The sequence below is a fragment of the Microbacterium paraoxydans genome (genome assembly GCF_018224615.1).
GTDB classification, from domain to species: Bacteria; Actinomycetota; Actinomycetes; order Actinomycetales; family Microbacteriaceae; genus Microbacterium; species Microbacterium paraoxydans_B.
Genome location: NZ_JAGTUK010000003.1, coordinates 678,425 through 791,697, shown reverse-complemented (window position 1 = coordinate 791,697; position 113,273 = coordinate 678,425). Strand labels below are relative to the sequence as shown.

Sequence of the window (113,273 nt, the reverse complement as noted above, 5' to 3'; positions counted from 1 at the left end):
ACCCCGCCGCAGACCATGTGGGCGATCCTTGCGGCGTCCCTGCTGATCGCGGTGATCGGCGTGGTGGACGACCTGTGGGACCTCGACTGGATGATCAAGCTGGGCGCGCAGTTCCTCGCGGCCGGGATCATCACCGTCGGTGGGGGACTGCAGATCCTGTCGTTGCCCTTCGGCGACCTGATCGTCGTGTCGAGCTGGCTGAGCATCACCATCACGATGTTCGCGATCGTGATCGTGATGAACGCGGTGAACTTCATCGACGGCCTCGACGGCCTGGTCGCGGGCGTGTGCCTGATCTCGAACGGCGTGTTCTTCGCCTACTCCTACATCTTCACGCGCGACTCCGGCGCGTCCAGCTACTTCAACCTCTCCACGTTCCTCGCGGCCGTGCTGATCGGCGCATGCCTGGGCTTCCTGCCCCTGAACTGGAGCCCGGCCAAGCTGTTCATGGGCGACTCCGGCGCTCTGGTGCTGGGACTGCTCATGGCGACCTCCGCGATCGCGATCACGGGCCAGATGGACCCGTCGGCGCTGGAGCCCGACCGCCTCGGTCGCTCGCAGCTGGTGGGTGCCTTCCTGCCGATCCTGCTGCCGCTGCTGGTGGTCCTGCTGCCACTGCTCGACTTCGGGCTCGCGGTGCTGCGCCGGATGAGCGCCGGCCGCTCGCCGTTCTCGCCCGACCGCAAGCATCTGCACCATCGGATGCTCGACCTCGGTCACCGCGACCGCGACGCCGTGCTCATCTTCTACGCGTGGACGGCCGTGATCTCGCTCGCCGTCCTGCTCATGTACGTCGGTGCGCGGGAGGACTGGCCGGGCCAGTACCTCCCTGGTGTCGGCTTCGGCGTGGTGGGCATCGCCGCCTGCCTCGTGATCACCCTCAGTCCTTCCCGCCGCCGCAAGACGCCGGCGGCCGCTGAACCCGACCCGACCCCCGTGGAGCCCCGATGAGCCCGAGTCCCGTTTCCAGCACCCCGATCCTGCGTCGCACCCTGATGTGGTCGGCGGTGGCGACCGTCGTGCTGGCGCTGGTCGCCGGCGGCATCGGCTTCGCGGTGGCCCAGGGGGAGGGGCTGATCAGCGGCCTGCTCGGCGTGCTGCTCGCGGCGCTCTTCCTCGCCATCACGGGCATCAGCATCTTGGTGGCGAACCGCTGGTACGGCGATCCGCTGTACGTCCAGTTGTTCTTCGCGATCGTGCTGGGCGGCTGGCTGCTCAAGCTGGGTGTGTTCGTGCTGGTGATGATCCTGCTGTCGGGACAGCCGTGGCTCGACCCGATGGTGTTCTTCCTCTCGATCGTCGCCGGTGTGGTGATGTCGCTGGTGATCGACGTGGTCGTGCTCACCCAGATGCGTCTGCCGAGCGTGAGCGATACCACCCTCCCGACCGAGGTGCCCGAGGACCGTGCTCCCGGCGCCGCGAACGGCGGTTCCGCGGGTCCCGCGGACGACGCCCCGCGGTCTTAGGGCACCCTTGGATTCTGATAGGGTTGAGGAGTGCCCGCCGCTCGCCCGCGAGCGCTTGCGCTTGAAGCACACCGACCATCGTCGCCCCGGTTCTGACCGGTGCCCCGAAGCTGGAGCCCGCGCTGTTTAATCTTGCTGCGACCCTGACCCCCCGACTCGCGTCCTCGGACGGCGAGTTCCACGGCCCTTCGATCGATGAGTTCTTCCCGGAGATCCTCTTCCACGTCGGTCCCATCCCGGTGAACCGGATCCACCTGATCCAGCTGCTCTCGGTGATCGCCGTGGTCCTGATCCTCTGGCTGGGCACGCGCCGCATGAAGGTCGTGCCGGGGCGGTTCCAGAGCCTGGTCGAGATGGGCCTCGGCTTCGTCCGCGGCGGCATCGCGCACGACCTGCTCGGCCGCAAGGACGGCGATCGGTTCCTGCCGATCCTCACCACGATCTTCTTCATGGTGCTGTTCATGAACATCACGGGCATCATCCCGTTCCTGAACATGCCGGGCACCGCGATCATCGCCGTGCCGCTCACACTCGCTCTGGTCAGCTACGTCACCTTCATCTACGCCGGTATCAAGAAGAGCCCGAAGAACTTCTTCAAGAACGCGCTCTTCCCGTCGGGCGTGCCGTGGCCGGTCTACTTCATCGTCACGCCGATCGAGCTCATCTCGACGTTCATCATCCGCCCGGTGACCCTCACCCTGCGACTGCTGATGAACCTGGTCGTCGGCCACATGATCCTGGTGCTGTGCTTCGCAGCCACCCAGTTCTTCTTCTTCACCGCGGGCGGCGGCTGGGCTGCCCTCGGTATCGGAACCCTCGCCTTCGGCGGCGCCTTCACTCTCTTCGAGATCCTGGTGGCCGTCCTGCAGGCCTACGTCTTCACCGTCCTCACCGCGGTCTACATCCAGCTCGCGGTCGCAGAAGAGCACTGAGCGGGCGGGCAACAGCCCTCCCACCCAACGAAAGGAAAAACCCGTGGACGCAACTACGGTTCTCGCTGAAATCAACGGCCACCTCGCGGCGGTCGGCTACGGCCTCGCGGCCATCGGCCCGGCCATCGGTGTGGGCATCGTCGTCGGCAAGACCATCGAGGGCGTCGCCCGTCAGCCCGAGCTGGCCGGTCGCCTGCAGGTCCTCATGTGGATCGGTATCGCCTTCACCGAGGCGCTTGCGTTCGTCGGCATCGCCGTCGGATTCATCCCCTTCCCCGCGTAATTCCCACCGACTTCTGAAGGAGACAGGATGCTGAACGCTCTTGTCACGAACCTCGCGGCTGAGGGTGAGGCGGCGAACAACCCGCTGATCCCCGCGTGGTACGACATCATCTGGTCGGGCTTCTGGTTCATCATCATCCTCGTCGTGGTGTGGAAGGTCGCCCTTCCCCGTCTGACGAAGATGCTCGACGAGCGGTCCGCCGCCATCGAGGGCAACATCGCCAAGGCCGATGAGGCGCAGAAGCAGGCGGAGGCCGCCCTCGAGGAGTACACCCGGCAGCTCGCCGAGGCGCGCACCGAGGCCGGGGAGATCCGCGAGGCCGCCCGTGAGGACGGCAAGAAGATCATCGCCGAGGCGAAGGAGACCGCGGCCAGCGAGGCCGCGCGGATCACCGCCACCGCGCACACGCAGATCGAGGCCGAGCGCCAGACGGCTCTCGTCTCGCTGCGCAGCGAGGTCGGTTCGCTCGCTCTCGACCTCGCCGGTGGCGTGGTCGGCGAGACGCTCTCCGACGACGCCCGCGCGTCCGCAGTGGTCGACCGCTTCCTCGCCGATCTCGAAGCATCCGAGAAGGCGGCTCAGTAATGGGCAGCGCGACCGCTCAGGCACTCGCGGCATCCACTCAGGCGCTTGCCGCAGCGAAGGACGTCACCCTCGACACCGCGCGGGAGCTGTTCGTCGCCGCGCGCACCGTGGGCGATTCGTCTCAGCTGAGCGGCGCGCTCGCCGACCCGTCGGCGTCCGTGGAGTCGCGACAGAACGTCGTCTCCGCGGTGTTCGGCGGGCTCTCGGCCGCGTCTCAGAGCGTTCTGAGCGCAGCCGTGGGGCAGCGCTGGTCGAACGCCGACGAGCTCGTCGACGGCATCGAGGAGCTCGCGATCCGGTCCGCCGCGATCGCCGAGCCCGGTGTCGACATCGAGGGTGAGCTCTTCGGCTTCGCCCGGATCGTCGCCGCGAACCCGGAGCTGGAACTCGCTCTGGGCAGCCGCCTCGGGGGAGAGGACGCGAAGGGGGAGCTCGTCGAGCGCCTTCTCGCGGGTTCCTCCGCCGGTGCGGCCACCACGCTGATCGTCTCGTCCCTCGTGCGCCGCCCGCGCGAGCGGCGTGTCCGCCAGCTCCTGAGCAGGGCCATCAGCTTCGTGTCCGCCCAGCGCGGTCTCGTCGTGGCCACGGTCTACACCGCAACCCCGCTCAGCGATGCACAGCGCACCCGTCTGAGCGACGCGCTCTCGCGTCGCTACGACGGCGAGGTCTCGCTCAACGTCGTCATCGATCCCGCTGTCGTCGGAGGTCTGCGCGTGCAGATCGCCGATGACGTCATCGACGGCAGCATCTCCGCACGACTCGCCGACCTTCGCCAGAAGCTCGCGGGCTAACACGACTTCGCGCGGGGAACCGCGCACCCAGATACAAAGGGAAGACAATGGCAGAACTATCGATCAGCCCCGACGTCATCCGTGACGCGCTGAAGGACTTCGCCGCCGCATACGAGCCCACCGGCGCCGCCGCGACCGAGGTCGGCACCGTCATCGACGCCGCCGACGGCATCGCGCACGTCGAGGGTCTCCCGGGCGTCATGGCGAACGAGCTCGTCACGTTCGCGGACGGCACGAAGGGCCTGGCCCTGAACCTCGACGAGCACGAGATCGGCGTGGTCGTCCTCGGCGACTTCACCGGCATCGAGGCCGGGCAGGAAGTCACCCGCACGGGTGAGGTCCTCTCCGTCCCCGTCGGCGACGGCTACCTCGGCCGCGTGGTCGACCCGCTCGGCAACCCGATCGACGGCCTCGGCGCGATCGCCACCGAGGGTGTGCGCGAGCTGGAGCTGCAGGCGCCCGGCGTCATGCAGCGCAAGTCGGTGCACGAGCCGATGCAGACGGGCATCAAGGCCATCGATGCCATGATCCCGGTCGGCCGTGGTCAGCGTCAGCTCATCATCGGCGACCGCCAGACCGGTAAGACGGCCATTGCGATCGACACGATCATCAACCAGAAGGCCAACTGGGAGTCGGGCGACGTCAACAAGCAGGTCCGCTGCATCTACGTCGCGATCGGCCAGAAGGGCTCGACCATCGCCTCGGTCAAGGGCGCGCTCGAGGAGGCCGGTGCGCTGGAGTACACCACGATCGTGGCCGCTCCCGCATCCGACCCCGCCGGCTTCAAGTACCTGGCTCCGTACACCGGCTCGGCCATCGGCCAGCACTGGATGTACGGCGGCAAGCACGTCCTGATCATCTTCGACGACCTGTCGAAGCAGGCCGAGGCCTACCGCGCCGTGTCGCTGCTGCTCCGCCGCCCGCCGGGCCGTGAGGCTTACCCGGGCGACGTCTTCTACCTGCACTCGCGTCTGCTCGAGCGGTGCGCGAAGCTGTCCGACGAGCTCGGTGCGGGTTCGATGACGGGTCTGCCGATCATCGAGACCAAGGCCAACGACGTCTCGGCGTACATCCCGACCAACGTGATCTCGATCACCGACGGCCAGATCTTCCTCCAGTCCGACCTCTTCAACGCCAACCAGCGTCCGGCGGTCGACGTGGGTATCTCGGTCTCGCGTGTCGGTGGTGACGCCCAGGTCAAGTCGATCAAGAAGGTCTCGGGAACGTTGAAGCTCGAGCTGGCGCAGTACCGCTCGCTCGAGGCGTTCGCGATGTTCGCCTCCGACCTCGACGCGGCCTCGCGCCGTCAGCTGTCTCGCGGTGCCCGCCTGACCGAGCTGCTCAAGCAGCCGCAGTACTCGCCGTACCCCGTGGAGGAGCAGGTCGTCTCGATCTGGGCCGGCACGAACGGCAAGCTCGACACGATCGAGGTCGAGGACGTGCTGCGCTTCGAGCGTGAGCTGCTCGACTACCTGCGTCGCAACACGAAGGTGCTCGACACGCTGCGCGAGACGAACGTTCTGGACGACGACACGGTCGCCGAGCTGAACACGCAGACCGACAACTTCCTCCTGGAGTTCCAGGGCGGCAAGGGTCACGCCATCGGCGCCCCTGGCCACGAGGAGCACGCTGCGGCCGAGGCCGAGGACGTCAACCAGGAGAAGATCGTCAAGGGTCGTCGCGCGTAATCGCGTGAGGTACTGATTCATGGGCGCTCAACTCAGGGTCTACAAGCAGAAGATCTCTTCTGCTCAGACGACCAAGAAGATCACGAAGGCGATGGAACTCATCGCGGCTTCGCGCATCCAGAAGGCGATGGCACGCGTCAAGGCGTCCACCCCCTTCGCGCGGGCCGTGACGAGGGCCGTGTCGGCCGTCGCGACGCACTCGAACGTCGACCACCCGCTCACCCGTGAGCCCGAGAACATCCGCCGCTCCGCGGTCGTGATCTTCTCGTCGGACCGCGGTCTCGCCGGTGCCTTCAACTCGCAGATCCTCCGTGAGGGTCTCGAGGTGGCGGAGCTGCTGCGCGAGCAGGGCAAGGAGCCGGTGTTCTACCTCATCGGTCGCAAGGCGGTGGGCTACTTCCAGTTCCGTCGCATCGAGGCGGCCGCGGAGTGGACCGGGGACACCGACACCCCGTCCTTCCACACCGCGGAGGAGATCTCGCAGACGCTTCTCGAGGCCTTCAACCGTGGGGGCGAAGACGGCGGGGTCGATGAGATCCACCTCGTGTACAACCGCTTCGTCAGCATGATGACGCAGACGCCGGAGTCCGTACGTCTGCTTCCGTTGGAGATCGCGGAGGCCGACGACTCGGAAGCGGGTAACACCGTCTACCCGCTGTACGAGTTCGAGCCCGACGCCGAGACGGTGCTCGACGCGATCCTGCCGGTGTACATCCAGAGCCGCGTCTTCAACGCCCTCCTGCAGTCGTCTGCCGCCAAGCAGGCTGCCACGCAGAAGGCGATGAAGTCCGCCAGCGACAACGCCGACAAGCTCATCACCGACTACACCCGCCTGCGCAACAACGCGCGTCAGGCCGAGATCACCCAGCAGATCGCCGAGATCGTCGGTGGCGCCGACGCTCTCGCATCGAGCTGACAGACCCTCAGGAAAGAGACGAAGAAATGACCACCACTGCCACGGCTGAGCAGCCGGCGACCGCGGTCGTCGGGCGCGTCGCCCGCGTCAACGGTCCGGTTGTCGACATCGAGTTCCCGCACGACTCGATCCCCGACATCTACAACGCGCTGAAGACCACGATCGTCATCGGCGAGGAGTCGACCGAGATCACTCTCGAGGTCGCACAGCACCTCGGTGACGACCTGGTTCGTGCCATCGCCCTCAAGCCGACCGACGGCATCGTCCGCGGTCAGGAGGTGCGCGACACCGGTGAGGCCATCTCGGTCCCGGTCGGCGACATCACCAAGGGCAAGGTCTTCAATGTGATCGGCGAGGTCCTCAACGGCGAGCCCGGTGAGACGCTCGAGGTCACGGAGCGCTGGCCCATCCACCGCAAGGCTCCGAACTTCGACCAGCTCGAGTCGAAGACCACGATGTTCGAGACGGGCATCAAGTCGATCGACCTCCTCACCCCGTACGTGCAGGGTGGAAAGATCGGTCTGTTCGGTGGCGCCGGTGTCGGCAAGACCGTCCTCATCCAGGAGATGATCCAGCGCGTCGCGCAGGACCACGGTGGTGTGTCCGTGTTCGCCGGTGTCGGTGAGCGTACGCGTGAGGGCAACGACCTCATCCACGAGATGGAAGAGGCGGGCGTCTTCGACAAGACCGCGCTCGTCTTCGGCCAGATGGACGAGCCGCCGGGGACGCGTCTGCGCGTCGCGCTGTCGGCTCTGACGATGGCGGAGTACTTCCGTGACGTGCAGAAGCAGGACGTGCTGCTCTTCATCGACAACATCTTCCGCTTCACGCAGGCCGGTTCCGAGGTGTCCACGCTGCTGGGCCGCATGCCCTCCGCCGTGGGTTACCAGCCGAACCTCGCCGATGAGATGGGTCTCCTCCAGGAGCGCATCACCTCGACGCGCGGTCACTCGATCACCTCGCTGCAGGCGATCTACGTGCCGGCCGACGACTACACCGACCCGGCTCCGGCCACGACCTTCGCGCACCTCGACGCGACGACCGAGCTCTCGCGTGAGATCGCATCGAAGGGTCTGTACCCGGCCATCGACCCGCTGACCTCGACGTCGCGCATCATGGACCCCCGCTACCTGGGCGAGGACCACTACCGCGTGGCCACCACGGTCAAGCAGATCCTCCAGAAGAACAAGGAGCTGCAGGAGATCATCGCGATCCTCGGTGTCGACGAGCTCTCCGAGGAAGACAAGATCGTCGTGTCGCGTGCGCGTCGTATCCAGCAGTTCCTCTCGCAGAACACCTACATGGCGAAGAAGTTCACGGGTGTCGAGGGTTCGACGGTTCCGCTCAAGGAGACCATCGAGTCGTTCGACGCCATCACGCGCGGTGACTTCGACCACGTCGCCGAGCAGGCCTTCTTCAACGTCGGTGGCATCTCCGACGTCGAGGAGCGCTGGGCGCAGATCCAGAAGGAGAACGCCTGATCATGGCGCTCAACGTCAGCCTCGTCTCCGCGGATGCGGAGGTCTGGACGGGAGAGGCGAGCCTGGTGGTCGCCAAGACCGTCGAGGGCGAGATCGGCTTCATGTCCGGTCACGAGCCGGTGCTGGCCATCCTCGCCGAGGGCCAGGTCCGGATCACCCAGACGGATGGCGCCAAGGTGCTCGCGAACGCGCAGGACGGATTCCTCTCCATGGAGGGCGATGTCCTGACGATCGTGGCGGGCAACGCGGCTCTCATCGCCTGACAGTCCTGAACATCGCGTCCGCCTCGGCACCCACGGGTGTCGGGGCGGACGCGTCTCTGCGTTACGAGGTGCCATGAAGATCCTGCTTCCCCCGTCCGAGACGAAGCGCCCCGGCGGTGCGGGCGCGCCGTTGAACCTCTCCGGGCTGGCGCTGCCGGCACTCGTCGAGCACCGTGCGCAGGTCGTCGAGGCGCTGATCCAGCTGTCGGCAGACGAGGAGGCCGCCCGACGCGTGCTGAAACTGAGCGCCCGTCAGCTCGAGGACATCGCGCACAACCGGCAGCTGCGCACGGCCCCGACCATGCCGGCGATCGACCGTTACACCGGGGTGCTGTTCGACGCCCTCGATGGCGCCTCACTGTCGGCGGCGTCGCGCCGGTGGCTGGGGGCGCACGTGTGGATCCACAGTGCTCCGCTCGGCCCGGTCGGCGCGCTCGACCCGATCCCCACCTACCGCCTCGCCGCGAGCACGTCGCTGCCCGGGGTTCCTCCGCTGCGGCGGCACTGGGCGGACGTGACCTCCGCGGCGATCGCTGAGGAGGCGCCGTCGTTCGTGCTGGATCTGCGCAGTGAGGCGTATGTGGGATTGGGTCCTGTGCCCGCGTCGGTGCCCTCGGCCTACGTGCGGGTGGTCACCGAGGAGGGGAGGGCGTTGAACCACTTCAACAAGAAGTCCAAGGGTTTGCTGGTGCGTGCCCTCGCCGAGGATCGACCACGCATCGGCTCTGTGGCGTCCCTGCGCCGCTGGGCCGAGGGACGGAACGTCGTTCTTCGGGCTGCGTCTACAGGGGAGCTGGAGCTCGTCGTCTCGGAGTGAGCCGGGGCCGTGTGACGCGGCGTCCGCGCGGGGCCTGCACGCCGCAGCGCGGACACGCTAGTGTGAGCATCGCATCACCCGAGAACATCAGCATTCTGGAGGGGAACCTTGGACGATTACTACGATTACGGCATCTCAGGCGGCGCACTCGTCGCCCTGACGCTGCTGTACACGATCCTTCCGCTCATCGTGTACGCGATCTACGCCTGGTTCTACATGAAGGTCTTCGAGAAGGCCGGCGTCCAGGGGAAGTGGCGTGCGTGGGTACCGGTCTACAACACCATGATCTTCTACAAGCTCGGTGACCTCAGCCCGTGGCTCGTGCTCTACCTGATCGGTGCTGGCGTGGTCGGGGCGATCATCCCGTTCCTCGGGTGGTTCCTGATCCTGCCGCTCGTCGGTATCGCCGGTCGCGTCCTCGACCTGATCGCCGCGTGGCGTGTCGGACTCAAGCTGCAGAAGGATGCGGTCTGGGTCATCCTGTACTTCTTCCTCCCGCCCGTCTGGCTCGGAATCAACGCGTTCGACAAGTCGCGGTGGAACCCGAACATCCAGCCCGCGTCGTGGGCAGGCAACGGGTTCCTCGGCGACCGCACGGTGTGGGACGGCGTTCCGGTGCAGCCCGCCGCGGCCGCGGCCCCGCAGGGGTATGGCGCGCCGCAGGGGTACGGCCAGCAGCCCCAGGGCTACGCCCCGCCGCAGCCTGGATTCACTGCCCCGCCGGCACCGGGCTACGCGCCTCCGGCCGCGCCGTCCGCCGCCCCGGGGCCCGGCGCTCCCGTGCAGCCCAGCACGCCTCCGGCTCCTCCGGCAGCTCCGCCCGCGACGCCGCCGGCACCGCCGACGGCTCCGCCGGCCGCGCCGCCCGCTCCTCCGACGACCCCGAACGATCCCACGCAGCCCCCTGCGTGACCGTCAGCACGAAACCCCCGGCGCCTCGTCGGGGGTTTCGTGCTGTGGACGGTGTCCCTGACGGGGGTGAGCCCGCTAACGTGGAGGGCATGGTCTCCCCGCAGCGCCTGGTCGGCGCCTCTGTTCCGCTCTGCCCGTCGACGGACTCCGGTGCAAGCGAGGGGACCGAGTTCCACTACGATGTGTGAGTATCCTGCGACCGCCCTTCCTGCCGCAGGTCCATCGGAGGCAGCACGTGGCTGAGACGAAGACGCATACCGTCACGGTTGCGGGACGCCCGTTGCTGCTCTCCTGGGCGGGCGTGACGGATCAGGGCCGTCGCCGTGAGACCAACCAGGACGCCTTCCTGGCCGAGTTCCCCCTGTTCATCGTCGCCGACGGTATGGGCGGCCACGCGGGCGGCGAGATCGCGAGTCGCAGCACCGTGTCGCGGCTCCAGGCGGCCGTGACCGCGGGTGACATCTCGCACCACACGATCGAAGAGGCCCTCGCACGCGCCGTCGACGACATCGCCGAGCACCCGGAGACGACCGACGAGGGCACCGGGACCACACTCACGGGCGTGTACCTCGACGATCGCGCGGGAGAGCCGCAGTGGGTGGCGCTCAACATCGGTGATTCTCGCGTCTACCTTCTCCGTGACGATCGGCTCGTCCAGGTCACCACGGATCACTCGGTGGTCCAGGAGCTGATCGCAGCCGGAAAGCTGAGTCCGGAAGAGGCCGAGGGGCACCCGTATAGCAACGTCATCACGCGCGCTGTCGGAGCCAGTGAGCTCACCGCACCGGACTACGTCACGATCGATGTTCGTGCCGGCGACCGATTCGTGATCTGCTCCGATGGCCTCACCAAGGAACTGACCGATTACGGGATCCAGCACTTCTTGCGAGAGAACGCCGACCCTGCGGCGTGCGTCGACGCGATGCTCACAGCGGCTCTCGACAATGGCGGCCGCGACAACGTCACGCTCATCGTGCTGCAGGTCAGCGATCCCGCCGAGCTCTCCTCCCCAGAGGACGACACCGCCGAGTAGTCGCTCGCCTGTTGTGGAGAGCGGGCGTCCCGCATCGAGGTCCGATGAACTGGGCGCATGGATTCCTCTCCTCTCGTCATTCCCGCGCCCCCTGCGCCTCCTCGCCGGACCTCCATTCCTTACCTCGCGGGGATCGTCCCGATCGGGATGGGGGTCGCGCTGTGGGTCACCACAGGTTCGGTGCAGACCCTGTGGTTCGCGGCACTCGGTCCACTCCTGATGCTCGCTTCTGTGGCTGACGCTGCCAGGATTCGAAATCAGGATCGGCGCCGCGAGAGAGCCAGGACTGAGTCCGAGTGGCGCACGCTCGAGGAGGCGCTCGAACGTCGGCACGCCGAGGAGCGTGCGCAGCTCGACGCGCGCTGTCCGGACGCCGTCGCCTGCATCGTCGAACCACCGCTTCGTGGGGCGCGCCCGCTGGATGCGCTCACCGAGATCACCGTCGGACGCGGTGCTCGCCGCAGTGCCGTCCTGTGCACGGGCGGCGAGGGCGAGCGCGCGGAGGCGTTCCGCGCGCGGTGTGCCGAGCTCGATGATGCACCGGTGGTGGTGCCGCTCGGGCGGGGCGTGTGCGTGCGCGGACCCGGGCCGATCGCCGATGCCGTGGCTCGTGCCCTCGTCGTGCAGCTCTGCCAGCGCTTCGGTCCGAATCACCTGACGCTTGTCGGCGCGGAGCTTGCTGAGTCCGGCCTTTTCACGATGCCGCACGCACGACGGCGGCCCGGTTCTTTCCGAGTGGGATGGGGAACGGGCAGACGGCCGGCAGTCGACGCTGACGCGGTGATCTGGACACTCGACTCGACCGCCGAGGTACCAGAAGGCATCACGACCGTGATCGACGTCATCGAACCGGCGGCCGCGTCGTTGCGGACACCGGAGGGCGTCTCCCACATCGCGGTCGAGTGCGTCTCGCGCGCGCAGGCGGAAGCGATCTCGTCGGCGACGGCTCGGCCGGACGACAACGACGGCGAGCTGCCGCTCGCTGTGGCGACGGCGGAGCTGACGGCGCTCGAAGTGGGCGACGGGCTCTCCACAGCGATCGGCCGCGATTCGCGGGGCGATGATGTCGTCGTCGACCTGGTCGCGGACGGCCCGCACGCGATCGTCACGGGCATGACCGGCACGGGTAAGAGCGAGTTGCTGGTCACGTGGATCACGTCGATGGCCGCCGTCTACGGGCCCGACCGTGTGACGTTCCTGCTGGCCGACTTCAAGGGCGGTACCGCCTTCGAACCGCTTCGCGACCTCCCGCAGGTCGGCGCTGTCATCACGGACCTCGACGATGGTGATGCCCATCGGGGCGTCTCGAGTCTCCGTGCAGAGATGCGCCGGCGGGAGGCAGTCCTGGCCGGGGCCGGTGCTCGTGACGTGGCCGATGCCGCCCTCCCGCGACTGGTGATCGTGGTCGACGAGTTCGCCGCGCTGCTCCACGAGCATCCCGACCTGGGGGACGTCTTCACCGACATCGCCGCGCGTGGACGAGCTCTGGGGATGCACCTGATCCTCGGGACGCAACGCGCAGCTGGAGTGATCCGCGACGCCTTGGCGGCCAACTGTCCGTTGCGCATCAGCCTGCGGGTCGCGGATGCCGCTGATAGCAGGGCCGTACTCGGCACGGAGGCGGCTTCCGCACTTCCCGGGGGATCCGACGGGCGGGGCTGCGCGCTCGTGCGTCGCCCACAGGACAGGGAGCCGGCGCTGCTTCGAGTGGCACTGACAGGACACAGCGACCTCCGCCGGGTCGCGGCGCGTTGGGCCGACGCCGCGCCGGCGGGTAGCCCGTGGCTGCCGCCGCTGCCGCGACGTGTCGATCTTGTTGACCTCTGGTTGCAGACCAACGGGGCGCACGGGAGCGGTGAAAGCGCAGTCGTGGTCGGCCTGGCCGACGAGCCGGAGCGCCAGAGCCAGCCGCGGGAGCTTCTGCGACCGGGACGCGAACGCGGGCTCACCGTGCTGGGGGCGCCGGGAAGCGGACGCTCCACGGTCGTCCGCACGCTGGCGACGCAGCGACCCGACGCTCTGCTGTTTCCATCCGATCCGGAGCACGCGTTCGACCTTCTTGCGGCATGGGTGAGCGGAGAGGCGCGCATCCCCGAGCTCGTGCTGTGCGATGACATCGACGCGCTGCACGCGGAACTTCCCGTCGACTACGCGCAGGAGTTCGCGCAGCGGTGGGAGCAGGCGCTGCGGCTGTCACCGTCGACGACCTGGGTGCTGACGGCCGTACGCGCGTCGGGTCCGCTGGGACGGGTGCTCGACAGCCTTCCGCGGCGTGCCCTGCTGCGTTCGGCGTCGAGGGTCGAGCACCTCGCGGCGGGCGGTGACATGTCAAGCTTCCACGGCCAGCGGCCGCCCGGTCGCGCTGTGCTGGACGGGCGCGAGGTGCAGTTCGCCTGGGTGGACGAGGGGCCGGAGCGGCCTCGCGCCGTTGCGGTCGAGGAGTGGGCGCCCGTGCGGAGGGTCGCCGCACTGGTCACGGCGGGTGCGGTGGAGACGGTGCAGGCTCTGCGGGCAGCGCGACCGGAGTGGGACGTGCGAGCGGTCGGCTCCGAGGTGCGGACGGCCGACCCATGCGTCCTCGTCGCGGATGCGGACACCTGGCAGCGGCAGTGGTCTCTGTGGCAGGAGATCCGCGCCGAGGGCGAGGTGCTCGTGCGCGCGGAGCGGCCGTCCGACCTGCGGCAGCTCGTGGGCGTCCGCGACCTCCCGCCGTTCGCCAGACCGCACCGCGGACGCGCCTGGTCGGTCGTGGGTGACCGGGCCCCGCGCCGGGTCGTTCTGCCTGGGATGGGCGGGCGGTGAAGGCGGGAGGGTCAGATGCCCGCGCCGGGGCGAACCGTGCCCACCCGCGCGCCCCCGCCCAGCACGTCGAGGGGGAGTGCCTCGGCGAGACCGGCCACATCGGTGTCGCTCAGAGCGCCCGCCCGCGCGAGGAGAGTCGCCGCGACGATGGTCGAGGCGCGCGCAGCTCCATCGAGCATCTTCAGCGCTGTCGTCGTTCCGTTCGGGGCGACCATGACCATGACGCCCTCCGCACCGCCCTTCGTGAAGACGCCGAGGCGCTCGGTCGCGATGGTGTCCGGGCGCCCGGGGCCTTCGACGGTCCACGGGTTCTCGCGCACGGCACGTACGAGGGAACCGGCCACGCGATGAAGCGCGAAGGGGGAGCGGTCGGACGCGGTGCCGATGCGATGGATTCCGCGGGCGAGTCCCGTGAGGGTGATCGCGTGCACCGGCGCGCCGCACCCGTCGATCGAGGTGTGGGCGATCTTCTCGCCGGTCAGGCGCTCGACCACGTCGCGGATGTGCGCTTGAAGGGGGTGCGCGGGGTCGAGGTAGCCGGCGGTGGGCCAGCCGGTCGCAACGCAGGCGCGCAGCATCGCAGCGTGCTTGCCGGAGCAGTTCATGCGCACGCGCGCCTCCTGGCCGTGCTCTCTCACGAGCTCGTCGCGGGTTGCGGAGTCGCTGGGCCACGCGGGCGGGCAGGCCAGATCGTCCTCCGTGAGACCGCCGGCCGTGAGGATGTCGCGCACCACCGCGGCGTGCCGGTCCGTCCCCGTGTGACTCGCTGTCGAAAGGGCGAGCTGCTCGCCCTCCAGAGGGGCACCGGCGGTGATGCACGCCACGGCCTGCAGCGGCTTCAGGCTCGACCGCGGAAGGATGAGGGCGTCGGTGTTGCCGTGTCGCGCGATCACCTCTCCGTCGGGCGACAGCACCACCGCGGCTCCGGCGTGGCGTGACTCGATGAAGCCGCTCCGTTCCACGACAGCGAGCTCGACGGAATCCTGAACGGTGAGTGTCTCCAGCACCCCATCAGCCTAGTGCCGCAGGCCCGGTCCCCTCGGGCCGACGGCGGAGCGTCGCGACGTCGGAGGCGCCTGGCAGACTGAGGCCATGGCAGAGCACTCCGCAGCGCGTTCCCTCGGTGACCACCACTACGCCCTCACCACCACGTGGACGGGCAACTCCGGCACCGGCACCAGTGGGTACCGTGACTACCGCCGCGACGTCACGATCGAGATCGAGGGCAAGCCCGCTCTGCTCGCGTCCTCCGACAAGCCGTTCCGGGGCGACCCCTCCCGCTGGAATCCGGAGGACCTGCTGCTGGCCTCGCTGTCCGAGTGTCACCTGCTGTCGTACCTGCACGCCTGTGTCACCGCCGGCGTCGTCGTGGTCTCCTACCGCGACAGCGCGCGGGGCCTCATGCGCGAGAACGGGGCCGGCGGGGGGTCGTTCGTCGAAGTGACGCTGCACCCCGAGGTCGTCGTGGCGGACCCCTCGATGATCGAGGTGGCGGAGCGCGCACACGCCCAGGCGAACGAGTGGTGCTTCATCGCGAACTCAGTGAACTTCCCGGTGCGCCACGAGGCCACGGTCACCTCGCTCGGTTGACCCCCGCCTCGGCTGCGCGTCCACGATGAGCCCCGGCGTCGCCTGCGCCGCGGGGAGGAGAGGAGTGCGTCCCGTCGGGTGCTCAGCGACGCTCGTGCGGCAGCGCCTGCTTGATCTTCTCGATCGTGCCCTGCGCCGGGGCTTCGTTGTAGGTGCCGGCCAGCTCCTGCCCGGACAGCGCGTGGATCGCCGCCATGATCTCGTCGGTGGCGAGTCGCCGCGCGCGTCCGCTGCTCGCCGGTCCGTGAGGGGAGAGGTCGAGCGGCTCGCCGAACCGCACGGTCACGCGCTCGGACAGGGTCGGCATCTTCGCCCCCACCGGCATGACCTTGTCGGTGCCGATGAGGCCGACCGGCACGACCGGGGCGCCCGTCTGCAGGGCGAGGAAGGCCACGCCCGTGCGGCCCTTGTAGAGGCGGCCGTCGGTGGAGCGGGTTCCCTCGGGGTACAGCGCTACCGCGAGACCCTCTTCGAGCAGCTGTCGCTGCAGGTCGAGAGCGTCGAGCGCCGCCTGACCCGCGCCGCGGCGCACCGGGATCGCACCGATCGCCTCGAAGAAGGTCTTGGTGAGTCGGCCACTGAACCCCGATCCCTCGAAGTAGCTCGACTTCGCGAGGAAGTGCACGGGGCGCGGTGCGGCGACGGGGATGGCGATCGAGTCGATGAACGACAGATGGTTGCTCGCGAAGATGACCGGCCCCGTGGTGGGGACGTTCTCGCGCCCCTCGATCCGGGGACGGTAGATCATGCGGGCGAGCGGGGCGATCAGGCTGCGGCCGAGCGCGTACGTGAAGCCGGCATGGCGGGGCTTCGGGGTGTCCTCTGAGGCGGGTTCGGGTTCGACGGACTGCTCAGAGGTCATCAGAGCAGAATACTCCCGGCCCCATGCCGAGGCGGGAATGAAGACTCTCGCCATACCTCCCAGCGCGGGCAAAGGGCGATGGGGCAGGATGGAGTGTCCCGCCCGCGATCCCGAGGTCTCACTGTGCGCAAGCGTCCGCTCATCGTCCTGTCCACCGTCGCCGCGGCGACCCTGCTGCTGGCCGGGTGCTCCGGCAGCGGTTCGCCGGAGAGCTCGGGCACCCCCGACCCGTCCGCCTCGAGCGGGTGTTTGCTGGACGCGCAGCCGGGCAAGACCTCCAATTCCGTTGAGGTGCAGGGAGAGGGACTCGAAGCCGTCATCAAGGTGCCGGCGGATGCGGCGTTCGCAGACGTGGAGCGAACCGTGATTTCCAAAGGCAGTGGTGAAGAGGTTGTCGCGAATGACCTGGTCGGGGTGAAGTACCAGATCGTCGAGGCTTCAACCGGTGAGGTGATCGACTCGTCGGCACGGAGTGAGAGCGGCGAAACTCCTGTCCTTCTCGATCAGAACAGTGCGTCGCTGTTCATCGCCGCGCTCGAGTGTCAGCCGATCGGGTCGCAGGTTGTTCTCGCGCTTCCCGGCAAGGTGTTCGGTGACGGCGGAACGAACAAGGTCGTGTACGCAGAGGCCGTCGAGCAACTGCCCGAGGTCGCCACCGGAACGCCGGTCGACCCGACGCCCGGCATGCCGACGGTCAAGCTCGACGACAAGGGCAAGCCCAGCATCACGATCCCCGACGGCGATGCGCCGACCGAGACGAAGGTTGCCGTGCTCAAGCAGGGTGACGGTGCCACGGTGGCCTCCGGTGACCTGGTGGTCGTGCAGTACCTGGGCGTGAAGTGGTCCGACGGCAAGGAGTTCGACTCCAGCTGGAGTCGCGATGCCGCCCCGGCGCAGTTCCAGACGACGGGCGTCGTCGCCGGTTTCCAGAAGGCGCTCGAAGGGCAGAAGGTCGGGTCGCAGGTGCTCGTCGTGATGCCCCCGTCCGATGGTTACGGTGCGAGCGAGGGCAATGAGCTCCAGAAGGAGAGCCTCGTGTTCGTGATCGACATCCTCGCCACCACCCCGGTCCAGGCGCAGCAGTAGCGCGGAGGTGACGGCGGCCGTGTCCTAGGCTGGCGTCATGCGTCGCGTCATCGTCCTCGGCTCCACCGGTTCCATCGGCACCCAGGCGCTGGACGTGATCCGTGCGAACCCGCGACGGTTCGAACTGGTCGGCCTGGCCGCCGGGTCCAACCGGGAACTGCTGACCGCGCAGGCAGAGCAGTTCCAGGTGGAGGACACGGCCCTGGGGGCCGCCGAGGCCGAGCAGCTCGTGCGAGATGTCGAGGCCGATGTGGTCCTCAACGCGATCACGGGGTCGATCGGTCTCGGGTCCACGCTCGCGGCGCTCCAGGCGGGCCGCACGCTCGCCCTCGCGAACAAGGAGTCGCTCATCGTGGGCGGCGACCTGGTGTTGGCCGCTGCCGCCCCCGATCAGATCGTCCCCGTCGACTCGGAGCACTCCGCCCTCGCGCAGGCGCTCCGCTCCGGCACTCATGACGAGGTCCGGCGCCTGGTCGTGACCGCTTCGGGCGGGCCCTTCCGCGGGCGCTCACGCGCGGAGCTCACCGAGGTCACGCCGGACCAGGCTCTCGCACACCCGACCTGGAACATGGGCAGGACGGTGACCACGAACTCCGCCACGCTCGTCAACAAGGGGCTCGAGGTCATCGAGGCACATCTGCTGTTCGACGTGCCCTACGACGACATCGAGGTGGTCGTCCACCCGCAGTCGATCGTGCACTCGATGGTCGAGTTCATCGACGGGTCCACGATCGCTCAGGCCTCGCCGCCGGACATGCGCCTGCCGATCTCGCTCGGTCTCGACTGGCCGCACCGCATCGGAGGCGTGGGTCGCCCGCTCGACTGGACCGCCGCGAGCTCGTGGACGTTCGAGCCGCTCGACGGCGAGGCGTTCCCGTCCGTGGCTCTCGCGAAGGCGGTCGGACGTGCGGGGGGCACCTTCCCCGCGGTGTACAACGCCGCGAACGAGCAGGCCGTCGACGCGTTCCACGAGGGGCGCCTGTCGTTCCTCGGCATCGTCGACACGGTCGCCGCAGTCGTCGACGCGCACGAGGCCCCGGAGGCGCTCACGGTGGAGACGCTCGCCGAGGCCGAGGACTGGGCTCGGCGCACGGCCGATCGGCTGATCGCCGCGCACTGAGCCCCGGGCCGTCCGCCGGGTGGTGCAACGACAGCGCCGCACCACCCCGACGGTCAGTCCTCGTCCGGGTAGGGCACGGGCCAGCGCGACTCCGGAACCGGCCAGCCGGCGGCCTTCAGCGCGCGCCGGGACAGTTCGCGGGCCGAGTAGGGGGTGCGGACGCCGCGGATGTCGCGATAGTCCTGGTGCCCGGGACCGGCCCACAGGATGGCGTCGCCTTCGCCCACCAGCCCGACCGCCGCGACGATCGCGGCCTCGGGTGGGGAGTACTCGTGGATCTCGGCGTCCGGTCGTGCACGACGAGCGCCCTCGACCAGCGTCGCGCGGATGGACGCGGGATCCTCGAACCGCGGGTGGTGATCGGTCACCACGAGGATGTCGCTGCCCTCCACGGCCGTGCGCGCCATGTCGAAGCGCTTGCTGGCGTCGCGGTCGCCATCGGCGCCGAACAGCATCAGCACCCTGCCCGGTGTGACCCGGCGCACGGCGGCGAGGGTCTTCTCGAAGGCGTCAGGGGAGTGCCCGAAGTCTACGAACACCGCCGGCCCGCGGTCGCCGGAGACCAGCTGCGTACGTCCGGGGAGATACGCGCGGATGACACCGTCGCGCGTGAGGGCCTCGGTGATCCGCTCCCACGCGTAGCCGCCCTCGAGCAGCATCACGATCGCCAGGGCCGCGTTCGCTGCCATGTGCGGGCCGATCACCGGGACCGTCGTCGTGAGGGTTCCGGCGGGGCCGGTCATCGTGAACGTCGTGCCCGCGGCACGCTCGTCGTCGATGACCACCACCCAGTCCGCCTGCGCGGCTGCGGCGGCGTCGGCGGCGATGGACGGGGTGCCGACCGTGACGACGGGGATCTCGGCGCGCTCGACGACGAGCGGACCGGACGCGGAGTCGAGGCACACCACGCTGCGCGCCGCGCGGTCGGGCCGGAACAGGGGGAGCTTCGCTTCGAAGTACTCCTCCATGTCGGCGTAGTCGTCGAGGTGGTCATGGCTGAGGTTGGTGAAACCGGCGACGTCGAACCGGAGGCCGTCGACGCGGTGCCGCGAGAGGGCCTGGGCGCTCACCTCGACCGCGACCGCCTCGACGTCCCGCTCGCGCATGAGGGCGAGGAGTGCGTGCATCTCGGAGGCCTCGGGTGTGGTGAGCCGCGACACGATCACCTCACCGGCGATGTGGCGCTCGGCGGTCGACGACAGCCCCGTGACGACGCCCATCTGCTCGAGGATGCCCTCCAGGAGGTGCGACACGCTCGTCTTGCCGTTCGTGCCGGTGGTGGCGAACAGCAGCGGCAGAGGATCGTCGGCACCCGTGCCGTAGACCCAGGCGCTCAGGTCGCCGAGCACGGCCCGCGGGTCGTCCACCACGAGGACGGGGAGGCCGGCATCGGCCGCGATCTCGGCGCCGCGCTCGTCGGTGATGACCGCGACCGCGCCCTTCTCGGCGGCCGTCACGGCGAAGTCGGCTCCGTGGCGGTTCACCCCCTGGATCGCGACGAAGGCCTCGCCGGGGCGGAGGTCGGCGGTGGCAAGGGTGATACCGCTGAGGAAGACGCCATCGGCATCGCCGCGTACGGATGCGGCGAATCGGGAGGCCAGTTCGGACAGCTCGCGCCGGGGCGGGTTCGCGGGGCGGAGCACGGGGGGCAGGCTCGGTTGTTGTTCAATCGACATGTCGCCTCCATGATCTCACGGCGCCGCGCGGATGCCGGGCGAACGGTCCGCCGCGCGCCACCGTCGGGGTGCGCGGCGGACCGAGGACTCACGCCCGGCGTCGGTAGGCGAGCACCGCGACCACGAGCGCCGCGGCCCCGGCGAGCAGCCCGCCCGCGCCGAGTGCGATGCCGAGCGGGTCGGCAGCCGTGGCCGCGGTGGTGGCTTCGGGCGTGCTGGACTCCGCGTCACCGTGGGCGCCGTGGTCCTCTCCCGCGCCGTCGGTCACGGTGACGACCGGGGCCGGGGCATCGAGCGCGTGCGGGTCCTCACCTTCCTCGGCGAGCTGCGTCCACTCCGTCGCGCCCTCCACGCACTGCTGCACGACCGGGAAGGCGAGGGTGTCGGGTGTCTTCTCGTCGAGCCCGACCGACATGCTGACGGCTCCGCGGAGATCTGTCGGCACGGGAGTGAGAGCGGTGTACGTCACGGCGCTGACGAGCCCGTCATCGCCGCGCTCGACCTGAATCGTCCAGTCGCCGTCGAGCGTCGGCGCGACCGAGGTGAGCCCTTCGGGCATCGTGATGCGCAGCGCTGTGGTGGGCGAGGTGCCGCAACCGTGCGCGAACGAGAACGTGAGCACCCCGTGGTCGCCCGGAGCGAGCTCGTCGGGACTGACGGACACGTGGGCACCCGCCATCAGAGGCACGGCCAGGGCGAGGGCGACCCCGCCCAGCGTGCCGGTGGCGGCGACGATGGCGCGGCGGGCGCGCGGGCGACGGAGGGTGGTGGTGGTACGGGACATGATTCTCCAGAGATGGTGTGCGAGCGCGCCGGAGCGGCGCGCGAAGGATGGCCGACGTGCGGCCGTGATTCCGTGCGGCCGTTCAGCCGCGTGCGCACACCGGTGGACCGCGCCGCGAGACGGCGGCGGCCATGGCCCGGTCGAGGGGAGGGGAGAGGAGCGGCCGCAGCGGAGACGGGCGGCGGTGACCAGACGTTGCGGTCGGCGAGGCGCGACGCACCAGGGCGCGGAACCACCCGGCCACGGCGCGCACGATGCGCTCGGCGTGCCACACCAGCAGGGTGGTCAGGACGGCCGCCCCGAGGTGGGCGAGCAGCATCGCCGCGTCGAGGGGGCGCACGGAGATGTCGCCGCCCAGCTGTGACAGATCGAAGTGATGCACGTGCGGGCTGATCGTGCCGTCGAGGTCGGCGTCGGCGGTAGGCGAACCGAGCAGCTGGAACAGCAGGTGGAACGCCGCTTGCGCCGCGAGCACGGCAACCGCGACCCGCCACCGGGACCGGCGGAGCCCGAGCAGGACAGCCGTGGGGGCGAGGAACAGCACGGTGACGGCGAGGATCAGCAGCGGGTGGGGTGCGGCGCCGCCCCCGATCGTGTGGGACACCGCGGCGATCAGCGTCGCGCTGGCGGACACGGCTGCCGCGCGCAGGAGTCGCAGCTGCCGGGTGGTCACCAGGCCAGCCTAGCCACGCGGAGCGACCGAGGCGGATTCCTAGGTGCGGGCAGTACCGTGAGCAGGTGGAAATCCTGCTCTATGTGGGCGGCATCCTGTTCATGCTGATCGGCCTCGGCCTTTCGATCGGTCTGCACGAGGTCGGCCATCTCGTCCCCGCGAAGCTCTTCGGCGTGCGCGTCGGCCAGTACATGATCGGCTTCGGTCCGCGCCTGTGGTCGAAGCGGATCGGTGAGACCGAGTACGGATTCAAGCTGCTGCCGCTCGGCGGTTTCATCTCGATGTCGGGCATGTATCCGGCGTCGAAGGGGGAACGGCCGGCGTCCGGCATCTTCCGCACGCTCATCCAGGACGCCCGGTCGGCCAACGACGAGACGATCGCCGAAGGTGCGGAGGACCGCGTGTTCTACAAGCTGCCGGTGTGGAAGCGCGTGATCGTGATGCTCGGCGGTCCGCTGATGAATCTTCTGCTCGCGGTGGTGATCTTCACGGTGCTCGTGAGCGGCATCGGCGTACAGCAGGGAACGACGACCATCGCCGCGGTGAACGAGTGCGTGGTCCCCGCCTCCTCGACCGCCACCGAGTGCACCCCGGACGACCCCGCGTCTCCCGCGGCGGAGGCGGGCGTCCGCCCGGGAGACGTGCTGGTGTCGATCGACGGGCAGCCCGTGTCGACATTCGACCAGGCGACGTCGATCGTCCAGGCATCGCCGGGGAAGACGCTCGAGCTGGTGGTGCGGCGCGACGGAGCGGAGCAGACGCTGAGCCTCACCCCCATCGAGGCGGAGCGCACCATCACGGACGCGAGCGGACGACCCGTGCTCGACGATCAGGGTGACCCGGTCGTGCGAGAGGTCGGGTACGCGGGAATGATCTCGCAGATGGGGTTCGTGCAGCAGCCGTTGAGTGCCGGGCCGGAGCTGGCCGCCGAGAACGTGGCCCGGGTGGCATCACTGATCGTCACCCTCCCGGTGCGGCTCTGGGATGTCGGCGTGTCCCTGGTGACCGGGGGCGAGCGCGACCCGAACGGTCCGCTGAGCGTCGTCGGCGTGGGGCGCCTGGCCGGAGAGGTCGCGGCGACCGATGCCCCGATCCTGAACCGCTTCGCCGTGCTCCTCGGGTTGCTGGGGTCGCTGAACGTGGCGCTCTTCGTGTTCAACCTGATCCCGCTGCTGCCGCTCGACGGCGGTCACATCGTGGTGGCGCTGTGGGAGGGCATCAAGCGCGCGTGGGCGAAGCTCTTTCGCCGCCCGCCTCCCGCGCCGGTGGACGCCACCCGGCTCGTGCCGCTCACGGTCGTCGTGGCGATCCTGCTGATCGGTATGGGCGCGCTGCTGCTGGTCGCCGACCTGTTCAACCCCGTCAAGCTGCTGGGCTGACCGGCCCGCGGTCGTCTCCGGTCACGCGAGGGCGTGCGTGACCAGCCGTTCGAGCGTGCGGATGCCGTCGCGCGACAGGATCGACTCCAGGTGGCCCTGCACGGACGCGAACCCGGGGCCGCGCAGAGCGAACACGTCTCCGGAGACGGGATCCGCCGAGACCTCCGCCGCACCGATCGTCGTGGTGCCCGGGCTGACGCGCGCGGTGAAGGTGTTGTAGAACCCGATGGAGGCGTCTTCGCCGAATACCGGCACCGACTTCTGCAGGCCCTGGTGCGGTGCGTCGAGAGGCACGAGTGCGGCGCCCTGACGATCGGCGAGGATCTGGTGGCTCAGGCACACGGCGAGCAGGGGCGTCGCGGTGTCGAGGCGCCGCGCCACGATGTCCCGCATCCTGGCGATCCGGGGGCTGGCGGCGTCGCGCGGGTCTCCCGGCCCGGGACCGGCGACTACCAGGTCCGCGCCGATCACGGCGTTGTCGGTCACCTCGTCCCAGGGGGCGATCGTCACGTCGAGCCCGAGGTGGCGGAGCTGGTGCGCGAGCATCGTGGTGAAGCGGTCTTCGGCGTCGACCACGAGCGCGGAGCGGCCGGTGAATGGGCCGGTGAAGTCCTCGCCCTGGGGGTTGAGCCAGAACTCGGCGAGCCGGGCGTTGCGGGACGCCAGCAGCGCGGCGATCTCGGGGTCGTCGGCGAGCGCGCGGCGCGCGCCGGGGGCGTCGGCGTCGCTGCGGGCCTCGGCCACGCGGTCACGGTCGATGGCTCCGATGGCACCGAGCACTCCGGCCGCTTTGCCGTGGGTTTCGGAGACCTCGCCGTGCGGATCGGAGTGACGCACGAGCGTGGCGCCGACCGGCACGCTGAGCTCGCCGTCGGCCAGATACACGGTGCGGATGAGAATCGGGGCGTCGAGGTCGTGACCGCCCTCGGCATTGGGGGTGAACAGGGCTGCCACGCCGGAGTAGTACCCGCGCGGCTTGCGCTCGTGGCGGCGGATGACCGCGCACGCGTTCTGCATGGGGGAGCCGGTGACGGTGGGCGCGAACATGGTCTCGCGGAGAACGTCCCTCGGGTCCATGGCGCTTCGCCCGCGCAGCATGTACTCGGTGTGGGTGAGGCGAGACATCTCCTTCAGATGCGGCCCGGTGATCCGGCCGCCGTCTGCGCACACGGCGCTCATCATCTTGAGCTCTTCGTCGACCACCATGAACAGTTCCTCGGTCTCCTTCGTGGAGCCGAGGAAGTCGGCGAGGGTCTCCTTCGTGGAGCCGCCGGCCGGGTGGCGGAAGGTGCCGGAGATCGGGTTCATCGTCACGATTCCGTCGCGCGCGACGACGTGGGCCTCCGGACTGGCGCCGACCGCGATCCGCTCGGGTGTGACGACCGCGAACGTCCAGTACGCGCCGCGCTCGTGGGCGAGCAGGGCACGGAACCATGTGAGGGCGGCCGTGCGGTCGTCGGTGTCGATGCTCGCGGTGTAGTCGCGCCGGATGACGAAGTTCGCGCCCTCGCCGCGACCGATCTCTTCGGAGATGACGGTCTCGACGATCGCGGCGTACTCCTCGTCGGCGATGTCGAAGCCCCCGTCGCGCAGGGGGATGGGGGTGGTGGGGAGGGCGTCGAGCAGGGCGGACGTCGGAAGCTGCAGGTGCTCGTCCACGACGATGCATCGGAGGGGTGCGCCGTCATCCTGCGCGACGAAGCCGCGCTCGCGAACTTGACGGTAGGGGACCAGCGCGAACACCTCGCGGGCCACGCCGTCGACCGTGAGGGGGATGTCGGCGAGCCGGTCGACGTCGACGACCTCTCCGGTGAGCAGTTCCACGGTGTCGGCGCCGTCGCGCGCGATGAGCACGAAGGATGCCGCCGGGTCGGCGCTGAGCTCGGCGAGTCGTGAGAGGGTCATCGATGTCTCCTGTGCAGGGCTCCGGCTCGGCGCAACGAAAAGACCGCCCCGGAGGCGGTCTGGATTCGTGGGAACGCGAACTCACCGCCTAGGAGGCGGGCCACCAGGTGACGTTCGCGCGCATGGGGCGAAACTACCACACCGGGCGCGATCGACCCGCCGCTTCACCGGTGTGGACATCCAGCCCACGTGCACCGCGGCGGCATAGGCTGAGAGGGTGCCAGCTGTGAACCTTGGGATGCCTCGAATCCCCGAAGTCCTCGCCCCGCGCCGCAAGTCCCGCCAGATCAAGGTCGGCAAGGTGCTCGTGGGCGGCGACGCCCCCGTCAGCGTGCAGTCGATGACGACCACCAAGACGACCGACATCAACGGGACGCTGCAGCAGATCGCCGAGCTCACCGCCTCCGGGTGCGAGATCGTGCGCGTCGCCGTGCCGTCCCAGGACGACGCGGATGTGCTCCACATCATCGCGAAGAAGAGCCAGATCCCCGTGATCGCCGACATCCACTTCCAGCCGAAGTACGTGTTCCAGGCGATCGATGCCGGGTGCGCGGCGGTGCGCGTGAACCCGGGCAACATCCGGAAGTTCGACGACCAGGTGGGCGCCATCGCGAAGGCCGCCCAGGACGCCGGGGTCTCGCTGCGGATCGGTGTGAACGCCGGGTCCCTCGACCGCCGTCTGCTGGAGAAGTACGGCAAGGCCACCCCGGAGGCGCTTGTGGAGAGCGCCGTGTGGGAGGCGTCGCTGTTCGAGGAGCACGACTTCCACGACTTCAAGATCTCGGTCAAGCACAACGACCCCGTCGTCATGGTCAAGGCCTATCGGCTTCTCGCTGAGCGGGGCGATTGGCCGCTGCACCTCGGTGTGACCGAGGCCGGACCCGCGTTCCAGGGCACGATCAAGAGCGCGACCGCGTTCGGCATCCTGCTCGGCGAGGGCATCGGCGACACGATTCGCGTCTCGCTGTCGGCCCCGCCCGCAGAGGAGGTCAAGGTCGGCCACCAGATCCTGCAGTCGCTGAACCTGCGCGAGCGCAAGCTCGAGATCGTGTCGTGCCCGTCGTGCGGCCGCGCGCAGGTCGACGTGTACACGCTGGCGGAAGACGTGACCGAGGGTCTCAAAGACATGACGGTGCCGCTCCGCGTGGCGGTCATGGGCTGCGTCGTGAACGGTCCCGGCGAGGCGCGAGAGGCCGACCTGGGCGTCGCCTCCGGCAACGGCAAGGGGCAGATCTTCGTGAAGGGCGAGGTCATCAAGACCGTCCCCGAGGAGGACATCGTCGCCACGCTGATCGAAGAGGCGAATCGCATCGCGGCCGAGATGGGTCCCGACGCGCCGCTCGGTACCGCGCAGGTCGTCACCGCCTGATCGTCGGGCACCGCCCGATCGTCCGTCCCGTCGCTCGCGCGACGCATCCGAGGAGAGCCATGTCGACAGCCACCACCGTCACTTTCCCCGACGGCAGCGTCTCGGGCGAAGGCGTCGTCGATCGCATCGTTCCCGCCGCCGGCGGCACCGTGGTGGTCGTCGACGCGACGCCGTTCCATCCCGTCGACCACACCTGGCCCGATCAGCCGGGCGACCGGGGAACGATCGGCGTCGGGAGCGAGGTCGTCGCGGTGCGTGAGGCCGTCATGGCCGCGATATCGGACGAGGGCGAGTTCGCCGTCGGCGCCGACATCCCCGTCAAGCGCGGAGCCGAGGGGTGGACGTGGCTGGTCGGGCACGTGCTCGACGGTGCGGCGCCCGCCTGGCTCACCGAGGGCTCACGCGTCCGGCTCGCCGTGGACGCGCCGCATCGGTCGGGTCTCAGTCGCGGCCACACCGCGTGCCATGTGGCCTCGCTCGCGCTGGATCTCGCGCTCGCCGACCTGTGGCGCAAGGACCCCGGCGCCGATGCGCTCGGCACCCCCGACTTCGAGGGTCGCGCCAACCAGTCGAGCCGCATCCACGAGGACGGCGCCGTCGACGAGTACCGTCTCGGCAAGAGTCTGCGTCGTGCGGGCTTCGACACCGAGGCTCTCGCGGCCACGCTGAGCGACCGCGAACAGCGGATCAACGAGCAGCTCGAGGCGTGGGTCGCGTCTGCAGCGCCGAGTCGGGTCGAGACCGAGGGCCCCACGATCGTGGACCGCCGTCGCTGGCACTGCGCGTTGCCGCAGGGCGAGGCCGTGATCCTGTGCGGGGGGACGCACGCCCGCTCGCTCGCGGAGTTCTCCGCGATCCGTGTGTCGCTGGAGCTGACGGACCCTCAGCTGCTCGTCATGAGGACGACCGCGACCCCCGCGGCGTGACTCCGCCGGCGACGCTCTCGAACTCCACTTCGCCCTTCGCGATGTCTGCCCTGACCACGCGAACGCGAACGCGATCGCCCGGCTTCACCCCGACCGGCGCGGGTGCGCTCGCGGTCACCGCGGGTTCGGCGAGCTGAATCATCGCGCGCTCGCCACGCAGCTCGACGGCAGTCGCGTCGAGCTCTGCACCGACCAGCGGCGTGAGGAGCGCTGCCTCCACCGCATTGACCGTCGCCGACGCCAAGCGGGAGGCGCGCTGGCCGGACTCCTGCATGAGGGAGGGCAGCTCCCCGAGGGAGTCGCGGGCCCAGTCCGGGACGGGCACCCCGGTCGAGACGGCCAGGCAGATCGTCAGGGACCAGCGGTCGACGAGACGGCGCAGAGGCGCGGTCGCGTGTGCGTACGGTGCCGCGATGGCCGCTTGCACGGCGTCGGCCGGTGCGGTGCCGTCGAACACCAGATAGCCCGCTCCCCGGAACAGCGAGGACGCGGCTTCGAGCACCGGCAGGGTGAGCGGGTCTTCCCGGTCGAGACTGCGCAGGAACTCGCCGTAGGTCCCGGCGGTCCACGGGCGCCCGAGCGCGACGGTCTGCAGGCGGAACGTCTCGAAGGCGGCGTCGTCGGGCTCCGGCATCGTGCGCAGGATCCCGACCCGCGCGTCGAGCATCAGGCGTGCGGCCGCCATGCCGGTCATGAGTGACAGCTGCGCGTTCGCCTCCTCGATCGGCAGTGGACTCCGGCGCTCGATCGCGTAGCTGCCGTCTTCCGCGCGGACGACGTCCTCATCGGGCAGGTTGAGGCTGGCGCCGCCGCGCTGGCGTTCCAGGTCGAGCCGGAGGGCGCCGATCTCCGGGAGCAGCGCCGCCGGTCCGCCCTCCCCACGGTCGAGGGCCGTCTGCGCGGTCGCGTAGTCGAGCTGCGCGCGCGATCGAATGAGCGCCCGCTCGAGCCGGAAGTCGCCGACCTCGCCCGACTCGTCCAGGGCGAACGTCCACACCAGTGCGGGGCGGTCCGTGCCGGCGAGGAGGGAGGCCCGGTCCTCGCTGAGCACCGGCGGATGCAGTGGGATCGTGCCATCGGCGGCGTAGAGGGTCTGGCCGCGGCGCCGGGCTTCCGCATCCACGGCGCCGCCGGGCGTGACGAACCCGGGGACGTCCGCGATCGCGTAGCGCACGGTGTACCCCGCCGTCGTGCGTTCGAGGTGGAAGGCCTGATCGAGGTCGCGCGAACCCGCGGGGTCGAGAGTCGCGAACGGGATGTCTCGCAGGTCGAGCTCCGGTGCGGAACCGGTCGCGCGCTCGGCCTCGGCGACGACATCGGGTGGGAACACGGTCGGCGCGTCGAGAGTGTCGCGCAGCTCGGCGAGCGTGGCGGCGAGCTCGGTCTGGGCGGCGGACGGAGCGACATGGGACCGGCGCTGAGGCATGGATCCCACCCTAGGTGCGGCCGGCGGCGATCTCTCGGAAGTGGCCCCCGGGTCCGAGGCGGGCGTTAGCGTGGGGGCATGACCACTGCTGCGAAGGCCCAGACCCTTGTCGGACTCTATGACGCGCCGGAGATCCTGCGCGTGGTGAACGTGTGGGATGTCGTGTCGGCACGCGCGGTCGCCGCTCTGCCGGAGACGAAGGCGATCGCGACGGCAGGCCACGGCATCGCCGCCACGTTCGGCTACGACGACGGCGCCACTCCGCGCGAGCTCATGATCGACATGGTGGGCAGGATCGCCGCTGCCGTGTCCGTTCCCGTGACCGCCGATCTGGACGATGGCTACGGCGACGCGGGTGAGACGACGCGGCTCGCAATCGCCGCGGGTGTGGCCGGCGCGAACGTGGAAGACCGCCTCAAGCCTCTCGACGAGTCGGTCGCCGCGGTCGAGGCGATCGTGAAGGCGGCCGAGGCGGAGGGCGTGCCGTTCGCGCTCAACGCCCGCACCGACGCCTTCGTGCGGGCGGGATCGCGTCCCGTGCAGGAGAGCATCGCTGACGCGATCCAGCGCGGACGGGCCTACCTCGATGCCGGGGCGACGGCCGTGTTCGTGCCCGGCATCCTCGACGCGAACGTCACCCGCCAGCTCGTCGAGGGCATCGGCGAGCGCAAGGTGAGCGTGATCGGCATCCCGGGCGCGCTCGCCGCCTCCGAGTACGAGAAGCTCGGCGTCGCGCGGATCTCCTATGGTCCGCTGCCGCAGCGGGTCGCCCTCACCGCTCTCCAGGAACTCGCCGAGAGCCTGTACGCGGGCGGCGTCGTCCCGCAGGGCCTGCCTGCACTGAACTGACGGGACGGGAGGGGTGACCACGGCTCACTACACTTGAGCCGTGGTCACTCGTCTCTCGAACTTCTTCCTCCGTACTCTCCGTGAAGACCCTGCCGGTGCAGAGGTCGCCAGTCACAAGCTGCTGATCCGCGCCGGGTACATCCGACCGCAGGCCGCGGGGATCTTCGCGTGGCTGCCGCTCGGACTCCGGGTGAAGGCGAAGATCGAGACCGTCATCCGCGAGGAGATGGCGGCCGCGGGTGCGCAGGAGGTGCACTTCCCGGCACTCATGCCGCGCGAGGCCTACGAGGCGACGGGTCGCTGGGAGGAGTACGGCGACCTGCTGTTCCGTCTGCAGGATCGCAAGGGCGGCGACTATCTGCTCGCGCCCACGCATGAAGAGGCCTTCACCCTGCTGGTGAAGGACCTCTACTCGTCCTACAAGGATCTGCCGCTGACGATCTACCAGATCCAGGACAAGTACCGCGACGAGGCCCGGCCGCGCGCGGGCCTGCTGCGCGGACGCGAGTTCACGATGAAGGACGCGTACTCCTTCGACGCCTCGGATGAGGGGCTCGACGCCAGCTACCAGGCGCAGCGCGACGCCTACGAGCGGATCTTCCAGCGCCTCGGCCTCGAGTACGTGATCGTGCAGGCGGATGCCGGGGCGATGGGAGGGTCGCGCAGCGAGGAGTTCCTCCACCCCACGCCGGTCGGCGAGGACACGTTCGTGCGCAGCGCCGGAGGTTATGCGGCGAACGTCGAGGCGTTCACGACCGAGGTGCCCGCGCCCGTGCCCTTCGACGCCGATGCGGCCCCGGTCATCTTCGACTCGCCCGACACTCCCACGATCGAGACACTCGTGGCTCACTGCAACCGCGAGTTGGACGGGGAGTACACCGCGGCGGACACGCTCAAGAACGTGGTGCTCGCGCTGAAGCACCTCGACGGCACCCGAGAGATCGTGATCGTCGGAATCCCCGGCGACCGCGAAGTGGACGAGAAGCGCGCCGAGGTGGCGTTCGCTCCCGCCGAGGTCGAGACCGCGACCGCCGACGACTTCGAGAACCACCCTCTCCTGGTCAAGGGCTACATCGGTCCCTGGTCGCCCACCGGCGCGGTGCTGGGGGAGGAGTCGGCCACCGGCATCCGGTACCTGGTCGACCCGCGCGTGAGCGAGGGCACGAGCTGGATCACCGGCGCGAACGTCGACCAGAAGCACGCCCACTCGGTGGTGATGGGCCGCGACTTCGCGGCCGACGGCATCGTCGAGATCGCGAACGTGCGTGCGGGCGACCCCGCGCCCGACGGTTCCGGCCCGGTCGAACTCGCCCGTGGCATGGAGATCGGACACGTCTTCCAGCTCGGCCGCAAGTACGCCGAGGCGCTCGGCCTCAAGGTGCTGAACGAGAACGGCAAGCTCGTGACCGTGACGATGGGCTCGTACGGCATCGGCGTCACGCGGATTCTCGCGATCATCGCGGAGCTCAACAACGACGACAAGGGGCTGATCTGGCCCGCGTCCGTCTCACCGTTCGACGTGCAGGTGGTGGCCGCGGGCCGCGACCAGGTGGCGTTCGAGGTGGCGGAGGGCGTCGCCGCGCAGCTGGAGAGCGCCGGGCTCGACGTGCTGTACGACGACCGTCCGAAGGTGTCGCCCGGCGTCAAGTTCGGTGATGCCGAGCTCGTCGGGGTACCGCGCATCCTGATCGTCGGCCGCGGTGCCGCCGAGGGACAGGTCGAGCTGTGGGACCGCCGGAGCGGGGATCGCGACGCGCTGTCGGTCGAGGAGGCGGTCGCGCGGCTGACGTCGTCACGCTGACCGGGTGGGGTCGCCTGGACGGGTGAGGTCGCGCCGCGCGGACGGCGTTGCGGAGCCCGATCCCGCAACGCCGTGACACGCTGGACCCATGACCGATCAGCCTCTGCCCTCTGCGCTCACGACCGAGATCAACGCCGTCCTGGATGAGGCTGGCGTGCACACGGATCGGCGTCTGGTGATGCGGATGCTCCGAACCGCGCTGCAGCTGGGGGAGGACGGCACGGACCGGCTGGATCTCAAGATCGCTTCGGCCGCGCTGGCGGAGATGCGTGACGCGTTCCGCCTGTTCGCGCCGTTCCGGGGCGTGCCGAAGGTGACGGTGTTCGGTTCTGCGCGCACGCGCCACGACGATCCGCTGTACGTGCAGGCGCGCGATGTGGCCGCGGCGCTCGCGCACGACGGGTGGATGGTGGTCACCGGTGCCGGTCCGGGGATCATGCAGGCTGCGGCGGAGGGGGCCGGTCCCGCGCTGTCGCTCGGGGTATCGATCCGGCTGCCCTTCGAGGAGAAGGCCAATGCGGTCGTGACCGGCCAGGATCAGGTGGTCGCGATGAAGTACTTCTTCACCCGCAAGCTCATGTTGATCAAGGAGTCCAGCGGGTTCCTCTGCCTTCCGGGCGGCTTCGGGACGCTCGACGAGATGTTCGAGCTGCTCACCCTCCAGCAGACCGGCAAGGCCGAGCCGACGCCCATCGTGCTGCTCGACGAGAAGGGTGGGTCGTTCTGGCAGGGGATGCGGCGCTTCATCGACGAGCATCTCGCTCCCATGGGCGTGATCTCGGAGGGCGACTTCGATCGTGTCGTGATCACCGATTCGGTGGAGGCGGCTCGCGCGGAGATCACCGGGTTCTGGCGGAACTACGATTCGCTGCGCTGGGTGGGGGATGCCCTGGTGCTCCGCCTGCGCGCGGAGCCGAGCGATGAGGAGATCGCCGAGCTCAACGAGTCGTTCGGCGCCATGCTGTCGTCCGGAGCCATCGAGCGCACGGCGCCGCTGTCGCCCGAGGTGGCGGACGACGATCGGCTCGAGCTCCCGCGTCTCGTGCTGCACCTGGATCAGCGGCAGGTCGGAAATCTGTTCCGGCTCATCGGAGCGATCAACGCACTGCCGTCCGCGCCCGCGGCCTGAGCGACGTCTCTCCCGCGTGGCCGGAGGGTCTGACGCACGGTATCGTTGTACGGATGTCGCGCGTGCGTTCGGGCGCGACGAGAGCTGAATAGGGAGGCCGTCATGGACATCGAACTGAGTCTGCTGCGAGGGATCGAGAAGGAGAAGGCGATCCCGTTCGACGAACTCGTCGCGATCATCGAGCAGGCGATCCTGACCGCGTACTCCAAGCACGTCTCCTCGGAGGGCACGACGCCGGAGGGCGTGCGCGTCGAACTGGACCGCACCACCGGGCACGTCGCCGTGCTGCAGGTCGTGCGCGATGACGAGGGCGCGGTGATCGGCGAGGAGGATGCGACGCCGGACGACTTCGGCCGCATCGCCGCCTTCGCCGCCAAGCAGGTCATCAGCCAGCGCCTGCGCGACATCGCCGACGACGCCGTGCTGGGTGAGTTCAAGGGCCGTGAGGGTGACATCGTCGCCGGCGTCATCCAGCAGGGACCGAACCCGCGCATGATCCACGTCGACCTCGGCTCGGTCGAGGCCATCCTCCCGCCCGAGGAGCAGGTGCCCGGCGAGGACTATGCGCACGGCTCGCGGCTGCGCGTGTACGTCACGAGCGTCGCCAAGGGGCTCAAGGGCCCGCAGATCACCGTGTCGCGCACGCACCCTGGCCTCGTCCGCAAGCTGTTCGCGCTCGAGGTGCCGGAGATCGCGGCGGGCCTGGTCGAGATCGTCTCGCTCGCTCGGGAAGCCGGCCACCGCACGAAGATCGCGGTGCGGGCGAACGACCCCTCGATCAACGCGAAGGGCGCCTGCATCGGTGAGCTCGGGCGCCGCGTGCGGGCCGTCACGGAGGAGCTGTCCGGCGAGAAGATCGACATCGTCGATCACGACCCGGACCTCGCGACCTTCGTCGCCCACGCGCTGTCCCCGGCCAAGGTCACCAGCTCGTTCGTGCTCGACGCCAGCACGAAGGCGGTCAGGGCGCTGGTGCCCGACTACCAGCTCTCGCTCGCGATCGGCAAGGAGGGGCAGAACGCCCGACTGGCCGCCAAGCTCACGGGCGCCAAGATCGACATCCAGCCGGACAGCGTCCTCGACTGACCGATCAGCGCGCTCGCCACGCCCGCGGGCGGGCGAGCGCGGACGGAACGCAGGTGTAAGATGGAACCCGTACGAATGTGCGTCGGCTGTCGCACGCGTGCTCCCCGCTCCGCCCTGCTCAGGGTGGTGTCCCAGAACAACACCCTCGTCCTCGATGAGCGTGCCGTGCTGCCGGGGCGTGGCGCGTGGCTGCATCCCACACAGGAATGCATGGATGCCGCCCTGCGGCGACGCGCTTTCGGACGAGCACTCCGTGTGTCCGCCACGCTGGACACGCAGACCATCGAACAGCATCCGCTGAGAACCAAAGGCTGAACGGCTATGGAAACAAAGTGAACGGCTCGAAATGAGACCCGTCCGCGACTAATGGTCTGCCCTGTCTGGGCAGACCGACCCAGACAGGAGAATTGTGGCTGGTAAACCACGCGTACATGAGATCGCCGCTGAACTCGGCGTCGACAGCAAGGTCGCACTCGCGAAGCTCAAGGAGCTCGGCGAGTTCGTGAAGAGCCCGTCGTCGACGGTCGAGCCTCCGGTGGCGCGCAAGCTGCGTGCCGCGATCGAGGCCGACCCGTCCCTCAAGGCGTCGAGCGAGCCCGCACCGGCGAAGCCGGCTGCGGCGAAGGCAGCACCCACGCCCGGCCCGAAGCCGGGCCCCAAGCCGGGACCGGCTGCTCCGGCCCCTGCCCCCGCTCCGGCTCCGGCCGCTGCGGAGAAGCCGGCCGCTCCGGCACCGGCTCCCTCGGCCAAGCCGGCCGCTCCGGCGCCGGCCGCTCCGACGCCCGCCGCGCCCGCCTCGGGTGACGGCAACGCGCCCAAGCCGGGTGCTCCGCGTCCGGGCAACAACCCGTTCTCGTCGGCGCAGGGCATGGGGCAGCGTCCCGCCGGCCCGCGCCCGGGCAACAACCCCTTCGCGTCGGCACAGGGCATGGGCCAGCGCCCGACCCCGGGCAACATCCCGCGTCCGCAGGCGCCGCGTCCCGGTGCTCCGCGTCCCGGTGCTCCGCGTCCCGGCTCGCCCCGTCCCGGCGCTCCTCGCGGCGGTCAGGGCGGTCGTCCCGGTGCTCCGTTCCAGCAGCGTACGGGCGGCCCCGGTCGTCCCGGCGGTGCCGGTGGCGGTCCCGGTGCGGGCCCCCGTCCCGGCGGTGGCTTCGCCGGTCGCCCCGGTGGTGGCGGTCGCGGCCGTGGTCCCGGCGGTGGCACGGCCGGTGCCTTCGGTAAGGGCGGCGGCAAGAGCAAGCAGCGCAAGTCGCGGCGGGCGAAGCGGCAAGAGTTCGAGATGCGGAGCGCCCCGGTCGTCGGCGGCGTCAACGTCACGCGCGGCAACGGCGAGACGATCCGCATGCGCCGCGGCGCGTCCATCGCGGACTTCGCCGACAAGATCGAGGCCCTGACCGGCTACACCGTGCAGCCGGGCACCCTGGTGACGATCCTCTTCAACCTCGGCGAGATGGCCACGGCCACCGAGTCGCTGGACGAGGCCACATTCGAGGTCCTGGGTGAGGAGCTGGGCTACAAGGTCCAGATGGTCTCGCCCGAGGACGAGGACAAGGAACTCCTGGAGGGCTTCGGTCTCGACCTGGAGAAGGAGCTGGCGGAGGAGAGCGAGGACGACCTCGAGATCCGTCCCCCGGTCGTCACCGTCATGGGTCACGTCGACCACGGTAAGACGCGCCTTCTCGACGCGATCCGTCAGACGAACGTCATCGAGGGCGAGGCCGGCGGCATCACCCAGCACATCGGTGCGTACCAGGTCTGGACCGAGCACGAGGGCATCGAGCGGGCGATTACGTTCATCGACACCCCCGGTCACGAGGCGTTCACCGCCATGCGTGCCCGTGGTGCGCAGGTCACCGACCTCGCGATCCTCGTGGTCGCGGCCGACGACGGCATCATGCCGCAGACGGTGGAGGCGCTGAACCACGCCCAGGCGGCGAACGTGCCGATCGTGGTCGCGGTGAACAAGGTCGACAAGCCCGAGGCCAACCCGGCCAAGGTGCGTCAGCAGCTCACGGAGTACGGTCTGGTGGCCGAGGAGTACGGCGGCGACGTGATGTTCGTCGACGTGTCGGCTCGTGCCAACACCGGTATCCAGGAACTCCTGGACGCGGTGCTGCTCACGGCCGACGCCGGACTCGACCTCACCGCCAACCCGAACAAGGCCGCTCGCGGTGTCGCCATCGAGGCGAAGCTCGACAAGGGTCGTGGTTCGGTCGCAACGGTGCTGATCCAGTCCGGAACGCTGCGGGTCGGCGACGCGATCGTGGCGGGTACCGCCTACGGCCGCGTGCGAGCGATGATCGACGAGAACGGCGAGACCGTCGAGGCGGCTGCGCCGTCGCGCCCGGTCCAGGTGCAGGGTCTCAACTCCGTGCCTCGCGCCGGCGACGTCTTCATCGTGACCGAGGAAGACCGCATGGCCCGCCAGATCGCCGAGAAGCGTGAAGCGGTCGAGCGCAACGCACAGCTGGCCAAGGCCCGCAAGCGCATCTCGCTCGAGGACTTCACCCGCGCGCTCGAAGAGGGCAAGGTCGAGTCGCTCAACCTCATCATCAAGGGCGACGTGTCCGGTGCCGTCGAGGCGCTGGAGGAGTCGCTGCTCAAGATCGAGGTCGACGATTCGGTGCAGCTGCGCATCATCCACCGCGGTGTCGGTGCGATCACCGAGTCCGATGTGAACCTGGCGACGATCGACAACGCGATCATCGTGGGATTCAACGTCCGCCCCGACACGAAGGCACGCGAGCGCGCCTCCCGCGAGGGTGTGGACATCCGCTTCTACTCCGTCATCTACAACGCGATCGACGAGATCGAGAGCTCGCTCAAGGGCATGCTCAAGCCGGAGTACGAAGAGGTCCAGTCGGGTGTGGCCGAGATCCGCGAGGTGTTCCGCTCCTCGAAGTTCGGCAACATCGCCGGTGTCATCGTCCGATCCGGGACGATCACGCGCAACGCGAAGGCCCGTGTCATCCGCGATGGCGTCGTCATCGCCGATGGTCTGGCCATCGAGTCGCTGCGTCGCTTCAAGGACGACGTCACCGAGGTGCGCACCGATTACGAGGCCGGTATCGGTCTCGGCAAGTACAACGACATCCAGGTCGGCGACGAGATCGAGACCACCGAAATGGTCGAAAAGCCTCGCGGCTGATCGGGTTCGATACCTTCGGGCGGGGACGCTGATGCGTCCCCGCCCGAAGGCCTCTGAAGGGAAAGAACTATGGCTGGCGAACGACAGGCGCGACTCGCGGACCGCATCCGCGTGATCCTCGCCGAGCGCCTCGAGAAGGGCCTGCGCGACCCGCGTCTCGGGTTCGTGACCATCACCGACGTGCGCGTGAGCGGAGATCTGCAGCACGCGTCCGTGTTCTACACCGTGCTCGGCTCGGAGGAGGAGCGCATCGCGAGCGGTGCCGCCCTCACGTCCGCGACCGGGATGCTGCGCAGCGAGGTGGGGCGCCAGCTCAGCACCCGTCTCGTGCCGACGCTGGAATTCATCCCCGACGCGCTTCCGGAGAACGCCGACCACATCACGGCGCTGCTGCGCCAGGCGCAGGAGCGAGACGCCGAGGTCGCGAAGCTCGCGTCGTCCGCCTCCCCGGCCGGCGACGCCGACCCGTACCGTTCGGTCGACGAAGAGGACTAGCCGTTTGATACCCTCGGGTCCGCGGGGATGACTTCCGATGGACCTGGGGGATCGGCATTCCTGCGACGGTATCGAGCGACGATCATGTCGTCGCGCCTGCAGTCGTGGAGCTCCTGCTCCACGACCTCCATACGCGCGGGCTGCACTGTGCGCCGCACGTGGTGGCTCGACTGGCGGCGGCCCTCGCCGCCGACGCGCCCAGCGTTGTGGAGGTCGCACGGTGTCTGACGCCTGAGCAGCGCCTCGGCCTGCGCGCGCTGCCGGCGCCGCTGCCGTTGACACCGGCCGTGGAGCACGCGTTCCGGGGCGTCGAGATCTCCGACCGTGATCGCACGCTGCTGCTGGCGCACACCCTGCGGTGGGGCGACGACCTGGACTCGCTTCTCGCCTTCGACGGGCGTACGGCGGAGGAACTGGCGGCGGAGGCGGTCGGCGCACTCCTCGTGATCCGCGCGGGCCGTGTCCGCGCGATCGACCCGCGCGTCGCCGTATGGGTCGAGGGGCGGGCATCGACGGTTGAGGTGACTCGCGTGCACGCGCGCCTCGCGGTCGTGCGGAGCGAGCGCGGCGATGACGCCGAAGCGGCGTGGCATCGCGCGCGTGCGGCTCTGCAGAGTGACGCCGCGACCGCGGAGGTGCTGGTCGCGCGCGCCCGTCGCCTGCTGCGTGCCGGGCGGCTGGAATCGGCGCGGAGGCTCGCGTGTGAAGCCGCTGCGCATGTCTCGGGTGAGCAACGCGACGAGGCCATGCTGCTTTCGGGTCTCGCGTGCGCCGGCTCGGGGTTGGTCGCGGACGCCGCGGATGCCCTGGGCGGTCTGTTCCCGCACGCGTCCGTGACGCACCGGGGTCGGGCGCTCCCCGGACTGCTCGTCTCGTTGGCGCATCTGCGGGGCGCGGTTCCGGAGATCGATCCTGGGCTGTTCCGTCCTCGGACGGCCGGCGATCGCTCCGCATGGCTCGACTGGACGCGAGCGGCCGGGCTGGCTGCGCTCCTGTGCGCCGAGCGTGGCGAGCGCACCCAGATGCGCGTCTGGCTCGACGCGGTGCGTGAGGGAGCGGCGGTGGTCGGCGCCGAGGCGCAGCTCCGCGAACCGGTCGTGGCGCTGAGCTGGCTCCTGGCCGGTGAGGGCGATGTCGATGAGGCCGACGGAGCGGGGCCCGTGTGCGGCGCGCTGCTGCGGGCGTTGCGGTTCGCGAGCCGGGGCGACATCGACCGCGGGCTGCGGCAGCTCCAGGACGACACGCCGTTGCTCGTGGTGGAGACCGACCCGCTCGTGCCCGGCTTCGAACGGAGCCCGCTCGCGCGCGCGTACCGGGCGGTTGCCGAGACGCTGCTCCTGACGTGGCGCGGGGACCTCGGGTCGGCGCGAGAACGGATGCTGCGGGCCGCCGTCGAGCTTCCGGTCGCCCTGCCGTTCGCCGGGCTGGGGATGGTGCTCGCGCGGAGGCTCGATCTCGCGGTGCGAGGGGACGTGGGAGCGGTTGCGCGCGCCCTCACGGCCGTGGTCCCTGGCGGTGCCGGGGTCGACGTGCTGATCGATCGCGGGATCGAGGCGTTTCTCGATGGGTCCTTCGACCGGGCCTGCACGGCCGTCGAGCTCTGGGCCGATGGCGAAGCCGCTGAGCGGCCGTTCGACGTGCCAGGGCTCGATGAGGTGTCCGTCTCGGGACCACGGCGTGCCGGCACGGCGATCGCACTCGCCCCGCCGGAGGTCGCGGTGGCGCGGGACCTGCAGGCCCGGCTCATCACCGCACCGGCGGGCGGATGGGCCTCGGAGCGGGACGACGTGCGGGAACGCGCGCGCGCGCTGCGGACGCCCTTCGCGCGTGCACGGGTCGAACTCGTGCTCGGCATCCAGCTCGCCCTGCGCGCCGACCACCTGACGGCACGCGTTCATCTCCAGCGCGCCGAGCGTCTGTTCGAGGCCGCGGGGGCCGGTGCGTGGGCCAGGGCCGTGCGAGCCAGGGTCGATCGGCTCGATGCCACCGCGGCGCAGCTCGTTCCCGCGCCCGAGCGGTTCGCGGTGTGCCGCAGCGCCTGGGGTCAGCAGCTCACCGCCCGCGAGCTCGACGTCGCGATGCTGGCCGTGCGGGGGATCAGCAACCGGCACGTGGCCAGCGAGCTGAACGTGTCGGTGCGCACGGTCGAGGTTCATCTGGGTCGCGTGTTCACGAAGCTCGACGTGCGCAACCGGGTCGAGCTCACCGCACTGGCGCATCGCACGGAGCGCCATCGGTAAACGCGTCAGCGGGGGAGAGCGAGCCCTTCCCCGTCGGCTTCCGCGAGGCCGTCCGCGATGAGCGAGTCGATGGCGCGGTCGCGCTGCCGCGCGTCCGGCCACTCGGGGATCACCGCCGTCAGGGGCACCGCGTCGGGAGCAGCGTCACGGAGGACGCGGAGGACCGCGCCTCTGGCCTGGCGGTCGGATCCCTCATACGCGGCTTGACGGCGCCTCGCGTCTCCGGTGTCCGGACGGCCGGCCGCGAGCCATGCGCACTCGTCGGCCACGGGGCACAGGTCGCAGCGCGGCGCCCGCGCCGTGCAGATCGTGGCGCCGAGCTCCATCGTGGCCGCATTGAACATCGCGGCCTCCTCGTCGTCGTCCGGCAGCAGCGCTTCCATCAGGGTGAGGTCGCGGCGGGACGGCGGAGAGGGGTGGGCGCGACCGTCGATCGCCCTGGCGAGCACGCGTCGGGTGTTCGTGTCGACGACGGGGTGCCGATCACCGTAGGAGAAGACCGCGACGGCCCGCGCGGTGTAGTCGCCGATGCCGGAGAGGGCGAGCAGCGCGTCGACGTCGCGGGGCACGACCCCGCCGTGCCGTTCGACGATCTCGATCGCGGCACGGTGGAGCCAGAGGGCGCGGCGCGGATAGCCGAGGTTGGCCCACTGGTGCACGACCTGCGCGGTGGTCGCCTCGGCCATCGCCGCAGGGGTGGGCCACCGGTGCAGCCAGGCCTCGAGGTGGGGGATGACCCTGGTGGCCGGGGTCTGCTGCAGCATGAACTCGCTGACCAGGACGCCCCACGCGCCGTAGGTCTCGTGGAAGGCCGGACGGCGCCATAGCAGGTCGCGTGCCGAGCTCCGGAACCAGGACGGCAGGATGGAGAGCGTCGCGGGGGCGGACGACGGCGCGGGCACGATTCCAGCCTAGGTGAGCGCGGGAGGCGGTGACGCGGCTGGGTAGGCTGGAGGGATGGTCGTACCCGCCATCCTCCTCGTCGACAAGCCCGGCGGTCTCACCAGTCACGACGTGGTCGCTCGCACGCGCCGGGCCTTCGGCACCCGCAAGGTGGGCCATGCGGGGACCCTCGACCCGATGGCGACGGGTCTTCTGGTGCTGGGCATCGAGGGCGCGACGCGCCTGCTCACCTACATCGTCGGCGCCGACAAGACTTACGAGGCGACGATCCGGCTCGGCGCCTCGACCACCACGGACGACGCGGAGGGCGAGGTCGTCGCCGCGGCGGACGCCTCGATGGTCGCCGGGGTCGACGACGCGGCGGTCGCGACGGGTGTCGCGGCGCTGACGGGCGCGATCTCCCAGGTGCCCAGCTCGGTGTCGGCGATCAAGGTCGACGGGCGCCGCGCCTACGACCGCGTTCGCGCGGGGGAGGACGTCTTCCTCGCGGCGCGTGAGGTCGTGGTCTCCCGGTTCGACGTGCTCGAGATCCGGCGTGACGAGGGCATCCTCGACCTCGACGTGGTCGTCGACTGCTCATCCGGGACCTACATCCGCTCTCTCGCCCGCGACCTCGGGACGGCTCTGGGCGTCGGCGGGTACCTCACGGCGCTGCGCCGCACGCGTGTGGGGCCGTTCAGCGTGGGAGACGCGGTCGGTGTCGACGATCTGGAGGGGGCCGCGACGCTCACGCCCGCGGAGGCTGCCGCATCGGTGCTCGTCCCGCTTCCGGTCACGGCCGCGGAGGCGCGCGACCTCCGTCATGGGAAGAGGCTCGGCGGTCAGGCGGAGCGCCTCACCGCGCCCCTCGCCGCGGCGATCGACGAGGACGGCGAGCTGGTGGGCATCGTGGAGAAGCGCGGCGCGGATCTGAAGAGCGCCATGAACATGCCGGAGGTCATCCGATGATCCTGTGGTTCACGGTCGTGCAGATCGCCGTGGCGATCGCCGCCGGGGTGTTCTGCCTGGTCGCGGGATTCGCCGGGCGTCGGCCGAGCGACTTCTCGGTCGGGGCTCTCGCCATCGTCGAGGTCCTGCTGATCGTGCAGGTGGTCACGGCCATCGTCGCGCCGCTCGCGGGCAATCCGCCCACAGGCGACCTGCTCGAGTACTGGGTGTATCTGGTGTCCGCGGCCCTGCTTCCGGTGGGTGCCGTGCTGTGGGCGCTCATGGAGCGCAGCCGCTGGAGCACGGTCGTGCTCGGCGTGGCCGCCCTGGCCATCGCGGTCATGCTGTGGCGCATGCAGGCGATCTGGACGATCCAGGTCGCCTGACGGCGCCGCCCGGCGGAGTCCGGCGTCCCGCGGCGGCTCTAGGATGGAATGCGCTATGAGCTCCACCGCCCCCTCCACCCGGATGACCGGCATCGGTCGCGTCCTCGTGATCGTCTACGCCGTCATGGCGCTGGCTGCCACGGGACGCAGCTTCGTGCAGATCGTGCGCCGGTTCGACGAGGCGCCCCTGGCGTACACGCTGTCGGCCGTCGCCGCGCTCGTCTACATCCTCGCGACGCTGGCGCTGATCTTCGCCCGTAGGCGGGGGTGGTACACGGTGGCCTGGATCGCGATCGTGTTCGAACTCACCGGGGTGCTGGTGGTCGGGCTGCTGAGCATCCTGCTCCCCGCGCTGTTCCAGCACGAGACGGTGTGGTCGCTGTTCGGTCGCGGCTACCTCTTCGTGCCCCTGGTCCTTCCGGTGTTCGGCATCTGGTGGCTGCGCACGCACCGCCCGGTCGCCGCCGTCGAGCGTCCCGTGGAGGCCGTCGCGTGATCGTGTTCCGCAGTCCGGACGAGGTTCCGGACGGCTTCGGGCCCAGTGCGGTCGCGATCGGCAAGTTCGACGGGGTGCATCAGGGGCATCGTGCGGTGATCCGGCGACTCAAGGAGGCCGCGGCGGCGACGGGAAGCCGGGCCGTTGCCGTCACGTTCGATCGCAATCCGCTCGCGGTCATCCGCCCCGACCGCTGCCCCGAGAACGTGGTGACGGTCGACCGCAAGCTGGAGCTGCTGGGCGAGCTCGGTCTCGATGCGACCCTGCTGCTGACGTTCGACGAGGAGCTCGCCGCCCGTTCGGCGGAGGACTTCGTCGTGGAGTTCCTGGTGCGCGCGCTGCGAGTGTCGACGGTGTTCGTCGGCGCGGACTTCCGATTCGGCCACCGCGGCGCCGGCACGCCCGAGCTGCTGCGCGAGCTCGGACCCCGCTATGGCTTCACGGTCGAGGTGGTCGAGGACGTGTACCTGGAGGGTTCGTCGCGACGCGTGTCGTCGAGCTGGATCCGCGAGCTGCTCGTGGAGGGGGATGTGGCCGCGGCCGCTCGGGTGCTCGGTCGCTATCCGGACGTGCGCGGTGAGGTCGTGCACGGCCTGAAGCGCGGCCGCGAGCTGGGTTTCCCCACGGCGAACCTCTCGACCATCGTCGACGCGTTCGTGCCGGCCGACGGCGTCTACGCCGGCTGGCTGGTCGACCACGACACGGGCATCCGGCACCCGTCCGCGATCTCGGTGGGGACCAATCCCACGTTCGACGACGTGCTCGTCCGCCAGGTCGAGGCGCACGTGCTGGGGGAGACGGGTCTCGACCTGTACGGGCACGACGTCACGGTGGAGTTCGTGGAGCGGCTGCGCGGCATGGTGGCGTTCGAGGGCATCGAGAAGCTCATGTCGCAGATGGCCGCCGATGTGGCACAGGCCGCCGCGATCCTCGGTGTGGAGACCTGAACCGGGTCCGTCACGTTCGGGCGGTTCCGCGTGCCGTCGGCCCGATGACATAGAATGGGAGAAGGTTCCCGCCGACCCGCGCACCGTCGTGAGCGCCGGAGGGAGACGATCCACGGTCCGCACGGTCCTGGCTCACGCCACACGCGGACGACGAGAACGGCCGACGGCTCCCTGGGGGCGCCGGGCCCTTCAGGCTCAGGAGGAGCATGCCGACCACGGCAACCGCCGCCACGCGGCGCAAGAAGACGTCCCGTCGCGACGACGAGGCACCCCTCATCCCGATCCTCGCGCGCAAGGTGCGCGAGATCGAGGCGAAGTCCCAGCGGGGCAAGCTGGGGCCCACGAACCGCACGAAGTTCCAGGTGATCGCGTTCCTGGTGCGCGAGGAGCGCGCCAGGGTGAAGGCCGACACGGAGATCACCGATGCCGCGCGCACGGAGCTGCTCAAGCGCCTCGACGGCGTGGCCACGATCCTCGCGAAGACCGCCGCACGCGACACCTCGCTCATCCAGCTCCTCGAGGCCGACCAGGCCACGTCGCCCGTCGCCAAGCGGATGCGCCGTGACTGGCTGCTGGAGTCCGGCGCCGAGCTGCCGCCGGAGGAGTTGATCATCGCGGACCCCGCTCCGGTGCAGACACCGGTCGTCCCCGCCGCGATCGCCGAGCGTCAGGTGACCCCGCCGTCCGTGGAGGCCCGTCAGCTCGCGAACCCCTTCCTCGCGCCCGACCTCACGCCGCGTCCGGCCAGCACCCCGCGTCGCCGGCTCGACGGATGGGAGCTGATGGGGCCGCTGTACAAGGCGTTCGAGACGGGTGCCGGCGGTGCCGCGGCCTCGATGGAGCTTCCTCCGGCCCCCGAGTTCGATCACGTGTCGCCCAAGGGCCTCGACGTGATGGTGCACCAGTCGCGGTTCCTGGAGGCCGTGCGTGCAGGGCACCGGAGCTTCCTGCTCGCGGACGAGCCGGGGCTGGGCAAGACGGCGCAGTCGGTGCTCGCGGCGTCGGTGGCGGGCGCATACCCGTTGCTCGCGGTGGTGCCGAACGTCGTGAAGATGAACTGGGCGCGCGAGGTGGAGCGGTGGACGCCGCAACGCCGTGCGACCGTGATCCAGGGCGACGGCGACGACATCGACGCGTTCGCCGACGTGTTCATCGTCAACTACGAGATCCTCGACCGCCACCTGTCGTGGCTGGCGACGATCGGCCTGCGCGGCATGGTCGTCGATGAGGCGCACTTCATCAAGAACCTGTCGTCGCAGCGCTCGCAGAACGTGCTGTCGCTCGCTGCGCAGGTGCGCGAGCGTACGCCGGGACACGACCCGCTGATGCTCGCGCTCACGGGTACACCGCTCATCAACGACGTCGAGGACTTCGACGCGATCTGGCGCTTCCTGGGCTGGACCAACGGCGAGAAGCCGGGACCGGCGCTCATGGAGAAGCTGGATGCGACCGGGTTCACCCCGGCGGACAAGGCGTTCTATCCGGAGGCGCGTGATGCGGTGATCTCGATGGGGATCGTGCGCCGCAAGAAGAAGGACGTCGCCGCCGACCTTCCCGACAAGCTGGTCGCCGATCTGCCGGTGCAGCTGGACGACGAGTTCGGGCGCAGCATCCGTCAGGCCGAGCGCGAGCTGGGGGAGCGGCTGGCCGCGCGCTACCGCCGCATCATCGAGGCGCGGGGCGACCGTGGTCTGCTCCCCGGTGAGATCGATGACGACATCGTGCGTCTCGTCGCGCAGAACGAGCTCGAGGAGTCCAAGGCCGCGGGCACGGGTGGCGACAACGTCTTCACGATGGTGCGCCGCATCGGCCAGGCCAAGGCGCCGCTCGCTGCGGACTACGCGGCGCAGCTGCAGCGCTCGGTCGGCAAGGTCGTGTTCTTCGCGAAGCACATCGATGTCATGGATCAGGCGGAAGCGCACTTCGCCGCCGCCGGGATCCGTGCGGTGTCGATCCGTGGCGATCAGACGTCGACGGCGCGCCAGCAGGCGATCGACGACTTCAACGGCGACCCCGATGTGGGCATCGCGGTGTGCTCGCTGACCGCCGCCGGTGTGGGGCTGAACCTGCAGGCCGCCTCCAACGTCGTGCTCGCTGAGCTGTCGTGGACGGCTGCCGAGCAGACCCAGGCCATCGACCGCGTGCACCGCATCGGTCAGGACGAGCCGGTGACGGCGTGGCGCATCATCGCCGCGCACACGATCGACACGAAGATCGCCGAGCTCATCGATCAGAAGCAGGGCCTGGCTGCGCGCGCGCTGGACGGCGAGGCGACCGAGGAGGCGGCGAGCGAGTCGGTGCAGCTGGCGGCGCTCATGCACCTGCTGCGCGAGGCGCTCGGGGCGAACTGAGGCCCCGCCAAGAAGCGGGGTTCTTAACGCTCAAATCGGTCCGATCTGGGGCATCAGCGCCAAGTTCCCCGATTCCGTGGACTCGTGCTGTCAAGATCGCCGGTTTTCGTCGGGTCCGAATGGCGGCGGAGGGCGACGTGCCGCTAGGGTCGATCGCAGGCACTGTCGCCTCACCCCTCCCATCACTCGAACCTCCGAAGGCAGCAGCATGAAGATCGGCATCCTGACGAGCGGCGGCGACTGCCCCGGACTCAACGCGGTCATCCGCGGCATCGTGCTCAAGGGCACGACCACCTACGACCTGGAGTTCGTCGGCATCCGCGACGGCTGGCGCGGGGTCGTCGAGGGCGACTTCATGCCGCTCACCCGGCACGAGGTGAAGGGCCTGTCGAAGGTCGGCGGCACGATCCTCGGCACCAGCCGGACGAACCCCTACGAGGGCGAGCGGGGCGGCGCGGAGAACATCGCGAAGACGCTCTACGGCCACAAGATCGACGGCATCGTGGCGATCGGCGGCGAGGGCACGCTCGCCGCGGCCGACCGTCTCTCCAAGGACGGCATCAAGGTGCTCGGTGTGCCGAAGACGATCGACAACGACCTGCGCGCCACCGACTACTCGTTCGGTTTCGACACCGCGGTCAACATCGCCACCGATGCGATGGATCGACTGCGCACGACGGGTGACTCGCACCAGCGCTGCATGGTCGCCGAGGTCATGGGCCGTCACGTCGGCTGGATCGCGCTGCACGCGGGAATGGCCGCGGGCGCGCACGTCATCTGCATCCCCGAGGTGCCGATGTCGCTCGAGGAGATCACGGAGCTGGTGACGCGCGCACACGACCGCGGTCGCGCGCCGCTGGTCGTCGTGTCGGAGGGCTTCACGCTCACGGGCATGGAGGAGGCCTACAGCGACAAGGGCCTCGACGCGTTCAACCGGCCCCGGCTCGGTGGGATCGGCGACCTGCTCGCTCCGGAGATCGAGCGCATCACCGGTATCGAGACGCGCGCCACGATCCTCGGTCACATCCAGCGCGGAGGCTCGCCCTCGGCGTTCGACCGTGTGCTCGCCACCCGGCTCGGCCTGCATGCCGCCGACGCCATCGTCGACGGCGCCTGGGGTCAGATGGTCGCGATGCAGGGCACCGACATCGTGCGCGTGCCGTTCGCGGATGCGCTGGGCGAGCTGAACACGGTGCCGCGCTACCGCTACGACGAGGCCGCCGCGCTGTTCGGCTGAGCGTCCCCGCGTCTCACGCCTCGGCGAGTCCGAGCGTGTCGAGCAGCCATGCGAGCTCGAACGCACGTTCGCGCCAAGAGTTGTAGCGCCCGCTCACGCCACCGTGACCGGCGACCATCTCGCACTTGAGCAGTACGTCGGTCGCCCCGGCTTCGCGCAACCGCGCCACCCACTTCGCCGGCTCGACGTACAGCACGCGCGTGTCGTTGAGGGACGTCACGGCGAGGATCCGCGGGTAGCGCACGCCTTCGCGCACGTTCTCGTACGGCGCGTACGACTTCATGTAGGCGTACACGTCGGCGTCGTGCAGCGGATCGCCCCACTCGTCCCACTCGATCACGGTGAGCGGGAGCGAGGGGTCGAGGATCGTGGTCAGCGCGTCGACGAACGGCACTCCGGCCAGCACGCCGGCGAACAGCTCGGGAGCCAGGTTCGCGACCGCGCCCATGAGCAGCCCGCCCGCGCTGCCGCCCTCGGCGACCAGCTGTTCCGGCGTCGTGGTGCCTTCGGCGACCAGGTGTCGCGCACACGCCACGAAGTCGGTGAAGGTGTTGCGCTTGTGCAGCAGCTTCCCTTCCTCGTACCACTGCCGTCCCATCTCGCCGCCGCCGCGCACATGGGCGACGGCGAACACCACGCCGCGGTCGAGCTCCGACAGCCGCGCCACGGAGAAGCCGGGGTCGATCGAGTGCTCGTACGAGCCGTAGCCGTACAGGTGCACCGGGCGTGCCTGCGCACCCGGCTCGCCGAACGACCGCTTCCAGACGAGCGAGATCGGCACGCGGGTGCCGTCCTCGGCGGTCGCCCACTCGCGGCGCTGACCGTAGTCGGCCGGGTCGTAGCCGCCCAGGACCGCGACCTGCTTGCGGAGCACGAGCTCGCGCGTGGCCAGGTCGAGCTCGTACACCGTGCCCGGCGTCACGAACGAGGTGTAACCGAGGCGGAGGAACGGCGCGTGCCACTCCGGGTTACCGCTCACCCCGGCCGAGTAGAGCGGCTCGTCGAAGCGCAGCTCCTCGACGGCATCGGTCGCGTAGTCCAGCAGGCCCACGCGCTCCAGGCCCTCGCTGCGATACTCCACGGTCGCGAAGTCACGGAACGCGTCGACGCCGAGCAGGCGCCGTCCGGGCTCGTGCGGGAGGATCACCCGCCGCTCGCCCTGCGGATCCGCCGCCGCGACCGACACGAGCTCGAAGTCGAGAGCGCCGTCGTTGTGGAGGATCAGCAAGCGGTCCTCGCCGTCCACCACGGCATGCTCCAGCGAGTACTCGACGCCCTCGCGGCGCGGCCACACCAGCCGCGGCTCCGCGGTGATGTCGCCGGAGAGATCGACCAGGCGCTCTTCGCTCGTGATGCTGGAGCCGACCGCGATCACGAGGTACTTGCGGCTGCGGGTGATGCCCGCACCGAGCCAGAACTTCTCGTCCGGTTCGTGGAACAGCCGCACGTCGTCCGCGACGGGGGTGCCCAGGCGGTGCAGCCACAGGGTGTCGGGTCGCCACGCGTCGTCACGCGTGGTGTACAGCACGCTCGTGCCGTCGGGGGTGAAGAACGCGCTGCCGGTGTTCGGGATCTCGTCGTCGAGCGTGCGTCCGGTCACCAGGTCGCGCACGCGGACCGTGTACAGCTCGTCGCCTTCGAAATCGGTGGACCAGAGGAGCATGCTGGCGTCGTCGGTGGTGTCGAAGGCGCCGAGCGAGAAGAACTCGTGCCCCTCGGCCTCGACGTTGCCGTCGAGCAGCACGACCTCCCCGGGAACAGGGACGCCGGGTTCGAGGCGCGGGGGAGTCCAGTCGTCGGGCTCGGCCGCCGCGCGGCAGTGGATCGCGTACTGCGCACCCTCCTCCGTGCGGCTGTAGTACCACCAGGCGCCGCGACGCGTCGGCACCGACAGGTCGGTCTCCTGCACGCGGCCCTTGATCTCCTGGAACAGGGTCTCGCGCAGCCCGGCGAGGTGCGCCGTCTCGGCGTCGGTGTGGGCGTTCTCCGCCTCCAGGTGCGCGATGACCTCGGGGGAGTCCTTCTCGCGCAGCCACTCGTAGGGGTCTTCCACGGTGTCGCCGTGGTGCGTGCGGTATGTGGGACGGCGGGCGGCGATCGGGGCGTCAGTCACCGCTCCACGCTATCCCAGGTCGAGTTGACCGGCACGGGGGACGGTGGGAGGATTTACCGGGGCCGGTAAACGGAAGTCAAACCCACGGTGAACTCTTCGTTCGTCACGTCGATCCCGTCGACATTCCCTTTCCTCAAGACCGAAAGCGAACGGTGGAAACCGCAGCCCTCATTGTTGTGCTCGTCATCGCGCTGGCACTCTTCTTCGACTTCACGAACGGCTTTCACGACACCGCCAACGCGATGGCGACACCCATCGCGACGGGTGCTCTGAAGCCCAAGACGGCGGTGCTCCTGGCGGCCGTGCTGAACCTCGTCGGCGCCTTCCTCTCCACGGAGGTGTCGAAGACCATCTCGGGCGGGATCATCCAGGAGGACGCGATCCTCGCCGCGGGGGCGCAGCTGTTCCTCTCGCTGATCTTCGCCGGTCTGATCGGCGCCATCACCTGGAACATGCTCACGTGGCTGCTCGGTCTGCCCTCGAGCTCGTCGCACGCTCTGTTCGGCGGTCTGATCGGCGCCACTCTCGTCGGTGCCGGGCTCGGTGGCATCGACTTCGGCGCGGTGCTGTCCAAGATCGTGCTCCCGGCACTGATCGCTCCGATCACCGCCGGCATCATCGCGTTCGTCGCGACGAAGATCGCGTACTCGGTCACGCGCCGCTACGACGGCAAGCCCGACGGCCGCGACGGGTTCCGGTGGGGACAGATCTTCACGTCCTCCCTGGTGGCGCTCGCCCACGGCACCAACGACGCGCAGAAGACCATGGGCGTGATCACCCTCGCGATGATCACGATCGGCTGGCAGTCGGGTGCGCACCACGAGCCCGAGCTGTGGGTCATCGTGGCGTGTGCCTTCACGATCGCGCTGGGCACGTACCTGGGCGGATGGCGGATCATCCGCACGCTGGGCAAGGGGCTCACCGACGTCAAGCCGGCGCAGGGCTTCTCGGCGGAGAGCTCGACCGCCGCCACGATTCTGGCCTCCAGCGCCCTGGGCTTCGCGCTCTCCACCACGCAGGTCGCCTCCGGTTCGGTCATCGGTTCCGGCCTCGGCCGTCGTGGCTCGACCGTGCGGTGGCGCACCGCCGGCCGCATCGGCGTGGGCTGGCTGCTGACGCTCCCGGCCGCCGGTGGCGTCGGTGCCCTCGCGGCCCTGCTCGTGGTGTGGCTGGGCACGTGGGGCGTTGCGATCGACGCGATCCTCGCCGTGGCCATCATCATGGGCCTGTACCTGCGGTCGCGCCACAACGCGGTCACGCACGCGAACGCCATGAGCGACGTGGCGGAGTCGGGTCTCGCCGTGGAGCTGCCGGAGACCCCGCCCCCCACGCGCCGCCAGCAGCGCATCGAGCGGGCGAAGGCGGAGGCCAAGGCGCGCGCCGAGGCGAAGGACCGCGCGAAGGCCGAGGCGAAGGACAAGGCCAAGAAGAAGGCGGAGGCCAAGGCGGGTGCCAAGGCTGCGAAGTCGGGCGGCGTGCACGCCGCCACGGGCGAGACGTCCACGCCGGCGGTGCCCGTCGCGGAGGAAGCGGAAGTCACGCGGAACGGGGACTCGGCATGAGCGTCACGATCGACTGGCTCGCGTTCTTCCAGGTCTTCGCTGCCGCCCTCCTCGGCGCGGCGGCCATCGTCACCTTCTACGCGCTGGGCCTGCGCCTCCTGGTGCGCAGCGGCCGGGCTCCCGTGGTGAGCCCCGCGGAGTTCACCGACGCGATCACGGTGATCTCCGAGAAGGAGCTCAAGCGGGCGGCGAAGCAGGCGGCGAAAGCGGCCAAGAAGAGCCCGCTCACGGAAGGGCAGAAGACGCTCGCGCTCGTGGGCGCGTACGGCTGCTTCGTGCTGTGCGGGGCGGCGGTCATCGCCGGGATCCTGCTCATCGTCATCGGCCATTGATGTGCGGCCGCCCTGGCGCGCCAGGGCACGGCCTCGGCGCGGGACTCTAGGCTGAGGGCATGTCCGCGGCACCCGGCACCCCGTACGTCTTCGGCCGGCACGAGCCTGCCTCCCACGTCCTGATCCACGTGAGCGATCCGCACTTCCTCGCAGGCGGTGCGCGGCTGGGCGGCACCTACGACGTGCAGGCGTCGTTCGGTCGGACGCTGGAGGCGATCCGCTCCGTGCACCCCGCGCCCGCGGCCCTCGTGATCACGGGCGACCTCACCGATCTCGGCGAGCCCGACGCCTACCGACGGCTGCGGGACGCGGTCGAACCGGTCGCCGACGAACTGGGGGCTCCGGTGGTCTGGGTCGCGGGCAACCACGACGAACGCCCCGCGCTGCGCCGGGAGCTGCTCGACCGGGATCCCACGGAGGAACCGGTCACGGGGGTCTGGGACCTCGACGGTCTGCGGCTGATCGCGCTCGACACGAGCGTCCCGGGGTGGCACCACGGCGACCTCGGCGCGGATCAGCTCGCCTGGCTCGCGGAGCTGCTCGCAGAGCCGGCGCCCCACGGCACGCTCCTGGCCATGCATCACCCTCCGCTGCCCAGCCACCTGCCGCTGTTCGACATCCTCGAGCTGCGGCATCAGGACGAGCTCGCGGAGGTGATCCGCGGCACGGATGTGCGCGGGATCCTCGCGGGGCACCTGCACTACTCGTCGCACGGCTCGTTCGCCGACGTGCCGGTGAGCGTGGCCTCGGCGACGTGCTACACCATGAACGTGGCTCTCCCGGCGCCCGACGTGAACGGCATGGACGCGGCGCAGTCGTTCCAGCTGGTTCATGTGTACCCCGACACCATCACCCACACCGTGGTCCCGGTGGTCGACGCGCCTACCGGAGACTACTTCTCCGCCGAGTGGCTGGAGCGGATGGCCGCCCTGACGCCGGAGCAGCGGCTCGACGCGTTCTCCCGGAAACCGCCGCGCGGACCGGCGTAGACTGGTCGCATCCCCCACTTTTCTGATTCGCCACGACCCACGAGGATGTGACATGGCTTCTGCCGCGCCTGCACTTACACGTACCGAGACCGATTCGCTGGGGAGCATGGAGATCCCCGTCGACGCCTACTGGGGGATCCACACCGCCCGCGCCGACGCGAACTTCCCGATCTCGAAGCGGCCGATCTCGGTGTATCCGGACCTGGTGATCGCGCTCGCGATGGTCAAGCAGGCGAGCGCGCGGGCGAACAAGGAGATCGGCGTGCTCGACGCCGAGCGGGCCGACCTCATCGACCGCGCGGCGCAGCGCGTGATCGACGGCGAGTTCCATGAGCAGTTCACGGTCGGCGTGATCCAGGGCGGTGCCGGCACCTCGACCAACATGAACGCGAACGAGGTCATCACCAACATCGCGCTCGAGATGGCCGGTCGGGAGAAGGGCGACTACGCCTTCCTCTCGCCGATCGACCACACCAACCGCAGCCAGTCGACGAACGACGTGTACCCCACGGCGGTCAAAATCGGCCTGTCGCTCACGCTGCGGTCGCTGCTCGACGAGCTCGACGCCCTGCGGATCGCGTTCCTGGGCAAGGCGAGCGAGTTCCACGACATCCTGAAGGTCGGGCGTACGCAGCTGCAGGACGCGGTGCCGATGACGCTGGGCCAGGAGTTCCACGGCTTCGCCACGACGCTGGGGGAGGACCACAGCCGTCTCACCGAGAACGCCTCGCTCATGTTCGAGATCAACATGGGGGCCACCGCGATCGGCACGGGCATCACCACGCACGTGGACTACGCGCCCGCCGTGCTCAAGCACCTGCGCGAGATCACCGGACTCGACCTGGAGACGGCGACCGACCTGGTGGAGTCCACGAGCGACACCGGCGCGTTCATGTCGTTCTCCTCGTCGCTCAAGCGCAACGCCATCAAGCTCTCGAAGATCTGCAACGACCTGCGTCTGCTCTCCTCGGGCCCGCAGGCGGGTCTCGGTGAGATCAACCTCCCCGCGCGTCAGGCCGGTTCCAGCATCATGCCCGGCAAGGTGAACCCGGTGATCCCCGAGGTCGTGAACCAGGTCGCGTTCGCGGTGGTCGGCGCGGACACCACCGTGACGATGGCGGTCGAGGGCGGTCAGCTGCAGCTCAACGCCTTCGAGCCCGTCATCGCGCACTCGATCTTCCAGTCCATCACCTGGATGCGCCAGGCGATGTGGACACTGCGGGTGAACTGTGTGGAGGGAATCACCGCGAACCGTGACCGCCTTGGTGCGATGGTGGGCGCGTCCGTCGGCGTGATCACCGCGCTCACGCCGTTCATCGGCTACGCCGCCGCGGCGGCGCTCGCCAAGACTGCACTCCTGACCAACCGCAACGTCGCCGATCTGGTGGTCGAGGCCGGCCTCATGTCGCGCGACGAGGTGACCAAGCAGCTGTCGCCCGCCCGTCTGTCGGGGCTGGAGGCCGTGACGGCGGCGATTCCGATCGTGACGCCCGACGACCTCATCCAGATCTGACGCCCCGTGCGACGAAGGGGACGGGAGCCGCAGTTCCCGTCCCCTTCGTCGTGTCGGCGAGGCTCCGGTATCAGTCGAGGATGCGGCAGTGCGTGGTGAGCTCGCCGATCCCGTCGATGCCGACCGTGACGGTGGAGTGGTCGCGGAGGAAGATCTGGGGGTCGCGGGAGTAGCCGGCCCCGCCCGGGCTGCCGGTGGAGATCAGGGTGCCGGGGAGCAGCGTGAGCGACTGGGACAGATGGGCGATCAGCTTCGCGACCGAACGCACCATCTGGTCGGTGCTGGCGTCCTGCACGGTGTGACCGTCGACGACGGTCCAGATGTGGAGGTCCTGCGGGTCGGCCACTTCGTCGGCCGTGACCGCGAAGGGGCCGGTGGGCGTGAAGCCGTCGAACGACTTGCAGCGCGACCACTGCGCTTCCGAGAACTGGATGTTCCGCGCGGTGATGTCGTTCACGACGGTGTATCCCCACACGTGCGACAGGGCGTCCGCTTCGCTCACGTCCTTCGCGGGGGTGCCGATCAGCACACCGAGCTCCGCTTCGTAGTCCACGGCTTCGCTCAGGCTGCGCGGCCAGGAGGTGACCTGCTCGTGGCCCGTGAGGGAGTTGGGCCACAGTGTGAAGACGGTGGGAGCCGCATCGGTCTTGAGACCGAGCTCGCTGGAGTGCGCGGCGTAGTTGAGCCCGACCGCGAGCACGGCGGGCGGCGCGAGCACGGCGGAGTCGAACGTCCAGCCGCCCAGGGGGTGGCGAGGGGCGGTGCCGGCGTCCAGGGCGGTGCGCAGATCCTCGAGGGCGGCGTCACCCCGCTCGATCAGCTGCTGCAGGGTGGCAGGAGCATCGGACAGGAGATCGGAGACGAGGATGGCGTCCGTACCGTCCACCACGGCGAGGACCGCGCGGGGGGAGTCGGGACGGCGCAGATGAGCGAACCGCATGGTTCTACGCTACCGGGTGGCTGCGGCCGGACGGATGGAGGAGTCGACCATACCCGGGCCCGATTGCTTGTGCCCCATAAGCTTTGGCTATGACTTTCGGAGGACCGGCCGACCCCCAGCAGCCCTCGCGGTACACGCCGCCGCCCGCGCAGCAGCCGAGCCCCTCGGCTTATTCGCCGTCGCAGTACGCGCAGTCGCCGTACCTTCCGGCGACGTACGGGCAGCAGCCGGGCTACGCCTCCGCGCTCGCGCAGCCCACGCCGTACACCCCGCCGGCGCCCGTCGCGCCTTCTCCTGCGGAGTCGCTGCCCGCACTGCCGGTGACCACCAAGAAGGGCAGGACGGTCTCGCTGTGGCTGTTCGCCTTTCTCGGCTTCCTGCTCCTGGCGCTGATCGGCTACTTCGGCTGGGCGCTGGGACCGACGGCGTCCGCGGTGGGTCTCGTGCTGGCGCTCATCCCGCTGACCATCGTGTTCCTCGGGGTGCGCATGATCGACCGCTGGGAGCCGGAGCCGAAGCGCCTGGTGATCTTCGCGGTCGCATGGGGAGCGGTGGCGGCCGTCGGCCTGACGCTTCTCGTGGACATCGGATTGACCGTGCTGCTCGGCCCGGTGCCGGAGGCGATCGCGGCCGTCGTTCAGGCGCCGATCGTCGAAGAGTTCTGGAAGGGACTCGGGGTGTTCCTGATCTTCCTGCTCGCGCGGCGCTCGTTCGACGGACCGATCGACGGCGTGGTGTACGGCGCCCTGGTGGGCGCGGGCTTCGCATTCACCGAGAACATCCAGTACTTCGCCCTCAGCCTGATCGAGGGCGGCGGCGAGCAGCTCGGCGTCACGTTCGTGGTGCGGGCGCTGCTGTCGCCGTTCGCGCATGCCATGTTCACGTCGCTGACAGGGTTCGCGATCGGACTGGTCGCACGGCGGCACGCGTCTGCGGGGGCGGCGTTCGCTGCCGGGCTGCTCGGGTGGCTCGGGGCGATCTTCCTGCATGCGTTGTGGAACGGCTCGGCGACCTTCGCCGACTTCTTCGGTCTGTACTTCACGCTGCAGGTGCCGCTGTTCATCGGGTTCATCCTCGGCATCGTCGCGCTGCGCCGCGAGGAGGCGAGGCTGACGAGGGCCCGCCTGGCCGAGTACGCCGCGGCGGGCTGGTTCACGCCCGAGGAGGTGACCATGCTCGCGACGCCGTCCGGCCGGAAGGTGGGCCTGGCATGGGCGGCGCAGCTGCGCGGCGATCGCCGTCCGCTCATGCGTGAGTTCATCAAGGACGCGACCGCCCTGGCGGCCGTGCGACAGCGCGCGATCACCGGCCGCGACCCGCTGGCCGTCGAGGACGAGCGGGCGCTGCTGATCCGCACGCGCGCCACCCGGGCAGCTCTGTTGGCGTACTGACCGCGGTACCAGTGGCCGCTGGACAGACTCAGCGCCCGGTGCTGCGGCGATGCCTGCATGTCTCCCGGGCGCTGAGTTGATCTGCCACCAGGGTGCACCCGCCCGCGCTGACGTGTCAAGAGGGGCGGCGGCGCGGCGCAGCGGTCGAGGTGTTCGCTGTGAGCAGGTGCCGTCGCGTTGACCGGGCGCGCAGGGGTCCGGTTGGATGGAGCCATGACTGATCGCACGAAGCCCGAGTTCGACGCCCCGACCGGCCCTGCCCCCGCAGAGCTGGTCATCCGCGACATCATCGAGGGTGATGGTGCCGAGGCCAAGCCCGGCGACACGGTGACCGTCCACTACGCCGGTGTGGAGTTCGAGTCCGGCGAGGAGTTCGACTCCTCGTGGGGCCGCGGCGAGACCATCCAGTTCCCGCTGCGCGGCCTCATCCAGGGCTGGCAGGACGGCATCCCCGGAATGAAGGTCGGCGGTCGCCGCGAGCTGATCATCCCGCCGCACCTGGCCTACGGCCCGGTCGGGGGCGGTCACTTCCTCTCGGGCAAGACCCTGATCTTCATCATCGACCTCGTCGCCGTCGGCTGAGACCGCCGCCGCGCGCAGAGCGCCTCTCCTCTTCGGAGGAGGGGCGCTTCGTCGTTCCGCCTCGCGTGTGCATTCACGGGAATACATTCGCGTGAATGTAGGTTGGGCTGGAGGACGCCGCGATCGCGGCCCCGTCCGTACGCCGCCGCCGCGCGGCCGATGTCTCCGAGGAGAAACCATGACCAGCATCGACATCCCCGGCTACCGCCCCGGCACCTGGGTCCTCGACCCCGCCCACAGCGAGGTCACCTTCAGCGTCCGTCACATGATGATCTCGAAGGTGCGCGGCACGTTCGGGGTGAAGAGCGCGACGCTGATCGCCCCCGAGAACCCGCTCGAGGCCAAGGTCGAGGCGAGCGTCGACGTGACCTCGGTCGACACCAAGGACGAGGGCCGCGACCAGCACCTCCGCTCCGCCGACTTCTTCGACACCGAGAACTTCCCCACGATGGAGTTCGTGTCCACCGGCGCTCGCGTCGAGGGCGGCGACTTCCTGGTGGACGGCGACCTCACGATCCGCGGCATCACCAAGCCGGTCACGTTCGAGCTCGACTTCGGCGGCTTCGGCAGCGACCCGTGGGGCAACTACAAGGCGGGCGCCTCGGCCAAGACCGTGATCAACCGCGAGGACTTCGGTCTCACCTGGAACGCGGCGCTCGAGACCGGCGGCGTGCTGGTCGGCAAGGACGTCACGATCAACCTCGACCTGCAGGGCGCACTGCAGCAGGACTGAGCGATCGTCGCTTCGGGAACCCCGGGTCCGTCAGGGCTCGGGGTTCTCTGCGTCGTAGGAGCGGAAGCGGCGGTTGCGTCCGGCGATCAGGGCGACCAGGACGATCACGAGGAGGCCGCCGAGGAGGGGAGGGAACCACAGCGTCGTGAGCGTGGCGAGGGTGCCGGCGTACAGGGCGCCGATGCGGGGTCCGCCCGCAACGACGACGATGAACAGTCCCTGGAGTCGTCCGCGCATCGTGTCGGGGACAGCGGCCTGCATCATGGTGTTGCGATAGATGGAGCTGATGTTGTCGGAGGCGCCGGACAGGGCGAGCGCGACGCACGCGGCGACGATCAGCCCGACGTGGGGGGTGTTCTCGTCGACAGGCGAGGAGAAGGCCCCCGCGAGCAGCACGAGTCCGAACAGGAGGATCGACGCGCCATAGGCCTCGACAGCGCGCTCGATGCCGCGGCCGTGCCAGCGGTACTGCACGACGCGGCCGGAGAAGAGGCTCGATGCGAACGTGCCGACGGCCACCGCGGCGGTGAGGATGCCGGTGGTCACGGCGCCGCCGCCGAGGAGCAGCGTGCCGAGCGCGGGGAACAGGACAAGGGGCTGACCGAACGTCATCGCGATGATGTCGACGATGTACTGCATCCGGATGTTCCCCGCCCGCCGCAGGAATCGCCAGCCGTCGACGAGCGACGCGAGCCCGGGGCGCACCACGTCGCCCTCCGGTCTGACCGTCGGAAGGGTCCAGAGGCCGAGGAACATGGACAGCATCAGGACGACGTCGATCGTGTAGGTCCACCCGTAGCCCGTGAGTGCGACGAGCAACCCGGCCAGGGCGGGCCCGGCCATGACGGTCAGCCCGAACGCGACGCCGTTCAGGGCCGAGGCGGCGGCGAGCTGTTCCCGCGGGATGAGGCGCGGGACGATCGCGGTGCGCGTGGCCATGCCCACGGAGTTCGCCGCGGAGTTGATCATGCTCAGGGCGTACAGCCACCAGATCGTCTCGTTCCCGGTCCAGGTGAGCGCGGCGAGCAGGGCGGTGGAGGCGAACGTGACCGTGGCCGCGATGAGCGCGACGCGACGGCGGTCGAAGGCATCGGCGAGCATGCCGCCGTAGAGCCCGGCGAGGATCATCGGCACGAGCCCGGCCACGGCGATCATCGACACGGCGAACGTGCTGCCGGTGAGGGCGAACACGTGCAGCATCACCGTGACGATGGTGAGCTGTCCGCCGATGCCCGCGAGCGTCGAGCCGATCCACATCCGCGCGAACGCGGGGCTGATCCGAAGCGGCGTCAGATCGATCAGATGTCCTCGTCCCGCGCTCACGCCACGCACCTCTCCCGCACTCCTCGAGCGTAGTGGAGCCGGGGCGGCACCTGCCCCGACGGTGTCGCTGCGGCCTCCGTGGGGCTGGTAGACTCGTCAGGTTGCCGTTCGATCGGCCGCGGATAAAGAGAGCTCACGCATCAGGCGTCGGGCGCCGCGCAACAAGCAGAGAGGGGATCGAATCTATGGCACTGGAAGCAGACGTCAAGAAGGCGATCATCGAAGAGTACGCGACGCACCCCGGTGACACCGGATCCCCCGAGGTGCAGGTCGCAATGCTGACGCAGCGCATCAAGGACCTCACCGAGCACCTCAAGGAGCACAAGCACGACCACCACTCGCGTCGTGGGCTGTTCCTGCTCGTGGGTCAGCGCCGTCGTCTGCTCGGCTACCTCCAGGACATCGACATCGAGCGTTACCGTTCGCTGATCGAGCGTCTCGGACTGCGCCGATAAGGCAGAGCGAACCCAGCGTTCAATCGCGCAAAACATTCTTGAGAAGGCCGCCCCACGGTGTGGGGCGGCCTTTATCGTGTCCGGCGGGTCCTCCGCCGATCAGACGGGGGAGCCGACCAGGTCCGCGTGGTGGATCGCGGCGACGTCGGGGTGGGCGCGCAGGCGAGACTTCAGGGCGTTCTCGCCGTAGAGCGCGTGGATCGGGTTGGTCGGGTCGTCCGTCACGCCCGTGGCCTCGGCCGCCAGCTCCTCCGGCAGCTCGATCAGGGGCAGTCGCTTGTCGAGCGCCGGGTTGAAGAAGAACGGGATCGAGATGCGCTCGTCCGGAGCCTTCGGAGACACGACGCGGTGGTTGGTGGCTTTCAGGTAGCCGCCCGTGGCGTACTCCAGCAGCTCGCCGATGTTCACCACGAACGCGCCGGGCACCGGCGGCGCGTCCACCCAGCTGCCGTCGCGCTCCACCTGGAGGCCGCCCTTGCCCGGCTCGACCCACAGCAGCGTGAGCACACCGGAGTCCTTGTGCGCGCCGACGCCCTGCTGCGGCTCGGGCTCGTGCGTGCCGGGGTAGCGGACGATCTTGATGAGGGTCGACGGCTCGCCGAAGTGCTCGTCGAAGTAGGTCTCGTCCGCGCCGAGGGTCTGGGCCCACGCGCGCAGCAGCTTGCGCGACACCTCCGACAGCGTCTCGTGCCACTCGGAGACCACGGTCTGGAGCTCGGGCTGCGCCGCCGGCCACAGGTTCGGCCCGATCAGTCGGTTGAACGCGGGGCCGTCGCTCACGGGCTCGCGCTCCGGACCGATGTCGATCTGCTCGCGCCAGTCGACCTTGCCCTGCGTCCGCTCCCCGCCGATGCGGGTGTAGCCGCGGAAGTGGGGGCTGTTGACGTTCTCGATCGCGAGCTTGTCCTCTTCGGGCAGGGCGAAGAAGTCGAGCGCTGCGCGGTGCAGGCGTGCCTCCAGCTCGGGTGAGACGCCGGTGCCCGTGAGGTAGAAGAAGCCGACGTCGTGCGTGGCGGCGCGCAGTTCGTCGCGGAATCGCGCCGCGGCCTCGGGGCCCTGGTCGAGCTGGGAGAGGTCAAGGATCGGGAGCGAGAGTTCAGCCATGGACCGAGGGTATGTCGCGTTTCCGGGGCCGCGGGCGAGTGTTGCGTCGCGTTACTCGGGGGTGCGCAGGCGGGTCCCGGATGTCATCCGTTCGGGGGAGCGGCGGCACGGGTGCTAGAGTCTCGTCGGTAAGGGATGCCTTACCTCAGTCAACATCAGAGGGACTCCGTCCGTGCTCGCCACCTTCCTCATCGGCCTCCGCGAGGGGCTCGAAGCCGCGCTCGTCGTCGGCATCCTCGTCGCCTATCTGCGACGCCTCGACCGGCGAGACGCGCTCCCGAAGCTCTGGGCCGGTGTCGGTCTCGCGGTCGGTCTCGCCCTGCTGATCGGTGCGATCCTCACGTTCGGTGCGTACGAGCTCACGTTCACGGCGCAGGAGCTCATCGGCGGTGGACTGTCCCTGCTCGCCGTCGCCATGGTCACGTGGATGATCTTCTGGATGCAGAAGGCCGGACGGACCATGAAGGCGACGCTGGAGGGCGGCGTGGACCGTGCCCTCACGGCGGGCGGGCTGTGGGCGCTCATCGCGATCGGCTTCGTGTCTGTGGCCAGGGAGGGCGTCGAGACGACGCTGCTGCTGTGGTCGATGGTGCAGTCGTTCGGCGACACGCCGTCTGCGCTGCTCGGCGCCCTGCTCGGGCTGCTCGCCGCCGTGGCCCTGGGATGGCTGATCTCGCGCGGAGCGCTGCGTCTCGACCTGCGACGGTTCTTCGCGTGGACGGGCGGCTTCCTCGTGGTCGTCGCCGCGGGCGTGCTGGCGTACGCATTCATGGACCTGCAGGAGGCGGGTGCGATTCCCGGCCCGTTCACCGCGGCAGCTCCGATCGACGCCACCGGTGCGGTTGCCGTGGGCGTGGCCGGCTTCCCGTTCGGGTGGGCGTTCGACGTGTCGGCCGCGATCGCGCCCGGGGGTCCCCTCGCCGCGATCCTGCAGGCGACCGTCGGCTTCATGCCCGCCATGACCTGGCTCCAGGTGATCGCCTGGGTCCTCTACATCGCCGTCGTCGGCACCTTCTACCTGCGCGGCCTCCGCCCGCGGCGTTCGCCCGCGGCCCCACCGTCGCGCCCGCACACCGAGGCGATCCCTCTCTCACAGCAAGGAGCAGCATGACCATCTCGTCCCGCGTCCTGGGGGTGCTGGCCGTGACCGGCGCGGCAGCTCTCGTCCTGAGCGGCTGCGTCGCGAAGAAGGACACCGCGGCCGCCGCGGCCTTCGACGTGTCGTCCACCGCCACCGACTGCGCGGTCTCGGCCTCCACCGCGGAGAGCGGCACGCTGACCTTCGACGTGACCAACGACACCGACCAGGTCTCCGAGTTCTACCTGCTCGCGGACGACGGCCTACGCATCGTGGGCGAGGTCGAGAACATCGCGCCGGCGGCATCCCGCACGCTCACGGTCGTCGTGCAGCCGGGCGACTATTTCACGTTGTGCAAGCCGGGAATGGTGGGTGACGGCGTGGGCAAGGCGGCCTTCACCGTCACGGGCGACCCCGTGGCGGTCGAGGGACCCGACGCCGAGCAGAAGAAGAAGGCCGTCGACCTGTACGCGGCGTTCGTGAAGGATCAGGTCGGCCAGCTCGTCCCCGCCGTGGAGGACCTCGTGGCCGCGTACGAGTCCGGTGACGACGCGACCGCCCGCACGCTGTTCCCGCAGACACGTGCCTACTACGAGCGCATCGAGCCCGTGGCCGAGGCGCTGGGCGACCTGGACCCGCGCATCGACTTCCGCGAGGTCGACGCCGTGGCCGACGGACTCGACTGGACCGGTTTCCACCGCATCGAGAAGGACCTCTGGGTTCCCGCGCAGGACGCGCTGAACGCCGACGGAGAGACGCCGGCGTGGCAGGACTGGTCTCCGTCCACTCCGGCCGAGCGCGCCGACTTCGGCGACCTGCTGCTCGCCGACGTGCAGGAACTGTACGACTACGTGCACTCGGACGACTTCACCTCGACGCTCGAGGACCAGGGCATCGCCGGCATCTCCAACGGTGCGATCGCCCTGCTCGACGAGGTCGCGACGGGCAAGATCTCCGGCGAGGAGGACTGGTGGTCCGGCACCGACCTCTTCGACTTCGCCGCGAACGTCGAAGGCTCCAAGATGGCCTTCTCGCTCGTGCAGGACTTCGCCACGGCGCAGGGCGACGACGGTGCGGCGCTGGTCGACGAGATCGAGTCGGGCTACGCGGCTCTCGAGGCCTCGCTCGCGACGCACGGCTCCCTCGCGGACGGCTTCGTCGGATACTCGACGCTCACGGCGGACGACAAGCGCGAGCTGACCGACCTGATCAACGCCCTTGCCGAGCCCCTGTCGCAGCTGACCGCGACCGTCCTCGACTGACGGGACCGGCGAGGCGGCAGATATGACCGAGAGCGACGCGAACCGCGCACCCCAGGAGACCCCGGAGACCCCGCCGGTCGACGCGCCGGCGGGACTGAGCAGGCGAGGGCTGCTCGGCCTCGCGGTGGGCGGCGGTGTGGCCGGGCTCGCGGTCGGACTCGGTGCCGGACTGACCGGTGGTGTCGCGCTCGGTCGTGCCCGCGCGGCCGAGGACGCGCAGAGCGTGTACGACTTCTTCGGCGCGCACCAGGCCGGCATCACCACGCCGGTGCAGGACCATCTGCACTTCGCGAGCTTCGACATGATGCCGCGCACCGACCGTGACGACCTGATCTCGCTGCTCCAGGACTGGAGCTATGCCGCGTCACGACTCACGCAGGGACTCGAGGTGAGCGCGAGCGGAGCGGTCGGCGGGAGCCCGGAGGCTCCGCCGGACGACACCGGTGAGGCGCTGGGGCTGCCGTCCGCGGGACTGACCATCACGATCGGCCTCGGTCCGAGTCTGTTCGAGAACGAGGACGGCGATCGCTACGGCATCGCGTCGCAGCGCCCGGCCGGTCTGGAGCGGCTCCCCGCCTTCCTCGGCGACGACCTCGACCCCGACGCCTCCCACGGCGACCTGTGCGTGCAGGCGTGCGCGGACGACCCGCAGGTGGCCGTGCACGCGATCAGGAACCTGAGCAGGATCGCGTTCGGGCGCGCGCGCCTGCGGTGGTCGCAGCTGGGATTCGGCAAGACCTCACGCACCACGGCGGCCCAGGCCACGCCGCGCAACCTGTTCGGCTTCAAGGACGGCACCGCCAACATCCTCGCCGACGACACGGCGGCCCTCGACGAGCACGTCTGGGTGTCCTCCGCAGACGAGCCGGCCTGGCTCGCGGGCGGCTCGTACCTGGTCTCCCGGCGGATCGCGATGCTGATCGAGACGTGGGACCGAGTGCGACTGTCCGAGCAGGACACGATCATCGGCCGCGACAAGGGGGAGGGTGCACCGCTCTCCGGCGGCGACGAGTTCACCGAGCCCGACTTCCACGGCACGGCCATCGATGCCAACAGCCACGTGCGGCTGGCGCACCCGACGCAGAACGGCGGCGTGCGCATCCTCCGGCGCGGCTACAACTACGTGGACGGCAACAACACGCTCGGCCGGCTGGACGCCGGGCTGTTCTTCCTGTCGTATCAGCGCGATCCGGCGCAGTTCATCACGCTGCAGCGCCGCCTGGCGACCGACCGCATGAACGAGTACATCCGTCATGTGGGGTCGGGGATCTGGGCGGTGCCGGCCGGTGCCAAGCCCGGCTCGTACGTGGGTGCCGAACTGTTCGCCTGATTCGCGTGAGGGCGTCGCCTTCGACCGTCGGTGAGTGCCCGTCCAGGGCTGCATTCATCGCGGGCGCCGGGAGCCGGTCGGGTCGTTCCTGCGGCCCTCGCGCGAGGCGAGTTCCGGATCGGAGAACAGCCAGCGCGGGCGCGGTTCCACCAGGGGACGGAACACTCGGCGCACGGGCTTGGTGGCCAGCAGCAGCGCGATGATGACCGAGAGCGCGGTCACGAGCGGCAGCCAGAACCAGGTGGGCTCCAGGTCGCGCAGCACGCCGCTCTCGCGGAAGGGGTAGAGCACGAAGGAGTGCAGGAGGTACACGTACATCGTGTACTGGCCGAACGTCGTCCACCAGTACGAGCCGCGCGGGATCAGCGCGAAGAACGCCGCGCACAGCACGACCGCGAGGAGCATGAGTGCCACCCGGATCGCCCCGGCCCACCACTGGGTGCCGACCAGGTCGGAGTACGACGCCTCGTAGAAGAGCCATTCGCGCAGATCGGCCGCCTGCCACAGCGGCAGCCAGTTCCACGCGGCCCATCCGGTCGCCGCGAAGACCCCGACCGCGGCCACACGGATCCACCAGGGGCGGAAGTCCAGCAGGCGCAGCCGGTTGACGATGTCGTGCTCGCGCAGCCACCAGCCGAGCGTGAAGAAGGGAAGCAGTCCCAGGGTGCGAGACAGCGAGAACGTACTGTCGACGTTGGAGAGGTAGCCGGCTCCGATCGAGATGACGACGGTCCACAGCAGGGGCCAGCGCAGCAGAGCGAGGTACGGGAGCACCAGCCGGAAGATCGCCAGGGCGAGCAGGAACCAGAGGGTCCAGCTGGGCTTGGTGAAGTTCGGGGTGACCTGTCCCTCGACGAGCCACTTGGTCAGCGTCCACAGCGTCTCGAAGATCACGTAGGGGAGGACGATATCGGTGATCACTCTCGCCATCTGGGTCTTGGTGGGCGAGCCGGACTTGGAGAAGTAGCCGGAGATGATCGCGAACGCCGGCATGTGGAACGCGTAGAGCGCGAGGTAGAACGCGAACGCGATGTCGGAGTCGTAGATGAGCCGCTGGATGGCGTGCCCGAGGACGACGAGGACGATGCAGGCATAGCGGGCGTTGTCCCAGAACGGCACGCGCCGGCGCTTCCGCGGGATCGACCCGGTGGTGGGCCCCGTGATGTCGGCCCCGGTGGTGCTCATCCTCCGAGGCTACAGGCGCGGGAATAAAGTTGCCGTGCACGCGTTGACACGAATACATTCAAATGAATAGAACCGGGTGGCGAGATCATCGGGTTCGGAGACACGGAGCAATCATGAGCGAGCAGTCAGGCGCGCAGGCGATGCAGTTCGGCATCATGTCGGTCAGCGACATCACCCGCGACCCCACCACGGGCGTCACCCCCAGCGAGCAGGAGCGGATCAAGGCGACGCTGGCCATCGCCACGCACGCCGAGGAGGTGGGCCTCGACGTCTTCGCGATCGGCGAGCACCACAACCCGCCGTTCTGGTCGTCCAGCCCCACCACGTTCCTCGCGGCGCTCGCCGCGCAGACCGAGCGCCTGATCGTCTCGACCTCGACGACCCTCATCACCACGAACGACCCCGTGCGCATCGCCGAGGAGTACGCGATGTTGCAGCACGTGTCCGACGGCCGCATGGACCTGATGCTCGGCCGCGGCAACACCGGCCCCGTCTATCCGTGGTTCGGCCAGGACATCCGCCAGGGACTCCCGCTCGCGATCGAGAACTACGCCCTGCTGCACAAGCTGTGGCGCGAAGACGTCGTGGACTGGGAGGGCAAGTTCCGCACGCCGCTGCAGGGCTTCACCTCCACGCCGCGTCCCCTCGACGGCATCCCGCCCTTCGTGTGGCACGGTTCGATCCGCACCCCGGAGATCGCGGAGCAGGCCGCCTACTACGGCGACGGGTTCTTCGCGAACAACATCTTCTGGCCGAAGGAGCACTACCAGCGCCTCATCGAGCTGTACCGTCAGCGCTTCGAGCACTACGGGCACGGCACGCGCGAGCAGGCCATCGTCGGTCTCGGCGGCCAGGTGTTCATGGCCGCGAAGTCGCAGGACGCCGTCAACCAGTTCCGGCCCTACTTCGACAACGCCCCCGTCTATGGCCACGGTCCGAGCATGGAGGACTTCACCGAGATGACCCCGCTCACCGTGGGATCGCCGCAGCAGGTCATCGACCGCTACGCCGCGATGCGCGACTACTTCGGCGACTACCAGCGGCAGCTGTTCCTCATCGACCACGCGGGACTGCCGCTGAAGACGGTGCTCGAGCAGCTCGACATCCTCGGCTCCGAGGTCGTGCCGGTGCTGCGCAAGGAACTCGCGCAGAACCGTCCGGCCACCGTGCCCGACGCCCCCACCCACGCCGCGCGCGTGAAGGCGGAGTTCGGCGATGGACCCACGCGCCAGGCACGGCCGGGGGCCAACCGCGGAGACAACCTCACGGGCGACTCGCCCTACCAGGACACTCCGGCGCCCGCGGGTGCCGCGTTCGGACTCGGCCGGAAGGAGGCCTGACATGACCACGCGTCGCATCGCCGTCGTCTCGGCGGGCCTGTCGAACCCCTCGTCCACGCGGATGCTCGCCGACCGCCTCGCCAGCGAGACCGTGAAGGCTCTCGCCGAGCGCGACATCCAGGCCACGGTCGACGTGATCGAGCTGCGCGACTACGCGCACGACATCACGAACAACCTGCTGACCGGCTTCGCGCCGCCCGCGCTGGAGACCGCGATCAACACCGTCGTCTCGGCCGATGCGCTGATCGCCGTGACGCCCATCTTCTCGACCAGCTACTCGGGCCTGTTCAAGTCGTTCATCGACGTGCTCGACCCCGACGCCCTGACCGGGAAGCCCGTGCTGATCGGTGCCAACGCGGGCACGCCGCGCCACTCGCTCGCGATCGACTACGCCATCCGGCCGCTCTTCGCGTATCTGCACGCGGAGGCCGTGTCGACCGGCGTGTTCGCGGCCTCGAACGACTGGGGAGGCGCGGGCGACGACGTGGCCCCGCTCGCCAAGCGCGTCGAGAAGGGCGCCAGGGAGCTGGCTGAGGCGATCGCGCGCCGCGACGCGGCCACGGTCGCCGACCCCTACGACCCGGCCACGTACCTCGGTGAGGGACGGTCGTTCGGGCACATGCTCGGCGGTCTCGCGGGGGAGTGACCCCGCCCGGACGCTCGCGCCCCGTTCCCGTGGAGACACGGGGGCGGGGCGCTCGTCATTCCCCGGCGTGCCCGCGCCGCCAGGCGTACTCGGTCTCCGGGCGGCCTCGCGTTCCATAGCGCGCTCCCCGCTCGGCCACCCCCTCCGCCACCAGGTGCTCGAGGTAGCGGCGCACCGCCACCCGCGACATCCCGAGCAGGTCGGCGGCCTCGCGCGACGACAGGGGCCCGTGCGACCGCAGCTCGGTGGCCACCCGCTCCAGGGAGGTGTCGGACAGGCCTTTGGGGAGCACGATCGCGCCCGTTGTGCGGCCCAGAAGCGCATCGATCTCCGCCTGCGTCGCCTGACCCGTCGTGCCCGTGGCCTGCGCGCGGTGCGTGCGGTAGTGCTCGAGCCGCTCCCGGAACACGGCGAACGGGAACGGCTTGACCAGGTAGTGGAACACGCCGAGGGCCGCCATCTGCCGCACGACCTCCGCATCGCGCACTCCGGTCACCGCGATCACGTCCAGCGCCGCGGCCCTGGTCCGGAGGGTGCGCAGCACGTCGAGCCCCGAGCCGTCGGGCATCGTCACATCGAGCAGCACCAGGTCGAAGGCCGCGGCGCCCGGACGATCCAGCACCGCCGTGAGAGCGGCCCGCGCCCCCGCGCACTCGCCTGCGACCTGGAAGCCGTCGAGTCGGGCCAGGTAGCTGCGGTGCAGGTCGAGAGTCAGCGGATCGTCGTCCACCAGGAGCGTGCGGATCATGCGCCGCCCCCGGGCGCCGGGGCCGCGGGCAGCCGAACGCGGAACACCGTGGGCGGCCCCGCGACCGTCACCTCACCGCCCGCCTCCCGCACGATCGAGCGCACCAGGGCCAGGCCGATCCCGCGCCCCTGCGGTCCCGCGGGCTTCGTGCTGAAACCCTGAGCGAAGATGCGATCCCGCAGTTCCTCGGGAACACCGGGCCCGCTGTCCGTCACCTCCAGCACGATGCCGTCGTCGTCGCCGCGTCGCAGGGACACCCGCACCCAGCGGTCGGCCGATCCCGACGCCGCGTCCATCGCGTTGTCGACGAGGTTGCCCAGCACGGCCACGGCATCCACGGGCGCGAGAGGCGTGCGCGGGGTGTCCGGGGCGATGTCCATCCCCCAGTCGATGCCGCGCTCTCTCGCCTGTGCCGCCTTCCCCAGCAGCAGCGCTCCCACCGCGGGGTCGCCGTGACTCCGCGCCGTCACCTGGTCCACGAGGGACTGGCTCTGTCGCGAGGTCTCCGTGAGGATCTCGATCGCTTCGTCGCGGCGATCGAGCTCGAGCAGCGCCACGGCCGCATGCATGCGGTTGCCGTGCTCGTGCGTCTGGGCGCGCAGCGCCTCCCCGAGCGTGCGCACCGATTCGTACGACGAGACCGCATCGCGGAGCTCTCCGGGCGGCAGGTCGCCCGCGAAGCGCCGCGTGATGCGGCGGGCCAGCACCGCCCCGCCCACTCCCAACAGCACCAGGACCGCGGTGATCGCGAGGGTGAGCGGCAGCCGACGCACGACGGTCTCCGCGATCGACTCGGTCGTGACACCCGCCGCGACCCAGCCGACCAGCGCGCCGTCGTCCAGCACGGGCACGATCGTCCGCACGGAAGGGCCGAGCGTGCCGCGGAACTCCTCCGTGAAGGTGCGCGGGGTGCCGGGGATGGTCCCCAGGTACCGCTCGCCGATCTGTGCCGGGTCGGGATGGGTGACGCGGACCCCCTCGGGCGTCATGACCGTGACGAAGTCGAGCTCGGCCCGGTCGATCACCTCCAGGGCATACGGCTCCAGCGTCTGCGCGGCGCTCTCCGTGTCGCCGACCGACAGCGACGAGACGACCTCGGGGGCTGCGGCCACGGTCGCGGCTGTCGCCCCTGTGAGGCGTTCGGCTTCGGAGCGCACCGCGCGCTGCGCCTCGACCACCAGGAACGCCGCCACGAGAGCCCCCACGAGCAGGGCCGCGAGCACCAGCACCGCGAACACGCGCGATGCGGCGCTGCGGCCGAGGTGGGCTCGAGTCACCCGCTCCTCCGATCCTCGACGTTCAGCACAGGGACCAATACGACCACAAATGGTGTGCCGGTGCGAGGGAGAAGAGCGTGGAAGGGCCGCGGCACCGAGGCCGCCGGCACGGACGACGACGTCGACACGAGGAGGACGCATGGCGCTCACGACGGGATTCTCGCTACCCCGGTTCCACTGGAGGCGAGGCAAGCAGGCCTGGGATCGGCACACGTGGCTGTACGTGTCGGTCATCATCGCGGTCGTGCTCGGCGCGGCGGTCGGGCTTATGTCGCCCGAGGCGGGTCGCGCGCTCGAACCGATCGGCACCGGCTTCGTCGCGCTCATCAAGATGATGATCGCGCCCATCATCTTCTGCACGATCGTCATCGGCGTCGGGTCGATCGCGAAGGCCGCGACCGTCGGCAAGATCGGCGGGCTCGCACTGATCTACTTCCTGGTCATGTCGACGTTCGCACTCGCGATCGGGCTCGTCGTGGGCAACCTCATCCACCCGGGCTCCGGGCTGGACATGGCCAACGCCAGCTACCAGACCGACACCCCCGCCGAGGCGACCACCACGCAGGACTTCCTCCTCGGGATCATCCCCGACACGTTCTTCTCCGCGTTCACGGGGGAGAGCGTGCTCCAGGTGCTGTTCATCGCTCTGCTCACAGGGTTCGCGCTGCAGGGACTCGGTGAGCGGGGAGCGCCCATCATGGAGGCGGTGAAGCAGCTGCAGAAGTTGGTGTTCCGGATCCTCGGGATGATCCTCTGGCTCGCACCGCTCGGCGCCTTCGGGGCGATCGCCGCGGTCGTGGGGAAGACGGGCATCGCGGCCATCTGGAGTCTGGGGCTGCTCATGGTCGCCTTCTACATCACGTGCATCCTGTTCATCGTGGTGGTGCTCGGGACGCTGCTGTGGGCGGTCACCCGCGTGAACATCCTGTCGCTGATGAAGTACCTCGGCCGCGAGTACCTGCTGATCGTCGGCACGTCGTCGTCCGAGTCGGCTCTGCCGCGCCTCATCGCGAAGATGGAGCACGTGGGCGTCTCCACGCCCGTCGTCGGGATCACGGTGCCCACCGGCTACTCGTTCAACCTCGACGGGACCGCGATCTACCTCACGATGGCGTCGCTCTTCATCGCGACCGGTATGGGACAGCCGATGTCGATCGGGGAGCAGATCGGTCTGCTCGTGTTCATGATCATCGCCAGCAAGGGAGCGGCCGGCGTGACGGGGGCCGGACTGGCGACGCTCGCAGGAGGCCTGCAGGCGTACCGTCCGGACCTGGTCGACGGGGTCGGGGTGATCGTCGGCATCGACCGGTTCATGTCCGAGGGTCGCGCGCTGACCAACTTCACCGGCAACGCGGTGGCGACCCTGCTGATCGGGACCTGGACGAAACAGATCGACCGCGACCGCGTGCGTCGGGTGCTGAGCGGTGAGCTGCCGTTCGACGAGTCCCGTCTCGACGGCGTCGACGCCCACGACGCGCCCCACCCTGAGGCGACCGACGTCCAGGGACTTCGCGAGGCCGCGGTCACGGAGATGGCGGCGAAGCAGGAGCGAGCGCGCAACCGCCGCGTGGAGTCCTGAACGCGCACGGAACAAGGAGGAGGGAGCCGACAGAAGCCGGCTCCCTCCTCGCGGCGATCAACCGCTCTTGCGTCGGAACTCGCGTCGGGTCTGCGGGGCGTTGGCGGCATGGACGGCGGAGTCGCCGTCGAGGTGGGCCTCGCCCTGCCGGTGATGCGCGTTCTTCTTCTCGAGCGCTTCCTTGAACTTGCGCTTCATCTCCTCCGAGGAGGAGGCGCCTTCTTCGGTGCTCATGCCCCGAGCCTAGGGCACCGCCCCGACCCGCGGGGAGAGTCAGCCCTGGCGCCGCGCGGTGAGCCGGTCGAGCGCGAGGCCGAGAGCCACGGCGACCACGATCGACACCGGCACCGCGACGAGAGGGCCACCGGGGAGGACCGCCGCGATCAGCGCCCCGACCGCCGCCTGGTACACCGCCCATCCGGTCGCCGCGACCGCGACGAGCGGGAAGTAGCGCACAGGGCGGAGGTGCGAAGCCCCGGCCACGAGGTTCACCGCGAGCCGCGCGAACGGAACGAACCGCGCCGTGAACAGCACGGTGGCCGCGCCCCGATCCAGCCGCCGCCGCGCGCCGTCCAGCGCGTGCCGCCCGCGGGGGGTGCGCATCCATCGCCAGCGCTCCGTCCCGACGAGGCGCCCGACCAGGTAGCAGCACGCGTCGCCGAGCGCGGCGGCGGCCGCGGCGCACAGCACGACGGCCCAGAGCGGAGGGGCACCGGTCGCGACGGCCGCTGCTCCGAGAGCCGTGACGGCGACCTCGCCGGGGATCACCACAACGAACGCATCGCCGAGCACGAGCAGGCTCATCACCGCCAGGCTCCAGGGGCTCGCGAGCGCGTCGGCGAACAGATCGGTCGGCACGGTGCCAGCGTGTACGGCGAGGGTGAACGGCAACCGACGGGAGGCTGACCGGTGACCCCCACTCCAGCATCCGGTGAACATCCGGTGGTGCGGACCGTTTCCGGGCGTCGGGGGGTCGTGTCGCCGTCATCCTGTGGGTGTGAGAGTCGCGATCGTCACCGAGTCCTTCCTTCCGCACATGAACGGTGTGACCGGATCCGTGATGCAGATCCTCCGCCACCTCGAGCGCCGCGGACACGAGGCGCACGTGCTCGCGCCGGCCGCGCACGGCATGCCGCAGGAGCTGCACGGAGCCCGCATCACGGCAGCACCGAGCGTGCCTCTCCCCGGGTACCGGGACGTCAGGGTCGGCACGTCGACGCCCGCGCGGATCGCGGTCGCCTGGAACGACTTCCGGCCCGACGTGGTGCACCTGGCGTCGCCGTTCGCTCTCGGATGGCGGGGGCTGCTGGCGGCCGAGAGGCGCGGGGTCGCCACGGTCGCCGCGTACCAGACCGATGTCGCCGCGTACGCCGAGCGCTATCGGGTGGCGGCGACCACGGGGATCGCACACGCGCACGTCGCGCGGCTTCACCGACGGGCCACCCTGACGCTCGCCCCGTCCGCCGATTCCGCGCGACAGCTCACGGAGCTCGGCGTCGATCGCCTCCGCCGATGGGGGAGAGGTGTGGACGCGGAGCGCTTCCACCCCCGGCGTCGCGACCCCGCCCTGCGCGCGCAGTGGGGAGCGCCGATGGTGATCGGCTACGTCGGTCGCCTCGCCCCGGAGAAGCAGGTGGAGGATCTGGCGGCGCTCGCCGGGATCCCCGACACCGTGCTGGTCGTGGTCGGGGACGGGCCGAGCCGCGCACGCCTGCAGGAACTGCTCCCCGACGCCCTGTTCCTGGGGCACCTCGACGGCGACGCGCTCGCCGCGGCCCTGGCCTCCTTCGACGTGTTCGTGCATCCCGGGGAGAGCGAGACCTTCGGGCAGACGCTGCAGGAAGCGCACGCGAGCGGCGTCCCCGTGGTCGCCACGGGCCGCGGGGGACCGCTCGACCTCGTGCGCGACGGGGTGGACGGCTGGCTCTACCGCCCCGGAGACCTGAGAGAGCTGCGCCAGCGTGTGACCGGACTCGTGGCCGACGAGCGCACCCGCCGGGCTCTCGGCCGCGCAGGTCATGAGGCCGTGCAGGCGCGCAGCTGGACGAGCATCGGCGACCAGTTGCTCGGGCACTTCGAGGAGGCAGGGGCGCTGCACCGGGCGGACACCGGTGCCCGCGCCCGCCGGCTCGTGCGGCCCGAGCCCGCGTCGCCCGTGGCTCCGACGCGCTGGCACAGGTACGTGGCGCTGGGCGACTCGCTGACGGAGGGGCTGTGCGACCCGGGCGCGGACGGGGCGCTGCGGGGATGGGCCGATCGTCTGGCTCTGCTGCTCGCGGCGCGCGGCGGCCTGCACTACGCGAACCTCGCCATCCGGTCCAAGCGCGTGCAGGACGTGTGCGGGGTGCAGCTCGAACGCGCGCTGGAGCTGCGGCCCGACCTGGGGTCGATCCTCGTCGGGGCGAACGACCTGGTGAAGCACCGTGTGCACGTGCCGACGCTCGCGGCGCAGCTCGAGGGTGCTGTCGTGCGGCTGCGGGCCCGAGGCGCCGACGTGGTGCTGGTGACACCGTTCCTGCCCGGACGTCGTGCCGCCGCCCTGTACACGCGCCGCTTCGCCGCCTTCGCGACCGCGCTCGCCGGGGTGGCCGCACGCACCGGGGCGATCCTGATCGACACCGACCTGCATCCGGAGCTCGCTGACCGTCCGAACTGGGGCGAGGACCTGGTGCATCTCAGCAGCCGCGGGCACCGCTTCCTCGCATACCGCGCCGGCGAGGTGCTGGGGGTGCCGCATGCGGAGGCGCTCGGCGCGCTCGATGCGGTGCTGCACGAGCACGAGCCGATCGGGGCGGGGGCGTGGTGGCGGCGTCACGCGCTGCCGTGGGTGTGGCGTCGGCTGCACGGCAGGGCCGCGGGCGACGGCCGTCGCGCGAAGCATGACGACTACGTGTACCTGGGGCGGTCGTCGGTGGAGCGCGGGGCGACCGTGGGCTGAACGGTCGCGGCGCCGATCAGCGGCGGCCCATGCCCCGGTAGGTCCAGCCCGCCGCACGCCAGGCGGCCGCGTCGAGGCAGTTGCGGCCGTCGACCACGACCCGGCCGCGGACGAGCGACCCGGCGTGCTCCGGGGACAGCGCGCGGCGGTACTCGTCCCACTCCGTGACCACCACCACGGCGTCGGCGCCGCGCAGCGCATCGTCGCGGTCGTGCGCGTATCCCAGCTGGGGGTGCAGGGCGCGGGCGTTGTCGATCGCCGCGGGGTCGGTCACCACCACGTCGGCGCCCAGTCCGCGCAGACGCACGGCGACCTCGAGCGCAGGGGAGTCGCGCACATCGTCGCTGAAGGGCTTGAACGCGGCCCCCAGCACGGCGATCCTGCGCCCGAACACGAGTCCGCCCAGCGCGTCGACCACGAGCTGCACGGCACGATCCCTGCGGCGGAGGTTGATCGCGTCCACCTCGTGGAGGAACGCCACGGCCTCGCGGCGTCCGAGCTCCTCCGCCCGTGCGGCGAAGGCGCGGATGTCCTTCGGGAGGCAGCCGCCGCCGAAGCCGATGCCCGAGCCGAGGTAGCGTGCACCGATACGGGTGTCGTGGCCGAGCGCCTCCGCGAGCAGGGCGATGTCGGCGTCGGCGGCGTCGGCGATCTCCGCCATCGCGTTGATGAAGGAGATCTTGGTCGCGAGGAAGGCGTTGGCGGCGCCCTTGACCAGTTCGGCCGTGGCGAGATCGGTCGCGAGGAACGGTGTGCCGGCGTCGATCGCCTCACGGTACACGTCACGGAGCACGGCGGTGGCGCGGTCGCCGGCCGGGCCGGGCGCGGTGCCCACGACGATGCGATCGGGGGTCAGGGTGTCGTGCACCGCCCAGCCCTCACGGAGGAACTCGGGATTCCATGCCAGGGTCGCGCCGCGGTCGTTCACGAGCGGGGCGAGTCGCGCGGCGGTGCCGACGGGCACGGTGGACTTGCCCGCCAGGACGTCGCCGGGGCGCAGATGCGGGAGCAGCGCGGTGACCGCGGCGTCCACGTAGCGCAGGTCCGCGGCGGGCCCGTCCTGCTGCTGGGGCGTGCCGACGGCGAGGAAGTGCACGCTCGCGCCCGCGGCGTCCTCGATGCGTGTGCGGAAGCGCAGACGTCCCGATGCGCGGCCGGCCGCGAGCAGCTCGTCCAGTCGCGGTTCGAAGAAGGGGGCCTCGCCGCGGGACAGCGCCGCCACGCGGTCCTCGTCGACGTCGATGCCGATCACGTCGTGCCCGATCGACGCCATCGCCGCGGCGTGGACGGCGCCGAGGTACCCGCACCCGATCACTGACATGCGCATGGGCCCAGCAGAGCCGACCATCGGGACGGGCCGGCGACGGGGGAGTGAACGGGGCGTGACCGGTGAGTGTCGACACCCGGCTCGACGGCAGCACGAGGCATTCGGGGGCGTCGCTGGTAGGGTGGATCCGGTTGACTGCGGTCGACTGTACAACTTCATATCGACTCATGGAGCGATCGGCGGAGAAGCTGGTCCCCTGTGGTGGGTTCCCCGGCGGGTCGTCGGGTGGCTTTCTACTGGTGGCCAGCGCAGGCGAGACTCGGGGAATCCCGCGCGCCCGAACCCCACCGCATCCGCTCCTTCATGAACACCTCGCGCGTCACACGGGCCCGCGAGGCTAAACAAAGAAGGAGAGACCTCTTGGAAGGTCCTGAAATCACCGCCACCGAGGCCGTTCTCGACAACGGCCGCTTCGGCACCCGCACCATCCGCTTCGAGACCGGCCGCCTCGCGCAGCAGGCTCAGGGCGCCGTCGCCGCGTACCTCGACGGCGAGACCATGCTCCTCTCGGCCACCAGCGCGGGCAAGCACCCGCGCGAGGGCTTCGACTTCTTCCCGCTGACGGTCGACGTCGAGGAGCGCTCCTACGCCGCCGGCAAGATCCCGGGCTCGTTCTTCCGTCGCGAGGGCCGTCCCTCGACCGAGGCGATCCTGGTCTGCCGTCTGATCGACCGCCCGCTGCGTCCGTCGTTCGTCGACGGCCTGCGCAACGAGGTCCAGATCGTCATCACGGTGCTGTCCATCGCTCCGGGTGAGTTCTACGACGCCCTCGCGATCAACGCGGCCTCCGCATCGACGCAGATCTCGGGTCTGCCGTTCTCGGGTCCCGTCGCCGGTGTGCGCCTCGCGTTCATCCCCGGTCACGGTGAGCACGCCGACCAGTGGGTCGCGTTCCCGAACGTCGAGCAGGTCGAGCAGGCCGTGTTCGACCTCGTCGTCGCCGGTCGCGTCGTGACCAAGGCCGACGGCACGGAAGACGTCGCGATCATGATGGTCGAGGCCGAGGCGACCGAGGGCAGCTGGAACCTCATCAAGGCCGGCGCCACCAAGCCGAACGAGGAGGTCGTCGCCCAGGGTCTGGAGGCCGCCAAGCCGTTCATCGCGCAGCTCGTGAAGGCTCAGGCCGAGCTCGCCGCCACCGCGTCGAAGGAGCCGGGCGTGTACCCGGTCTTCCCGGCGTACAGCGACGAGGTGTACGACTTCGTCTCGGAGCGGGCGTACGCCGAGCTGAGCGATGTCTACCAGATCGCCGACAAGACGGAGCGCCAGAACGCCGACGACGCCATCAAGGAGCGCGTCAAGGCCGAGCTCATCGAGGCCACCGAGGCGGGCTCGCTCCCGGCCGCGGCCCCGCTGGAGTTCTCCGCCGCGTACAAGTCGGTCACGAAGAAGATCGTCCGTGGTCGCATCCTCACCGAGGGCACCCGCATCGACGGCCGCGGTCTGGCGGACATCCGTCCGCTCGACGCCGAGGTGCAGGTCATCCCGCGCGTGCACGGCTCCGCGATCTTCCAGCGCGGCGAGACCCAGATCATGGGTGTCACCACGCTGAACATGCTCAAGATGGAGCAGCAGATCGATTCGCTGTCGCCCACCACGAGCAAGCGCTACATGCACCACTACAACTTCCCGCCCTACTCGACCGGTGAGACCGGCCGCGTGGGTTCGCCGAAGCGTCGCGAGATCGGGCACGGCTTCCTCGCCGAGCGCGCACTCGTGCCGGTGCTGCCGAGCCGCGAGGAGTTCCCGTACGCGATCCGTCAGGTGTCCGAGGCTCTCGGCTCGAACGGCTCGACGTCCATGGGCTCTGTCTGCGCCTCCACCCTGTCGCTGCTGAACGCGGGTGTGCCGCTGCGCGCCCCCGTCGCCGGTATCGCGATGGGCCTGGTGTCCGACGAGGTGAACGGTGAGACCCGCTACGCGGCGCTCACCGACATCCTGGGTGCGGAGGACGCGCTCGGCGACATGGACTTCAAGGTCGCCGGTACCAGCGAGTTCGTCACGGCCATCCAGCTCGACACGAAGCTCGACGGCATCCCGTCGTCGGTGCTCGCCGGCGCGCTGACCCAGGCCCGCGACGCTCGTCTCACGATCCTCAACGTGCTGAACGCCGCGATCGATGCGCCCGACGAGATGGCGCCCACGGCGCCGCGCGTCATCAGCGTGCAGATCCCGGTCGACAAGATCGGTGAGCTGATCGGCCCGAAGGGCAAGACGATCAACGCGATCCAGGACGAGACCGGCGCCCAGATCTCCATCGAGGAGGACGGCACCGTCTACATCGGCGCGACCGACGGCCCCTCGGCCGAGGCCGCTCGTGCCCAGGTGAACGCGATCGCCAACCCCACCAACCCGGAGGTCGGCGAGCAGTTCCTCGGCACGGTCGTGAAGATCGCGACGTTCGGCGCCTTCATCTCGCTGCTGCCCGGCAAGGACGGCCTGCTGCACGTCACCGAGGTGCGCAAGCTCGCCGGTGGCAAGCGTGTGGAGAACGTCGAGGACGTGCTCTCGGTCGGTCAGAAGATCCTCGTGAAGATCACGAAGATCGACGATCGCGGCAAGCTCTCGCTGGAGCCCGTGCTCGACGATGCTCCGGCCGCCGACCAGGCGCCGGCGGAAGAGACCGCCGCGGAGTAATCCGATCGCTCGTGCGAAACCCGGCCCTCTCCTCCCGGAGGGGCCGGGTTTCGTCGTGCACGGTGTGATCAAAACGTTATCGGAAGTTTCCGCGCCGTTCCCCGGATTGGTCGGGACGTCGGCCGCGGTCGCATACCCTCGAAGTACGCACCGGGGGGTGCTATTCAGGCAGCGAGGCAGGTCGGCACGCACCGACCCAGCGGGGGTGAGAGTATGCGGTTGTTCAGCGTAGGCGCGGGAACAGCGCCCGACCGTGCCCCGCAGACGCACGAGGACCACCCGTCCGCCCCGATCCCGATCGTCGGTCCGGGCGTCGGTGAGTCCATCCGGCTCCCGCTCGGGGAGACCGGTTTCGAGACGTTCCCTCTCATGCTGGGTGCGGCGGAGTTCGGCTGGAACGTCGACCTCGAATCCAGCCACGGCATCCTCGACCGTTACGCCGAGATCGGCGGCAACGCGATCCACACCGCCGATGGCTTCTCCGGTGGGCGTAGCGAGCACATCCTCGGGCAGTGGCTGCGCTCGCGCGGACAGCGCGACCGTGTCGTGCTGAGCGTCCGCATCGGGGCTCACGCCGACAATCCGGGCTTGGGCTCGGTCAATCTCGTCCGCGCGGTGGAAGGTTCGCTCACGCGGCTCGGGGTGGAGCGCATCGATGTGCTGTACCTCGACGCCACGCTCGATGCCACGACCAATCTGGAAGACACGCTCGCGACGGTCGAGTGGCTCATGGAGGCCGGCAAGATCGGCGCCGTCGGTGCCTACGGCCTGAGCCCGGAGCGTCTGGTGGAGGCGCGCATCCTCGCCTCCGCGGGCTACCCGCGCATCACCGTGGTCGACGCGCCGTACAACCTGATCCGCCGTCAGCCCTTCGAGGGCGACCTGCGCCTCGTGGCGGGCGCGCAGAACCTCGCCGTCACCCCGTCGCACGCGCTCGAGCACGGTTTCCTCTCCGGGCGGCACCGCAACAAGGCGCTCACGTCGCGCGGCGTGCGTGGCGAGCAGTTGCGCGGACACCTCAACCGGCGCGGCATCAAGATCCTCCGCGCTCTCGATCAGGTGGCCGAGGAACTCGGGGTTCCGGTCGCCGCGGTGTCGATCGCGTGGCTCCTCGCGCAGCGTACGGTGGCCGCCCCGATCGTGAACACGTTCGCGGCCGAACAGGTCGACGAGCTGATGCAGGGAGCCGGTGTGACGCTGTCTCGCAGCCAGGTGGCGGAGCTGTCCCGCGCGGGCAACTGAGCGTCGGGCCGCCCGTGACATAGGGTGGAGGAGAGGTCCGGCGGGAGCTGGCGATGAGGCGAGCGAGCGAGTTGTGACGCATTACATTTATCTGGTCAGACACGGTGAACATCAGGATGCCGAGCACGGCCTTGCTGACGGACCCCTGTCGCCCCGGGGTCAGCGCCAGGCGGAACTGATCGCCGACCGACTCTCCGGCCTTCCGCTCGATGCCGTGTGGCACTCGCCGTTGCTGCGGGCCAACGAGACGGCCCGCGCCATCGCCGGTCGCCTTCCGTCGGTCGACCCGGAGCCGACAGCTCTCCTGTTCGACTGCGTGCCGACGGGCATGACCGAAGAGACCCCGTCGGTGTTCGAGCCCTTCTTCGGCTCGGTGACCGAGGCGGAGATCGAGGCGGGTCGCGCGCAGATGTCCGACGCCGTCAACGAGTTCCTGGTCCGCAAGACGGGCGAGGTCCACGAGGTCCTCATCACCCACAACTTCGTGATCTCGTGGTTCGTGCGCGAGGTGCTCGGGGCGCCGGAGTGGCGCTGGATGACGTTGAACCAGTCGCACTGCGGCCTCACGGTGATCGCGCAGAAGCAGGGTCGTCCGTGGACGCTGCTGACGCACAACGACACGGGCCATCTCCCGGTGGAGCTGCGCACCGGCATCCCCGACGCGCTCCTGGTGTGACGATGCGCTCCAGCGCGCCGCGGCCGCCGTCCGTCGCCCGGCAATAGGCTGGACGCATGACCACGAAGGTAGCTCTCGTCGGCGGAACCGGAAAGCTCGGAACGATCATCGGCTCGGTGATCGCGGAGCTCGACGGCTTCGAGGTGACCAGGGTCCTGGGGTCATCGAGCGATCTTTCCGAGTTGCAGGGCGCCGATCTCGTGGTGGACGCGTCCACACCGCAGATCAGCGTCGACGTGGTGCGTACCGCGGTGGAGCAGGGGAGCAACGTGCTGGTGGCCACGTCCGGCTGGTCGGCGGAGCGCATCGCCCTCGTGCGTCCGCTGGTCGATGCGGCGGGCACGGGCGCGGTCTTCATCCCGAACTTCTCCCTGGGCTCCGTGCTGGGCTCGGCGCTGGCCGCCGCGGCGGCACCGTTCTTCGGCTCCGCCGAGATCGTCGAGGCGCATCGCGAGACCAAGATCGATTCGCCGAGCGGTACCGCGGTTCGCACGGCGGAACTGATCGCGGCCGCACGCGCCGATCAGGGACCGGTCAGTGCGCCCCACGCGGATCAGCGTGCTCGCGGACAGCAGGTGGCCACGGTGCCGATCCACTCCCTGCGTCGCCCCGGCGTGATCGCGAAGCAGGAGGTGATCCTGTCGGGTCCCGGCGAGTCGCTCACGTTCACGCACGACACCACCGACTCGGCGCTGGCATATGCTCCGGGGATCCGGCTCGCGGTGCCCTACGCTGCGTCCGCAGTGGGCGTGGTCGTCGGGCTCGAGAACATGATCGACCTCGGTCTGCGCTCGTGATGTCGCGCATCGGCGTCGGCCTGATGGCGGCGGCGCTGCTGGTGTATCTGGCGGTGGCGGTGTGGCTCGCGGTGATGTTCCTGGCCGTCGGCACTCCGGTGTCGATCGGGATGGGGATCACCTTGCTCGTGCTCGCCCCGGTCGGTGCCTGGGCCCTGGTCAGGGAGATGCTGTTCGGCTTCGGAGCCGACCGGCTCGGACGCCTCCTCGACGCCGAGGGGGGCATGCCCCCCGTCGAGACCGAGCTCACGCCCAGCGGACGCATCGCACGGAAGGACGCGGACCCGCTGATCGCCCGGTACACCGAGGCCGCCGAGGCCGCGCCGACCGACTGGCGCGCCCGGTATCGGCTCGGCGTGGTGCAGGACGCGGCGGGTCGGCGCAAGGACGCGCGGGCGAGCATCCGGGAGGCGATCCGGCTCTTCCGCGCCTGATCACCCACGGACGTCCGCCGGGGCGCCGGCTCAGGCGAGCGTGGCCTCCAGCGTGATGTCGATCCCGGCCAGCGCCTGCGACACGGGGCAGCCGGTCTTCGCGCCCTCCGCGATCTCCTGGAACGCCGCCGGGGTCAGGCCGGGCACGACCGCGTTCACGTTGAGGTGGCTGCCGGTGATGCCGACGCCGGGCTTGAACGTGACCGAGGCGCTGGTGTTGACCCGCTCCGGCGGGGTGCCGTTCTCGGCGAGTGCGTGCGAGAGGGCCATGCTGAAGCACGAGGCGTGGGCGGCGGCGATCAGCTCCTCCGGAGTGGTGGTGGTGTCACTGCCTTCGCTGCGCGCCTTCCAGTCCAGCGGGAAGGTGCCGAGGTGCGACGACGAGAACGCGACGGTCCCCGATCCCTCGGTGAGCGATCCGGTCCACGTGGCGGCGGCTTCACTGGTGACGGGCATGGGGGTCCTCCGGTTCTCGCGCTGCAGGGTGAGCAGCGTCGCTCAGGCTCAGCCTAGCGAGCGGCCTCTCGCCGGGGAACCGCGCTCAGGCCGTCCGGGCGTCGCGACCGAGCAGTCCGGCACGCTGCAGCAGGAGGTAGAGCTGGCAGCCCAGGCAGAAGGAGAAGGCGGCGTTGAGGAACGCGGCGAGGAAGGCCGCCCCGGTCGCGATCGGCAATGCCCACGGGACCCCGGCGAGGTGAAGGACGAGCCCTACTGCGACGACCAGGAGCCCGACGCCCTGGGCGAACCGGGGAGGTCGCGGATCCTCCAGCTCGGTGGGAGGGGAGAGGCGCGGCCGCACGGCAGCGCGGAACAGGGCGCCCCACGGCGCGGTGCGCGGCGACACGACGCTCCACAGGAAGAGGAGTGCGATCAGGACGGCGAGCAGGAAGCCGGGGTCGGTCAGCCGCTCGGCGGGTGACGCCGCGGAGATCGCCCAGTCCGCGCCGGTGGAACCGCTGCGTGCGGTGGAGATGCCGATGAGGGCGAGGAACGTGGCGATGAGCAGCAGCGCGCTGGTGATCGCCGCGGCGAATCGGGGCCCGCGGGGGTCGATGCCGTCGGGTGCGGACATGAGGTCTCCTGGTGTCGTCACGCGGCGGCGACCGCGTCGTTGAGCGCGTGCCGCTGCGGCACGCCGTGGAAGCGGGCGATGACGTCGCCGCTGCGGTCCACCACGAGGGTGGTCGGGGTCTGCAGCACGCGGTATCTGCTGGCCAGGTCCGGGCGGGTGGTGAGGTCGATCTCCACGTGGCGCAGGCCGTCCTGCTCCGCGGCGTAGGAGCCGAGGAGTCGACGCACCTGTGGGCACTTGGCGCAGAGGTCGGTGCTGAACTGCACGAGGGTCGCACGCTGGCCGAGCGGGGCCGCCGCATCGGCCGGATCGAAGCGGGGAACCCCGGCGCGGCGGCGTGCGCCCTCGCGACGGCGCAGCACCAGACCGACGGCCACGGCGGCCACGAGCAGCACCGTGACGACAGCGAGGGCGAGCACGGGCGACATGCGTCGAGACTAGACGCCGCCGACCCGGGTGCCGGCCGATGTTTCCGCGGATGACGGCCGGACCGCGCGCCGCAGATCGGCCCTCGTGGCGAGGCGGGCGGGTATCCTGACTCCCATGAGCGCCCCCGTTCCGACTCCGTACGAAGACCTGCTCCGCGACGTTCTCGAGACGGGGACGCACAAGAGCGATCGCACCGGCACCGGGACCACCAGCGTCTTCGGGCGTCAGATCCGGTTCGACCTCTCCCAGGGCTTTCCGTTGATCACGACTAAGCGCGTGCACTTCAAGTCGATCGCCTACGAGCTGCTGTGGTTCCTGCGTGGTGACTCGAACGTGCGCTGGCTGCAGGACAACGGCGTCACGATCTGGGACGAGTGGGCGGATGCGGAGGGCGACCTCGGCCCTGTCTACGGCGTGCAGTGGCGTTCCTGGCCGACGCCCGACGGCGGCAGCATCGACCAGCTCAGCGAGGTGATCGAGCAGATCCGCCGCACGCCCGACTCCCGCCGCCTGATCGTGTCCGCGTGGAACCCCGCCGCGATCCCCGACATGGCTCTCGCCCCGTGCCACGCCCTGTTCCAGTTCTATGTGGCCGACGGCAAGCTGTCGTGCCAGCTGTATCAGCGCAGCGCCGACATGTTCCTCGGCGTGCCGTTCAACATCGCCTCCTACGCGCTGCTCACCCTCATGATCGCTCAGCAGGTCGGCCTCGAGCCGGGCGACTTCGTCTGGACCGGCGGCGACTGCCACGTCTACGACAACCACGTCGAGCAGGTGCGCGAGCAGCTCAGCCGCGAGCCGTACCCGTACCCGACGCTGCGTCTCGCCCGCACGCCCGAGTCCATCTTCGATTACCGCTACGAGGACTTCGTGGTGGAGGACTATCAGCATCACGCGCCGATCAGGGCGGCGGTGGCGGTATGACCTGGGTCGGGCTGATCTGGGCGCAGGCGGCGAACGGCGTCATCGGTGCCGAGGGCGGCATGCCGTGGCACGTTCCGGAAGACCTGGCGCACTTCAAGGAGACCACGAACGGAACCCCCGTGATCATGGGGCGCAAGACGTGGGACTCGCTGCCCGAGCGGTTCCGTCCGCTTCCCGGTCGCGACAACATCGTCATCACGCGTCAGCAGGACTGGACGGCCGATGGCGCCCGCCGCGCCGCGACCGTCGCAGAGGCGGTGCGTGGGCAGGAGCGGGTGTGGATCATCGGCGGAGGGGAGATCTTCCGTCAGGTGATCGGCGACGCCGACCGCCTCGAGGTCACCGAGATCGACCTCGACGTGGAGGGTGACGCATTCGCTCCCGACACGTCCGGGTGGCGGCTCGTGGACGAGGGGGAGTGGCAGACCTCCCGCACGGGCGTGCGCTACCGCTTCCTGGGGTACGAGCGCTGATGCCTACTGCACTCATCACCGGAGCCAGCGCGGGACTCGGCGCGGAGTTCGCCCGGCAACTCGCGCGGCGTCGTGGAGACCTCGTCCTCGTCGCCCGCTCGGCGGATGCGCTCGACGCTCTCGCCGCGGAGTTGCGCAGCGAGTATGGCGTCGCCGTCGAGGTGCTCGTGGCCGACCTGTCAGAGGAGCAGGGGGTGTCCGATGTCGCCGCGAGGCTCCGCGACACCGCCGACCCGGTGGACCTGCTCGTGAACAACGCCGGCTTCGGGCTGCCGCTGCAGTTCGCGGACAACGACATCGACGACGAGGTGCGGCACCTGCGCGTGCACGTGGAGGCGTCGATGCGGCTCATGCACGCGGCGTTGCAGACGATGCGCGGCCGTGGCGGTCGCATCATCAACGTCGCCTCGGTCGCCGGCTTCATCTCCCGCTCGACCTACTCGGCGTGCAAGGCGTGGCTGATCGGCTTCAGTCGCTGGGCGAACGCGGAGTATGCGCGGGATGGCGTGAGCGTCACGGCGCTGTGCCCCGGGTTCACGCACACGTCGTTCCACGAGCGCATGGGCCTCGCGGTGGGGGAGGAGGGGGTGCCCGGGTTCCTGTGGCTGGACGCCCCGTCCGTCGTCCGCACGGGCCTGCGGGACGCCGCGCTCGGGAGGGCCGTGTCGATCCCGTCGCTCCGGTACAAGGTCGTGGTCGCCGTGGCCGGACTGCTTCCGCAGTCGCTCACGTCCGCTGTGGCGCGTCGCGGACGCGTCTGAGTCAGGTCAGCGGAAGCGGCCGAGGCGGATGCCCGCCATCGTGAGGGCGGCGATCGTCTCGCCGTCCGTGATCCGCCCCTCGGCGATCATCTCCAGCACGTCGGCGAAGGGGAACCACGAGACGGACTCGATGCCCTCTTCCGCCTGACCGTCGGTTGCATCGTCCACCCGGCGCACCCCGCGCGCCAGGAACACGTGCTCCTCGGCGACGGCGATCCCGTTGAGGGCGCGCATCGTGCCCAGGTCGAGCCAGTCGTCGGCCTCGTGCCCCGTCTCCTCCCGGAACTCGCGCCGCGCGGCCACGAGCGGTTCCTCGCCGTCGGTCCCGCCCGCCGGGATCTCGAGCGACGGACCAACGGTGTACCGGTCGAGCGCGACGAGGCACACCCTGTCGTCCGCGTCGACCGCGACGACGAACACCGCGGGATGCTGCATCTCGACCACGCCGTAGATCGCTCGGCCGTTCGGACCCGTCACCTGGTCCTCGCGCACGCGGATCCAGGCGTTCTCGTAGGCGACGCGCGACGCATGCGTGATCCATCCCATGGCGCGAGCCTAGGGGGCTCGGTCCGCAGTGGCGCCATGCGACCCGATACGCTGGTGTCATGACGCACTCGGGCAACCCTTTCGGACAGGTTCTCGTCGCGCTCGTCACTCCGATGACGGCCGACGGCGAAGTCGACTGGCCCGCCGTCGAGAAGCACATCGATGACGTGATCACCGCAGGAGCGGACGGCATCGTCGTGACGGGAACGACTGGCGAGACCTCGACCCTGACGGACCCCGAGAAGCTCAAGCTGGTCGAGGTCGGCAAGTCCGTTTCGGCCGGTCGCGCCAAGATCATCACCGGTGGCGGATCCAACGAGACCGCGCACGCGATCGAGCTGTACAAGGCGAGCGAGAAGGCCGGCGCCGACGGCATCATGATCGTCACGCCGTATTACAACAAGCCCACGCAGGCCGGCATCCTGACGCACTTCCGCCTGGTCGCCGACGCCACCGACCTCCCGGTCATCCTCTACGACATCCCCGGCCGCACGGGGGTGCCGATCAAGTACGAGACCATCCTGCGGCTGGCCAAGCACCCGAACATCCTCGCGGTGAAGGACGCCAAGGGCGACTTCTCCGAGGTCAGCCGCGTGCTGAACCAGACCGACCTGATGTACTTCTCCGGTGACGACGCGAACGTGCTGCCGCACCTCGCGATCGGAGCGACGGGGCTCATCGGCGTGACGGCGAACATCACGGCCACGCCCTACCGCACGATCGTCGATGCGGTGAACCGGGGCGACCTCGCCACGGCCACCGCCGAGCACAAGCGCCTGGAGCCGCTGGTGCGGGCCGTCATGACGCACGTCCCGGGCACGGTCGCAGCGAAGTACATCCTGCACGGCCTCGGTCGCATCTCCAGCCCCCGCGTCCGGCTTCCGCTGGTGGGTCCGGAGGAGTGGGAGGCAGCGCTGATCGAGGACGAGCTCGATCTGGTCGCGGGTGTCCCCGGCGCGGACTTCTCGAACTTCCGACCCGACCGCAACGCGGCCGCGGGCGGCGCCCTGCCGAAGGTGCACGGCACGACGCGCTGAGCCGCGTCACCATGAACGAACGGACGCGCGAAGTGTCCGACTGAGGAGACAGCATGTCCATTCCCCTGGCCGAACCGTCCGCTCTCGACGAAGGAACGCTGCGGGTCATCCCGGTCGGCGGGCTCGGCGAGGTCGGGCGCAACATGACCGTGTTCGAGTACGCGGGCAAGATCCTGATCGTCGACTGCGGCGTGCTCTTCCCGGAGGAGCACCAGCCCGGGGTGGACCTGATCCTGCCCGACTTCGAGCCCATCCGCGACCGCCTCGACGACATCGTCGGGGTCGTGCTCACCCACGGTCATGAGGACCACATCGGGGCGGTGCCGTATCTCCTGCGCCTGAAGAGCGACATCCCCCTGATCGGTTCCGGACTCACGCTCGCACTGGTGGAGGCGAAGCTCAAGGAGCACCGGATCAAGGCGTTCACTCTCACGGTCAAGGAGGGTCAGCGGGAGAACGTCGGCCCGTTCGACCTGGAGTTCGTCGCGGTGAACCACTCGATCCCCGACGCCTTGGCCGTCGCGATCCGCACCCCAGCGGGCATGGTGCTCGCCACGGGCGACTTCAAGATGGACCAGCTCCCGCTCGACGGCCGCATCACCGATCTGCGCGCGTTCTCCCGCCTGGGAGAGGAGGGCGTCGATCTGTTCCTCGTGGACTCGACGAACGCCGACGTCCCCGGCTTCACGCCGACCGAGCGGTCGATCGGTCCCGTGCTGGACCAGGTGATCGGCAAGGCGCCGCGTCGCGTGATCGTGGCGAGCTTCTCGAGCCACGTGCACCGTGTGCAGCAGGTGATCGACGCCGCGCACGCGCACGGTCGTCGCGTCGCGTTCCTGGGGCGCAGCATGGTGCGCAACATGACGATCGCCGAGCAGCTCGGCTACCTCAAGGTGCCCGCCGGTGTTCTGATCGACTTCAAGAAGGCCAGGGATCTGCCGGACGAGCAGATCGTCTACATGTCCACCGGGTCGCAGGGCGAGCCGATGGCCGTGCTCAGCCGGATGGCCAACCTCGACCACGCGATCGAGGTGAGCGAGGGGGACACGGTCATTCTCGCGTCGAGCCTGATCCCCGGCAACGAGAACGCGGTGTACCGCGTGATCGACGGTCTGACCAAGCTGGGTGCCAACGTCGTGCACAAGGCGAACGCCCGCGTCCACGTGTCCGGTCACGCGGCAGCGGGCGAGCTGCTGTACTGCTACAACATCCTCAAGCCGAAGAACGTGCTCCCGGTCCACGGCGAGTACCGTCACCTGATCGCGAACGCCAAGCTCGCGCAGGACACGGGCATCCCCGAGGAGAACACGATCATCGCCTCCAACGGCACGGTGATCGATCTCAAGGACGGCGTGGCCCGCGTCTCCGGTCAGCTCGACCTCGGCTTCGTGTACGTCGACGGCTCCACGGTCGGGGAGATCACGGACGCGGACCTCAAGGATCGCCGGATCCTCGGCGAGGAGGGCTTCATCTCGGTCATCGTGGTGGTCGACGCGGCCACGGGACGGATCATCTCCGGTCCTGAGATCCACGCGCGCGGTGTCGCGGAGGATGATTCGGTGTTCGACGACGTCGCACCCAAGATCGTCGCCGCCCTGAAGGAGGCGTCCGGCAACGGCGTGCGTGACACGCACGCGCTGTCGCAGGTCGTGCGCCGGACGATCGGTCGGTGGGTGAACCAGAAGCTGCGCCGCCGTCCCATGATCGTTCCCCTCGTCATCGAGGCGTGACCACCGTCTCCGATCCCTGTGGGCGTCTGCACGCAGGGATCGGGGAGTTCCGCGTGGTGACGCGGAGATGTCGGCCGCTGGCCGTACCGTGGAGGCATGGCCAGGAGCAGCACCAAGACCGAGCGCGCCTCGACGAGCGCACCGTCGCGTCCCAAGCGGCAGTCGGCTCCCAAGGCGCAGCCCGCTCCGAAGAAGTACATCGACGAGGCCGACAAGCCCCCGGTCGCGGTTCGCGCATGGACTGGCCTCGCGCACGGCGTGGGCGGGCTGTTCCGCGCCTTCGGACCGGAGACGCTCGAGAAGGATGACCGCAGGGACGGCTTCCCGTTCCTGCTCGTCCTCCTGGCGGTTCTCGGCGCGGTCAACGAGTGGTTCTTCATCGGCAACGACGTCGCGACCAACATCAGCGCGTTCTCCGTCGGCCTGCTGGTGGGGCGCGAGGCCTTCATCATGCCGGTGCTCCTGCTGCTGCTCGCCGGGTGGCTGTTCCGCCACCCGTCCTCCGTGCATGACAATGGCCGCATCGGAATCGGTTTCGGGCTGCTCGTCCTCACCATCGCCGGAGTCTGCCATCTCGCCGGCCCTCGTCCGAACCCGAGTGAGGGACCTCTCGCGCTGAGCGCCGCCGGGGGCGTCCTCGGCTGGCTCGTGGGGCAGCCGCTGACCTACCTGACGGATATCCCCGCCTACATCGTGCTGGGTCTGCTCGGCGTGCTCAGCATCCTCATCCTCACGAAGACCCCGCCGAACCGCATCGGCGCCCGTCTCGGTGACCTCTACGCGTGGATGTTCGACGCGGAGCGCCCGGACAAGCCGGTCAAGGACGCGGCAGCGATCGACGACGCCGACAAGGTCGACGACCCCGACGTGCTGCCGTGGTGGCGCCGCAACAAGACCGGTCGCGAAGAGGACCCGGACGAGGGCACCCTCGGATCCGACGACATCACCGCGCTGCTCACCACGAACGAACCGACCCCCGCCTACGACCAGGCGATCACGGTCGCCAACCCCTCCGAGGCTGCGACCGAGGTGCTCTCCGATGTGCGGTCGATCGCCGACTCCCTCGCGGAGCAGCAGACCACGGCGCTCCTCGACGACGAGTCCGACACCGGCGAGATGCCTGAGCTGCCGGGCCTTGACGGGTTCGGCACGGAGGGCCCCGGCGACCGTGGCCCGCAGGCCCCCGTGGCTCCGTACATCCTCCCGTCGCCGGGTGTGCTGTCCGAGGGCCCGCCGTCCGTCGCACGCTCGGAGGCGAACGACCGCATCGTGGAGCAGATCACGAGCGTTCTGGAGCAGTTCAAGGTCGACGCCAAGGTCACCGGCTTCTCTCGTGGCCCGACGGTCACGCAGTACGAGGTCGAGGTCGGTCACGGCGTCAAGGTCGAGAAGATCCTGCAGCTGAGCAACAACTTCGCCTACGCGGTCGCGTCCAATGACGTGCGCATCCTCTCGCCCATCCCGGGCAAGAGCGCGATCGGCATCGAGATCCCGAACACCGACCGCGAGACGGTCGCGCTGGGCGATGTGCTGCGGTCGGCCGCGGCGCAGAAGAGCACGCATCCGCTGACGATCGGCGTCGGCAAGGACGTGGGCGGCAACTTCGTCGTCGCCAACCTCGCGAAGATGCCGCATCTCCTGGTCGCGGGCTCCACGGGGTCCGGTAAGTCGAGCTTCGTGAACTCGATGATCACGAGCCTGCTGATGCGCGCGCGGCCCGCCGACGTTCGCATGGTGCTGATCGACCCGAAGCGTGTCGAGCTCACGAGCTACGCCGGTGTGCCGCACCTCATCACCCCCATCATCACGAACCCGAAGAAGGCCGCCGAGGCGCTGCAGTGGGTCGTGAAGGAGATGGACATGCGGTACGACGATCTGGCGTCGTTCGGTTTCCGCCACATCGACGACTTCAACCGCGCGGTCCGCGCCGGAGAGGTCGAGGTCCCGGTGGGGAGCGAGCGCGTGCTCAAGCCCTATCCGTATCTTCTGGTCGTGGTCGATGAGCTCGCGGACCTGATGATGGTCGCCCCGCGTGACGTCGAGGACTCGATCGTCCGCATCACGCAGCTGGCCCGCGCGTCCGGTATCCACCTGGTTCTCGCCACGCAGCGCCCGAGCGTCGACGTCGTCACGGGTCTGATCAAGGCCAACGTGCCCTCCCGCCTGGCGTTCGCGGTGACCAGCGTCACGGACAGCCGCGTCATCCTCGACAGCCCGGGCGCCGACAAGCTGATCGGTCAGGGCGATGCGCTGTTCTCGCCTATGGGCTCGTCGAAGCCCTTCCGCCTCCAGGGGGCATGGGTCGACGAGAAGGAGATCGACGCGGTCGTCAAGCATGTCACGCGTCAGGCGCGGCCGGAGTATCGGACGGACGTGCAGGAGGCCATGGAGCCGAGCAAGAAAAAGGAGGTCGACGAGGACATCGGTGACGACCTCGAGCTTCTGCTCGCCGCCGCCGAGTTGATCATCTCGTCGCAGTTCGGCTCGACCTCGATGCTGCAGCGCAAGCTCCGCGTGGGCTTCGCGAAGGCCGGCCGGCTCATGGATCTCCTCGAGTCGCGCGAGGTGGTCGGCCCGTCCGAGGGGTCGAAGGCGCGCGATGTTCTCGCTACGCCGGAGCAGCTGCCGCAGGTCATGGCACGCCTCCGTGGTGAGGACGTGCCCGCGTCGGCTCCGCCAGCCGGGGCCGCGACCACTGCGGCGCCGCCGCTTCCGGAGCGCGACCCCATCGAAGCGCAGTACGACGGGCTCCCGGTCGTCGAGGCAGAGGGCGACGAAGACGCCTGGGGTCTGACGGGGCGCGACTGATGGCGATTCCCCGGCAGCTGCCCAACGCGATCACGGTCGCGCGGATCCCTCTCGCGGTCGTCTTCTTCGTTCTCCTGCTTCTCGGCGGCACGTACGGCATCCCCGACCCGGCATTGCGGTGGATCGCGGGCATCCTCTTCATCCTGGCCATCTCGACCGACTGGGTCGACGGCTATCTCGCCCGGCGCTACGACATCGTGACCGACTTCGGCAAGCTGTGGGATCCGATCGCCGACAAGCTCCTCACCGGTGCCGGATTCATCGGCCTGGCGATCTTGGGCGAGGTCAGCTGGTGGATCGTGGCCGTGATCCTCATCCGTGAGTGGGGAATCACGATCCACCGCCTGGTGGTGGCGAGTGAGCACGTGGTCGCGGCCGCCTGGATGGGCAAGATCAAGACCGCCTTCCAGGGGGTGGCACTAGGGTGGGCCCTCCTGCCCCTGCATGTGTGGATCGGCCTGGGCCCGTGGACGGCGATCACCTTCGTCCTCATGCTGATCGTGCTCGTTCTCACCGTGGCCAGCGGAGTCGACTACATCGTCGCGCAGGTGCGCGGTTCGCGTCGGCGATCATGACCACGGTCACGCCGGAGTCGGTGATCGCCGCGTTGCGCTCTCGCGGCTGGACGCTCGGCGTGGCGGAGTCGTTGACCGGCGGCGCCGTGTGCGCAGCGCTCGTCGCGGTCCCGGGAGCCTCCGCAGTTCTGCTCGGCGGTGTGGTGGCGTACGCCACCCCGGTGAAACACTCCGTCCTGGGAGTCGATGCCGAGCTTCTTGCGATCCATGGACCTGTGCACGCCGAAGTGGCTCGGCAGATGGCGGACGGGGTCCGGCGGGCGGTCGCGGTGGATGGACGCGCGGCGGACGTCGGCGTGTCCACCACGGGGATCGCTGGCCCGACGTCGCCTGACGGTCAGCCGGTGGGCACGGTTCATCTGGGCATCGTCACGCCGAGGGGCAGCCGCGTGGAGAGGTTCGTCTTCGCCGGCGATCGCGCGAGCGTGCGTGCCGAGTCCGTCACCATGCTGCTGCGGATGCTGTCCGAAGTCCTGGGGGAATACGGGGCCGTCGCCGAAGGTTGACATGGATGTGCTCACATTCAAACCACAGAGTGCAAGGGTAGATTCTGTGCAGGCCAGGAGGGCTAGACTGGCTGTCTCTTCGGGGGGAACCTCGATCGAACACATGGGGAGGAGGTTCCGATGATTCTTGTACGACAGGAAATCGGCGATGTGCTGAGGGACTTCCGCCTGCAGAAGGGGCGCACCCTCCGGCAGGTCGCAAGCAAGGCGTCGGTTGCGCTCGGCTACCTCAGCGAGGTAGAACGCGGACAGAAGGAGGCGTCGAGCGAGATTCTCGCTTCGGTCGCGGAAGCTCTCGATGTCCCCATCTCCACGATCATGCGCGAGGTCGGAGATCGCATCTCCGTGCTCGAGGGTATCCAGGTCTTCCCCGACATCGTTCCCGACGATCTGGTGGCCGCAGTGGAGCCCGAGCTCTCGCTGCACTGACGGCTCAGCGGGGTGACGATGCGACGTAGCGAGTTTCTTCGCGCCGTCGACGCCGAGTTCGCCGCACGAGGTCCGTCGCTGGTGGACGACCTGAGTCTGTCGATGGTGCGCGGTCGCACCGCTCGCGAAGCTCTTGCGGATGGCGTGCCGCCTCGAGATGTCTGGCTCGCGCTGTGCGAGGAGATGGACGTGCCGGAAGCGCGTCGACATGGTGTCGGAAGGCTGGAGCCGAAGGGGCGCTGAGCTGTCGCGGTGCGCGATAGACGGTGTGCGGATGTCCGACACGCCGCATGTTGGTCCTGTCGAAAATCTGTTCGAACACGGCGTAGTCTTCTGCACAAGTGGTTTCGATGACTGAACCATCACGGAAGACGACTCGCAGGACGCAATGTCGGTGGTCACTCTTACCGTGAGGAGCAGGCTGAAAAGCCACACGCCTTGTCGGAGAGTTCCTTCCAGCCGGAAGAGCCGCGACAGCCTACAGGCGGCATCACACGCGCAGAAGGAGCACACCATGCCATCACCCGCCGACCGCGAGAAGTCCCTCGAGACCGCGCTCGCGCAGATCGACCGTCAGTTCGGAAAGGGCTCGGTCATGCGGCTGGGCAGCGACGAGCGGGCCCCCGTGGCCGTCATTCCGACCGGCTCCATTGCCCTCGACGTCGCACTCGGCGTCGGCGGACTGCCGCGTGGCCGCATCGTGGAGATCTACGGACCGGAATCCTCGGGTAAGACGACTCTGACTCTGCACGCGATCGCCAACGCGCAGCGTGCAGGCGGCATCGCCGCGTTCATCGACGCCGAGCATGCCCTCGACCCCGACTACGCCGCCAAGCTGGGGGTCGACATTGACTCCCTGCTGGTGTCCCAGCCTGACACCGGTGAGCAGGCGCTTGAGATCGCGGACATGCTCGTGCGCTCCGGTGCGATCGACCTGATCGTCGTCGACTCGGTCGCAGCGCTCGTGCCGCGTGCCGAGATCGAGGGGGAGATGGGAGATTCGCACGTCGGTCTGCAGGCGCGACTCATGTCGCAGGCGCTGCGGAAGCTGACCGGCGGGCTGAACCAGACCAATACCACGATGATCTTCATCAACCAGCTTCGCGAGAAGATCGGTGTCTTCTTCGGTTCGCCGGAGACCACCGCCGGTGGAAAGGCGCTGAAGTTCTACGCCTCCGTGCGCATGGACATCCGACGGATCGAGACGCTGAAGGACGGAACGGATGCCGTCGGTAACCGTACGCGGGTCAAGATCGTCAAGAACAAGATGGCGCCGCCGTTCAAGCAGGCGGAGTTCGACATCCTCTACGGTGTGGGGATCTCTCGCGAAGGCAGCCTGATCGACTTCGGGGTCGAACATGGCATCGTCAAGAAGTCGGGCTCGTGGTACACCTACGACGGTGACCAGCTGGGTCAGGGAAAGGAGAACGCCCGCACGTTCCTCCTCAACAATCCCGACATCGCCCTCGCCATCGAGACACAGATCAAGCAGAAGCTGGGCATCGGTGCACAGCCGGCGCCCGCGTCTGCTGACGAGCTCGCCGAGCGTCGTCCGGCCTGATGAGCGATCAGCGTGGGGGCGATTCCCAGCGGATCGCCCCCATCATCCCGCTCTTCGGGGGCACGCCTTCGCGGCACCCTGCCGGGAGAGCGTCTCGGCCCCATCGTCCGGAAGCAGATGCTCCACGGAACGGCGATGCTGCGTCGTGGCGCTCGACCTGGCACGAGCCGACCGGGTCCGACGCGGTCGCGGGTTCACCCACGGAGCGACACCCGGCGCACGGGCGCACGTCGCGGTTTGAAGATAGTGCGCCGCCTCCGCGCCTGCGCGCGGTAGGAGTGCGGGATGCCGACAAGGCTCCCGATGCCACCGAGAGCGCCGTCGGCCCGACCGCGGAGGAGATGCGCGCCGCGGCGGAGGAGTCACTGCTTCGCAAGCTTCGGACTCGATCTCTCTCCGTCTCTGAGGCGCGCCTTGTGCTGAAGGGTCACGGTGTCGATGCCGACGCCGCCGATGAGGTGATCGATGACTTCTGCCGCCGCGGTTATCTCGATGACTCGGTGCTCGCCGAGATGCTCGTGACCGCTGGTACCGAGCGCAAGGGCCAAGGTCGCGTCGCCCTGTCTCGTGCACTCGCGCAGCGGGGTATTCCACGAGACGTCATCCAGGAAGCGCTGGATGCGCTCCCCGACGATGATGCGGAGCGAGCGTTGGAGTTCGCTCGAACCAAAGCACGGTCCCTCAGTCGACTCGACGCCGATACCGCGCTGCGTCGTCTGATCGGTCAGCTGGCACGTCGCGGCTATGCCGGTTCGGTCGCGATGACCGCGGCGAAGACGGCGCTGCGCGAGGCCTCATTCGGAGGAACCAGCACGGGCGTCCGGTTCGTCGACTCCGACTGAGAGCGCCGCTATGGGTGCCGGAACGGGCTCGTACAATGGACAGATCATGACTATCCCGCGCAGTGAACCGACGATCATCCGCGCCTCGTCGGCGGCCGTCGACGCAGACGGGCGGCAGCGATCCTACGAAGTGCGCACCTTCGGGTGCCAGATGAACGTGCACGACTCGGAGCGGCTGTCCGGTTCGCTGGAGAGCGCAGGCTACGTGCCTGCCCCCGCGGGCACCGAGGCCGACGTCGTCATCATCAACACGTGCGCTGTTCGGGACAACGCCGCGGGCAAGCTGTACGGCACGCTCGGTCACCTCGCGGCGGTGAAGCGGCGGAAGTCGGGCATGCAGATCGCCGTCGGTGGCTGTCTGGCGCAGATGGACAAACAGGCCGTGCTCGACAAGGCGCCATGGGTCGACGTCGTGTTCGGTACCCACAACATGGGCTCCCTGCCCGGTCTCCTCGAGCGTGCGCGCCACAACGGCGATGCCGAACTGGAGATCCTCGAATCGCTCGAGGTGTTCCCGTCCACGCTCCCCACCAAGCGCGATTCCGCACACAGCGGCTGGGTGTCGATCTCGGTCGGCTGCAACAACACCTGCACGTTCTGCATCGTTCCCAGCCTCCGTGGCAAGGAGAAGGATCGCCGTCCCGGGGACATCCTCAACGAGATCCGCCTGCTGGTCGAAGACGGCGCGATCGAGGTGACCCTCCTCGGGCAGAACGTGAACTCGTACGGTGTCGAGTTCGGAGACCGGCAGGCTTTCGGGAAGCTCCTGCGCGCGGCCGGAGAGATCGAGGGGCTCGAACGAATCAGGTTCACCAGTCCTCATCCCGCAGCCTTCACCGACGACGTCATCGATGCGATGGCCGAGACTCCGAGCGTGATGCCGCAGCTGCACATGCCGCTCCAGTCGGGGAGCGATCGCATTCTCAAGGCGATGCGCCGTTCATACCGGAGTGAGCGGTTCCTGGGCATCCTCGACCGAGTGCGCGCGCGTATCCCGAACGCCGCCATCACGACCGACATCATCGTCGGCTTCCCCGGTGAGACGGAGGAGGACTTCGAGGACACACTGCGCGTGGTCGAGCAGGCGCGCTTCTCCGGCGCCTTCACTTTCCAGTACTCGATCCGCGAGGGCACCCCCGCCGCGACGATGGAGGATCAGGTCCCGAAGGACGTCGTTCAGGCGCGTTACGATCGCTTGATCGCACTGCAGGAGCGGATCGCGCTGGAGGAGAACCAGAAGCAGGTCGGACGTCAGGTCGAGGTTCTGGTGTCGACCGGAGAAGGCAAGAAGGATGCTGAGACCCACCGACTGACGGGGCGCGCCGAGGACAACCGGCTCGTGCACTTCGAGGTCACGCCCGGATCCGAGCTTCCGCGCCCCGGCGACGTGGTGACCGTGACCGTCACACATGCCGCACCCTTCCACCTGCTGGCTGACGACCCGACGGGCGCCCCGCTGCGCATCCGCCGCACCCGGGGTGGCGACGCGTGGGATCGGTCGCAGGCCGAGTCGTGCGCGGTGCCGACGCCCGGGGCGAGCGGGACCGGCGCGGTGTCGCTCGGACTTCCCACGCTGCGCGTCGGAGTGTGACCGCGCCGCGGCTCTGGGCGGTCGTCGGTGCCACGGGCACAGGCAAGAGCGACCTCGCCCTCGACCTCGCCGACGCGCTCCGGCGCCGGGACAACCCCGCTGAGATCGTCAATGCGGACGCGATGCAGGTGTATCGCGGTATGGACATCGGTACAGCGAAGCTGCCCCCGTCCGAGCGACGCGGCATCCCTCACCACCTTCTCGACGTGTGCGACGTCTCGCAGGACGCGGCCGCGGCGTGGTACCAGCCGCTCGCGCGCGCGGCGATCCGCGAGATCCACGGACGCGGTGGCGATGCCATCCTGGTCGGCGGATCCGGTCTGTACGTCTCCAGCGTCATCTTCACGTTCGACTTCCCTCCGCGAAACCCGGCGGTGCGCGAGCGACTGGAACGCGAGCTCGCGGACGGCGGTGTCGCGCGGCTGCTCGCGCGGCTTCGCGACCTCGACCCGGCCACCGCGGACCGTGTGGATCCCCGGAATCATCGCCGGGTGATCCGCGCGCTCGAGGTGCTCGAGCAGGGGAGCTCCACGCACGGCGCCGCCCTTCCCGATGCACCGACGCTGTGGCTGCCGCAGACACGGATCGTCGGCTTGCGCGTCGACCGCGCGTCTCTCGTGCAGCGGCTCGATACGCGCGTCGAGCGCATGTGGGCTCAGGGGCTCGTCGCGGAAGTGGAGGGGCTCCGCGAGAACGGTCTGGAGCGCGGCGCCACGGCGTCGCGGGCGATCGGTTACGCGCAGGCCCTGGGGCAGCTGGACGGTCGGCTCACGGAGGCGGAGGCGATCGCGGATACGCAAGCCCTGACGCGCCGGTATGCACGCCGGCAGGTCTCGTGGTTCAAGCGGTATCCGCAGCTCGAGTGGTACGACGCACCGGTCGACGCTGAGCGCCTGCTGGTCGACTGAATGTCGGAGGCCGATGGGAGACTGCGCGCATGGCCACGCACTTCTACACCGCCTCCAGCCTCGACGGCTTCATCGCGACCCTCGACCACTCGCTCGACTGGCTGCTGAGTCAGGACATCGATCTGGAGGGGCCGATGGCCTATCCGGCGTTCGAGAAGAACGTCGGCGCCCTCATCATGGGGGCGTCCACGTACGAATGGGTGATGGAGCACGAGCAGGGGCGGTGGGGGTACACCCAGCCCACCTGGGTGCTGACGCACCGCGATCTCGCGTTGCCCTCGGGCGCAGCCGTCGAGCTCACCAGCGATGCCGTGACCGAGGTGCACGCCAGAGCTGTGGCCGCAGCGGATGGTCGTGATGTCTGGGTCGTGGGCGGGGGAGACGTCGCAGGGCAGTTCGCCGATGCCGGGCTCCTCGACGAGGTCTGGGTGCAGTACGCCCCGGTCACCCTCGGGACGGGTGCCCCTCTTCTCCCGCGACGGCTCGATCTGGAGTTGCTCGAGGTCGCACGCAATCGCAGTTTCCTCTGCGGGCGCTACCGGGTCGTGCGGCACGGAGACGACCCCGCGCATCCATAGACTGGGCTCATGGTCGCATTCACCAAGGGGCACGGTACCGGCAACGACTTCGTCATCATCGCCGACCCCGACGGGCAGTTGGCGCTGTCCTCCGAGCAGGTCGCGGTGCTGTGCGATCGCCACTTCGGGATCGGTGCGGACGGGGTGTTGCGCGTCGTCCGCTCCGCGGCCATCCCAGAGGGTGCTGCCGCCCTGGCGGAAGAACCGGCCGCGGAGTGGTTCATGGACTACCGCAATGCCGACGGTTCGGTGGCGGAGATGTGTGGCAACGGCATCCGCGTGTTCGTGCACTATCTGGTGCGCTCGGGACTGGCGACGATCGAGCAGGGCGCGACGCTGCCGATCGGCACCAGAGCCGGCGTGCGCGATGTGACTCGGAGCGCGAACGGCTACCAGGTGGACCTCGGCGCCTGGCGGCTGTCGGGCGACGACCCGCTCGTCCGCGCGGACGGCCTCACGGTGACGCGGCCTGGCCTCGGGATCGACCTGGGCAACCCGCACGTCGTCGTGGCGTTGGCGTCGGAGGCAGAGCTCGCTCTGCTCGAACTCACGCGTGCTCCGGAGCTCGACCCCGTACTTCCTGCGGGAGCGAACGTTGAGTTCGTGGTGCCGGGTGAGCCCCTGGTGCGAGACGGCATCGGTCACGTGCGGATGCGCGTCTCGGAACGTGGGGTCGGGGAGACGCTCAGCTGCGGCACCGGTGTCGCCGCGACCGCCCTCGCGGTCCGGTACTGGGCGGGCGCTCAGGCTCCGAACAACTGGCAGGTCGAGGTTCCGGGCGGCACTCTCGCCGTGCGGATGTTCCCCGCCGAGGACGGTGAGCACGTCGCACTGTCCGGCCCCGCGCAACTGGTGTTCCAGGGCGAGATCGACCTGATCTGAGCAGGGTCAGACGACCGCGATCGGTTCGGTCGGTGGCGTGCCGTGCTTGCGGACCTTGAGGATGCGGTAGCCCTTACCGGTCGCCGTGCGGAACACGCTGTACCCGGGCTGGAAGGTGCTGGCGATCCAGCGTTGCAAGGAGTCGGCGCCCAGGTTGCGCTGCACCACGAGCCAGGCGTCGCTGCGCTCGTCGAGGCGCGGGATCCATCGCTCGAGGAGTCCGTGGAGCTCGTTCTTTCCCACACGGATGGGCGGGTTGGAGCGAATCGTCCGGAAGGTCACCTCGTCGGGAACATCTCCGGGGAGTGCGGCGTTGACGTTAGTGAGGCCGAGCGCAGAAGCATTGCGGCGCACGAGGTCGAGAGCGCGTTCATTCACGTCGACTGCCCAGACGGTGGCATGCGGAGAAGCCAGAGCCATCGAGAGGGCAATGGGTCCCCAGCCGCTTCCGAGGTCGAGAAGGTGGCCACCGGGCGGGACGGGCGGCGTGTTGGCGAGAAGGACCGCGGTCCCGGCATCGAGCCGATCCGGGCTGAAGACGCCACCGGCGGTGGTCATCTCCAGCTCGCGTCCTGCCAGGGATACACGGATCGTGCGCAGGTTCTCGGGGCTTGCCGGGGCCGCAGTGAAGTAGTGGTCGGACCCCATACGGTGAGCGTACCGGACGGCGCGGGCTAAGGTTAAGGCTCGCGAGGAAACCAGAGACAGGAACGGATGACGGAGACGAAGATCCCCTCCACCGACGACCAGGCGGTCGACCGAGTGCTTTCGAACGCAGAGAAGCGATCGGAGGTCCGCGTCTTCGGCGCCGCGCAGGCGCTGCAGGACGAGGCTACCGCTGCGCACTCTCAGAGCGATGGTCAGCAGTGGGACCTCGAGGATCGGCATGCGCTCCGGCGCGTCGCCGGACTCTCGACCGAGCTGGAAGACGTCACCGAGGTCGAGTACCGACAGCTGCGGCTCGAGAACGTCGTGCTGGTGGGGGTGTACCCGCAGGGCGCCCAGGAGGACGCAGAGAACTCGTTGCGTGAGCTCGCCGCTCTCGCCGAGACTGCCGGTGCCGTTGTTCTCGATGGCGTGCTGCAGCGGCGTCCGCACCCGGACGCCGCGACCTACCTCGGGCGCGGCAAGGCACAGGAGCTCAAGGACATCGTTGCGGCGGTCGGCGCGGACACGGTGATCGCAGACACCGAGCTGGCGCCGAGCCAGCGCCGTGCTCTCGAGGACGTCGTCAAGGTGAAGGTGATCGATCGCACGACGGTGATCCTCGACATATTCAGCCAGCACGCCAAGAGCCGCGAGGGCAAGGCCCAGGTCGAGCTCGCCCAGCTCGAGTACCTCCTCCCGCGACTGCGCGGGTGGGGTGAGTCCATGAGCCGTCAGGCCGGTGGGCAGGTCGGCGCAGGCGGTGCCGGTATGGGGTCGCGTGGTCCCGGTGAGACGAAGATCGAGCTGGACCGTCGGCGCATCCGCACCAAGATGGCACTTCTCCGCAAACAGATCCGCGACTTCGCACCGGCTCGCGAGGCCAAGCGCGCAGAGCGCAAGCGCAACACGATTCCCTCGGTGGCGATCGCCGGCTACACGAACGCCGGAAAGTCGAGCCTGCTCAACGCTCTGACGAGCGCGGGCGTGCTGGTCGAGAACGCGCTGTTCGCGACCCTGGATGCCACCGTTCGCCGCTCGGAGACCGAGGACGGCCGTGTCTACACCCTGACCGACACCGTGGGCTTCGTGCGGAACCTGCCGCATCAGCTCGTCGAGGCGTTCCGCTCCACGCTGGAAGAAGTCGGCGACGCGGATGTCGTGTTGCATGTGGTCGATGGTTCGCACCCCGATCCCGCCGGCCAGCTCCAGACGGTGCGCGACGTGATGGGCGACGTCGGCGTGCGCGACCTGCCCGAGATCGTCGTCTTCAACAAAGCCGACCTGATTTCCGAGGACGAGCGTCTTGTGCTGCGCGGCCTGGAACCGCGCGCGCACTTCGTGTCGTCGCGTTCGGGCGAGGGCATCCAGGAACTGCGGGCCGCGATCGAGGAAGCGCTGCCGAAGCCCGCGATCGAGCTTCGCGCCGTGGTGCCCTACGACCGGGGCGAGCTGGTCGCGGCTATCCACGAGACGGGCATGCTGCTCTCGGTCGAGCATCAGGAACACGGGACTGCCGTGCACGCGCGCGTGTCGGAGCGTCTCGCGGCGGAACTCGCTCCGTTCGTGTCGGAGGCGTGAGGGCTGTTCGTCAGCGGGCCAGGAAGCGCGCTTCGACGGTCGCTGCGATGACGATCTCCTCCGGCTCGTACGTCATGGCCGGCGCGGAGTCGGCGGCGAACGCGACTGCTCCTCGAGCCTTGAGCAGCGGAGCGCCCGGAGCGGGCAGGCCGGGAACGATCAGTCCGGCGTCGGCGAGCTCCAGCGGCGTCACCTGGGAGAGTCCGACCGCCCCCGCATAAGCCTCAGCGCGCAGCACGGCGGACTCCACGGCCCGCGTCGCCACCTCGCGCTCGACGCGCGCGCGGGTCTCGGCGGTGAGGTGCCAGTCCACCCACCCGACCTCCACGCCCTCCCACGCGGCGATCTCGGTGACCCACAGCGAGAGCTCGCCGGCATCGGCGAACGTGGCGGTGAAGTCGACGCTCGCGTAGTAGACCGGCGCGAGGCGCGTGCCTTCGCCGTTCCACGGACGCTCGGCGCGGACGCTGAGGTTCTTGCTGCTCCAGTCGAGGGCGGAGCCAGCGGTCGCCCGCTCGGCGATACTGGCCCGCACGGGCTCGGCGAGGCGGAGCGCCGCCTCCACCACGTTGGTGCGTTCCGCACCCTCGGCGCGAACGGAGAGACGGACGGTGGCACGCTCGGGGTGGACCCGCTCCTCGTGCTCCCCGCGGACGGTGACGGTGACCTCGCTCATGGGGTGACTCTACGCGAGCCGTGCGACGCGGCGCCGGAATGGCGGAGGGCTCCGGAACGTTGTAGTCTGTGATGCTCGGGTGCGTGCCACTCGAACTGGTAATTCCACAGTGTGACAGCGGCTCCTTCGCAAGAAGGACCACGGGGCTGATCGGTTTCGACAGCGCCTGTGAATCCACGAGAAGCGGGCCGAGGATGCAGAGTTATCTCGTAAACGCTCTCTGCAAAACAATAGTTGCCGAATCCAAGCGCAACGACTTCGCCCTCGCTGCCTAAGCGAGCCCGATAGTCCGTCAGACCGTATGTGATTCCGATACGGATCCTGGCGTCATCTAGGAATCTTGCTGCGTGACGGCGTCTGGACGTCACGTGGGACTCTTCCCAGGCTGGGCTCGTCGACTTAGGTGTCTGTGACAAAGGTCGGAGCCGAGCAGAACGCTTCCACAGACTGCGCCCGGAGAAGGCGTGGAGACTCAGCGTTGGACGGGGGTTCGATTCCCCCCAGCTCCACCAGGTCGCTGTCGCGGACGAAGCCCCCGTGTTCCCTGCGAACACGGGGGCTTCGTCGTGCCGGCGCCGGTCAGGCGGCGGGATCGCCCTGGTGGGCGGTCACCTCGTCGTCTCCGCCGGTCGGCGGCACCGTCGGAGGTTCGCCCTTGTTGTCCTCGGTACCGAGGTTGTCGTTCTCCTCGGGCCCGGGGGAGGGCTCGGTGCTGATGTCGTTGCGGTGGCTGTCACTGCCCATGCGCGTTCCTTTCCTCGGTGGCTGGGTCCAGCTTCGCTGCTTCCGAGGTCACGGGCCAGGCGGTTGACAACCGTCGCCGTGCGTCGCAGCGGCCGCGAAAAGTCCCGCCCCTCCACCCCGGGAATCGATGCGCGGCCCTATATTGAGGCCGTGACGACGATCCCGCACCCCCAGGCCGACGGACTCACGGGCGCGCAGGTCGCCGAGCGCGTGACCGCGGGGCGGACCAACGACTTCACGGCGGATACGAGCCGTAGTGCGTGGAGCATCGTCCGGGCGAACGTGTTCACCATCTTCAACGGGATCGTCTTCGCCTGCTTCTTCGTGCTGTTCGCCATCGGCCGGTGGCAGGATGCCCTCTTCGGACTCGCCGCGTTCTCGAACGCGGTCATCGGCTGCGTGCAGGAGTTCCGAGCGAAAGCGGCGCTCGACCGCCTCGCGCTGATGAACGCACCGCGGGCACTCGTGCGACGGGACGGCACGGAAGTCGAGGTCGCGCCGAGCGCGGTCGTGATCGACGACGTCCTTGTCCTGCGCGCCGGCGAGCAGGTGCCGGCGGACGCCGTGGTCACGGCGTCGCGCGGGCTCCAGATCGACGAGTCGATGCTCACCGGAGAATCGGATCCGGTCGAGAAGCATCCCGGTGACGAAGCACTGTCCGGTGCCGTGGTGGTCGCGGGAGAGGGCCTCGCCGTCGCCACCCGCGTGGGCGCGGACTCCTACGCGAACCGCTTCGCCGGGGAGGCGCGACGATTCTCCCTGGTGTCCAGCGAACTGCGCTCGTCGATCGACCGCGTGCTCACCTGGGTCGGCTGGATCATCGGTCCGGTCGGGTTGCTCGTGCTCAACGCGCAGATCCTCGTGACCGGCGGGTACGCGACCGCCTTCAGTTCGGGGTCCTGGCAGCAAGCCGTCGTCAACACGATCGCGGCGCTGACGGCCATGATTCCGCTGGGTCTCGTGCTGATGACGAGCATCGCATTCGCGGTCGGTGCATCGCGGCTCGCGCGCAGGAACGTCCTGGTCAACGAGCTTCCCGCCGTGGAGGGGCTCGCGCGCGTGGATGTGGTCTGCCTTGACAAGACCGGAACGCTCACGGTGGGCGACATCGTCTTCGACGCCGAACACACCGTGGACGGCGCTGTTCCGTCCCGTCCGGACGAGGTGGCGGCCGTGCTGGCCTGGTATGCGGCGGCGCCGGATGCGAACGCGACCGCCCGGTCCCTCCGGGCCGGTCACCCCGTGCAGGAGCCGCTCACGGTCATCGGCGACATCCCGTTCTCCTCGGCGCGCAAGTGGAGCGCGACGGTGTTCGAGCAACTGCACGGCACCTGGGTGATGGGCGCGCCGGAGATGGTGTTCGGCGACGAGGCCACCTCGGCCCAGACGAACCTCGGCCGCACGGTCACGCGGCTGGCGGAGAGCGGCCGTCGAACCCTGGTCCTCGCGCATGCGACCGCTCCGCTCTCGGAGTCGGACATCGCCGAGGAGCGACTGCCGGGGCAGCTGGAGCCTGTCCGGGTGCTGACCTTCCGCGAGCAGGTGCGTCCGGACGCCGCGCAGACGCTCGAGTACTTCCGCGAACAGGGTGTGGGCGTCCGCATCATCTCCGGCGACAACCCGCGCACGGTGGCCGTGATCGCCCGCGAAGTGGGGCTCGAGGTGGACCACGGGTTCGACGCACGAGGGTTGCCCGACGACGACGCGGAGCTGGCCGAACTCCTCGACCGCCAACAGGTGTTCGGTCGCGTAACGCCCGAGCAGAAGAAGCGCATGGTGACCGCGTTGCAGAGCCACGGTCACACGGTCGCGATGACCGGTGACGGGGTCAACGACGCCCTGGCGATCAAGAGCGCCGACATCGGGATCGCGATGAACTCGGGTTCCCCGGCGACGAAGGCCGTGGCGCGGCTCGTGCTCCTCGACGGCCAGTTCTCGCACCTCCCCGACGTGGTGGCGGAGGGGCGACAGGTCATCGCGAACATCGAACGCGTGTCGATGCTGTTCCTCACCAAGACCGCGTATGCCACCACACTCGCCGTCGTGTTCGGCGCGCTGATCCTCGCGTTCCCGTTCCTCCCGCGCCAGCTGTCCATCACCGACGGCCTCACGATCGGGATCCCCGCGTTCTTCCTCGCGCTCATGCCCAACGCCTCGCGCTACCTCCCCGGATTCCTGCGACGCTCGCTCAGCTTCGCCATCCCGGCCGGAATCGTCGTGGCGGCCGGCCTCACCTGGTACGACGTCGTGGCTCGCAACATCGGCGTCTCCGAAGAGCAGCTCCGGACCGGTGCGACCGTGATCCTCGCCGTCGTCGGCATCTGGGTGCTCGCGGTGCTCGCGCGACCGCTCAACCGCTTCAAAGTCCTCGTGGTGGGGGCGATGTTCGTGCTGCTGATCGCGATCTTCAGCCTTCCGTTGGCGCGGCGCTTCTTCGCCCTGGTGGATCCGGGGGAGCAGCTGGCGTTCGCTCTCACGGGCATCGTCGTCGTGATGATCGTCGCGATCGAGGTCATCCGCTTCATCCACCGCCGCCTCATCATCGATCCGGTACGAGCCGGGGGCGACGGCACCGGCGGCGGCGGGGGAGAAGCGCGCGATGCGCGCGGAGGCAGGGCGGCGCGCGTCCTCGCGAATGGCGTCGCTGCTCTGTCCTACGGCTTCGGACTCCTTGCGGTCGCTTTCGGGGTGCTGGTCTTCCTCTCCCGCTACGACGGCACCGTCGGACGCACGGTGCTCTCACTCCTGGGTGCAGCGATCGCCCTGTTCGGCCTCCTGGTGCTCGCCATCGCGGCGGGCGTGCGTCGGGGGAGCGGGCTGTCGCGGCTGTTGCTCACGATCGTGCTGATGCTCGCGGGCGCGGTCAGCGTCGCCGTGCTGCTCGCGGGTGACCGGTGGGACTGGGGTGCGGCGGTCACGGCTGTCGTGGCAGTCGTACTCGTGATCCTGCTCTGGACCCCGCCGGTGGCGCGCCGCTTCGGACGCATCCGCGACAGTTCGATGGGCCGCGGTCGTCCCTGAGCCCGGGTGCGGCTCCGTTCAGCCCGCCCAGTCCACGAGTAGCAGGCTCTGGCGGGTGTCGGCGAACTTCACCCAGCCGTCGCCGAAGAGATACGTCATGCCGTAGCCGTCCTCATCGGTGCCCATCGCGAACTCCGGGTCCTCCGTCACGTACACCCCGTCGTCCGTCTCCTCCCGTCGCCAGCCCTCCGCGAGCAGGCCCGCCTGGGCGGTCGCGGCGTCCGCGGCGCTGATCGATGCCCAGCCGTACAACTGGCCGTGATCCGAGGGGACGGTGAAGTCCGCCCAGAAGCACAGCAGCCCGTCGTCCAAGTCGACGCCCCCGGCACGGAACTCCTTCGCCTGGGCAGTCCAGCCGGCCGAGGTCAGCGCGGCGACCGTGCCGTCGGAGATCATCGACTCGCAGGTGAGCTCTTCGTCCGAGGGGACGGCGCTCGGTGCGGGGCCGGGCGTGGCGGTCTGGCCGGTCCCATCCGCCGCGGCGGTCGCGGTGGGCGTGGGCGGCGCGCTCGGGGACGCTGCGCAGCCCGCCAGCACGAGCAGCGCCAGCAGCGTGCCGGCGACGGCGGGAACGCTGCGGGAGCTCATGGTGTCCTCGGAGGTGTCGGGCTGTCAGTCGTCGTGCAGGAGCCTCAGGAACTCGTCGTGGAGAACCCCGTTGGTGGCGAGTGTCGAACGCGCGGAGATCGTCTCGTCCCCGTCGAACGAGGTCATCCGGCCGCCGGCCTCGCGGACGATGGCGACCGCGGCCGCGATGTCGTACTCCTTGACCCCGAACTCGGCGACCATGTCCAGGCGGCCCTCGGCCAGCAGCATGTACGCATAGACGTCGCCGTACGCGCGATCGCGCCATACCCGGTCGGAGAGTCTCAGCAATGCGTCGAGCCGGCCGACCTCCGCCCACTGGGCGATGCTCTGGAAGCTCACGCTCGCGTCGTCCAGCGAGGACACGCCGGAAACCTCGAGCCGCCGCTCCTCGCCGTCGACGGCCGTCCATGCACCCGCGCCGGCGCAGGCCCACCAGCGGCGGCCCAGCGCCGGCATGCTCACCACGCCGACCTGAGGCACGCCGTCGACCGCGAGCGCGATCATGGTGCCCCACAGCGGGACGCCGCGCAGGAAGTTCGCGGTCCCGTCGATCGGATCGACGATCCACTGGCGATCGGTGGAGCCCTGCGCGCCGAACTCCTCGCCGAAGATGCCGTCCTCCGGACGCTCGCTCTCGATGATGCTTCGCACAGCCCGCTCGGTGGCCAGGTCCGCATCGGTCACATGCGAGCGGTCCGGCTTGGTGGAGATCCGCAGATCCGCAGCGTCGAAGCGGGGCAGGGACTGGGCGTCCGCGGCGTCGGCGAGCCGCAGGGCGAGGGCGAGGTCGGCGCGCAGATCGGCCGCGACAGGGGGCTGAGTCACGCTCTCAGGATAGTGGCCGTGATCCCACGCGCCGAGGGACCATCGACCAGGGTCACAGCCCCGCAGGGCCGACCTGAACGATGGGCACGCCCGGGCGGCGTGCGCGATTTCGTCCGCGGCTGATCGGCTGGTAATGTAATTCCTCGGTCGGGGTTATCCCGGGCCACGCACCTCTAGCTCAATCGGCAGAGCAACTGACTCTTAATCAGTGGGTTCAGGGTTCAAGTCCCTGGGGGTGCACCACGCAGAGGCCCCGTCCGTGATCCACGGTCGGGGCTTCTTTCGTTTTCTGGTCCGCGGCGACGGGGCGCTCAAGCGCGGCGGACCGACAGCATCTGCCAGCCGTCCGGCACCTTCGCTTCGAGCGAGGCCATGTCCTCCGCCTCGATCTCCTCGATGCCGTCGACTCGACGGAACGTGCCCGTCGCCTCCATCTTCGCCTCGCCCTTGAGCATGCGCACCGGAGCGGAGGCGAGGACATATCCGGGCTGTGCGTGCCGAGCCAGCTGCTCCTTGACGTCTTCCAGAGACGTGCCGACGACCTCGGCCGTGGCGACTCCAACAGGACGGATGAGAGCGATCAGCATGCCTCCAGCTTAGGAGGCCTCGTCTCGTCAGAGGTCCCAGTCGAGCACCGAGCGGAGGTCGACGGGAGGTACGGCGTCGGCGGACTCTCGCCGCAGGTAGACCGCCACGCGGGACTGCGCCGTGATGAGCACGCTCGTGAGACTGTCTCCCGTCGCGAGATCGACGAAGGTCGGCTGAGAACGGGCTGCGGCCTCGATGCGCGACATGAGATCAGCGACGTCGGTGCTGGCCGGGAGCACGAAGTCGTGCCCGTCGATCTCGATGTGCGTCGTGGTCTTCTCCGCGTTCCCCATGCGACCACGTTAGGCAGGGCTCACCGGAGCGGCAAGAGGGGTTGAACCACTCTGCGCGCCGTGTTAGGCAACGTCACGCGGGGGCGAGAACTGCCTCTCGATCCGTCGGAGCCTGCTCAGCCGGCTCGGGCACCAGGTAGAGGCCCGTGGGGGCGTTGGCGGTGAAGGCGAGCGCGTCGACCCAGGCACGGTTGACAGCGGGCTGACGGCTGCCGCTGTACTTGAAGACGAGCGAGCTTCCGGCGTGCACCCACACGGTCGTGCGACCGCCGCCGATACTCGCGTCCTCTCGCCAGGTGAAGCCGAACGGCTCTCCGCGACGAAGCTTGGCAGTCATCACGAGCTGCACGTGCGTGAGCGCTCGATCCTCGACTTCCACCTTCACGCTGTTCTCATAAATAAACCGGCCCATGAAAGGCTCCTCGTCTCGCCACGGGAACCTGTGCCAAGAGGCGCGATCACGGTGATCACTGGTGTGGTGTGCTTCTACGGTCTCACACATTCGACGGCGCGGGCACCCCGCCGGCGTCTAAGCCACGGGATCGAGCAGAGTGGGGTCTGACGGATCGAGCGTGCGCGTGTTGCTGACCCTGCGGTCGACGATCCGCCCGCGGATCGTCGCGGCGACATCCGCCGAACTGTGATCCAGCATAGCCAGGGCGTCGACCTTGGCCTGGCCGGTCAGCTTCTCCGGGCTGAGCCAGGTGTCCCACGTGTCGGCCGTGAGGAAGGCGGGCATGCGGTCGTGGACCTCACCGCTCGCATCCCTGGCCTCGCGCGTGATCACCACGAAGCACCGGACCCGCTCGCCCTCGTGCTCCATCGACCACGTGAGCCCGGCGGCGGCGAGCAGACCGTCACCGTGCAGGAAGTGCGGCGTCTTGTGACCCTTTTCACCGGTCCACTCGAAGTAGCCGCGCATCGGCACGATGCAGCGCGCGGCGGAGAACGCCGGTGCCCAGAAGCCGGCCGCCAGCTTCTCCATGCGCGCGTTGATCAACGGGGCCCGCTGCGGACGATTGGGCGGGCTCTGCCAGTCCCACCGGACGAGTTCGAGGATGCGGCCCTCGCCGCGGTCGCGCACGATGGGGGCGCTCTCGGTGGGCGCGATCGAGTAGGCGCCGTGCCACGACTTCCACCACTCCTCCGGTCGGCCGCCCTCGGCGACGAACTCGCGGATCAGCTCGTCGGTGGTCGCGTCGTTCGCGAATCGTCCGCACATGTCTCGCCCTCGGATTCGGTGGGGCCGGCGCGCCGGGCGTCGGCATCGATCGTCTCCATCATGCTGCACGCGCGGCGGCGACGACACCGCCGCGGCCTCATGCGACGTCGATCACCGTTCCTTCGGTGAGCAACCGCAGCTGCGCGAACGTGAGCGGCATCACCGTGTGGGGGTGCCCCGCAGCGGCCCACACCTCCGGGAACGCCTCCAGGGTGCGGTCGAGGTACGTCGGCAGCGGTGTCGGATGACCCACCGGAGCGACGCCGCCGATCGCCTGACCGGTGGCCGAGCGGACGACCGACGCCGGTGCCATGGAGACGTCCGTGGCCCCGATGCTGTGCGCCAGGACGGCGAGATCGACGCGATGGCCGCCGCTGGTCATGACCAGGACGGGGGCGCCGTCCGCGAGGAACACCAGACTGTTCGCGATCGCCGCGACATCGCAGCCGATCGCCGCCGCGGCCTCCGACGCGGTCCGCGCCGAATCCGGAAGCACGCGGATCTCCGTGTCGACCCCCGCGTGGACCAGGTGGTCGCGCACGAGTCGACTGCGTTCGGGGAGGAGGGTGTCGTCGGTCATCGCCCCACCGTAGCGAAGGCGCTCAGGCCGCGTCACCGACGACGATGGCCTCGGCGTCCTCGACCGCGGGATCTGCCGGCTGGTCGTCGATGTGCGACAGCGCGCGTCGGCCCAGCAGGACAGTGAGCGCGGCCAGCAGCACGGCGGCCGCGGCGAAGAGATAGGGCACCGTTGCGCTGAACAGGTGCCACAGCAGGGCCGCGATCGGCGGAGCCATCGCGCCACCCAGGAAGCGGACAGCCGAGTATGCGGACGACGCCACCGAGCGGGGCAGGTCGGTCGCCTCCATCACGGCCTCGGTCAGCACCGTGTTCATGATGCCGAGCAGCAACCCGCCCACGATGATGCACGCCACGAGTGCCGCGGCCGTGTCGACGACGAGTCCGGCGACCACGAGGTCGAGGGCCAGGAGGGGCAGCACGATCAGGATGATCCGCGTGCGCGGGAGACGCCGCATGAGTGCCGGAGCGACCCACACGCTCGTCAGCGCGAGTGCGACGCCCCAGCCGAAGAAGGTGAAGCCGATACCCATCGCCCCGAAGCCCAGGGGGAACGGAGAGAAGGCGAGCAGCACGAAGAACCCGATGTTGTAGAACAGGGCCGCGACGGCGAGGATCGCGAGCGCCGGGCGACGCAGTGCGGTGAACGGCGCCGAGAAGGGGACGGGGGTGCGCTTCTCGCCCGGACCGCGCAGCAGCACGGCCACCGCGACGAAGGCGATCGCCATGAGCACGACGACGCCGAAGAACGGTCCGCGCCAGCTCTGCTCACCGAGGATGCCGCCGAGCAGCGGGCCCACAGCGATTCCCAGGCCGAGCGCCGCCTCATAGAGCACGATCGCGGCGGCGCTGCCTCCGGATGCGGCGCCGACGATGGTCGCGAGCGCGGTGGAGATGAACAGCGCGTTGCCGAGGCCCCAGCCTGCACGGAAACCGATCACCGCATCGACGCTGCCGCTCACGGCGCACAGCAGCGCGAACACGACGATCAGCCCGAGACCCACGAGCAGTGTGGCTTTCGCGCCGATCCGGCTGGAGACCCAGCTGGTGACGAGCATCGCGAGTCCCGTGACCAGCAGGTAGCTCGTGAACAGCAGCTCGGTCTCCACGGGGGACGCCTCGAGCGACTCGGCGATGGCAGGCAGGATGGGGTCGACCAGGCCGATGCCCATGAACGCCACGACGCAGGCGAACGCGACGGCCCAGACCTGAGCGGGCTGCTTCCAGACGGAGGTGGTGGGTGCGGATGACGAGTGTGTCACTGGCGTGCTCCTGAGGGGTCGGTGGTGGTGTGGGCCGCGAGGATCTCGGCGGCGCGTGTCAGCGCCGACCAGTCCTCGTCGGTGAGTTCGGCGAATCGCGGGGCGATGATCGAACGGAACTCCTCGCGCCAGGAGTGGACGGCCTCGACGCCGGACTCCGTGATGGCAACGACGATCGCCCGGGAATCGTCGGGGTCCGGAGACCGGCGGACGAGGCCGTCGCGCTCCAGCGTGCCGATCAGTCTGGTCATCCCGGGCTGCGTCGTGCGCGCGGCCGCCGCGAGCTCGCCCACTCGGCAGGGTCCCGCCTGAGTGAGGAGGCTGAGCACTCTCCACTGAGCGGCGGGCGCGTCGTTACCGGCCTCCTGGGCGGCGATCCGTCCCAGCGCGTACCCCGACAGCACCAGCGAGGGGATCACGTCCAAGCGATTCATACCAACCAGTATATATCTGTTGGTATGTAAGTGTCGTCAGCGGCGGACGTTCGCGATGCGGGCGGACAGCTGATGCGCGTGCGCGAGAAGGAGGCGTCCGAGCTCGGCCTGGCGTTCCGGACCGAACCGGAAGGCCACGCCCGTCAGGCTCAACGCCCACTCCGGACGTCCCGCGCGATCGAACACCGCGGCGCCCAGACCCCAACTGCCCTCCACGATCAGTCCGGGGTTGACCGCATACCCGCGCTCCTTCGTCTCCGCGAGCCGGGCACGCAGGGGAGCGGGGCCGTGAGGACGGCCCCAGGTGCTCTCCAGCTCAGGGTGCCGGGCGAGGTACGCATCCACATCGTGGTCGGGCAGGAACGCCAGAATGGCCAGTCCCGCGCTCGCGACGCCGAGGGGGAACCGCACGCCCTCGCTGAGGACGAACGAGCGAATCGGGAACGAGCCCTCTTCGCGCAGCAGGCACACGGTCTCGTCCGCGCGGCGCACCGAGAAGAAGGCGCTCTCCTCGGTCGTGACCGCGAGCGAGCGGACGATGTCCCGTGCCAGGGCGGTCACGTCATACCGCGCAGCGGCCACGGACCCCATCAAGAACAGCTCGGGGCCCGGCATCCACCGCGTGCTGTCGGGGTCGCGATCGACGAGGCCCTCGACGCGCAGCGCGCTGAGCAGCCGGTGCACGGTCGAGCGGGACAGCCCCGAAGCACGGGCGAGCTCCTGCAGTGTCGCGCCATCGGCGCCGGACGCCGTGACCAAACGGAGGAGGCCGGCCGCGCGGGCGATGGCCTGGGCGCCGGGAACGCTCCGTGACGTCGATTCCACATCGTGGACGCTATCCGGTCGCACGACCACATCGCAAGACCGCGCTGGCGTCCCGGACGCGCCCGGACGGATGCTGGACGGGAGCACGGAACCGAAGGAGCAGACGTGATCGACAAGCAATCGGACTCCGCCGCCGCGGCGGTCGCGGACATCCCCGACGGTGCCTCTCTCGCGGTCGGGGGCTTCGGGCTCTCCGGCAACCCGATCGCGCTCATCGAGGCGCTCCTCGCGCAGGGCACCACGGACCTCAGCGTCGTCAGCAACAACTGCGGCGTCGACGACTGGGGCCTCGGGATCCTCCTCGCCGCGCAGCGCATCCGCAAGATGACCTCGTCGTACGTGGGGGAGAACAAGGAGTTCGAGCGACAGTTCCTCAGCGGCGAGCTCGAGCTCGAACTGACGCCCCAGGGCACGCTCGCCGAGAAGCTGCGGGCGGGAGGCTCGGGCATCGCCGCGTTCTACACCCAGACGGGTGTCGGCACCCAGGTCGCGGAGGGCGGCCTGCCGCGGCGCTACCACCCCGACGGCACCGTGGCGGTGGCATCACCGGCCAAGGACGTGCGCACGTTCGACGTGCGCGGAGAGCCGAAGGACTTCGTGCTGGAGGAGGCCATCACGACCGACTTCGCGCTCGTGCACGCCGCCCGCGGCGACCGGCACGGCAACCTCGTCTTCACCAAGGCCGCACGCAACTTCAACCCGCTCGCGGCCATGGCCGGGGGGATCTGCATCGCACAGGTGGAGCAACTCGTCGAGCCGGGGGAGCTCGACCCCGACGCCGTGCACCTGCCCGGGGTGTTCGTGCACCGCATCGTGGAGGTCGGCACCGACATCCCCAAGCGCATCGAGCGACGCACCGTCGCGGCGGAAGGAGCCTGACATGGCGCTCACACGTGACCAGATGGCCGCCCGTGCCGCCGCCGAGTTGCGGGACGGCTCGTACGTGAACCTCGGGATCGGGCTGCCCACGCTCGTGCCGAACCACGTGCCGCCGGGCGTCACCGTGGTGCTGCAGTCCGAGAACGGGATCCTCGGCGTGGGGCCGTACCCGACCGAGGACGCCGTCGACCCCGACCTCATCAACGCCGGCAAGGAGACCGTCACGACACTCCCCGGTGCGGCGTTCTTCGACTCGGCGACGAGCTTCGGCATGATCCGCGGCGGCAAGATCGACGCCGCGATCCTCGGCGCGATGCAGGTCTCGGCCACAGGTGACCTGGCGAACTGGATGATCCCGGGCAAGATGGTCAAGGGCCCCGGCGGAGCGATGGACCTCGTGCACGGAGCGGCCAGGGTGATCGTGCTGATGGAGCACGTGGCGAAGGACGGCTCGGCGAAGATCGTCGACGACTGCACGCTCCCGCTCACCGGTCGCGGCGTGGTCGACCGCATCATCACCGACCTCGCCGTCATCGACGTGACCCCGGACGGCCTCGTGCTCGTGGAACTGGCCCCGGGCGTCACGATCGACGAGGTCGAGGCGGCCACCGCGCCGCCCCTCGCGCTCTCCCCGGAACTGCAGAACGGAAGGACCCGTACCCATGAGTGACACCGACGTCGTGATCGTCGCCGCCGCCCGCACCCCGCAGGGGCGCCTGAAAGGGCAGCTCGCCGCCTTCACCGCCCCGCAGCTGGGGTCGTTCGCGATCCGCGGAGCACTGGAGCAGGGCCACGTCGACCCCGCGGACGTGGATGCGGTGATCGTGGGGCAGGTGCTGGCCGCCGGCTCCGGCCAGAACGCCGCTCGTCAGGCGGCGATCGGCGCCGGCATCGGGTGGGACGTGCCGGCGCACTCGGTCAACAAGGTGTGCCTGTCGGGGCTCACGGCGGTGATCGACGCCGCCCGGATGATCCGCACGGGCGACGCGGAGGTCGTGGTGGCCGCGGGCATGGAGTCCATGACGAGGGCGCCGCACCTGCTGATGGGGTCGCGCGACGGCTGGGCGTACGGCACGGTCGAGGTGCTCGATCATCTGGCGTACGACGGCCTCACCGACGCGTACGACCGCGAGAGCATGGGCGCCTCGACCGAGCGTCACAACGAG

110 protein-coding genes, 1 tRNA gene and 1 other RNA gene (2 of these 112 running past the window's edge) are annotated in these 113,273 nt (G+C 69.7%); 77 read left to right on the top strand and 35 right to left on the bottom strand.

The window, feature by feature from the left end; genetic code table 11:
* The 14 genes from KE274_RS14020 to KE274_RS13955 form a co-directional block, all read left to right on the top strand.
* On the top strand, window positions 1-951 hold the 3' portion of the coding sequence (locus KE274_RS14020) for an MraY family glycosyltransferase (RefSeq protein WP_211544723.1). Its footprint begins 222 nt before the window's first position; only the last 951 of its 1,173 coding nucleotides appear in the window; its start codon lies off the left edge, out of view; the stop codon is at window positions 949-951.
* Complete coding sequence (locus tag KE274_RS14015; RefSeq protein WP_211544722.1) at window positions 948-1,466, top strand: hypothetical protein; 519 nt, start codon at window positions 948-950, stop codon at window positions 1,464-1,466. The genes KE274_RS14020 and KE274_RS14015 overlap by 4 nt, the downstream gene beginning before the upstream one ends.
* Before the next feature lie 143 nt (window positions 1,467-1,609).
* Complete coding sequence (gene atpB, locus KE274_RS14010; protein WP_211544986.1) at window positions 1,610-2,398, top strand: F0F1 ATP synthase subunit A; 789 nt, start codon at window positions 1,610-1,612, stop codon at window positions 2,396-2,398.
* A 43-nt stretch (window positions 2,399-2,441) separates the two neighbouring features.
* Window positions 2,442-2,681 (top strand): ATP synthase F0 subunit C, encoded by a 240-nt coding sequence (gene atpE, locus KE274_RS14005; RefSeq protein WP_101846290.1) that lies wholly within the window; start codon window positions 2,442-2,444, stop codon window positions 2,679-2,681.
* Window positions 2,682-2,708: 27 nt separating this feature from the next.
* Window positions 2,709-3,266: a F0F1 ATP synthase subunit B gene (locus KE274_RS14000; protein WP_211544720.1), complete on the top strand. Its 558-nt coding sequence runs from the start codon at window positions 2,709-2,711 to the stop codon at window positions 3,264-3,266.
* Window positions 3,266-4,057, top strand: a complete 792-nt coding sequence (locus KE274_RS13995) for a F0F1 ATP synthase subunit delta (RefSeq protein WP_211544717.1) — start codon at window positions 3,266-3,268, stop codon at window positions 4,055-4,057. The genes KE274_RS14000 and KE274_RS13995 overlap by 1 nt, the downstream gene beginning before the upstream one ends.
* A gap of 47 nt (window positions 4,058-4,104) precedes the next feature.
* Window positions 4,105-5,745, top strand: coding sequence for a F0F1 ATP synthase subunit alpha (gene atpA, locus KE274_RS13990; RefSeq protein WP_211544715.1), 1,641 nt, complete (start codon window positions 4,105-4,107; stop codon window positions 5,743-5,745).
* A gap of 19 nt (window positions 5,746-5,764) precedes the next feature.
* Entirely contained in the window at window positions 5,765-6,661 is an 897-nt protein-coding gene (locus tag KE274_RS13985; RefSeq protein WP_211544714.1) for a F0F1 ATP synthase subunit gamma, read from the top strand.
* A gap of 26 nt (window positions 6,662-6,687) precedes the next feature.
* Window positions 6,688-8,142 carry a F0F1 ATP synthase subunit beta gene (gene atpD / locus KE274_RS13980; RefSeq protein WP_211544713.1) on the top strand — a complete coding sequence of 485 codons (1,455 nt, stop codon included), beginning with the start codon at window positions 6,688-6,690 and terminating at the stop codon, window positions 8,140-8,142.
* Window positions 8,143-8,144: 2 nt separating this feature from the next.
* Window positions 8,145-8,405, top strand: coding sequence for a F0F1 ATP synthase subunit epsilon (locus KE274_RS13975; RefSeq protein ID WP_136029295.1), 261 nt, complete (start codon window positions 8,145-8,147; stop codon window positions 8,403-8,405).
* A 73-nt stretch (window positions 8,406-8,478) separates the two neighbouring features.
* Window positions 8,479-9,222 carry a YaaA family protein gene (locus KE274_RS13970; protein WP_211544712.1) on the top strand — a complete coding sequence of 248 codons (744 nt, stop codon included), beginning with the start codon at window positions 8,479-8,481 and terminating at the stop codon, window positions 9,220-9,222.
* Window positions 9,223-9,330: 108 nt separating this feature from the next.
* Entirely contained in the window at window positions 9,331-10,134 is an 804-nt protein-coding gene (locus KE274_RS13965) for a DUF5684 domain-containing protein (RefSeq protein ID WP_211544711.1), read from the top strand.
* Between the two features lie 235 nt (window positions 10,135-10,369).
* The gene (locus KE274_RS13960; protein ID WP_211544710.1) at window positions 10,370-11,167 is read left to right on the top strand and encodes a PP2C family protein-serine/threonine phosphatase; all 798 of its coding nucleotides are present in this window, start codon (window positions 10,370-10,372) and stop codon (window positions 11,165-11,167) included.
* A 231-nt stretch (window positions 11,168-11,398) separates the two neighbouring features.
* Complete coding sequence (locus tag KE274_RS13955; RefSeq protein WP_211544709.1) at window positions 11,399-13,969, top strand: FtsK/SpoIIIE domain-containing protein; 2,571 nt, start codon at window positions 11,399-11,401, stop codon at window positions 13,967-13,969.
* 11 nt (window positions 13,970-13,980) lie between these two features.
* On the opposite strand, the gene KE274_RS13950 is transcribed toward KE274_RS13955, so the two are convergent.
* Window positions 13,981-14,976: an asparaginase gene (locus KE274_RS13950; protein WP_211544707.1), complete on the bottom strand. Its 996-nt coding sequence runs from the start codon at window positions 14,974-14,976 to the stop codon at window positions 13,981-13,983.
* 85 nt (window positions 14,977-15,061) lie between these two features.
* On the opposite strand from KE274_RS13950, the gene KE274_RS13945 reads away from it, so the two are divergent.
* Complete coding sequence (locus KE274_RS13945; RefSeq protein WP_211544704.1) at window positions 15,062-15,559, top strand: OsmC family protein; 498 nt, start codon at window positions 15,062-15,064, stop codon at window positions 15,557-15,559.
* 82 nt (window positions 15,560-15,641) lie between these two features.
* Here KE274_RS13945 and KE274_RS13940 read toward each other — a convergent pair whose 3' ends face one another.
* On the bottom strand, window positions 15,642-16,421 hold the full coding sequence (locus tag KE274_RS13940; protein WP_211544701.1) for a lysophospholipid acyltransferase family protein: 780 nt from the start codon (window positions 16,419-16,421) through the stop codon (window positions 15,642-15,644).
* A 123-nt stretch (window positions 16,422-16,544) separates the two neighbouring features.
* Here KE274_RS13940 and KE274_RS13935 point away from each other — a divergent pair, with 123 nt between their 5' ends.
* On the top strand, window positions 16,545-17,507 hold the full coding sequence (locus KE274_RS13935; RefSeq protein WP_211544700.1) for an FKBP-type peptidyl-prolyl cis-trans isomerase: 963 nt from the start codon (window positions 16,545-16,547) through the stop codon (window positions 17,505-17,507).
* 37 nt (window positions 17,508-17,544) lie between these two features.
* Complete coding sequence (gene dxr, locus KE274_RS13930) at window positions 17,545-18,627, top strand: 1-deoxy-D-xylulose-5-phosphate reductoisomerase (protein ID WP_211544699.1); 1,083 nt, start codon at window positions 17,545-17,547, stop codon at window positions 18,625-18,627.
* A gap of 53 nt (window positions 18,628-18,680) precedes the next feature.
* Here the strand turns inward: dxr and KE274_RS13925 are convergent, their stop codons facing one another.
* From KE274_RS13925 to KE274_RS13915, 3 genes are all read right to left on the bottom strand, one after another.
* The gene (locus KE274_RS13925; RefSeq protein WP_211544697.1) at window positions 18,681-20,303 is read right to left on the bottom strand and encodes a Mur ligase family protein; all 1,623 of its coding nucleotides are present in this window, start codon (window positions 20,301-20,303) and stop codon (window positions 18,681-18,683) included.
* An 88-nt stretch (window positions 20,304-20,391) separates the two neighbouring features.
* Window positions 20,392-21,087 (bottom strand): YcnI family copper-binding membrane protein, encoded by a 696-nt coding sequence (locus KE274_RS13920; protein ID WP_211544696.1) that lies wholly within the window; start codon window positions 21,085-21,087, stop codon window positions 20,392-20,394.
* Between the two features lie 82 nt (window positions 21,088-21,169).
* A complete protein-coding gene (locus KE274_RS13915; protein WP_211544695.1) occupies window positions 21,170-21,760 on the bottom strand; it encodes a hypothetical protein in 591 nt (196 codons plus the stop codon).
* Window positions 21,761-21,825: 65 nt separating this feature from the next.
* Here KE274_RS13915 and KE274_RS13910 point away from each other — a divergent pair, with 65 nt between their 5' ends.
* Window positions 21,826-23,139, top strand: coding sequence for a M50 family metallopeptidase (locus KE274_RS13910; RefSeq protein ID WP_211544694.1), 1,314 nt, complete (start codon window positions 21,826-21,828; stop codon window positions 23,137-23,139).
* Between the two features lie 21 nt (window positions 23,140-23,160).
* Here KE274_RS13910 and KE274_RS13905 read toward each other — a convergent pair whose 3' ends face one another.
* On the bottom strand, window positions 23,161-25,044 hold the full coding sequence (locus KE274_RS13905; protein WP_211544692.1) for an anthranilate synthase family protein: 1,884 nt from the start codon (window positions 25,042-25,044) through the stop codon (window positions 23,161-23,163).
* Between the two features lie 217 nt (window positions 25,045-25,261).
* Between KE274_RS13905 and ispG the strand changes: the two genes are divergently transcribed.
* A complete protein-coding gene (ispG, locus tag KE274_RS13900) occupies window positions 25,262-26,413 on the top strand; it encodes a flavodoxin-dependent (E)-4-hydroxy-3-methylbut-2-enyl-diphosphate synthase (protein ID WP_205812722.1) in 1,152 nt (383 codons plus the stop codon).
* Between the two features lie 59 nt (window positions 26,414-26,472).
* A complete protein-coding gene (locus tag KE274_RS13895) occupies window positions 26,473-27,339 on the top strand; it encodes a hypothetical protein (protein ID WP_211544690.1) in 867 nt (288 codons plus the stop codon).
* On the opposite strand, the gene KE274_RS13890 is transcribed toward KE274_RS13895, so the two are convergent.
* On the bottom strand, window positions 27,308-28,765 hold the full coding sequence (locus tag KE274_RS13890) for an RNB domain-containing ribonuclease (protein WP_211544688.1): 1,458 nt from the start codon (window positions 28,763-28,765) through the stop codon (window positions 27,308-27,310). The two genes, KE274_RS13895 and KE274_RS13890, sit on opposite strands and share 32 nt — an antisense overlap.
* 78 nt (window positions 28,766-28,843) lie before the next feature.
* Between KE274_RS13890 and KE274_RS13885 the strand changes: the two genes are divergently transcribed.
* The 8 genes from KE274_RS13885 (at window position 28,844) to KE274_RS13850 (ending at window position 39,513) form a co-directional block, all read left to right on the top strand.
* Window positions 28,844-29,614 (top strand): isocitrate lyase/PEP mutase family protein, encoded by a 771-nt coding sequence (locus KE274_RS13885; protein ID WP_211544686.1) that lies wholly within the window; start codon window positions 28,844-28,846, stop codon window positions 29,612-29,614.
* 40 nt (window positions 29,615-29,654) lie between these two features.
* On the top strand, window positions 29,655-31,415 hold the full coding sequence (locus KE274_RS13880; RefSeq protein WP_211544682.1) for a proline--tRNA ligase: 1,761 nt from the start codon (window positions 29,655-29,657) through the stop codon (window positions 31,413-31,415).
* A gap of 88 nt (window positions 31,416-31,503) precedes the next feature.
* Window positions 31,504-32,544, top strand: a complete 1,041-nt coding sequence (locus tag KE274_RS13875) for a TIGR00730 family Rossman fold protein (RefSeq protein ID WP_211544681.1) — start codon at window positions 31,504-31,506, stop codon at window positions 32,542-32,544.
* A gap of 102 nt (window positions 32,545-32,646) precedes the next feature.
* On the top strand, window positions 32,647-33,630 hold the full coding sequence (nusA, locus tag KE274_RS13870) for a transcription termination factor NusA (protein ID WP_211544680.1): 984 nt from the start codon (window positions 32,647-32,649) through the stop codon (window positions 33,628-33,630).
* Window positions 33,631-33,690: 60 nt separating this feature from the next.
* On the top strand, window positions 33,691-33,945 hold the full coding sequence (locus KE274_RS13865) for a YlxR family protein (RefSeq protein ID WP_211544678.1): 255 nt from the start codon (window positions 33,691-33,693) through the stop codon (window positions 33,943-33,945).
* A gap of 94 nt (window positions 33,946-34,039) precedes the next feature.
* Window positions 34,040-36,778 (top strand): translation initiation factor IF-2, encoded by a 2,739-nt coding sequence (gene infB / locus KE274_RS13860; protein ID WP_211544674.1) that lies wholly within the window; start codon window positions 34,040-34,042, stop codon window positions 36,776-36,778.
* Between the two features lie 69 nt (window positions 36,779-36,847).
* A complete protein-coding gene (rbfA, locus tag KE274_RS13855; protein ID WP_211544671.1) occupies window positions 36,848-37,273 on the top strand; it encodes a 30S ribosome-binding factor RbfA in 426 nt (141 codons plus the stop codon).
* A 104-nt stretch (window positions 37,274-37,377) separates the two neighbouring features.
* A complete protein-coding gene (locus tag KE274_RS13850) occupies window positions 37,378-39,513 on the top strand; it encodes a helix-turn-helix transcriptional regulator (RefSeq protein WP_307872216.1) in 2,136 nt (711 codons plus the stop codon).
* Window positions 39,514-39,518: 5 nt separating this feature from the next.
* Here KE274_RS13850 and KE274_RS13845 read toward each other — a convergent pair whose 3' ends face one another.
* Window positions 39,519-40,415: an A/G-specific adenine glycosylase gene (locus KE274_RS13845; RefSeq protein ID WP_307872215.1), complete on the bottom strand. Its 897-nt coding sequence runs from the start codon at window positions 40,413-40,415 to the stop codon at window positions 39,519-39,521.
* 55 nt (window positions 40,416-40,470) lie between these two features.
* Here KE274_RS13845 and truB point away from each other — a divergent pair, with 55 nt between their 5' ends.
* The 6 genes from truB (at window position 40,471) to KE274_RS13815 (ending at window position 46,760) form a co-directional block, all read left to right on the top strand.
* Window positions 40,471-41,364 carry a tRNA pseudouridine(55) synthase TruB gene (gene truB, locus KE274_RS13840; protein WP_211544670.1) on the top strand — a complete coding sequence of 298 codons (894 nt, stop codon included), beginning with the start codon at window positions 40,471-40,473 and terminating at the stop codon, window positions 41,362-41,364.
* The gene (locus tag KE274_RS13835; protein WP_211544668.1) at window positions 41,361-41,729 is read left to right on the top strand and encodes a hypothetical protein; all 369 of its coding nucleotides are present in this window, start codon (window positions 41,361-41,363) and stop codon (window positions 41,727-41,729) included. Before truB ends, KE274_RS13835 begins: the two co-directional genes overlap by 4 nt.
* A gap of 82 nt (window positions 41,730-41,811) precedes the next feature.
* Complete coding sequence (locus KE274_RS13830) at window positions 41,812-42,225, top strand: hypothetical protein (RefSeq protein ID WP_211544979.1); 414 nt, start codon at window positions 41,812-41,814, stop codon at window positions 42,223-42,225.
* Complete coding sequence (locus KE274_RS13825) at window positions 42,222-43,172, top strand: bifunctional riboflavin kinase/FAD synthetase (protein ID WP_211544666.1); 951 nt, start codon at window positions 42,222-42,224, stop codon at window positions 43,170-43,172. The genes KE274_RS13830 and KE274_RS13825 overlap by 4 nt, the downstream gene beginning before the upstream one ends.
* Window positions 43,173-43,378: 206 nt before the next feature.
* A complete protein-coding gene (locus tag KE274_RS13820; protein WP_211544665.1) occupies window positions 43,379-45,523 on the top strand; it encodes a DEAD/DEAH box helicase in 2,145 nt (714 codons plus the stop codon).
* A gap of 208 nt (window positions 45,524-45,731) precedes the next feature.
* Entirely contained in the window at window positions 45,732-46,760 is a 1,029-nt protein-coding gene (locus KE274_RS13815) for a 6-phosphofructokinase (protein ID WP_211544663.1), read from the top strand.
* A 13-nt stretch (window positions 46,761-46,773) separates the two neighbouring features.
* On the opposite strand, the gene KE274_RS13810 is transcribed toward KE274_RS13815, so the two are convergent.
* Window positions 46,774-48,873 carry a S9 family peptidase gene (locus tag KE274_RS13810; RefSeq protein ID WP_211544661.1) on the bottom strand — a complete coding sequence of 700 codons (2,100 nt, stop codon included), beginning with the start codon at window positions 48,871-48,873 and terminating at the stop codon, window positions 46,774-46,776.
* 152 nt (window positions 48,874-49,025) lie between these two features.
* Here KE274_RS13810 and KE274_RS13805 point away from each other — a divergent pair, with 152 nt between their 5' ends.
* The 4 genes from KE274_RS13805 to KE274_RS13790 are packed head-to-tail and all read left to right on the top strand — an operon-like array spanning window position 49,026 to window position 53,269.
* Complete coding sequence (locus tag KE274_RS13805; protein ID WP_307872214.1) at window positions 49,026-50,435, top strand: inorganic phosphate transporter; 1,410 nt, start codon at window positions 49,026-49,028, stop codon at window positions 50,433-50,435.
* Window positions 50,432-50,767 carry a peptidase gene (locus KE274_RS13800; RefSeq protein ID WP_211544659.1) on the top strand — a complete coding sequence of 112 codons (336 nt, stop codon included), beginning with the start codon at window positions 50,432-50,434 and terminating at the stop codon, window positions 50,765-50,767. Before KE274_RS13805 ends, KE274_RS13800 begins: the two co-directional genes overlap by 4 nt.
* Window positions 50,768-50,826: 59 nt before the next feature.
* Window positions 50,827-51,756: a phosphodiesterase gene (locus tag KE274_RS13795; protein WP_211544657.1), complete on the top strand. Its 930-nt coding sequence runs from the start codon at window positions 50,827-50,829 to the stop codon at window positions 51,754-51,756.
* Between the two features lie 52 nt (window positions 51,757-51,808).
* Window positions 51,809-53,269 carry an aspartate ammonia-lyase gene (locus KE274_RS13790; protein ID WP_136035081.1) on the top strand — a complete coding sequence of 487 codons (1,461 nt, stop codon included), beginning with the start codon at window positions 51,809-51,811 and terminating at the stop codon, window positions 53,267-53,269.
* 70 nt (window positions 53,270-53,339) lie between these two features.
* Here the strand turns inward: KE274_RS13790 and KE274_RS13785 are convergent, their stop codons facing one another.
* Window positions 53,340-54,209 carry a fumarylacetoacetate hydrolase family protein gene (locus KE274_RS13785; RefSeq protein ID WP_211544656.1) on the bottom strand — a complete coding sequence of 290 codons (870 nt, stop codon included), beginning with the start codon at window positions 54,207-54,209 and terminating at the stop codon, window positions 53,340-53,342.
* A gap of 89 nt (window positions 54,210-54,298) precedes the next feature.
* Here KE274_RS13785 and KE274_RS13780 point away from each other — a divergent pair, with 89 nt between their 5' ends.
* From KE274_RS13780 to KE274_RS13770, 3 genes are all read left to right on the top strand, one after another.
* Window positions 54,299-55,600 (top strand): PrsW family intramembrane metalloprotease, encoded by a 1,302-nt coding sequence (locus KE274_RS13780; protein ID WP_249186325.1) that lies wholly within the window; start codon window positions 54,299-54,301, stop codon window positions 55,598-55,600.
* A gap of 213 nt (window positions 55,601-55,813) precedes the next feature.
* On the top strand, window positions 55,814-56,182 hold the full coding sequence (locus KE274_RS13775) for an FKBP-type peptidyl-prolyl cis-trans isomerase (RefSeq protein WP_211544655.1): 369 nt from the start codon (window positions 55,814-55,816) through the stop codon (window positions 56,180-56,182).
* A gap of 178 nt (window positions 56,183-56,360) precedes the next feature.
* On the top strand, window positions 56,361-56,915 hold the full coding sequence (locus KE274_RS13770; RefSeq protein WP_211544652.1) for a YceI family protein: 555 nt from the start codon (window positions 56,361-56,363) through the stop codon (window positions 56,913-56,915).
* A 30-nt stretch (window positions 56,916-56,945) separates the two neighbouring features.
* Here the strand turns inward: KE274_RS13770 and KE274_RS13765 are convergent, their stop codons facing one another.
* Entirely contained in the window at window positions 56,946-58,238 is a 1,293-nt protein-coding gene (locus KE274_RS13765; protein ID WP_211544650.1) for an MFS transporter, read from the bottom strand.
* Between the two features lie 185 nt (window positions 58,239-58,423).
* Here KE274_RS13765 and rpsO point away from each other — a divergent pair, with 185 nt between their 5' ends.
* Entirely contained in the window at window positions 58,424-58,693 is a 270-nt protein-coding gene (gene rpsO, locus KE274_RS13760; RefSeq protein WP_055993247.1) for a 30S ribosomal protein S15, read from the top strand.
* Between the two features lie 99 nt (window positions 58,694-58,792).
* On the opposite strand, the gene KE274_RS13755 is transcribed toward rpsO, so the two are convergent.
* Complete coding sequence (locus KE274_RS13755; protein ID WP_211544648.1) at window positions 58,793-59,797, bottom strand: isopenicillin N synthase family dioxygenase; 1,005 nt, start codon at window positions 59,795-59,797, stop codon at window positions 58,793-58,795.
* Window positions 59,798-59,969: 172 nt separating this feature from the next.
* Between KE274_RS13755 and efeU the strand changes: the two genes are divergently transcribed.
* From efeU to efeB, 3 genes are read left to right on the top strand one after another with little or no spacing between them, the layout of a single operon-like run.
* Window positions 59,970-60,908, top strand: a complete 939-nt coding sequence (efeU, locus tag KE274_RS13750; RefSeq protein ID WP_211544646.1) for an iron uptake transporter permease EfeU — start codon at window positions 59,970-59,972, stop codon at window positions 60,906-60,908.
* The gene (gene efeO / locus KE274_RS13745) at window positions 60,905-62,137 is read left to right on the top strand and encodes an iron uptake system protein EfeO (RefSeq protein WP_211544644.1); all 1,233 of its coding nucleotides are present in this window, start codon (window positions 60,905-60,907) and stop codon (window positions 62,135-62,137) included. The genes efeU and efeO overlap by 4 nt, the downstream gene beginning before the upstream one ends.
* 22 nt (window positions 62,138-62,159) lie before the next feature.
* The gene (gene efeB / locus KE274_RS13740) at window positions 62,160-63,467 is read left to right on the top strand and encodes an iron uptake transporter deferrochelatase/peroxidase subunit (RefSeq protein WP_211544643.1); all 1,308 of its coding nucleotides are present in this window, start codon (window positions 62,160-62,162) and stop codon (window positions 63,465-63,467) included.
* Window positions 63,468-63,521: 54 nt separating this feature from the next.
* Here efeB and KE274_RS13735 read toward each other — a convergent pair whose 3' ends face one another.
* Window positions 63,522-64,652, bottom strand: coding sequence for an acyltransferase family protein (locus KE274_RS13735; RefSeq protein WP_211544641.1), 1,131 nt, complete (start codon window positions 64,650-64,652; stop codon window positions 63,522-63,524).
* Window positions 64,653-64,765: 113 nt separating this feature from the next.
* Here KE274_RS13735 and KE274_RS13730 point away from each other — a divergent pair, with 113 nt between their 5' ends.
* Window positions 64,766-65,992, top strand: a complete 1,227-nt coding sequence (locus KE274_RS13730) for an LLM class flavin-dependent oxidoreductase (protein ID WP_211544640.1) — start codon at window positions 64,766-64,768, stop codon at window positions 65,990-65,992.
* 1 nt (window position 65,993) lies between these two features.
* Window positions 65,994-66,638: an FMN reductase gene (locus KE274_RS13725; RefSeq protein WP_211544636.1), complete on the top strand. Its 645-nt coding sequence runs from the start codon at window positions 65,994-65,996 to the stop codon at window positions 66,636-66,638.
* Window positions 66,639-66,693: 55 nt separating this feature from the next.
* On the opposite strand, the gene KE274_RS13720 is transcribed toward KE274_RS13725, so the two are convergent.
* Both KE274_RS13720 and KE274_RS13715 read right to left on the bottom strand, forming a co-directional pair.
* On the bottom strand, window positions 66,694-67,386 hold the full coding sequence (locus KE274_RS13720; RefSeq protein ID WP_211544635.1) for a response regulator: 693 nt from the start codon (window positions 67,384-67,386) through the stop codon (window positions 66,694-66,696).
* Entirely contained in the window at window positions 67,383-68,663 is a 1,281-nt protein-coding gene (locus KE274_RS13715) for a sensor histidine kinase (protein WP_307872213.1), read from the bottom strand. The genes KE274_RS13720 and KE274_RS13715 overlap by 4 nt, the downstream gene beginning before the upstream one ends.
* A 139-nt stretch (window positions 68,664-68,802) precedes the next feature.
* On the opposite strand from KE274_RS13715, the gene KE274_RS13710 reads away from it, so the two are divergent.
* The gene (locus KE274_RS13710) at window positions 68,803-70,242 is read left to right on the top strand and encodes a cation:dicarboxylate symporter family transporter (protein ID WP_211544634.1); all 1,440 of its coding nucleotides are present in this window, start codon (window positions 68,803-68,805) and stop codon (window positions 70,240-70,242) included.
* A 57-nt stretch (window positions 70,243-70,299) separates the two neighbouring features.
* Here the strand turns inward: KE274_RS13710 and KE274_RS13705 are convergent, their stop codons facing one another.
* Together KE274_RS13705 and KE274_RS13700 are read right to left on the bottom strand one after the other, a co-directional pair.
* Window positions 70,300-70,476: a DUF5302 domain-containing protein gene (locus KE274_RS13705; protein ID WP_211544633.1), complete on the bottom strand. Its 177-nt coding sequence runs from the start codon at window positions 70,474-70,476 to the stop codon at window positions 70,300-70,302.
* A gap of 39 nt (window positions 70,477-70,515) precedes the next feature.
* Window positions 70,516-71,100 carry a DedA family protein gene (locus KE274_RS13700; RefSeq protein WP_307872212.1) on the bottom strand — a complete coding sequence of 195 codons (585 nt, stop codon included), beginning with the start codon at window positions 71,098-71,100 and terminating at the stop codon, window positions 70,516-70,518.
* A gap of 139 nt (window positions 71,101-71,239) precedes the next feature.
* On the opposite strand from KE274_RS13700, the gene KE274_RS13695 reads away from it, so the two are divergent.
* Window positions 71,240-73,180, top strand: a complete 1,941-nt coding sequence (locus tag KE274_RS13695) for a glycosyltransferase (RefSeq protein ID WP_211544631.1) — start codon at window positions 71,240-71,242, stop codon at window positions 73,178-73,180.
* Window positions 73,181-73,196: 16 nt separating this feature from the next.
* On the opposite strand, the gene KE274_RS13690 is transcribed toward KE274_RS13695, so the two are convergent.
* Complete coding sequence (locus KE274_RS13690) at window positions 73,197-74,507, bottom strand: UDP-glucose dehydrogenase family protein (protein ID WP_211544629.1); 1,311 nt, start codon at window positions 74,505-74,507, stop codon at window positions 73,197-73,199.
* Window positions 74,508-74,867: 360 nt separating this feature from the next.
* Here KE274_RS13690 and KE274_RS13685 point away from each other — a divergent pair, with 360 nt between their 5' ends.
* The 5 genes from KE274_RS13685 to KE274_RS13665 all read left to right on the top strand — a co-directional run bounded on the left by KE274_RS13685 (window position 74,868) and on the right by KE274_RS13665 (window position 80,293).
* Window positions 74,868-77,144, top strand: coding sequence for a polyribonucleotide nucleotidyltransferase (locus tag KE274_RS13685; RefSeq protein ID WP_211544627.1), 2,277 nt, complete (start codon window positions 74,868-74,870; stop codon window positions 77,142-77,144).
* A gap of 213 nt (window positions 77,145-77,357) precedes the next feature.
* Entirely contained in the window at window positions 77,358-78,386 is a 1,029-nt protein-coding gene (locus tag KE274_RS13680; RefSeq protein ID WP_211544626.1) for an aldo/keto reductase, read from the top strand.
* Window positions 78,387-78,459: 73 nt separating this feature from the next.
* A complete protein-coding gene (locus KE274_RS13675) occupies window positions 78,460-79,062 on the top strand; it encodes a histidine phosphatase family protein (protein ID WP_211544625.1) in 603 nt (200 codons plus the stop codon).
* A 56-nt stretch (window positions 79,063-79,118) separates the two neighbouring features.
* Complete coding sequence (dapB, locus tag KE274_RS13670; RefSeq protein ID WP_211544624.1) at window positions 79,119-79,859, top strand: 4-hydroxy-tetrahydrodipicolinate reductase; 741 nt, start codon at window positions 79,119-79,121, stop codon at window positions 79,857-79,859.
* Window positions 79,859-80,293, top strand: a complete 435-nt coding sequence (locus tag KE274_RS13665; RefSeq protein WP_211544621.1) for a hypothetical protein — start codon at window positions 79,859-79,861, stop codon at window positions 80,291-80,293. Before dapB ends, KE274_RS13665 begins: the two co-directional genes overlap by 1 nt.
* 30 nt (window positions 80,294-80,323) lie before the next feature.
* On the opposite strand, the gene KE274_RS13660 is transcribed toward KE274_RS13665, so the two are convergent.
* The 3 genes from KE274_RS13660 to KE274_RS13650 form a co-directional block, all read right to left on the bottom strand.
* Window positions 80,324-80,749 carry an OsmC family peroxiredoxin gene (locus KE274_RS13660; RefSeq protein ID WP_136035033.1) on the bottom strand — a complete coding sequence of 142 codons (426 nt, stop codon included), beginning with the start codon at window positions 80,747-80,749 and terminating at the stop codon, window positions 80,324-80,326.
* An 85-nt stretch (window positions 80,750-80,834) separates the two neighbouring features.
* Window positions 80,835-81,365, bottom strand: a complete 531-nt coding sequence (locus KE274_RS13655; RefSeq protein WP_211544619.1) for a DUF4395 domain-containing protein — start codon at window positions 81,363-81,365, stop codon at window positions 80,835-80,837.
* Window positions 81,366-81,382: 17 nt separating this feature from the next.
* Window positions 81,383-81,793 (bottom strand): thioredoxin family protein, encoded by a 411-nt coding sequence (locus tag KE274_RS13650; RefSeq protein ID WP_211544617.1) that lies wholly within the window; start codon window positions 81,791-81,793, stop codon window positions 81,383-81,385.
* Window positions 81,794-81,908: 115 nt separating this feature from the next.
* On the opposite strand from KE274_RS13650, the gene KE274_RS13645 reads away from it, so the two are divergent.
* The 3 genes from KE274_RS13645 to KE274_RS13635 are packed head-to-tail and all read left to right on the top strand — an operon-like array spanning window position 81,909 to window position 83,952.
* A complete protein-coding gene (locus KE274_RS13645; protein ID WP_211544615.1) occupies window positions 81,909-82,718 on the top strand; it encodes a thymidylate synthase in 810 nt (269 codons plus the stop codon).
* Window positions 82,715-83,191 (top strand): dihydrofolate reductase, encoded by a 477-nt coding sequence (locus KE274_RS13640; RefSeq protein WP_211544613.1) that lies wholly within the window; start codon window positions 82,715-82,717, stop codon window positions 83,189-83,191. Before KE274_RS13645 ends, KE274_RS13640 begins: the two co-directional genes overlap by 4 nt.
* Window positions 83,191-83,952 (top strand): SDR family NAD(P)-dependent oxidoreductase, encoded by a 762-nt coding sequence (locus KE274_RS13635; protein ID WP_211544610.1) that lies wholly within the window; start codon window positions 83,191-83,193, stop codon window positions 83,950-83,952. The genes KE274_RS13640 and KE274_RS13635 overlap by 1 nt, the downstream gene beginning before the upstream one ends.
* A gap of 6 nt (window positions 83,953-83,958) precedes the next feature.
* Here KE274_RS13635 and KE274_RS13630 read toward each other — a convergent pair whose 3' ends face one another.
* A complete protein-coding gene (locus KE274_RS13630; RefSeq protein ID WP_211544602.1) occupies window positions 83,959-84,498 on the bottom strand; it encodes an NUDIX domain-containing protein in 540 nt (179 codons plus the stop codon).
* Between the two features lie 59 nt (window positions 84,499-84,557).
* Between KE274_RS13630 and dapA the strand changes: the two genes are divergently transcribed.
* The 13 genes from dapA (at window position 84,558) to dapF (ending at window position 97,945) form a co-directional block, all read left to right on the top strand.
* The gene (gene dapA / locus KE274_RS13625) at window positions 84,558-85,535 is read left to right on the top strand and encodes a 4-hydroxy-tetrahydrodipicolinate synthase (RefSeq protein ID WP_136035020.1); all 978 of its coding nucleotides are present in this window, start codon (window positions 84,558-84,560) and stop codon (window positions 85,533-85,535) included.
* A gap of 53 nt (window positions 85,536-85,588) precedes the next feature.
* Window positions 85,589-87,265, top strand: a complete 1,677-nt coding sequence (locus tag KE274_RS13620) for a ribonuclease J (RefSeq protein WP_211544601.1) — start codon at window positions 85,589-85,591, stop codon at window positions 87,263-87,265.
* A 96-nt stretch (window positions 87,266-87,361) separates the two neighbouring features.
* On the top strand, window positions 87,362-90,073 hold the full coding sequence (locus tag KE274_RS13615) for an FtsK/SpoIIIE family DNA translocase (RefSeq protein ID WP_211544599.1): 2,712 nt from the start codon (window positions 87,362-87,364) through the stop codon (window positions 90,071-90,073).
* Window positions 90,073-90,648 (top strand): CDP-diacylglycerol--glycerol-3-phosphate 3-phosphatidyltransferase, encoded by a 576-nt coding sequence (gene pgsA, locus KE274_RS13610; RefSeq protein WP_211544597.1) that lies wholly within the window; start codon window positions 90,073-90,075, stop codon window positions 90,646-90,648. The genes KE274_RS13615 and pgsA overlap by 1 nt, the downstream gene beginning before the upstream one ends.
* Entirely contained in the window at window positions 90,645-91,154 is a 510-nt protein-coding gene (locus tag KE274_RS13605; RefSeq protein ID WP_211544595.1) for a CinA family protein, read from the top strand. The genes pgsA and KE274_RS13605 overlap by 4 nt, the downstream gene beginning before the upstream one ends.
* Window positions 91,155-91,274: 120 nt before the next feature.
* Complete coding sequence (locus KE274_RS13600) at window positions 91,275-91,583, top strand: helix-turn-helix domain-containing protein (protein ID WP_211544591.1); 309 nt, start codon at window positions 91,275-91,277, stop codon at window positions 91,581-91,583.
* Window positions 91,584-91,601: 18 nt separating this feature from the next.
* A complete protein-coding gene (locus KE274_RS13595) occupies window positions 91,602-91,826 on the top strand; it encodes a DUF3046 domain-containing protein (RefSeq protein ID WP_211544972.1) in 225 nt (74 codons plus the stop codon).
* 271 nt (window positions 91,827-92,097) lie between these two features.
* Window positions 92,098-93,144 (top strand): recombinase RecA, encoded by a 1,047-nt coding sequence (gene recA, locus KE274_RS13590; protein WP_136035007.1) that lies wholly within the window; start codon window positions 92,098-92,100, stop codon window positions 93,142-93,144.
* A gap of 416 nt (window positions 93,145-93,560) precedes the next feature.
* Window positions 93,561-93,986, top strand: a complete 426-nt coding sequence (locus KE274_RS16590) for a regulatory protein RecX (protein WP_307872211.1) — start codon at window positions 93,561-93,563, stop codon at window positions 93,984-93,986.
* 46 nt (window positions 93,987-94,032) lie between these two features.
* Entirely contained in the window at window positions 94,033-95,577 is a 1,545-nt protein-coding gene (gene miaB / locus KE274_RS13580; protein WP_211544587.1) for a tRNA (N6-isopentenyl adenosine(37)-C2)-methylthiotransferase MiaB, read from the top strand.
* Complete coding sequence (gene miaA / locus KE274_RS13575) at window positions 95,574-96,485, top strand: tRNA (adenosine(37)-N6)-dimethylallyltransferase MiaA (protein ID WP_211544583.1); 912 nt, start codon at window positions 95,574-95,576, stop codon at window positions 96,483-96,485. The genes miaB and miaA overlap by 4 nt, the downstream gene beginning before the upstream one ends.
* 29 nt (window positions 96,486-96,514) lie before the next feature.
* Window positions 96,515-97,063: a dihydrofolate reductase family protein gene (locus KE274_RS13570; RefSeq protein WP_211544581.1), complete on the top strand. Its 549-nt coding sequence runs from the start codon at window positions 96,515-96,517 to the stop codon at window positions 97,061-97,063.
* 9 nt (window positions 97,064-97,072) lie between these two features.
* Window positions 97,073-97,945, top strand: coding sequence for a diaminopimelate epimerase (dapF, locus tag KE274_RS13565; RefSeq protein ID WP_211544579.1), 873 nt, complete (start codon window positions 97,073-97,075; stop codon window positions 97,943-97,945).
* Between the two features lie 6 nt (window positions 97,946-97,951).
* On the opposite strand, the gene KE274_RS13560 is transcribed toward dapF, so the two are convergent.
* Window positions 97,952-98,593, bottom strand: a complete 642-nt coding sequence (locus KE274_RS13560) for a class I SAM-dependent methyltransferase (protein WP_211544577.1) — start codon at window positions 98,591-98,593, stop codon at window positions 97,952-97,954.
* A gap of 66 nt (window positions 98,594-98,659) precedes the next feature.
* Here KE274_RS13560 and hflX point away from each other — a divergent pair, with 66 nt between their 5' ends.
* Entirely contained in the window at window positions 98,660-100,171 is a 1,512-nt protein-coding gene (hflX, locus tag KE274_RS13555; protein ID WP_211544575.1) for a GTPase HflX, read from the top strand.
* Window positions 100,172-100,181: 10 nt separating this feature from the next.
* Here hflX and KE274_RS13550 read toward each other — a convergent pair whose 3' ends face one another.
* On the bottom strand, window positions 100,182-100,847 hold the full coding sequence (locus KE274_RS13550) for an SIMPL domain-containing protein (protein ID WP_211544573.1): 666 nt from the start codon (window positions 100,845-100,847) through the stop codon (window positions 100,182-100,184).
* 142 nt (window positions 100,848-100,989) lie between these two features.
* Here KE274_RS13550 and ssrA point away from each other — a divergent pair.
* Window positions 100,990-101,359: a transfer-messenger RNA gene (gene ssrA / locus KE274_RS13545) on the top strand.
* Window positions 101,360-101,426: 67 nt separating this feature from the next.
* On the opposite strand, the gene KE274_RS13540 is transcribed toward ssrA, so the two are convergent.
* Window positions 101,427-101,591 carry a hypothetical protein gene (locus tag KE274_RS13540; protein ID WP_211544570.1) on the bottom strand — a complete coding sequence of 55 codons (165 nt, stop codon included), beginning with the start codon at window positions 101,589-101,591 and terminating at the stop codon, window positions 101,427-101,429.
* A gap of 141 nt (window positions 101,592-101,732) precedes the next feature.
* On the opposite strand from KE274_RS13540, the gene KE274_RS13535 reads away from it, so the two are divergent.
* On the top strand, window positions 101,733-104,612 hold the full coding sequence (locus tag KE274_RS13535; RefSeq protein ID WP_211544971.1) for an HAD-IC family P-type ATPase: 2,880 nt from the start codon (window positions 101,733-101,735) through the stop codon (window positions 104,610-104,612).
* 18 nt (window positions 104,613-104,630) lie between these two features.
* Here KE274_RS13535 and KE274_RS13530 read toward each other — a convergent pair whose 3' ends face one another.
* Both KE274_RS13530 and KE274_RS13525 read right to left on the bottom strand, forming a co-directional pair.
* Window positions 104,631-105,200, bottom strand: a complete 570-nt coding sequence (locus KE274_RS13530) for a hypothetical protein (protein ID WP_211544569.1) — start codon at window positions 105,198-105,200, stop codon at window positions 104,631-104,633.
* 24 nt (window positions 105,201-105,224) lie between these two features.
* Entirely contained in the window at window positions 105,225-106,025 is an 801-nt protein-coding gene (locus tag KE274_RS13525; RefSeq protein WP_211544565.1) for an inositol monophosphatase family protein, read from the bottom strand.
* 167 nt (window positions 106,026-106,192) lie between these two features.
* Between KE274_RS13525 and KE274_RS13520 the strand changes: the two genes are divergently transcribed.
* A tRNA-Lys gene (locus KE274_RS13520) sits at window positions 106,193-106,268 on the top strand.
* 68 nt (window positions 106,269-106,336) lie between these two features.
* On the opposite strand, the gene KE274_RS13515 is transcribed toward KE274_RS13520, so the two are convergent.
* The 8 genes from KE274_RS13515 to KE274_RS13480 all read right to left on the bottom strand — a co-directional run bounded on the left by KE274_RS13515 (window position 106,337) and on the right by KE274_RS13480 (window position 111,228).
* The gene (locus KE274_RS13515) at window positions 106,337-106,612 is read right to left on the bottom strand and encodes a hypothetical protein (protein WP_211544563.1); all 276 of its coding nucleotides are present in this window, start codon (window positions 106,610-106,612) and stop codon (window positions 106,337-106,339) included.
* Window positions 106,613-106,639: 27 nt separating this feature from the next.
* A complete protein-coding gene (locus KE274_RS13510) occupies window positions 106,640-106,906 on the bottom strand; it encodes a hypothetical protein (RefSeq protein WP_211544561.1) in 267 nt (88 codons plus the stop codon).
* Window positions 106,907-106,979: 73 nt separating this feature from the next.
* Window positions 106,980-107,318 (bottom strand): DUF7882 family protein, encoded by a 339-nt coding sequence (locus tag KE274_RS13505; RefSeq protein ID WP_211544559.1) that lies wholly within the window; start codon window positions 107,316-107,318, stop codon window positions 106,980-106,982.
* A 117-nt stretch (window positions 107,319-107,435) separates the two neighbouring features.
* Window positions 107,436-108,128, bottom strand: coding sequence for an SOS response-associated peptidase (locus KE274_RS13500; protein WP_211544557.1), 693 nt, complete (start codon window positions 108,126-108,128; stop codon window positions 107,436-107,438).
* 97 nt (window positions 108,129-108,225) lie between these two features.
* Window positions 108,226-108,708, bottom strand: coding sequence for a YbaK/EbsC family protein (locus tag KE274_RS13495; RefSeq protein WP_211544553.1), 483 nt, complete (start codon window positions 108,706-108,708; stop codon window positions 108,226-108,228).
* 22 nt (window positions 108,709-108,730) lie between these two features.
* Window positions 108,731-109,969 (bottom strand): MFS transporter, encoded by a 1,239-nt coding sequence (locus KE274_RS13490; protein WP_211544552.1) that lies wholly within the window; start codon window positions 109,967-109,969, stop codon window positions 108,731-108,733.
* Entirely contained in the window at window positions 109,966-110,403 is a 438-nt protein-coding gene (locus KE274_RS13485; RefSeq protein ID WP_211544551.1) for a MarR family winged helix-turn-helix transcriptional regulator, read from the bottom strand. Before KE274_RS13485 ends, KE274_RS13490 begins: the two co-directional genes overlap by 4 nt.
* A gap of 36 nt (window positions 110,404-110,439) precedes the next feature.
* A complete protein-coding gene (locus KE274_RS13480) occupies window positions 110,440-111,228 on the bottom strand; it encodes an IclR family transcriptional regulator (protein WP_211544550.1) in 789 nt (262 codons plus the stop codon).
* Between the two features lie 105 nt (window positions 111,229-111,333).
* Here KE274_RS13480 and KE274_RS13475 point away from each other — a divergent pair, with 105 nt between their 5' ends.
* The 3 genes in view from KE274_RS13475 to KE274_RS13465 are tightly spaced (at most 1 nt apart) and all read left to right on the top strand, a layout consistent with a single transcriptional unit that may run on beyond the window.
* Window positions 111,334-112,107, top strand: coding sequence for a CoA transferase subunit A (locus tag KE274_RS13475; RefSeq protein ID WP_211544549.1), 774 nt, complete (start codon window positions 111,334-111,336; stop codon window positions 112,105-112,107).
* A 1-nt stretch (window position 112,108) separates the two neighbouring features.
* Window positions 112,109-112,777 carry a CoA transferase subunit B gene (locus KE274_RS13470; RefSeq protein ID WP_211544548.1) on the top strand — a complete coding sequence of 223 codons (669 nt, stop codon included), beginning with the start codon at window positions 112,109-112,111 and terminating at the stop codon, window positions 112,775-112,777.
* Window positions 112,770-113,273 carry the 5' end (the start) of an acetyl-CoA C-acetyltransferase gene (locus KE274_RS13465; protein ID WP_211544546.1) on the top strand. The gene runs 681 nt beyond the window's last position, so only the first 504 of its 1,185 coding nucleotides appear in the window; the start codon lies at window positions 112,770-112,772; its stop codon lies beyond the right edge, outside the window. Before KE274_RS13470 ends, KE274_RS13465 begins: the two co-directional genes overlap by 8 nt.

Bases quoted from the DNA above. Each gene is read 5' to 3' on its own strand.
- KE274_RS14015 (WP_211544722.1), top strand. From the start codon at position 948: ATGAGCCCGAGTCCCGTTTCCAGCACCCCGATCCTGCGTCGCACCCTG.
- KE274_RS14000 (WP_211544720.1), top strand. From the start codon at position 2,709: ATGCTGAACGCTCTTGTCACGAACCTCGCGGCTGAGGGTGAGGCGGCG.
- KE274_RS13995 (WP_211544717.1), top strand. From the start codon at position 3,266: ATGGGCAGCGCGACCGCTCAGGCACTCGCGGCATCCACTCAGGCGCTT.
- atpA (WP_211544715.1), top strand. From the start codon at position 4,105: ATGGCAGAACTATCGATCAGCCCCGACGTCATCCGTGACGCGCTGAAG.
- KE274_RS13985 (WP_211544714.1), top strand. From the start codon at position 5,765: ATGGGCGCTCAACTCAGGGTCTACAAGCAGAAGATCTCTTCTGCTCAG.
- atpD (WP_211544713.1), top strand. From the start codon at position 6,688: ATGACCACCACTGCCACGGCTGAGCAGCCGGCGACCGCGGTCGTCGGG.
- KE274_RS13975 (WP_136029295.1), top strand. From the start codon at position 8,145: ATGGCGCTCAACGTCAGCCTCGTCTCCGCGGATGCGGAGGTCTGGACG.
- KE274_RS13970 (WP_211544712.1), top strand. From the start codon at position 8,479: ATGAAGATCCTGCTTCCCCCGTCCGAGACGAAGCGCCCCGGCGGTGCG.
- KE274_RS13945 (WP_211544704.1), top strand. From the start codon at position 15,062: ATGGCAGAGCACTCCGCAGCGCGTTCCCTCGGTGACCACCACTACGCC.
- KE274_RS13940 (WP_211544701.1), bottom strand. From the start codon at position 16,421: ATGACCTCTGAGCAGTCCGTCGAACCCGAACCCGCCTCAGAGGACACC.
- dxr (WP_211544699.1), top strand. From the start codon at position 17,545: ATGCGTCGCGTCATCGTCCTCGGCTCCACCGGTTCCATCGGCACCCAG.
- KE274_RS13925 (WP_211544697.1), bottom strand. From the start codon at position 20,303: ATGTCGATTGAACAACAACCGAGCCTGCCCCCCGTGCTCCGCCCCGCG.
- KE274_RS13920 (WP_211544696.1), bottom strand. From the start codon at position 21,087: ATGTCCCGTACCACCACCACCCTCCGTCGCCCGCGCGCCCGCCGCGCC.
- KE274_RS13905 (WP_211544692.1), bottom strand. From the start codon at position 25,044: ATGACCCTCTCACGACTCGCCGAGCTCAGCGCCGACCCGGCGGCATCC.
- KE274_RS13895 (WP_211544690.1), top strand. From the start codon at position 26,473: ATGTCGACAGCCACCACCGTCACTTTCCCCGACGGCAGCGTCTCGGGC.
- KE274_RS13890 (WP_211544688.1), bottom strand. From the start codon at position 28,765: ATGCCTCAGCGCCGGTCCCATGTCGCTCCGTCCGCCGCCCAGACCGAG.
- KE274_RS13885 (WP_211544686.1), top strand. From the start codon at position 28,844: ATGACCACTGCTGCGAAGGCCCAGACCCTTGTCGGACTCTATGACGCG.
- KE274_RS13875 (WP_211544681.1), top strand. From the start codon at position 31,504: ATGACCGATCAGCCTCTGCCCTCTGCGCTCACGACCGAGATCAACGCC.
- nusA (WP_211544680.1), top strand. From the start codon at position 32,647: ATGGACATCGAACTGAGTCTGCTGCGAGGGATCGAGAAGGAGAAGGCG.
- KE274_RS13865 (WP_211544678.1), top strand. From the start codon at position 33,691: ATGGAACCCGTACGAATGTGCGTCGGCTGTCGCACGCGTGCTCCCCGC.
- rbfA (WP_211544671.1), top strand. From the start codon at position 36,848: ATGGCTGGCGAACGACAGGCGCGACTCGCGGACCGCATCCGCGTGATC.
- truB (WP_211544670.1), top strand. From the start codon at position 40,471: ATGGTCGTACCCGCCATCCTCCTCGTCGACAAGCCCGGCGGTCTCACC.
- KE274_RS13835 (WP_211544668.1), top strand. From the start codon at position 41,361: ATGATCCTGTGGTTCACGGTCGTGCAGATCGCCGTGGCGATCGCCGCC.
- KE274_RS13830 (WP_211544979.1), top strand. From the start codon at position 41,812: ATGACCGGCATCGGTCGCGTCCTCGTGATCGTCTACGCCGTCATGGCG.
- KE274_RS13820 (WP_211544665.1), top strand. From the start codon at position 43,379: ATGCCGACCACGGCAACCGCCGCCACGCGGCGCAAGAAGACGTCCCGT.
- KE274_RS13815 (WP_211544663.1), top strand. From the start codon at position 45,732: ATGAAGATCGGCATCCTGACGAGCGGCGGCGACTGCCCCGGACTCAAC.
- KE274_RS13800 (WP_211544659.1), top strand. From the start codon at position 50,432: ATGAGCGTCACGATCGACTGGCTCGCGTTCTTCCAGGTCTTCGCTGCC.
- KE274_RS13795 (WP_211544657.1), top strand. From the start codon at position 50,827: ATGTCCGCGGCACCCGGCACCCCGTACGTCTTCGGCCGGCACGAGCCT.
- KE274_RS13790 (WP_136035081.1), top strand. From the start codon at position 51,809: ATGGCTTCTGCCGCGCCTGCACTTACACGTACCGAGACCGATTCGCTG.
- KE274_RS13785 (WP_211544656.1), bottom strand. From the start codon at position 54,209: ATGCGGTTCGCTCATCTGCGCCGTCCCGACTCCCCCCGCGCGGTCCTC.
- KE274_RS13780 (WP_249186325.1), top strand. From the start codon at position 54,299: ATGACTTTCGGAGGACCGGCCGACCCCCAGCAGCCCTCGCGGTACACG.
- KE274_RS13775 (WP_211544655.1), top strand. From the start codon at position 55,814: ATGACTGATCGCACGAAGCCCGAGTTCGACGCCCCGACCGGCCCTGCC.
- KE274_RS13770 (WP_211544652.1), top strand. From the start codon at position 56,361: ATGACCAGCATCGACATCCCCGGCTACCGCCCCGGCACCTGGGTCCTC.
- rpsO (WP_055993247.1), top strand. From the start codon at position 58,424: ATGGCACTGGAAGCAGACGTCAAGAAGGCGATCATCGAAGAGTACGCG.
- KE274_RS13755 (WP_211544648.1), bottom strand. From the start codon at position 59,797: ATGGCTGAACTCTCGCTCCCGATCCTTGACCTCTCCCAGCTCGACCAG.
- efeO (WP_211544644.1), top strand. From the start codon at position 60,905: ATGACCATCTCGTCCCGCGTCCTGGGGGTGCTGGCCGTGACCGGCGCG.
- efeB (WP_211544643.1), top strand. From the start codon at position 62,160: ATGACCGAGAGCGACGCGAACCGCGCACCCCAGGAGACCCCGGAGACC.
- KE274_RS13735 (WP_211544641.1), bottom strand. From the start codon at position 64,652: ATGAGCACCACCGGGGCCGACATCACGGGGCCCACCACCGGGTCGATC.
- KE274_RS13730 (WP_211544640.1), top strand. From the start codon at position 64,766: ATGAGCGAGCAGTCAGGCGCGCAGGCGATGCAGTTCGGCATCATGTCG.
- KE274_RS13725 (WP_211544636.1), top strand. From the start codon at position 65,994: ATGACCACGCGTCGCATCGCCGTCGTCTCGGCGGGCCTGTCGAACCCC.
- KE274_RS13720 (WP_211544635.1), bottom strand. From the start codon at position 67,386: ATGATCCGCACGCTCCTGGTGGACGACGATCCGCTGACTCTCGACCTG.
- KE274_RS13710 (WP_211544634.1), top strand. From the start codon at position 68,803: ATGGCGCTCACGACGGGATTCTCGCTACCCCGGTTCCACTGGAGGCGA.
- KE274_RS13705 (WP_211544633.1), bottom strand. From the start codon at position 70,476: ATGAGCACCGAAGAAGGCGCCTCCTCCTCGGAGGAGATGAAGCGCAAG.
- KE274_RS13690 (WP_211544629.1), bottom strand. From the start codon at position 74,507: ATGCGCATGTCAGTGATCGGGTGCGGGTACCTCGGCGCCGTCCACGCC.
- KE274_RS13680 (WP_211544626.1), top strand. From the start codon at position 77,358: ATGCGGTTGTTCAGCGTAGGCGCGGGAACAGCGCCCGACCGTGCCCCG.
- dapB (WP_211544624.1), top strand. From the start codon at position 79,119: ATGACCACGAAGGTAGCTCTCGTCGGCGGAACCGGAAAGCTCGGAACG.
- KE274_RS13665 (WP_211544621.1), top strand. From the start codon at position 79,859: ATGTCGCGCATCGGCGTCGGCCTGATGGCGGCGGCGCTGCTGGTGTAT.
- KE274_RS13660 (WP_136035033.1), bottom strand. From the start codon at position 80,749: ATGCCCGTCACCAGTGAAGCCGCCGCCACGTGGACCGGATCGCTCACC.
- KE274_RS13655 (WP_211544619.1), bottom strand. From the start codon at position 81,365: ATGTCCGCACCCGACGGCATCGACCCCCGCGGGCCCCGATTCGCCGCG.
- KE274_RS13650 (WP_211544617.1), bottom strand. From the start codon at position 81,793: ATGTCGCCCGTGCTCGCCCTCGCTGTCGTCACGGTGCTGCTCGTGGCC.
- KE274_RS13645 (WP_211544615.1), top strand. From the start codon at position 81,909: ATGAGCGCCCCCGTTCCGACTCCGTACGAAGACCTGCTCCGCGACGTT.
- KE274_RS13640 (WP_211544613.1), top strand. From the start codon at position 82,715: ATGACCTGGGTCGGGCTGATCTGGGCGCAGGCGGCGAACGGCGTCATC.
- KE274_RS13635 (WP_211544610.1), top strand. From the start codon at position 83,191: ATGCCTACTGCACTCATCACCGGAGCCAGCGCGGGACTCGGCGCGGAG.
- KE274_RS13630 (WP_211544602.1), bottom strand. From the start codon at position 84,498: ATGGGATGGATCACGCATGCGTCGCGCGTCGCCTACGAGAACGCCTGG.
- dapA (WP_136035020.1), top strand. From the start codon at position 84,558: ATGACGCACTCGGGCAACCCTTTCGGACAGGTTCTCGTCGCGCTCGTC.
- KE274_RS13620 (WP_211544601.1), top strand. From the start codon at position 85,589: ATGTCCATTCCCCTGGCCGAACCGTCCGCTCTCGACGAAGGAACGCTG.
- KE274_RS13615 (WP_211544599.1), top strand. From the start codon at position 87,362: ATGGCCAGGAGCAGCACCAAGACCGAGCGCGCCTCGACGAGCGCACCG.
- pgsA (WP_211544597.1), top strand. From the start codon at position 90,073: ATGGCGATTCCCCGGCAGCTGCCCAACGCGATCACGGTCGCGCGGATC.
- KE274_RS13605 (WP_211544595.1), top strand. From the start codon at position 90,645: ATGACCACGGTCACGCCGGAGTCGGTGATCGCCGCGTTGCGCTCTCGC.
- KE274_RS13600 (WP_211544591.1), top strand. From the start codon at position 91,275: ATGATTCTTGTACGACAGGAAATCGGCGATGTGCTGAGGGACTTCCGC.
- KE274_RS13595 (WP_211544972.1), top strand. From the start codon at position 91,602: ATGCGACGTAGCGAGTTTCTTCGCGCCGTCGACGCCGAGTTCGCCGCA.
- recA (WP_136035007.1), top strand. From the start codon at position 92,098: ATGCCATCACCCGCCGACCGCGAGAAGTCCCTCGAGACCGCGCTCGCG.
- miaB (WP_211544587.1), top strand. From the start codon at position 94,033: ATGACTATCCCGCGCAGTGAACCGACGATCATCCGCGCCTCGTCGGCG.
- KE274_RS13570 (WP_211544581.1), top strand. From the start codon at position 96,515: ATGGCCACGCACTTCTACACCGCCTCCAGCCTCGACGGCTTCATCGCG.
- dapF (WP_211544579.1), top strand. From the start codon at position 97,073: ATGGTCGCATTCACCAAGGGGCACGGTACCGGCAACGACTTCGTCATC.
- KE274_RS13560 (WP_211544577.1), bottom strand. From the start codon at position 98,593: ATGGGGTCCGACCACTACTTCACTGCGGCCCCGGCAAGCCCCGAGAAC.
- hflX (WP_211544575.1), top strand. From the start codon at position 98,660: ATGACGGAGACGAAGATCCCCTCCACCGACGACCAGGCGGTCGACCGA.
- KE274_RS13550 (WP_211544573.1), bottom strand. From the start codon at position 100,847: ATGAGCGAGGTCACCGTCACCGTCCGCGGGGAGCACGAGGAGCGGGTC.
- KE274_RS13540 (WP_211544570.1), bottom strand. From the start codon at position 101,591: ATGGGCAGTGACAGCCACCGCAACGACATCAGCACCGAGCCCTCCCCC.
- KE274_RS13530 (WP_211544569.1), bottom strand. From the start codon at position 105,200: ATGAGCTCCCGCAGCGTTCCCGCCGTCGCCGGCACGCTGCTGGCGCTG.
- KE274_RS13515 (WP_211544563.1), bottom strand. From the start codon at position 106,612: ATGCTGATCGCTCTCATCCGTCCTGTTGGAGTCGCCACGGCCGAGGTC.
- KE274_RS13510 (WP_211544561.1), bottom strand. From the start codon at position 106,906: ATGGGGAACGCGGAGAAGACCACGACGCACATCGAGATCGACGGGCAC.
- KE274_RS13505 (WP_211544559.1), bottom strand. From the start codon at position 107,318: ATGGGCCGGTTTATTTATGAGAACAGCGTGAAGGTGGAAGTCGAGGAT.
- KE274_RS13500 (WP_211544557.1), bottom strand. From the start codon at position 108,128: ATGTGCGGACGATTCGCGAACGACGCGACCACCGACGAGCTGATCCGC.
- KE274_RS13495 (WP_211544553.1), bottom strand. From the start codon at position 108,708: ATGACCGACGACACCCTCCTCCCCGAACGCAGTCGACTCGTGCGCGAC.
- KE274_RS13485 (WP_211544551.1), bottom strand. From the start codon at position 110,403: ATGAATCGCTTGGACGTGATCCCCTCGCTGGTGCTGTCGGGGTACGCG.
- KE274_RS13470 (WP_211544548.1), top strand. From the start codon at position 112,109: ATGGCGCTCACACGTGACCAGATGGCCGCCCGTGCCGCCGCCGAGTTG.